Source organism: Kitasatospora sp. SUK 42, from assembly GCF_015776785.2.
Lineage (GTDB): Bacteria > Actinomycetota > Actinomycetes > Streptomycetales > Streptomycetaceae > Kitasatospora.
Window position 1 is genome coordinate 478,798 of sequence record NZ_LFMD02000007.1, and the last position, 111,956, is coordinate 590,753.

Annotated in this window: 102 protein-coding genes, 3 pseudogenes and 1 riboswitch (2 of these 106 only partly in view); of the genes and pseudogenes, 58 read left to right on the top strand and 47 right to left on the bottom strand. The window is 73.9% G+C overall.

Annotated elements, in window-relative coordinates; all coding sequences use genetic code 11:
• Together RZ50_RS23820 and RZ50_RS23825 are read right to left on the bottom strand one after the other, a co-directional pair.
• Positions 1-155 carry the 5' portion of a methyltransferase gene (locus RZ50_RS23820; protein WP_196952786.1) on the bottom strand. It extends 880 nt beyond the left edge of the window, so only the first 155 of its 1,035 coding nucleotides appear in the window; it begins with the start codon at positions 153-155; its stop codon lies off the left edge, out of view.
• Between the two features lie 47 nt (positions 156-202).
• Positions 203-1,276, bottom strand: a complete 1,074-nt coding sequence (locus RZ50_RS23825) for a nitrous oxide reductase family maturation protein NosD (RefSeq protein ID WP_196952785.1) — start codon at positions 1,274-1,276, stop codon at positions 203-205.
• A gap of 351 nt (positions 1,277-1,627) precedes the next feature.
• Here RZ50_RS23825 and RZ50_RS23830 point away from each other — a divergent pair, with 351 nt between their 5' ends.
• Positions 1,628-2,569 carry a deoxyribonuclease IV gene (locus tag RZ50_RS23830; protein ID WP_254803031.1) on the top strand — a complete coding sequence of 314 codons (942 nt, stop codon included), beginning with the start codon at positions 1,628-1,630 and terminating at the stop codon, positions 2,567-2,569.
• Positions 2,570-2,662: 93 nt separating this feature from the next.
• On the opposite strand, the gene RZ50_RS23835 is transcribed toward RZ50_RS23830, so the two are convergent.
• Positions 2,663-2,878, bottom strand: a complete 216-nt coding sequence (locus tag RZ50_RS23835; protein WP_196952783.1) for a hypothetical protein — start codon at positions 2,876-2,878, stop codon at positions 2,663-2,665.
• A gap of 355 nt (positions 2,879-3,233) precedes the next feature.
• Here RZ50_RS23835 and RZ50_RS23840 point away from each other — a divergent pair, with 355 nt between their 5' ends.
• Complete coding sequence (locus RZ50_RS23840; RefSeq protein WP_308272139.1) at positions 3,234-4,673, top strand: amino acid permease; 1,440 nt, start codon at positions 3,234-3,236, stop codon at positions 4,671-4,673.
• An 88-nt stretch (positions 4,674-4,761) separates the two neighbouring features.
• On the opposite strand, the gene RZ50_RS23845 is transcribed toward RZ50_RS23840, so the two are convergent.
• On the bottom strand, positions 4,762-5,655 hold the full coding sequence (locus RZ50_RS23845) for an SDR family NAD(P)-dependent oxidoreductase (protein ID WP_196952809.1): 894 nt from the start codon (positions 5,653-5,655) through the stop codon (positions 4,762-4,764).
• An 80-nt stretch (positions 5,656-5,735) separates the two neighbouring features.
• Between RZ50_RS23845 and RZ50_RS23850 the strand changes: the two genes are divergently transcribed.
• The 7 genes from RZ50_RS23850 to RZ50_RS23880 all read left to right on the top strand — a co-directional run bounded on the left by RZ50_RS23850 (position 5,736) and on the right by RZ50_RS23880 (position 11,808).
• Entirely contained in the window at positions 5,736-6,404 is a 669-nt protein-coding gene (locus RZ50_RS23850) for a TetR/AcrR family transcriptional regulator (RefSeq protein WP_196952782.1), read from the top strand.
• A gap of 107 nt (positions 6,405-6,511) precedes the next feature.
• Positions 6,512-6,700, top strand: coding sequence for a DUF1508 domain-containing protein (locus RZ50_RS23855; protein WP_196952781.1), 189 nt, complete (start codon positions 6,512-6,514; stop codon positions 6,698-6,700).
• Positions 6,701-6,846: 146 nt separating this feature from the next.
• Complete coding sequence (locus tag RZ50_RS23860; protein WP_217680810.1) at positions 6,847-8,067, top strand: glycosyltransferase family 1 protein; 1,221 nt, start codon at positions 6,847-6,849, stop codon at positions 8,065-8,067.
• Positions 8,064-9,245 carry a glycosyltransferase gene (locus RZ50_RS23865; protein WP_217680812.1) on the top strand — a complete coding sequence of 394 codons (1,182 nt, stop codon included), beginning with the start codon at positions 8,064-8,066 and terminating at the stop codon, positions 9,243-9,245. Before RZ50_RS23860 ends, RZ50_RS23865 begins: the two co-directional genes overlap by 4 nt.
• Positions 9,220-10,104 (top strand): SGNH/GDSL hydrolase family protein, encoded by an 885-nt coding sequence (locus RZ50_RS23870; RefSeq protein ID WP_196952846.1) that lies wholly within the window; start codon positions 9,220-9,222, stop codon positions 10,102-10,104. The genes RZ50_RS23865 and RZ50_RS23870 overlap by 26 nt, the downstream gene beginning before the upstream one ends.
• Positions 10,105-10,256: 152 nt before the next feature.
• Complete coding sequence (locus tag RZ50_RS23875; protein ID WP_196952845.1) at positions 10,257-11,396, top strand: NUDIX hydrolase; 1,140 nt, start codon at positions 10,257-10,259, stop codon at positions 11,394-11,396.
• Between the two features lie 10 nt (positions 11,397-11,406).
• Entirely contained in the window at positions 11,407-11,808 is a 402-nt protein-coding gene (locus tag RZ50_RS23880; protein WP_196952844.1) for a DUF6188 family protein, read from the top strand.
• A gap of 114 nt (positions 11,809-11,922) precedes the next feature.
• Here the strand turns inward: RZ50_RS23880 and RZ50_RS23885 are convergent, their stop codons facing one another.
• The 5 genes from RZ50_RS23885 to RZ50_RS23905 form a co-directional block, all read right to left on the bottom strand.
• Positions 11,923-12,297 (bottom strand): hypothetical protein, encoded by a 375-nt coding sequence (locus RZ50_RS23885; protein WP_196952843.1) that lies wholly within the window; start codon positions 12,295-12,297, stop codon positions 11,923-11,925.
• 69 nt (positions 12,298-12,366) lie between these two features.
• The gene (locus tag RZ50_RS23890; protein WP_308272142.1) at positions 12,367-12,762 is read right to left on the bottom strand and encodes a roadblock/LC7 domain-containing protein; all 396 of its coding nucleotides are present in this window, start codon (positions 12,760-12,762) and stop codon (positions 12,367-12,369) included.
• 82 nt (positions 12,763-12,844) lie between these two features.
• Positions 12,845-13,918, bottom strand: coding sequence for a hypothetical protein (locus RZ50_RS23895; RefSeq protein WP_196952841.1), 1,074 nt, complete (start codon positions 13,916-13,918; stop codon positions 12,845-12,847).
• Positions 13,915-14,298, bottom strand: a complete 384-nt coding sequence (locus tag RZ50_RS23900) for a hypothetical protein (protein WP_196952840.1) — start codon at positions 14,296-14,298, stop codon at positions 13,915-13,917. Before RZ50_RS23900 ends, RZ50_RS23895 begins: the two co-directional genes overlap by 4 nt.
• Before the next feature lie 679 nt (positions 14,299-14,977).
• Complete coding sequence (locus RZ50_RS23905; protein WP_196952839.1) at positions 14,978-15,592, bottom strand: TetR/AcrR family transcriptional regulator; 615 nt, start codon at positions 15,590-15,592, stop codon at positions 14,978-14,980.
• A 209-nt stretch (positions 15,593-15,801) separates the two neighbouring features.
• Between RZ50_RS23905 and RZ50_RS23910 the strand changes: the two genes are divergently transcribed.
• Entirely contained in the window at positions 15,802-17,469 is a 1,668-nt protein-coding gene (locus RZ50_RS23910) for an amidohydrolase (RefSeq protein ID WP_196952838.1), read from the top strand.
• A 231-nt stretch (positions 17,470-17,700) separates the two neighbouring features.
• Positions 17,701-19,188 (top strand): APC family permease, encoded by a 1,488-nt coding sequence (locus RZ50_RS23915; protein ID WP_196952837.1) that lies wholly within the window; start codon positions 17,701-17,703, stop codon positions 19,186-19,188.
• A gap of 33 nt (positions 19,189-19,221) precedes the next feature.
• Here RZ50_RS23915 and RZ50_RS23920 read toward each other — a convergent pair whose 3' ends face one another.
• The 3 genes from RZ50_RS23920 to RZ50_RS23930 all read right to left on the bottom strand — a co-directional run bounded on the left by RZ50_RS23920 (position 19,222) and on the right by RZ50_RS23930 (position 22,299).
• Complete coding sequence (locus RZ50_RS23920; protein ID WP_196952849.1) at positions 19,222-20,277, bottom strand: LLM class flavin-dependent oxidoreductase; 1,056 nt, start codon at positions 20,275-20,277, stop codon at positions 19,222-19,224.
• A gap of 81 nt (positions 20,278-20,358) precedes the next feature.
• Complete coding sequence (locus RZ50_RS23925) at positions 20,359-20,964, bottom strand: DUF2269 domain-containing protein (protein WP_308272145.1); 606 nt, start codon at positions 20,962-20,964, stop codon at positions 20,359-20,361.
• A gap of 168 nt (positions 20,965-21,132) precedes the next feature.
• A complete protein-coding gene (locus RZ50_RS23930) occupies positions 21,133-22,299 on the bottom strand; it encodes a peptidoglycan-binding protein (protein WP_196952836.1) in 1,167 nt (388 codons plus the stop codon).
• 403 nt (positions 22,300-22,702) lie between these two features.
• On the opposite strand from RZ50_RS23930, the gene RZ50_RS23935 reads away from it, so the two are divergent.
• From RZ50_RS23935 to RZ50_RS23990, 13 genes and pseudogenes are all read left to right on the top strand, one after another.
• Complete coding sequence (locus tag RZ50_RS23935; protein WP_196952835.1) at positions 22,703-24,025, top strand: DUF6271 family protein; 1,323 nt, start codon at positions 22,703-22,705, stop codon at positions 24,023-24,025.
• Positions 24,022-24,519, top strand: coding sequence for a GNAT family N-acetyltransferase (locus RZ50_RS23940; RefSeq protein WP_196952834.1), 498 nt, complete (start codon positions 24,022-24,024; stop codon positions 24,517-24,519). Before RZ50_RS23935 ends, RZ50_RS23940 begins: the two co-directional genes overlap by 4 nt.
• Positions 24,520-24,658: 139 nt before the next feature.
• Positions 24,659-25,672: an alcohol dehydrogenase AdhP gene (adhP, locus tag RZ50_RS23945; protein ID WP_196952833.1), complete on the top strand. Its 1,014-nt coding sequence runs from the start codon at positions 24,659-24,661 to the stop codon at positions 25,670-25,672.
• Positions 25,673-25,872: 200 nt separating this feature from the next.
• Positions 25,873-26,961, top strand: a complete 1,089-nt coding sequence (locus RZ50_RS23950) for a hypothetical protein (RefSeq protein ID WP_196952832.1) — start codon at positions 25,873-25,875, stop codon at positions 26,959-26,961.
• Positions 26,962-27,208: 247 nt separating this feature from the next.
• A pseudogene (locus RZ50_RS23955) lies at positions 27,209-28,825 on the top strand (AMP-binding protein); the annotation flags it as partial.
• Positions 28,826-28,897: 72 nt separating this feature from the next.
• A pseudogene (locus tag RZ50_RS29435) lies at positions 28,898-29,242 on the top strand (acyl-CoA thioesterase); the annotation flags it as partial.
• On the top strand, positions 29,239-31,668 hold the full coding sequence (locus tag RZ50_RS23960; RefSeq protein ID WP_217680814.1) for an FAD-dependent monooxygenase: 2,430 nt from the start codon (positions 29,239-29,241) through the stop codon (positions 31,666-31,668). The pseudogene RZ50_RS29435 and the gene RZ50_RS23960, both read left to right, overlap by 4 nt.
• Positions 31,669-31,677: 9 nt before the next feature.
• Positions 31,678-32,691: a carbon-nitrogen hydrolase family protein gene (locus tag RZ50_RS23965; protein ID WP_308272149.1), complete on the top strand. Its 1,014-nt coding sequence runs from the start codon at positions 31,678-31,680 to the stop codon at positions 32,689-32,691.
• Positions 32,688-33,806 (top strand): cupin domain-containing protein, encoded by a 1,119-nt coding sequence (locus tag RZ50_RS23970; protein WP_217680816.1) that lies wholly within the window; start codon positions 32,688-32,690, stop codon positions 33,804-33,806. The genes RZ50_RS23965 and RZ50_RS23970 overlap by 4 nt, the downstream gene beginning before the upstream one ends.
• Positions 33,807-33,849: 43 nt before the next feature.
• Positions 33,850-34,743, top strand: a complete 894-nt coding sequence (locus RZ50_RS23975; RefSeq protein ID WP_217680817.1) for a fumarylacetoacetate hydrolase family protein — start codon at positions 33,850-33,852, stop codon at positions 34,741-34,743.
• A 101-nt stretch (positions 34,744-34,844) separates the two neighbouring features.
• The gene (locus RZ50_RS23980) at positions 34,845-35,603 is read left to right on the top strand and encodes an Asp/Glu racemase (RefSeq protein ID WP_305853064.1); all 759 of its coding nucleotides are present in this window, start codon (positions 34,845-34,847) and stop codon (positions 35,601-35,603) included.
• 58 nt (positions 35,604-35,661) lie between these two features.
• A complete protein-coding gene (locus RZ50_RS23985) occupies positions 35,662-36,537 on the top strand; it encodes a PaaX family transcriptional regulator C-terminal domain-containing protein (protein ID WP_254803034.1) in 876 nt (291 codons plus the stop codon).
• On the top strand, positions 36,534-38,150 hold the full coding sequence (locus tag RZ50_RS23990) for an amidohydrolase (protein ID WP_217680818.1): 1,617 nt from the start codon (positions 36,534-36,536) through the stop codon (positions 38,148-38,150). Before RZ50_RS23985 ends, RZ50_RS23990 begins: the two co-directional genes overlap by 4 nt.
• A gap of 25 nt (positions 38,151-38,175) precedes the next feature.
• Here RZ50_RS23990 and RZ50_RS23995 read toward each other — a convergent pair whose 3' ends face one another.
• Both RZ50_RS23995 and RZ50_RS24000 read right to left on the bottom strand, forming a co-directional pair.
• Positions 38,176-38,694, bottom strand: coding sequence for a universal stress protein (locus RZ50_RS23995; RefSeq protein WP_217680819.1), 519 nt, complete (start codon positions 38,692-38,694; stop codon positions 38,176-38,178).
• Between the two features lie 120 nt (positions 38,695-38,814).
• Positions 38,815-39,408: a hypothetical protein gene (locus RZ50_RS24000; protein ID WP_217680820.1), complete on the bottom strand. Its 594-nt coding sequence runs from the start codon at positions 39,406-39,408 to the stop codon at positions 38,815-38,817.
• Positions 39,409-39,476: 68 nt separating this feature from the next.
• On the opposite strand from RZ50_RS24000, the gene RZ50_RS24005 reads away from it, so the two are divergent.
• Entirely contained in the window at positions 39,477-40,118 is a 642-nt protein-coding gene (locus RZ50_RS24005) for an alpha-ketoglutarate-dependent dioxygenase AlkB (protein WP_217680821.1), read from the top strand.
• A gap of 72 nt (positions 40,119-40,190) precedes the next feature.
• Positions 40,191-41,003 (top strand): VOC family protein, encoded by an 813-nt coding sequence (locus RZ50_RS24010; RefSeq protein ID WP_217680822.1) that lies wholly within the window; start codon positions 40,191-40,193, stop codon positions 41,001-41,003.
• Positions 41,004-41,040: 37 nt separating this feature from the next.
• Here the strand turns inward: RZ50_RS24010 and RZ50_RS24015 are convergent, their stop codons facing one another.
• The 3 genes from RZ50_RS24015 to RZ50_RS24025 form a co-directional block, all read right to left on the bottom strand.
• Complete coding sequence (locus RZ50_RS24015) at positions 41,041-41,925, bottom strand: carbohydrate ABC transporter permease (RefSeq protein ID WP_308272155.1); 885 nt, start codon at positions 41,923-41,925, stop codon at positions 41,041-41,043.
• Positions 41,922-42,902 carry a carbohydrate ABC transporter permease gene (locus tag RZ50_RS24020; RefSeq protein WP_217680823.1) on the bottom strand — a complete coding sequence of 327 codons (981 nt, stop codon included), beginning with the start codon at positions 42,900-42,902 and terminating at the stop codon, positions 41,922-41,924. Before RZ50_RS24020 ends, RZ50_RS24015 begins: the two co-directional genes overlap by 4 nt.
• Positions 42,903-43,083: 181 nt before the next feature.
• Positions 43,084-44,397, bottom strand: a complete 1,314-nt coding sequence (locus RZ50_RS24025) for an extracellular solute-binding protein (protein WP_196950695.1) — start codon at positions 44,395-44,397, stop codon at positions 43,084-43,086.
• A gap of 324 nt (positions 44,398-44,721) precedes the next feature.
• Between RZ50_RS24025 and RZ50_RS24030 the strand changes: the two genes are divergently transcribed.
• Both RZ50_RS24030 and RZ50_RS24035 read left to right on the top strand, forming a co-directional pair.
• The gene (locus RZ50_RS24030) at positions 44,722-45,528 is read left to right on the top strand and encodes an IclR family transcriptional regulator (protein ID WP_217680825.1); all 807 of its coding nucleotides are present in this window, start codon (positions 44,722-44,724) and stop codon (positions 45,526-45,528) included.
• Positions 45,529-45,949: 421 nt separating this feature from the next.
• Complete coding sequence (locus tag RZ50_RS24035; RefSeq protein ID WP_196952490.1) at positions 45,950-46,672, top strand: alpha/beta hydrolase; 723 nt, start codon at positions 45,950-45,952, stop codon at positions 46,670-46,672.
• A 76-nt stretch (positions 46,673-46,748) separates the two neighbouring features.
• Here the strand turns inward: RZ50_RS24035 and RZ50_RS24040 are convergent, their stop codons facing one another.
• The 3 genes from RZ50_RS24040 to RZ50_RS24050 all read right to left on the bottom strand — a co-directional run bounded on the left by RZ50_RS24040 (position 46,749) and on the right by RZ50_RS24050 (position 48,674).
• Positions 46,749-47,279, bottom strand: coding sequence for a universal stress protein (locus RZ50_RS24040; RefSeq protein ID WP_196952489.1), 531 nt, complete (start codon positions 47,277-47,279; stop codon positions 46,749-46,751).
• A 169-nt stretch (positions 47,280-47,448) separates the two neighbouring features.
• Entirely contained in the window at positions 47,449-48,120 is a 672-nt protein-coding gene (locus RZ50_RS24045; protein ID WP_196952488.1) for a TetR/AcrR family transcriptional regulator, read from the bottom strand.
• A 161-nt stretch (positions 48,121-48,281) separates the two neighbouring features.
• Positions 48,282-48,674: a ribonuclease gene (locus RZ50_RS24050; RefSeq protein WP_196952487.1), complete on the bottom strand. Its 393-nt coding sequence runs from the start codon at positions 48,672-48,674 to the stop codon at positions 48,282-48,284.
• Positions 48,675-48,980: 306 nt separating this feature from the next.
• Here RZ50_RS24050 and RZ50_RS24055 point away from each other — a divergent pair, with 306 nt between their 5' ends.
• Entirely contained in the window at positions 48,981-50,573 is a 1,593-nt protein-coding gene (locus RZ50_RS24055) for a carboxyl transferase domain-containing protein (RefSeq protein ID WP_196952486.1), read from the top strand.
• Positions 50,574-51,051: 478 nt separating this feature from the next.
• Positions 51,052-51,441, top strand: coding sequence for a transglycosylase SLT domain-containing protein (locus RZ50_RS24060; protein WP_196952485.1), 390 nt, complete (start codon positions 51,052-51,054; stop codon positions 51,439-51,441).
• 172 nt (positions 51,442-51,613) lie between these two features.
• On the opposite strand, the gene RZ50_RS24065 is transcribed toward RZ50_RS24060, so the two are convergent.
• A complete protein-coding gene (locus tag RZ50_RS24065; protein WP_196952484.1) occupies positions 51,614-52,072 on the bottom strand; it encodes an HD domain-containing protein in 459 nt (152 codons plus the stop codon).
• Positions 52,073-52,180: 108 nt separating this feature from the next.
• On the opposite strand from RZ50_RS24065, the gene RZ50_RS24070 reads away from it, so the two are divergent.
• Positions 52,181-53,107: an AEC family transporter gene (locus RZ50_RS24070; RefSeq protein WP_196952483.1), complete on the top strand. Its 927-nt coding sequence runs from the start codon at positions 52,181-52,183 to the stop codon at positions 53,105-53,107.
• Positions 53,108-53,244: 137 nt separating this feature from the next.
• Here the strand turns inward: RZ50_RS24070 and RZ50_RS24075 are convergent, their stop codons facing one another.
• Positions 53,245-53,679 carry a MarR family transcriptional regulator gene (locus RZ50_RS24075; protein ID WP_196952492.1) on the bottom strand — a complete coding sequence of 145 codons (435 nt, stop codon included), beginning with the start codon at positions 53,677-53,679 and terminating at the stop codon, positions 53,245-53,247.
• A gap of 166 nt (positions 53,680-53,845) precedes the next feature.
• On the opposite strand from RZ50_RS24075, the gene RZ50_RS24080 reads away from it, so the two are divergent.
• Positions 53,846-54,712, top strand: a complete 867-nt coding sequence (locus RZ50_RS24080) for an alpha/beta fold hydrolase (RefSeq protein WP_196952482.1) — start codon at positions 53,846-53,848, stop codon at positions 54,710-54,712.
• 199 nt (positions 54,713-54,911) lie between these two features.
• On the opposite strand, the gene RZ50_RS24085 is transcribed toward RZ50_RS24080, so the two are convergent.
• Positions 54,912-56,156, bottom strand: a complete 1,245-nt coding sequence (locus RZ50_RS24085; protein WP_196952481.1) for a hypothetical protein — start codon at positions 56,154-56,156, stop codon at positions 54,912-54,914.
• 400 nt (positions 56,157-56,556) lie between these two features.
• Between RZ50_RS24085 and RZ50_RS24090 the strand changes: the two genes are divergently transcribed.
• The gene (locus tag RZ50_RS24090) at positions 56,557-57,084 is read left to right on the top strand and encodes a hypothetical protein (protein ID WP_196952480.1); all 528 of its coding nucleotides are present in this window, start codon (positions 56,557-56,559) and stop codon (positions 57,082-57,084) included.
• Between the two features lie 124 nt (positions 57,085-57,208).
• Here the strand turns inward: RZ50_RS24090 and RZ50_RS24095 are convergent, their stop codons facing one another.
• Positions 57,209-57,472: a dsRBD fold-containing protein gene (locus RZ50_RS24095; protein ID WP_196952479.1), complete on the bottom strand. Its 264-nt coding sequence runs from the start codon at positions 57,470-57,472 to the stop codon at positions 57,209-57,211.
• A 344-nt stretch (positions 57,473-57,816) separates the two neighbouring features.
• On the opposite strand from RZ50_RS24095, the gene RZ50_RS24100 reads away from it, so the two are divergent.
• The 3 genes and pseudogenes from RZ50_RS24100 to RZ50_RS30210 all read left to right on the top strand — a co-directional run bounded on the left by RZ50_RS24100 (position 57,817) and on the right by RZ50_RS30210 (position 59,625).
• Positions 57,817-58,806, top strand: coding sequence for a DMT family transporter (locus RZ50_RS24100; protein WP_196952478.1), 990 nt, complete (start codon positions 57,817-57,819; stop codon positions 58,804-58,806).
• Between the two features lie 59 nt (positions 58,807-58,865).
• Positions 58,866-58,919, top strand: a pseudogene (locus RZ50_RS30205) (hypothetical protein); the annotation flags it as partial.
• Between the two features lie 172 nt (positions 58,920-59,091).
• A complete protein-coding gene (locus RZ50_RS30210; RefSeq protein ID WP_374199977.1) occupies positions 59,092-59,625 on the top strand; it encodes a DUF6629 family protein in 534 nt (177 codons plus the stop codon).
• On the opposite strand, the gene RZ50_RS24105 is transcribed toward RZ50_RS30210, so the two are convergent.
• Together RZ50_RS24105 and RZ50_RS24110 are read right to left on the bottom strand one after the other, a co-directional pair.
• Positions 59,516-60,847 carry an MFS transporter gene (locus tag RZ50_RS24105; protein ID WP_196952477.1) on the bottom strand — a complete coding sequence of 444 codons (1,332 nt, stop codon included), beginning with the start codon at positions 60,845-60,847 and terminating at the stop codon, positions 59,516-59,518. The genes RZ50_RS30210 and RZ50_RS24105 overlap by 110 nt on opposite strands.
• Entirely contained in the window at positions 60,844-61,449 is a 606-nt protein-coding gene (locus tag RZ50_RS24110) for a transcriptional regulator (protein ID WP_196952476.1), read from the bottom strand. The genes RZ50_RS24105 and RZ50_RS24110 overlap by 4 nt, the downstream gene beginning before the upstream one ends.
• 343 nt (positions 61,450-61,792) lie before the next feature.
• Here RZ50_RS24110 and RZ50_RS24115 point away from each other — a divergent pair, with 343 nt between their 5' ends.
• Together RZ50_RS24115 and polX are read left to right on the top strand one after the other, a co-directional pair.
• On the top strand, positions 61,793-62,614 hold the full coding sequence (locus RZ50_RS24115) for a hypothetical protein (RefSeq protein WP_196952475.1): 822 nt from the start codon (positions 61,793-61,795) through the stop codon (positions 62,612-62,614).
• 117 nt (positions 62,615-62,731) lie between these two features.
• On the top strand, positions 62,732-64,462 hold the full coding sequence (gene polX, locus RZ50_RS24120) for a DNA polymerase/3'-5' exonuclease PolX (protein ID WP_196952474.1): 1,731 nt from the start codon (positions 62,732-62,734) through the stop codon (positions 64,460-64,462).
• Positions 64,463-64,565: 103 nt separating this feature from the next.
• On the opposite strand, the gene RZ50_RS24125 is transcribed toward polX, so the two are convergent.
• Positions 64,566-65,444, bottom strand: a complete 879-nt coding sequence (locus RZ50_RS24125; RefSeq protein WP_196952473.1) for a PfkB family carbohydrate kinase — start codon at positions 65,442-65,444, stop codon at positions 64,566-64,568.
• Between the two features lie 3 nt (positions 65,445-65,447).
• Positions 65,448-66,389, bottom strand: coding sequence for a pseudouridine-5'-phosphate glycosidase (locus RZ50_RS24130; RefSeq protein WP_196952472.1), 942 nt, complete (start codon positions 66,387-66,389; stop codon positions 65,448-65,450).
• Between the two features lie 168 nt (positions 66,390-66,557).
• On the opposite strand from RZ50_RS24130, the gene RZ50_RS24135 reads away from it, so the two are divergent.
• On the top strand, positions 66,558-67,460 hold the full coding sequence (locus RZ50_RS24135) for a LysR family transcriptional regulator (protein WP_196952471.1): 903 nt from the start codon (positions 66,558-66,560) through the stop codon (positions 67,458-67,460).
• A 127-nt stretch (positions 67,461-67,587) separates the two neighbouring features.
• The gene (locus tag RZ50_RS24140; RefSeq protein WP_196952470.1) at positions 67,588-69,252 is read left to right on the top strand and encodes a peptide-N4-asparagine amidase; all 1,665 of its coding nucleotides are present in this window, start codon (positions 67,588-67,590) and stop codon (positions 69,250-69,252) included.
• Positions 69,253-69,631: 379 nt separating this feature from the next.
• Here RZ50_RS24140 and RZ50_RS24145 read toward each other — a convergent pair whose 3' ends face one another.
• A complete protein-coding gene (locus RZ50_RS24145) occupies positions 69,632-70,300 on the bottom strand; it encodes a response regulator transcription factor (RefSeq protein WP_308272164.1) in 669 nt (222 codons plus the stop codon).
• An 89-nt stretch (positions 70,301-70,389) separates the two neighbouring features.
• Here RZ50_RS24145 and RZ50_RS24150 point away from each other — a divergent pair, with 89 nt between their 5' ends.
• Positions 70,390-71,991 carry a metallophosphoesterase family protein gene (locus tag RZ50_RS24150; protein WP_196952469.1) on the top strand — a complete coding sequence of 534 codons (1,602 nt, stop codon included), beginning with the start codon at positions 70,390-70,392 and terminating at the stop codon, positions 71,989-71,991.
• A 35-nt stretch (positions 71,992-72,026) separates the two neighbouring features.
• Here the strand turns inward: RZ50_RS24150 and RZ50_RS24155 are convergent, their stop codons facing one another.
• Positions 72,027-73,268 (bottom strand): ATP-binding protein, encoded by a 1,242-nt coding sequence (locus tag RZ50_RS24155; protein WP_308272166.1) that lies wholly within the window; start codon positions 73,266-73,268, stop codon positions 72,027-72,029.
• Positions 73,269-73,606: 338 nt separating this feature from the next.
• Between RZ50_RS24155 and RZ50_RS24160 the strand changes: the two genes are divergently transcribed.
• Complete coding sequence (locus tag RZ50_RS24160; protein ID WP_308272405.1) at positions 73,607-74,344, top strand: (2Fe-2S)-binding protein; 738 nt, start codon at positions 73,607-73,609, stop codon at positions 74,342-74,344.
• Between the two features lie 18 nt (positions 74,345-74,362).
• Here the strand turns inward: RZ50_RS24160 and RZ50_RS24165 are convergent, their stop codons facing one another.
• On the bottom strand, positions 74,363-75,118 hold the full coding sequence (locus RZ50_RS24165) for a hypothetical protein (RefSeq protein ID WP_217680827.1): 756 nt from the start codon (positions 75,116-75,118) through the stop codon (positions 74,363-74,365).
• A 144-nt stretch (positions 75,119-75,262) separates the two neighbouring features.
• Positions 75,263-76,015 (bottom strand): FCD domain-containing protein, encoded by a 753-nt coding sequence (locus RZ50_RS24170; RefSeq protein ID WP_308272169.1) that lies wholly within the window; start codon positions 76,013-76,015, stop codon positions 75,263-75,265.
• 234 nt (positions 76,016-76,249) lie between these two features.
• On the opposite strand from RZ50_RS24170, the gene RZ50_RS24175 reads away from it, so the two are divergent.
• The 3 genes from RZ50_RS24175 to RZ50_RS24185 are packed head-to-tail and all read left to right on the top strand — an operon-like array spanning position 76,250 to position 80,156.
• Positions 76,250-77,803 (top strand): APC family permease, encoded by a 1,554-nt coding sequence (locus tag RZ50_RS24175; RefSeq protein ID WP_254803037.1) that lies wholly within the window; start codon positions 76,250-76,252, stop codon positions 77,801-77,803.
• A complete protein-coding gene (locus tag RZ50_RS24180; protein ID WP_217680828.1) occupies positions 77,800-78,987 on the top strand; it encodes a CaiB/BaiF CoA-transferase family protein in 1,188 nt (395 codons plus the stop codon). The genes RZ50_RS24175 and RZ50_RS24180 overlap by 4 nt, the downstream gene beginning before the upstream one ends.
• On the top strand, positions 78,984-80,156 hold the full coding sequence (locus RZ50_RS24185; RefSeq protein ID WP_196947046.1) for an acyl-CoA dehydrogenase family protein: 1,173 nt from the start codon (positions 78,984-78,986) through the stop codon (positions 80,154-80,156). Before RZ50_RS24180 ends, RZ50_RS24185 begins: the two co-directional genes overlap by 4 nt.
• Positions 80,157-80,289: 133 nt before the next feature.
• Here the strand turns inward: RZ50_RS24185 and RZ50_RS24190 are convergent, their stop codons facing one another.
• The 5 genes from RZ50_RS24190 to RZ50_RS24210 all read right to left on the bottom strand — a co-directional run bounded on the left by RZ50_RS24190 (position 80,290) and on the right by RZ50_RS24210 (position 87,035).
• Positions 80,290-81,351: a hypothetical protein gene (locus tag RZ50_RS24190; RefSeq protein ID WP_196947047.1), complete on the bottom strand. Its 1,062-nt coding sequence runs from the start codon at positions 81,349-81,351 to the stop codon at positions 80,290-80,292.
• Positions 81,352-81,519: 168 nt separating this feature from the next.
• On the bottom strand, positions 81,520-83,106 hold the full coding sequence (locus RZ50_RS24195; protein ID WP_196947048.1) for an alpha-amylase family glycosyl hydrolase: 1,587 nt from the start codon (positions 83,104-83,106) through the stop codon (positions 81,520-81,522).
• Positions 83,107-83,296: 190 nt separating this feature from the next.
• Entirely contained in the window at positions 83,297-84,034 is a 738-nt protein-coding gene (locus RZ50_RS24200) for a bifunctional 4-hydroxy-2-oxoglutarate aldolase/2-dehydro-3-deoxy-phosphogluconate aldolase (protein ID WP_196947049.1), read from the bottom strand.
• Complete coding sequence (locus RZ50_RS24205) at positions 84,031-85,680, bottom strand: amidohydrolase family protein (RefSeq protein WP_196947050.1); 1,650 nt, start codon at positions 85,678-85,680, stop codon at positions 84,031-84,033. Before RZ50_RS24205 ends, RZ50_RS24200 begins: the two co-directional genes overlap by 4 nt.
• On the bottom strand, positions 85,680-87,035 hold the full coding sequence (locus RZ50_RS24210) for an alanine racemase (protein ID WP_308272171.1): 1,356 nt from the start codon (positions 87,033-87,035) through the stop codon (positions 85,680-85,682). Before RZ50_RS24210 ends, RZ50_RS24205 begins: the two co-directional genes overlap by 1 nt.
• A 162-nt stretch (positions 87,036-87,197) precedes the next feature.
• Here RZ50_RS24210 and RZ50_RS24215 point away from each other — a divergent pair, with 162 nt between their 5' ends.
• The 4 genes from RZ50_RS24215 (at position 87,198) to RZ50_RS24230 (ending at position 90,387) form a co-directional block, all read left to right on the top strand.
• Complete coding sequence (locus RZ50_RS24215) at positions 87,198-88,322, top strand: sugar kinase (protein WP_196947052.1); 1,125 nt, start codon at positions 87,198-87,200, stop codon at positions 88,320-88,322.
• A gap of 31 nt (positions 88,323-88,353) precedes the next feature.
• Entirely contained in the window at positions 88,354-89,103 is a 750-nt protein-coding gene (locus tag RZ50_RS24220; protein ID WP_196947053.1) for an IclR family transcriptional regulator, read from the top strand.
• Between the two features lie 27 nt (positions 89,104-89,130).
• Positions 89,131-89,538, top strand: coding sequence for a RidA family protein (locus RZ50_RS24225; RefSeq protein WP_196947054.1), 408 nt, complete (start codon positions 89,131-89,133; stop codon positions 89,536-89,538).
• 129 nt (positions 89,539-89,667) lie between these two features.
• The gene (locus tag RZ50_RS24230) at positions 89,668-90,387 is read left to right on the top strand and encodes a DUF2470 domain-containing protein (RefSeq protein ID WP_196947055.1); all 720 of its coding nucleotides are present in this window, start codon (positions 89,668-89,670) and stop codon (positions 90,385-90,387) included.
• Here the strand turns inward: RZ50_RS24230 and RZ50_RS24235 are convergent, their stop codons facing one another.
• Both RZ50_RS24235 and RZ50_RS24240 read right to left on the bottom strand, forming a co-directional pair.
• Positions 90,388-91,932 carry an APC family permease gene (locus RZ50_RS24235; RefSeq protein ID WP_196947056.1) on the bottom strand — a complete coding sequence of 515 codons (1,545 nt, stop codon included), beginning with the start codon at positions 91,930-91,932 and terminating at the stop codon, positions 90,388-90,390.
• A gap of 343 nt (positions 91,933-92,275) precedes the next feature.
• Positions 92,276-93,238: a LysM peptidoglycan-binding domain-containing M23 family metallopeptidase gene (locus RZ50_RS24240; RefSeq protein ID WP_196947057.1), complete on the bottom strand. Its 963-nt coding sequence runs from the start codon at positions 93,236-93,238 to the stop codon at positions 92,276-92,278.
• A gap of 2 nt (positions 93,239-93,240) precedes the next feature.
• Positions 93,241-93,416, bottom strand: a riboswitch (cyclic di-AMP (ydaO/yuaA leader).
• 316 nt (positions 93,417-93,732) lie between these two features.
• On the opposite strand from RZ50_RS24240, the gene RZ50_RS24245 reads away from it, so the two are divergent.
• Entirely contained in the window at positions 93,733-95,268 is a 1,536-nt protein-coding gene (locus RZ50_RS24245; protein ID WP_308272175.1) for an MFS transporter, read from the top strand.
• A 7-nt stretch (positions 95,269-95,275) separates the two neighbouring features.
• On the opposite strand, the gene purB is transcribed toward RZ50_RS24245, so the two are convergent.
• Positions 95,276-96,706, bottom strand: coding sequence for an adenylosuccinate lyase (purB, locus tag RZ50_RS24250; RefSeq protein WP_196947059.1), 1,431 nt, complete (start codon positions 96,704-96,706; stop codon positions 95,276-95,278).
• Positions 96,707-96,824: 118 nt separating this feature from the next.
• On the opposite strand from purB, the gene RZ50_RS24255 reads away from it, so the two are divergent.
• Positions 96,825-98,960, top strand: a complete 2,136-nt coding sequence (locus tag RZ50_RS24255) for an AAA family ATPase (RefSeq protein WP_196947060.1) — start codon at positions 96,825-96,827, stop codon at positions 98,958-98,960.
• A 38-nt stretch (positions 98,961-98,998) separates the two neighbouring features.
• Here RZ50_RS24255 and RZ50_RS24260 read toward each other — a convergent pair whose 3' ends face one another.
• The 3 genes from RZ50_RS24260 to RZ50_RS24270 all read right to left on the bottom strand — a co-directional run bounded on the left by RZ50_RS24260 (position 98,999) and on the right by RZ50_RS24270 (position 100,736).
• Positions 98,999-99,457 carry a MarR family winged helix-turn-helix transcriptional regulator gene (locus RZ50_RS24260; RefSeq protein ID WP_196947061.1) on the bottom strand — a complete coding sequence of 153 codons (459 nt, stop codon included), beginning with the start codon at positions 99,455-99,457 and terminating at the stop codon, positions 98,999-99,001.
• Positions 99,458-99,567: 110 nt separating this feature from the next.
• Complete coding sequence (locus tag RZ50_RS24265; RefSeq protein WP_196947062.1) at positions 99,568-99,984, bottom strand: DUF3037 domain-containing protein; 417 nt, start codon at positions 99,982-99,984, stop codon at positions 99,568-99,570.
• Positions 99,981-100,736: a HipA family kinase gene (locus tag RZ50_RS24270; protein WP_196947063.1), complete on the bottom strand. Its 756-nt coding sequence runs from the start codon at positions 100,734-100,736 to the stop codon at positions 99,981-99,983. The genes RZ50_RS24265 and RZ50_RS24270 overlap by 4 nt, the downstream gene beginning before the upstream one ends.
• 221 nt (positions 100,737-100,957) lie before the next feature.
• On the opposite strand from RZ50_RS24270, the gene RZ50_RS24275 reads away from it, so the two are divergent.
• Positions 100,958-102,316: an NAD(P)/FAD-dependent oxidoreductase gene (locus RZ50_RS24275; RefSeq protein WP_196947568.1), complete on the top strand. Its 1,359-nt coding sequence runs from the start codon at positions 100,958-100,960 to the stop codon at positions 102,314-102,316.
• Positions 102,317-102,408: 92 nt separating this feature from the next.
• On the opposite strand, the gene RZ50_RS24280 is transcribed toward RZ50_RS24275, so the two are convergent.
• Both RZ50_RS24280 and RZ50_RS24285 read right to left on the bottom strand, forming a co-directional pair.
• Entirely contained in the window at positions 102,409-103,611 is a 1,203-nt protein-coding gene (locus RZ50_RS24280) for a GDSL-type esterase/lipase family protein (RefSeq protein ID WP_308272177.1), read from the bottom strand.
• A gap of 212 nt (positions 103,612-103,823) precedes the next feature.
• A complete protein-coding gene (locus RZ50_RS24285) occupies positions 103,824-105,161 on the bottom strand; it encodes an aminotransferase class I/II-fold pyridoxal phosphate-dependent enzyme (protein ID WP_196947569.1) in 1,338 nt (445 codons plus the stop codon).
• A gap of 34 nt (positions 105,162-105,195) precedes the next feature.
• Between RZ50_RS24285 and RZ50_RS24290 the strand changes: the two genes are divergently transcribed.
• The 6 genes from RZ50_RS24290 (at position 105,196) to RZ50_RS24315 (ending at position 110,887) form a co-directional block, all read left to right on the top strand.
• Positions 105,196-105,939: a pyridoxamine 5'-phosphate oxidase family protein gene (locus RZ50_RS24290; RefSeq protein WP_196947570.1), complete on the top strand. Its 744-nt coding sequence runs from the start codon at positions 105,196-105,198 to the stop codon at positions 105,937-105,939.
• 14 nt (positions 105,940-105,953) lie between these two features.
• Positions 105,954-106,613 (top strand): FMN-binding negative transcriptional regulator, encoded by a 660-nt coding sequence (locus RZ50_RS24295; RefSeq protein WP_196947571.1) that lies wholly within the window; start codon positions 105,954-105,956, stop codon positions 106,611-106,613.
• 113 nt (positions 106,614-106,726) lie between these two features.
• Positions 106,727-108,139 carry a sugar porter family MFS transporter gene (locus RZ50_RS24300; RefSeq protein ID WP_308272180.1) on the top strand — a complete coding sequence of 471 codons (1,413 nt, stop codon included), beginning with the start codon at positions 106,727-106,729 and terminating at the stop codon, positions 108,137-108,139.
• A gap of 62 nt (positions 108,140-108,201) precedes the next feature.
• Positions 108,202-108,903, top strand: a complete 702-nt coding sequence (locus tag RZ50_RS24305) for a dienelactone hydrolase family protein (protein WP_196947572.1) — start codon at positions 108,202-108,204, stop codon at positions 108,901-108,903.
• 72 nt (positions 108,904-108,975) lie between these two features.
• Positions 108,976-110,238 (top strand): MFS transporter, encoded by a 1,263-nt coding sequence (locus RZ50_RS24310; protein WP_308272183.1) that lies wholly within the window; start codon positions 108,976-108,978, stop codon positions 110,236-110,238.
• Between the two features lie 100 nt (positions 110,239-110,338).
• Positions 110,339-110,887 (top strand): HAD domain-containing protein, encoded by a 549-nt coding sequence (locus RZ50_RS24315; protein WP_196947574.1) that lies wholly within the window; start codon positions 110,339-110,341, stop codon positions 110,885-110,887.
• Here RZ50_RS24315 and RZ50_RS24320 read toward each other — a convergent pair.
• Complete coding sequence (locus tag RZ50_RS24320; RefSeq protein ID WP_196947575.1) at positions 110,865-111,653, bottom strand: CPBP family intramembrane glutamic endopeptidase; 789 nt, start codon at positions 111,651-111,653, stop codon at positions 110,865-110,867. The two genes, RZ50_RS24315 and RZ50_RS24320, sit on opposite strands and share 23 nt — an antisense overlap.
• Positions 111,654-111,757: 104 nt before the next feature.
• Positions 111,758-111,956, bottom strand: the 3' end of a protein-coding gene (locus RZ50_RS24325) for a glutamate--cysteine ligase (protein ID WP_196947576.1). Its footprint extends 1,307 nt past the window's final position; 199 of the gene's 1,506 nt are visible here — the last part of the coding sequence; its start codon lies off the right edge, out of view; the stop codon is at positions 111,758-111,760.

Below are 111,956 nucleotides of genomic sequence, written 5' to 3' on the forward strand. Positions count from 1 at the left end.
GCCAGTTCGGTGACGCTGGTCGGGGTGTCGCCGAGCACGTCGGCGACACCGAGCCGGGCGGCGGCGCGGACGGCGGCGGCGCAGGCGGCGCCGAAGACGAGCTCGCGCAGCCGCATCGCGGCCTGGTGGGTGTTCTTCGCGGGTGCGGTGGTCATGGGCGGTCCCTCGGGGGTGGCTGGGGCAGGGGCTCTGAGGCTGGGGATCAGCAGTGGCCGGACGGCTCGGAGAGCGCGCAGGTGTTGCGGGCGAAGGTGTTGCCGACGCCGGTGTCGCGGTCGGCGAGGTCGGCCGGGCTGTTGCCGCTCAGGTTGTTGCCGGAGATGGTGGCGCGGGCGTTGGGGGCTCCGACGACGCTCTTGGACAGGACGATGCCGCCGGAGAACTCGGTGGTGCCCACGTTGTCGTGGACCTCGTTGTCGGTCACCCGGGTGTCCTCGGTGCCGGTGAGCACGATGCCGGCGCCCTGGATGGCGCCCAGGCGCGGGTTGGCGGGGCAGAACTTGTTGTTGGCGACGACCCGGTTGTGCCGGACGTCGAGGTCCCCGGCGCGGGGCACGCCCTCGTCGCCGACCACGAAGACGCCGGAGCAGTTGCCGCTGATGTCGTTGCGTTCGACGGCCAGTCCGCGCAGCCGGCGGACGGTGACGCCGACCCGGTTCCCGGTGAGCTCGTTGCCCGTCACGACGGTGCCCCCGGTGTCGGGCGCGCCGCCCTCGCGGTAGGCGTAGTTGGCGAGGAAGACGCCGGACTGGCCGTTGTCGACGGAGCGGTTGCCGATGATCGACGCCCGGCTGGACATCTCCTGGCTGATGCCCTGCTGGGCGTTGTCGTGGACGTAGGAGGAGCGGACGGTCAGGCCGGTGGTGCCGCTCGCGTCGATGCCGTTCTTGCGGAAGCCGGTGACGGTGAGGGAGTCGATCGTGACGTCGGGCAGCGGGGCGGCCTCGGTGCCGACCACGCAGATGCCGTGTCCGGCGGCGGCGCAGGCGTTGTCGGTGTCGGCCCCGGGGGTGACCACGGTCTCCGTGCCGAAGCCCCGCAGGGTCAGGCCGGCGACGGTGATGCGGACGCTCCCGGTGTAGGTGCCGGGGAGGACCAGGACGGTGTCGCCCGGTCCGGCGGCGTCGACGGCCTGCTGAATCGATTCGCCGGGGTGGACGACGTGCACGTCGAGGGCGTGCGCCGGCGTCACGGCGGTCAGGGTGGCGAGGGCGGTGGTCAGGGCGGTGGCGGCGGCAGTGGCCGCGGCAAGGTGGTGGACCCGTCGCGTGGGCATGAGTGATGACCTGTCTTTCTGAACGCGCGGGGTCGGCGGGCTGGGGCTCGGCGTGCTGGGCCGGCGTGTTTCCCGCGCGGTGGGTGCGGCGCGTCCTACGCGGTGTGTGCGAGTGGTGGCGGCCGGTGGTTACGGCCGAATCGACGCTATGGGCGCGCGGATGGGGCCGCCACCAGGGCTGGGCTGCGGGGCTGACGGGGCGTCGGCCGGGCGTGGGGCGCACCGGCGCGGCGCGCCCGGCGTGTCGCGGGCACCCTGTCGCCGGCGCCGTGTCGCGGGCCTCGTGTCGCGGGCGGCTCCGGGATCGGGCCGCGTGCCGCCCCCGCCCCGGCCCGTGACATGCTCGGGGGCATGAGCACCGCGCCCGTCCCGTCCGCCACCGCCGTCCGCAATCCGATCGGCGCCCACGTCCCGGTGGCCGCCCGCGGCCTGGCCGGGACGGGTCTGGCGTACGCGCGGAAGGTGGGCGCGGAGACGGTGCAGGTGTTCGTGGCCAACCCGCGCGGCTGGGCCACTCCCCCGGGCAACCCGGCGCAGGACGAGGAGTTCCGCACCGTCTGCGCCGAGCGGGGCGTCCCGGCCTGGGTGCACGCTCCGTACCTGATCAACTTCGGCTCGGACAACCCGGCCACCCGGGAGCGCTCGGCGGACTCGCTGCGGCACTCGCTGCACCGCGGCCACGCGATCGGCGCGCTCGGCGTCGTCCTCCACACCGGCTCGGCGGTCGGTACGGCGCCGGGCGGGGGCTCGCGCCGGGCCGAGGCGATGGCGCAGGTGCGCTCCGACGTCCGGCCGCTGCTGGATGAGCTGGACGCGCTCGGCGAGGACGCGCCCTGGCTGCTGCTGGAGCCCACCGCCGGACAGGGCAGCTCGCTCTGCTCCCGGATGGAGGAGCTGGCCGAGTACGTCGAGGCGCTGGACGGGCACCCAAAAGTCGGCGTCTGCCTGGACACCTGCCACGCCTTCGCCGCCGGACACGACCTGGCGGCGCCCGGCGGGGTGACGGCCGCGCTGGACGCCCTGGCCTCGGCGGCCGGTCCCGGCCGGCTGCGGCTGATCCACGCCAACGACTCCGAGGACGTGGTCGGCGCCCGCAAGGACCGGCACGCCAACATCGGCGCCGGGATGATCGGCGCGGAGCCGTTCCGCGAACTGTTCGAGCACCCGGAGACGGCCGGGGTGCCGCTGCTGGTGGAGACCCCGGACCGCAAGCACGGCGGGGACGGCACCGGGCACGCGATGGACATCGCGGTGCTGAAGGAACTGCGCGAACGGGCGGCGGTCGCGGTCTGAGGCCGTAGGGGTCTCCGCGCCCGGACCGCCGGGGCCCGGACAGCCGAGAGCCCGGGGGCCGGCGGGCGGCCTCCGGGCTCGGGTGCGACGGGATCAGCAGCCGCAGTCGCTCTGGCTGTGCTCGGCGAAGTTGAACCAGGTGGCGTGCGGACCGAACAGGCCGACGCCCGCGGAGCCGGACTCCAGGCTCTCCCCGGACGACTGCGCCGGCGCGAAACCCCCCGCCATGGCCGAGGTCGGGAGCGCCACGACGGCACCGGCCACGGCGACGACGACGGCGAGCTTGCGGATCTTCCCACGAAGCGACATCTGATGTCCTCTGGTTCGTCTCTGGTCCTCAACCCGCGCCCCCGAACGGCCTGTTCGACCGATCGACGGGCCGGGCGGCGCCCCACCGGGGAGACGCCGCGCCAAGGTTGGCACACGAACCCGCACGTTCGAGCGCGCGCCGCAACCCGCCTGGGGCATTCGGGTGAACCATCTCCCCCGGCCGGACGAACACAGTCACACATGTGCATTTACGGTCGAACAGTCACTCGAAGCGCGCCGGACGAGTGCCCGTCCAACCGCCCCGCGACCGCAAGTCTTGCGGTGATCCACCAGCCTGGATGAACAAATCCCATCGATTTGGCGCAAAGTATCGCCTGGTCCGACATTGGTAGTCGTGCCTCGTAGCTCCACCGGGCGCGAGCAGGACCACGAAAGGCGCACGACCTCCATGCAGACCAGCCCCGCCGCAACCCGGCAGGCGCCCCGGCCGAGCGGCCCGGAGAACCCGGACCAGGCCACCCCCACCCCGTCGAAGCACCGCCGCTTCGGGCTGCCGACCGCCACCGCCCTGGTGATGGGCAACATCATCGGCGGCGGCATCTTCATGATCCCCGCGGCCGTGGCGCCGTTCGGGACGGTCAGCCTGCTCGCCTTCGTCGTCCTCACCGTGGGAGCGATCGCGCTGGCGCTGGTCTTCGGGCAGCTGGCCCGCCGCAACCCGCGCACCGGCGGACCGTACGTCTACGCCCGCGAGGCCTTCGGGGACTTCGCCGGCTTCCTTTCCGCCTGGTCGTACTGGATCACCACCTGGGTCAGCAACGCGGCGCTGGCGGTGGCCGCCGTCGGCTACCTGGACGTACTGCTGCCGCTGGGCCACTCCATCCCGCTGGAGATCACCGCCGCGCTGGCCTTCCAGTGGCTGCCCGCGCTGGCCAACCTGGCCGGCACCCGGTACGTCGGGGTCGTCCAGCTCGTCTCCACCGTCCTGAAGTTCATCCCGCTGCTGCTGGTCTCGGTGGGCGGGCTGCTCTCCTTCGACTCGAAGAACCTCGGGCCGTTCGACGCCAGCGGCCAGGGCTGGATGGGCGGCATGTCGGCGGCCGCGGCGATCCTGCTGTTCAGCTACCTGGGCGTGGAGTCGGCCGCGATGAGCGCCGGCCAGGTCCGCGACCCGGAGCGCAACGTCGGCCGGGCCAGCGTGCTCGGCACCGCCGGTGCGGCCGTGGTCTACCTGCTGGGCACGCTCGCGGTGTTCGGCACCGTCGCGCACGACCGGCTGATCCACTCCAGCGCGCCCTTCTCGGACGCGGTGAACGTCATGTTCGGCGGCTCCTGGGGCGGCACGGTGATCGCCGTCGCCGCGCTGGTCTCGATGGTCGGCGCCCTCAACGGCTGGACCCTGCTGTCCGCCCAGGCCCCGTACGCGGCGGCCAAGGACGGCCTGTTCCCGGCCGTGTTCGCGAAGGAGAAGCGGGGGGTGCCGGTCTTCGGCGTGATCATCAGCGTCGCGCTGGCCTCGGGCCTGACCGTGCTCAACTTCGCCAGCGGCGCCAAGGGCGCGTTCGAGATCCTGGTCCTGGTCACCACCTTCACCGCCACCGTCCCCTACCTGCTCTCGACCGCCGCCCAGCTGTACTGGCTGGTCCGCGGCGCCACCGAGAAGGTCAACGGCACCCACCTGGTGCGGGACGCGGTGCTCGGCCTCGGCGCCTTCGCCTTCTCCCTGTGGCTCCTGGCCGGCGCCGGCTACGCCGCCGTCTACCAGGGCGTCCTCTTCCTCTTCGCCGGCATCCTGGTCTACGTCTGGATGGCCGGGCGCCGCCGCGCCGGCTGACCCCCGGCGGTCCGCCGCCCGCGAAGCGCACACCCGTGGCGGGTGCCGGAATCGTCCGGCACCCGCCACGGGCGCGTTCGGAGGCCGCTCAGCTTGCCTGGTCGGACGGGAAGGCCACGGGGTACGGCTCGGCGAAGTCGGCCGAGCGGGAGACCTCGCGCCACCTGGTGTCCTCCTCCAGGAGCCGCCGGTCCATGGCGATGGAACTCTCCGCCGCGTTGACCCCGAGCGGCAGGTGGTCCGGGATGTCGCGCCGCTTGGCCACCCGTACGAGGATCCCGGCGGCGCGGACCGGATCGCCCGCGGCGCCGGCGTCGCCCTGCCGCAGCCGCTTGTTGAGGGCGCCTACCGTCTCGGCGTAGGCCGCCGGGATGTCGTGGACGACCATCGAGGAGCCGGCCCAGTCGGTGCGGAAGCCGCTGGGCTCGACGACCAGCACCTTCACCCCGAACGGCGCCGTCTCGACGCGCAGCACCCGGCTGAACCCGTCGATGGCGAACTTGGCCGCCTGGTAGGAGGCGATCCCCGGGGAGCCGCCGACCCTTCCGCCCACCGAGGAGAACTGCATGACCAGCCCGCCCCGCTGCTCGCGCAACAGCGGCAGCGCGGCCTTGGTGACGTTGTACACGCCCCAGAAGTTGGTCTCGAACTGCGCGCGGAAGTCGGCGTCCTCGGTGGTCTCGATCGGCGACACGTTGGCGTAGCCGGCGTTGTTCACCAGCACGTCGATCCGCCCGAAGTGCGCGTGAGCCTCGGCGACGGCCGCGCGTGCGGCTTCCGGGTCGGTGACGTCCAGCGCGATCGGGCGAATCCGGTCGCCGAACTCCTCGGCGAGGTCGGCCAGCTGCTCCGGGCGGCGGGCGGTCGCGGCCACCCGGTCGCCGGCTTCGAGTGCCGCCCGCACGAGGGTTCGCCCGAAGCCCCGCGAGCTGCCGGTGATGAACCAGGTCTGTTCCATGCCCTGCTCCGTGTTCTGTTCCATGCCGTTAGTAAAACACCGTTGCGCTATTAGTGCAACGCCGTTGCGCTAATAAGGCAACGGCGTCGCCTTACCATGGGCACGTGGATGAAGCATCGGAGTTCCAGCGCGCACGTTCGCCCGAGGCCAAGCGGCGACGCGAGGCCTCGATCCTGGAGGCCGCCCGGTCGCTCGGCGGGGAGCGCGGCATCAGGGACATCACCCTCACGGACATCGCCACCGCGGTCGGGATGCACAAGTCGGCGCTGCTGCGGTACTTCGAGACGCGCGAGGAGATCTTCCTGCGGCTGACCGCGGAGGGCTGGCAGGAGTGGTCGGACGCGCTGTCCGCACGGCTGCGGGAGAACGCCGAACCGGGCCCGGCGTCCGTCGCCCGGGCGTTCGCCGCCACGCTCGCGGCCCGCGGGCTGTTCTGCGATCTGCTCGCGCACGCGCCGCTCAACCTTGAGCGAAACGTTTCACTCACCGCGGTGCGCGACTTCAAGCTCGCCACCCTCGCCGCCCGCGGGCCGATCACCGCGGCCGTCCGCGAACAGCTGCCCGCGCTCGACGACCAGGACGTCACCGACCTGGTCGCCACCGCCGTCTCACTCGCCGGGGCACTGTGGCAGATCGCCAACCCGGGCACGGAGGTCGCCGCCCTCTACCGCAGCGACCCGCGGCTCGCCCACGCCGTCATCGAGGTCGAGCCCCGCCTCGCCCGCGTCCTCACCGCGACGATCACCGGACTGGCCGCGGCGCCACCCGCCTGACCGGCCTCGCCGCGAGCACTCGGATGGATCATCTGACGTGCCGGGCAAGGGATTTGACCGTACGGTGCGATGCCAGGGGGTTACCTGAGCGAGAGGTGTCTACTGGCATGGCCGGGAAGTTCGAGCTGTACAAGGACGAGAGCGGGATGCACCGGTTCCGGCTCAAGGCGAGCAACGGGGCGATCGTGGTGACCGGCGACCCGCACGAGAGCAAGGACGACTGCCTGAAGAGCATCGAGTCGATCCGCAAGCTCGCGCCGTACGCGGAACTCAAGGAAGCCGCCGGGTCGGCCTGATACGGCCGGGGCCCGTCCGGCGGAACCCTGCCGGACGGGCCCCACTACGGAACGCGCGGGTCGGCGGTGCAAATCGCCGACCCGCGTTCGCCTGCACGACAGATCCCTTTGGCCGGAAGCACGCCGGGCGCGGAGACAACACTGGCATGCGCGTCGCCATCGTCACCGAATCCTTCCCCCCCGAGGTCAACGGAGTCGCCCACAGCGTGCTGCGGACGGCCGAGCACCTGGCCCGCCGGGGCCACCAGCCCCTCGTCGTCACCCCCGCACCCGCACGCGGCGCCCAGTGCCCGCCGGAGACCTTCGGCGGCGCCGACGGGGTGGAGATCCCCGTGGTGCGGATCCCCTCGATGCCACTGCCCGGGTACCCCCAGGTGCGGATCGCCCTGCCGAGCCGGCAGCTGGCGGCCGCGATCGCCGGGCACCGGCCGGACCTCGTGCACCTGGCCAGCCCGTTCGTGCTCGGCGCGCGCGGGATGCAGGTCGCGGCGCGGCTCGGGGTGCCCGCCGTGGCCGTCTACCAGACCGACCTGGCCGGGTACGCGCACGCCTACCGGGCCGGGCGGGGGCTCGGGGAGGCCGCGGCCTGGCGGCGGATCCGGGCCGTGCACCGGGCGGCCGCCCGGACGCTGGCGCCGTCCACCCCGGCCGCGCAGGACCTCACCGCGCACGGGGTGCCCCGGGTGCAGCTGTGGCCGCGCGGGGTGGACTCGGTGCGCTTCCACCCCCGGCACCGCGACGAGGCGCTGCACCGGGCGCTCGCCCCGGGCGGCGAGGTGCTGGTCGGGTACGTCGGGCGGCTGGCGCCGGAGAAGCGGGTGGACCTGCTCGCGGCGGCCTCCGCCCTGCCCGGGGTACGGGTCGTGGTGGTCGGGGACGGGCCCTCGGCGCCCGGACTCAAGGCCGCCATGCCCGGCGCGGTGTTCCTGGGACGGCGCACCGGCGAGGAGCTGGCGCGATGTTTCGCGACCCTGGACGTCTTCGTGCACACCGGCCCGCTGGAGACCTTCTGCCAGACCATCCAGGAGGCGATGGCCAGCGGCGTGCCGGTGATCGGCCCCGCGGCCGGCGGCCCGCTCGACCTGGTCGCCCACCACCGCACCGGACTGCTGGTGCCGCCGAGGGACGCGGCCGCCGTCGCCCGGGCGGTGGCCGAGCTGGCCGCCGATCCGGCGCGGCGCGCCGCGTACGGGCAGGCCGGGCGGGCCGAGGTGACCGCCCGCACCTGGGAGGCGGTCGGCGACCTGCTGCTACGGCACTACGCCGAGGTGCTGGCCGAACACCGGGGGCTGCCGCTGCCGCCCGCTCCCCCGACGGCGGCCGCCCCGGCGCTGCCGCCCGCCCTGCCGGAGGAGCTGCCTGCATGACCGCCCCCCTGACCATCGTGCGGCTCGCCAACTTCGTCACCCCGGTCTCCGGCGGGCTGCGCACCGCGCTGCGCCACCTCGGCGCCGGGTACCGGGCCGCCGGGCACCGGCCGGTGCTGATCGTGCCCGGCGAGCGCCGCGCCGAGGAGGAGACCGAGCAGGGCCTGGTGGTCACCCTGCCCGGCCCGGTGCTGCCCGCCAGCGGCGGCTACCGGCTGCTCGCCGACCGGCGGGCGGTGGCCGCCGAACTGACCCGGCTCGGCCCCGACCGGCTGGAGGTCTCCGACCGGACGACCCTGCGCTGGACCGGCACCTGGGCCCGGCGGCACGGCGTCCGCTCGGTGATGGTCTCGCACGAGAGCGCCACCGGGCTGCTGCGCACCTGGGGCCTGCCCGGTCCGCTCGCCGCCGCGGCCGCCGACCGGCTCAACGCCGCCACCGCCCGCGCCTACGACTCGGTGCTCTGCACCACCGACTGGGCGGCGGCGGAGTTCCGCCGGATCGGCGTGCCCAACCTGGTCCGGGCCCCGCTCGGGGTGGACCTGGCGGCGATGCGACCGCTGCCACCGGCCCGGCGGGCGGCGGAGCGGGCCCGGTACGCGACCCCTGAGCAGGTGCTGCTGGTGCTCTGCTCCCGGCTCTCGGCGGAGAAGCGGCCCGAGCGGGCGGTCGAGGCGCTGGCCCGGCTGCGGGCGCGCGGGCTGCCCGCCGTCCTCGTGGTGGCCGGGACGGGACCGCTGCGGGAGCGGCTGGCGGCCCGGGCCGCACGGCTGCGCCTGCCGGTGCGCCTCCTCGGGCACCTCGACGGGCGCGAGGCCGTCGCCCGGCTGCTGGGCTGCGCGGACGTGGTGCTGGCGCCCGGGCCGGTGGAGACCTTCGGGCTGGCCGCGCTGGAGGCGCTGGCCTGCGGCACGCCGGTCGCGGTCAGCCGCTCCTCCGCGCTGCCCGCGCTGATCGGGTCCGCCGGGGTGGCGGCCGCCGACAGTGGGCCCGGATTCGCTGCGGCCGTACGGGAGTTGCTGGCGAGGCCGGAGGAGGTGCGGCGCTCGACCGCCCGGGCGCAGGCCGAGCGGTACGGCTGGCCGGCGGCGGTGGCGGCCTTCCTGGCGGCCCATGGAGCGGGGAACTTCGAGGCGGTGGACGGGGGTTGGGATGAGCCTGCTGGACGTCGGGCCTGACCGGTCGGCGGAGGAGCGCCCGGCGGCGGGCGAGTTGCTGCGGTTCGTCGCACTCGGCGACTCGCTGACGGAAGGAATCGGGGACCAGGTCGGCGAGGGCTGGCGCGGCTGGGCCGCCGTCCTGGCACACTCACTGGCACCCGGGGGCCGGGAGGTCGAGTTCACCAACCTGGCCTACAGCGGAGCACTGACCACGGAACTGACGACACGTCAACTGCCGCGCGCGCTGGCCAGGAGGCCGCAGCTGGCGGCGGTGGTGGTCGGCGGCAACGACACCCTGCGGGCGGGTTTCGACATCCGGCGCACCACCCTGGAGCTGGACGCCACCCTGGGCGAACTCTCCGGCCACGGCGCGACCCTGCTGACCGCCTGCCTGCCCGACCCCGGTTCGCTGCTCCGGCTCCCGGCGCCACTCGGCCGCCCGCTGGCCCGGCGGATGCGGGCGGTCAACACCGTGGTGCACGCACTCACCGCGCGCCACCGGGCGGTGCACCTGCACATCGCCGAGCTGCCCTGGTACGAGGAGCGCCGGCTGCTCAGCGTCGACCGCCTCCACCCCAGCGCCGAGGGGCACCACCTGATCGCCCGCCGCTTCCACGGCCTGCTCGCCGACGCCGGCCACCCGCTCGGCCCGCCGCCCGCCGCCACCGCCGCCGAGCCGCCGCCGGGCCTGGCCGCCGACCTGTGGTGGATGGCCACCCAGGGCACCCGCTGGGTGGCCGCCCGCAGCACCGACCTGCTGCCGGGCCTGCTCGCCCTGGCGGCGGCGGAGGGCTACGCCCGCCTGCGCGGGGCGAGCGGCCGCTACGACGAGCAGATGGCCCGGGCGGCGGCGCGGGCGCTGGCGGAGCTGGGCTGACCCGCCTTCAAACTCCCGTCTGCGGGGCGACGCCGGGGCCCGCCTCCGGGTCCGTGTCACCCGTGAACGGCGGTCGATGCGGGGGCCGGACGGGAACCATGGAGGTGGCCGGGGGTGTCGTCCCCGGGTGGAGAGCCGTGGAGGGAGCTGGGGTGGAGGCGTCGGATACGGACGGGCGGGGGATTCTGGCAGCGGCCGGGGTGCTGTTCCCGGACAGGCAGGGGCGGGTGCTGGTGGTGCGGCTGCCGTACGACCGCAAGCACCCGGTGGCGGTGCCGGGCGGCGGATGGGAGCCCACGGACCACTCGCCGCGGGCGACGGCCGTACGGGAGATCGCCGAGGAGCTGGGGTTCACGCCCCGGTTGGGGCCGCTGGCCTGCGTGGACTGGGCGCTCGGCCCGAGCCGTCCGCCGATCGTGGCGTACCTGTACTGGGGCGAGCCGCTGACGGCGGAGCAGGCGGCGGCGATCCGGCCGGACACGGCGGAGGTCGGCGGCTGGGTGTGGCTGACGGTGGAGCAGGCGGCGCACGCGCTGCCGCCCCGGCTGTCACGGCGGGTGACGGCCTGTCTGCGGGCGCCGCGTACGGCCGGGCCGCTGGAACTGGAGGACAGCCGGCCCGTCGGGCACACGCTGCTGGAGCTGCCCGCCCACGGGCCGGTGCCGGAGTACACCGGGCTGGCCGACGCGCCCGGGCTGGGGGCGGCGGCGCCCGGTCCGGCGGCGCCGGAGCCGCCGATGGACCGGGACACCTACTACGCCAGCCGGCCGCGGATCCGGGCGAAGGCCCGGGCACTGTTCACCGACGGTGACGGCCGGGTGCTGCTGGTGCGGCTCCGGCCGTGGGACGGGCCGCGCGGGCGGGTGCCCTACTGGACGCTGCCCGGCGGCGGGGTCGAGGCGGACCGGGAGGGGCCCCGGGCTGCGGCACGGCGGGAGATCCACGAGGAGCTGGGCTGGCGGGTCGAGCCCGGACGGCTGCTGGCGCTGGACTGGCAGCCGGGAACGGCGGCCGACCCGGGGGCCGACCCGGCGACCGGCCGGGACACCGCCGTCCTGGTGTACGTGTTCGACGGCGGGACGGTGACGGAGGAACTGCTCGGCTCGATCGAGCTTCCGGAGCAGGAACTGGTGGACTGGCGGCTCTGCGACCCGGACGAGGCGCGGGCGCTGCTGTCCGAACCGTCCTGGGCCCGTACGGCCGCCGCGCTGGCCGCCCGGGCGCGGCCCGGCGGACCGGTCGAGCTGGTGCGCGGGCAGGTGGTCACCGGACAGGAGCCGCCACCCGGGTGACACTGGGGGCATGCGGAACACGATCGCGGAAGCGCTGGCCGGTCACCGGGTGGAGTCGGTCAGCGGCGGAGGCCGGCTCGACCTGCGGCTCGACGGGTCGGTGACGGTACGGGTGGCCCACGACTTCCGCTTCGCGGCGCCGTCCTTCGCCGCGCCGACCGGGGTCGAGCACTTCTTCCCGGCGCTGACCTTCCGGCCGAGCCCGGGCCTGCTGGGGCTGGTCGGCCGGACCGTCGACAGTGCCCGGATCACCCCGGCCGGCGGCCTGGAGCTGGGCTTCGGCGAGGGCGGGGCGCTGTCCGTGCCGCCGCACGCGCTGCTCGCGCCGTGGAGCGTGCTGACCGCCGAGGGCGCGCTGTGCGCCGGACTGCCGGGCGGCGAGGTCCGGTGGACGGAGCCCGACGGGGGCTGAGCCGGTGGCACGCGCCGGCGGGAGCCCGGCGGGGCCGGCGGGAGCCCGGCGGGGCCGGCGGGAGCCCGGCGGGGCCTGGGCCGCCGCCGGGGCCTCGTCCGGCCGCTCTGCGGGTCAGACCTCCAGGTCCGCCTCGATCCTGGTGAGCTGGTGGCGGGCCATCGCCAGGTTGGCGCGGGCCTTGTCCAGCGCCAGGTAGAGGAAGAGGCCCTTGCCGGTGCGGCCGGTGAGCGGGCGGATCAGGTGGTACTGGCTGGTCAGGGTGATCAGGATGTCCTCGATGCCGTCCTGCAGGCCGAGCATGTCCATGGTGCGCATCTTGGCCCGGACCACGTCGGTGTTCCCGGCCGCGGCCACGTTGAGGTCCAGGCCGCCGGGGCCGTCGAGGGTGGCGAGCGCCATGCCGCTGTTGTAGTCCACGAGGGCCGCGCCGATGGCGCCCTCGATGCTGGTCATGGCCTGCTTGAGCGCGCCGGCTGCGTCGGTCATGGTAGTCAACTCCCGGTGATCGATGTCTTGTTGATGGGGTGTGGCGGTGGGTTCGGGTGGTGGTCGGGGTCAGCCCGCGTCCAGCGACTCCTTGGGCGCCAGGGCGCCGCTCAGCAGCGCGGCGATGCGCTGGGCGCAGCGGCGGGCCTCCAGGTGGAGCCGGCCGACGTTGACGTCCGGGTGCGCCAGCAGGGTCAGCACACAGCTGCCGCCGGCGGCGTACGTGGCGACGTAGCCGTGCTCTCCGCGCACCAGCGACTCCCGGAACTCGCCCTGGCCGGTGGTGTCGGCGAGCCGCTGGGCCAGCGACAGCGAGGCCGCCGTCATCGCGGCCAGGCCTGAGGGTTCGGTGCCGTGGGTGTCGTGCGCGATCAACAGGCCGTCCACGCTGGCCACCAGGCCGCCCGCGAGGTGCGGGACGCGGCGCTTGACGGCGCGGAGTTCGGCGAGCAGCTCGGTCTCCAAGGCGATCAGTTGTCTCCTTCCGACACGCTGCTTGAGCGCCCGCCTCATGGCCGGTACGGCGGGGTCGCGGGCGGAGAGTTGCTCAAAGTCGGGCCTCCAGTAGGTCTCGGACCCGGGTCAGCAGCGCGATGTCCGGGTCGGGGACGGCCGGCGGGTGGGCCGCGGCCGGGGTGGGCGGTCGGTCGGAGCGCGTGGGGGCGGGGGGACGGGCCGGGGCTCCCGTCGGGTCGGTTGCCGGGGCGCCGCGGAGGGTGGCACCGGGGATCCTGCGGTGCAGGCCTCCGGGCCGTCCTTTCGCTCCTCCGGCTCCCGGCGGCCGCGGGGGGACTTCGGCTGCCCCGGCGGGGACTTGAGGCGCCCGGGCGGGAGCTTGAGGCGCCTGCGCGGGGGTCTGGGCCGCCTGGCCGGGCGCGGGTGCGGCGTGGTGCGGGGCGTCGAGCAGTCCGGCGGCGGCCAGGCGGCGGACGTCCGCCGTCACGCCGAAGCCGGAGCGGCCAAGCAGCCGGGCCAGGTCCGCCGGGGTTCTTCGACCGTCGGCGTGGTCGAGCAGTTCGCACCGGCGGCGGCCGGGCGGGCGGTGCGAGGGGCGCCGATGGTGCTCGACCGGGCGGACGGGCGCCGTGTCGAGCTGTGGCCAGGGCCAGATCCGGTCGAGGAGCCGGCGTCGGCGCTCGGCCTCGCGGTGCAGTCGCGCCGGGTCGACCGCGGCCACCGCTCCGAGCCAGTGCCGGGCGTCGGGTTCGAAGCGCCAGGTGCCGCCGGCCCGGTCGGCGAGGACGAAGTAGGCGGCGTCGAACAGCGTTCCCAGGTGGCCGAGTTCGAGTTCGCCACGGGTGAGCAGGCGGCGGTCGACCAGTTCCGCGCCGACCCGCCCGTGCGGGCCGTGGAGACGGAGGAGCTCGAACCAGTCTCCGGGGGTGGTCCGGCCGCAGCCGGTGAGCAGGTCGGCCAGGCCGGGGGCGCGCGGGGACTCGGCGGCGGTCACCAGGCCGTCGACCAGGTACAGGCTGCCGAGCGGGCCGTGCAGGGCTCCGGTGGCGCGGCGGTCGGAGAGCAGGGCGACGGCCTCGGCCGGGGTCCGGGGCACGACGGGGTCGGGCCGGCCGACCGGCTCGGCCGGTGTGGACGTCGCCGTTGGTTCGGCGGTCGCGCTCACCCCAGCACCAGTTCCTCGGCGAGCGCCTGGAGGCGGAAGCGGGCGGCGGCGAGGTTGCCGGCTTCGCGGTCCAGCCAGAGGTGCAGGACGAGTCGGCTGTCGAAGACGGTGTCGATGAAGCGGATCAGGTGGTAGCTGCGGCCGGCGGTGACGATGATGTCCTCCAACGGGGAGCTCCGGTCCTCCGCCGCGGTGAAGGTCTGGCTCTCAACTGCCGCTCGTACCAGGTCGGTTGCCTCGGCGGCGGAGGCCTCGTGGTCACCGGTCGGGCTCTCGCCGAGGCTGCCGAGGGCGAGTCCGCTGCTCCAGTCGACCAGGCTCGCGGCGCGCGCCCCGGCAATCGCCATCGCCCCGGAGAGGCATTCGTCGATACCCGGCACACCGGCTCCTTCGCGGGGTCTGGGCGGCCGGGCGCAGCACGGCTCCGGCCGGGTCGCCACCAGCAGTGGCAGGTTCGACACGGAAGGCTACTGGCGGATCTCATGCGACGAACATTCCAATGGCATATTCACACCAGTAACGGCCAGTTCTGGCCAAGATGTGACGATGCGTCAGTCCTGCCCGACAGGCAAACCCGCTGGCCGGTCGGCCGTCACGGACGGCCGCCCACCGGCCACCTGGCACGGGACCTTGGCCGGTATCCGGCCACGGTGGCGAGTTTCGAGCCCGAAAGTGCGATAAGAGGCCGAGCCTGGAAGGCGCATGACGACGTGCATGACGACGTGCATGACGACCTGCATGACGAAGTGCACGACGAAGCGCGAGGCGAAGTGCGTACGACGAAGGGGCCCGTTCCGCTGGACGGAACGAGCCCCTTCGGGTGGAGCGCCAGGCCCGGATCGCACGGACTCTTCCTACTGAAAGTAGGACGTGCTCTGGTAGCACCGCTGACGCCTGCTCGGGAGATTTCGTTTTCCGAAGATCACTTCCTCCCGACGAGAAGAACAGTAGCAGGTCATCACGCCTGGTCAGAAATCGAAAACAATCGAACGGGACCGGGCGGGAGTCACCGGGGCCGGGCGAGGGCCGGGCGAGGAGCGAGCGCGGGGCAGCCCGGCCTCATGACCGGTCCAGCAGCGCTCCGTAACCGGCGATCAGGGCGGCGAGGCCGAGGTCGAAGGCCTGGTCGGCACGTTCGCGACCGGCGGGCACGGCGTCCAGGGCCCCGGCCAGCCGCGGGGTGGCCGCACGGTCGACGGCGTCGACCATGACGTCCGGCGCGACCAGGTCCAGGGCCGAGCCGAGGATGAAGCTCTCCAACGCCGTGATCACGCCCATCACGTCACCGGCGGCGAAGCCGGCGTCCTCCAGGGTGGCGACGGCCCGTTCGTACAGCTCGTGCATGAACGATTCGGCGAGCGGGGCGGTGGCGAGCAGCCGGACGATGCCGGGGTGCCCGGCGAAGGCGTCCCGGTAGGCGTGCGCCCAGGTGCGCAGCGCGGCGTCCCAGGACTGGTCCCACATCGACTGCTCGCCGATCGTGCGCACCAGTTCGGCGCGCATCAGGGCGACGATCTCGGCCCGGCCGGCCACGTGGTGGTAGAGCGCGGACGGGCTGACCTTGAGGGCGCCGGCCAGGGCGGGGATGGTGAGGTCGCCCGCCTCGTCGACCAGCCGCAGCGCGGTGTCCACGATGCGCTGCCGGTCCAGCAGGGGTGTTCGCGGCCTGGCCATGCCCGTCCCTCGTTCTCGTGTTCACCATGGGGGCGGGGGACGGCGGCCCCCAAGTTCAAGATCATCGTTATCCAAGCGTTATTGAATGGCTTTCAATAAAACTCTTCCGCACCCGCCGGTGCCGCGCCTACGGTAACCGAAACCCATTCGGTTTAGGCGGGCCCCGGCAACCCGGCCCGCCCTGCCCCGGAGAGGACGCACACCCCCGTATGCGTGCCGACACGATCTTCACCGGAGGCCGGATCCACACCGGAGACCCCGCCCTCCCCCGCACCCACGCGCTCGCCGTCACCGCCGGACGGATCACCGCCCTCGGCGACGCCGCGCTCGCCCTGCGCGACGAGCACACCGAGACCGTCGACCTGGACGGCGGCGCCCTGCTGCCCTCCTTCGGCGACGGCCACATCCACCCCCTGCTCGGCGGCCTCGGCCTGCGCGGAGTGCCGGTGCGCGACTGCACCAGCCTGGAGGAGGTCGTGGCCGCCGTCCGCGACTGGGCGCAGCGCCACCCCGAGGCGGAGTGGATCACCGGCGACGCGGTCAACCCCTGGCTGGCCGAAGGCGGGCTGTTCGACGCCCGGCTGCTGGACGCCGCGGTGCCCGACCGGCCGGTGCTGCTGCGCACCATGGACCACCACACCGGCTGGGCCAACAGCGAGGCGCTGCGCCGGGCCGGCTACGGGCCCGACACGCCCGAGCCCGTGGGCGGCGAGATCGTCCGCCGCCCGGACGGCAGCCCGCTCGGCACGCTGCGCGAGTTCGGCGCGCTCAACCCCGTGCTCGCACTCGTCCCGGTGCCCCCGCCGGCCGAGCAGGTCGCCGCGCTGCGCGAGACCACGGAGACCCTCGCCGCCGCCGGGATCACCTGGGTGCAGGACGCCTGGGTCGAACCCGCGCAGGTCGACACCTGGATCGCGGCGGTGGCCGAGGAGGAGCTGCCGGTGCGGGCCGGGCTCGCCCTGCTGCTCGAACCGGACGGCTGGCGCGAGCGGCTCCCCCGTCTGGCCGCCGACCGGGACCGGGTCGAGGCCGCCGGGCGCGGCCGGCTCACCGCCCGGGCGGTCAAGTTCTTCGCCGACGGTGTGATCGAGTCCGGCACGGCCGCGCTGCTGAAGCCGTACAGCGACTGCCCGCACTCGCACGGCGTCGCCAACTGGACCGCCGCCGAGCTGGCCGACGCCGTCACCGCCGTGGACGCGCTCGGCTTCCAGCCGCACATCCACGCCATCGGCGACCACGGCGTGCGGATCGCGCTGGACGCCGTCGAGGCCGCCGCGCGCCGCAACGGACACCGCGCCCGCCGACCGGTGATCGCCCACGTCCAGCTGGTGCACCCGGACGACCTCGCGCGCTTCGCCGAGCTCGGGGTGATCGCCAACTTCGAGCCGCTGTGGGCCCAGATCGACCCGCTGATGACCGAGCTCACCCTGCCCAGGATCGGCCCCGAGCGCGGCGCCCGGCAGTACCAGATCGCCGCCCTGCTGCGCGGCGGTGCCCGGATCTCCTTCGGCAGCGACTGGCCGGTCACCCGGTACGAACCGCTCGCCGGACTGGCCACCGCCGTCACCCGGCAGACCCCGGACGGCCTGCCGGAGGGCGGCTGGCTGCCGGAGGAGCGGATCGGACTCACCGAGGCGCTGGCCGCCTACTCGGCGGGCGTGGCGCACCAGGCCTTCGAGGAGGCCGAGTGGGGTGTGCTGCGGCCGGGCCTGCGGGCCGACCTGGTCCACCTGGCGACCGACCCGTACGCCGTACCGGCCGCCGAGCTCGCCTCGGTCGAGGTGGCCGGCACCTGGCTCGGCGGGCGGCGCACCCACGGCGCCGGCTCCGTGGCCGGCGGCTCCGCGCGCGGCGGAGCGCAGGCCCGAACGCGCTGAGGCACCCCCCTCACCGGTGCCCCCCTTCACCGGTACTCCGGCCACACCGGTACTCCGGCCACACCGGTACTCCGGCCTCACCGGTGCTCCGGCCCGGCCGTTCCCCACGGCGGCCGTGCCTCGTTCCCCTTGACGGCCGCCCCGGCCGTTTCCGTTCCCTCCGACGGCGGCCGACGCGTGATCGCCCTCGGCCGTCCTACCCTCGTTCGTACGACCCCAGGAGAGCCCCCCATGACCCTGCCCTCCGACACCGTCCCCGTCACCTCCGTCCCTCCCCCCGACACCGCCCGAGCCGACGGGCTGGAACGCGGTGTGCTCGGCACCGGCGACATCGTCTTCTTCGTCGTGGCCGCCGCCGCGCCGCTGACCGTGATGGCCGGCGTGGCGCCCTTCGCCATCTCCTTCGGCGGCATCGGCACACCGGTCGCCTACCTGGCCACCGGCGTCGTGCTGGCGCTGTTCGCGGTCGGGTTCACCGCCATGACCACGCACATCCGCAACGCCGGGGCCTTCTACGCCTACGTCACCCGGGGGCTCGGACGGGCCGCCGGGCTGGGCGCGGCGCTGCTCGCGGTGCTCTCGTACAACGCCATCCAGATCGGCATGTTCGGCGCCTTCGGGTTCTTCGCCCACACCACGGCCGCCGACCTGCTCGGGCTGGACCTGCCCTGGCCGGTCTGGGCGCTGTTCGGGGTGGCGGTGGTCTGGTTCCTCGGCTACCGCTCGATAAACCTCGGCGCCCGGGTGCTCGGGGCGCTGCTGATCGCCGAGACCGGGATCCTGCTGGTGCTCGCGGTGGCGGTGCTGGTCAAGGGCGGGGCGCACGGGCTCAGCCTGTCCTCGTTCGCGCCGCACAACGTGTTCTCCGGAGGCATGGGCGGGGTGCTCGGGCTCTCCTTCGCCGCCTTCATCGGCTTCGAGGCCACCGCGATCTACCGTGAGGAGGCCCGCCGGCCGCACCGGACCGTGCCGCGTGCCACCTACGCCGCGATCGCCTTCCTCGGTCTCTTCTACACCTTCATCACCTGGATGATCGTGCAGGCCTTCGGCGACTCGGGCGCCGTGGAGGCCGCCACGGCCGACCCGGCCGGGATGTTCTTCACCGCGATGACCGACTACGTCGGCGGCTGGGCCACCGACGTCCAGCGGGTGCTGATCGTCACCAGCCTGCTCGCCGCGCTGCTCGCCTTCCACAACACCATCACCCGGTACGGGTACGCGCTCGCGACCGAGCAGGCGGCCCCGGCCGCGCTCGGCCGGATCCACCCGCGCCACGGCTCGCCGTGGATCGGCGGCATCGCGCAGTCGGCGCTGGCGGCGGTGGCCGTCGTGGTGGCGGCGCTGATCGGGGCCGACCCGTACAACCAGTTCTTCCTCTGGGTGAACTCCCCCGGGGTGGTCGGCATCCTGGTGCTCCAGGCGCTGGCCGGGCTCGCCGTGTTCGCCTTCTTCCGCCGCAACCCGGCGGCGGCCCGGGCCTCCGGACGCTTCCGTACGGTCGTCGCGCCGCTCGCCGCCACCGCGCTGCTGTGCGGGGCGACGGCCCTGGTGGTGTGGCGGCTCGACCTGTTCACCAACGCCGGGCCGGAGGTCAACTGGCCGCTGGTCGCGATCGTGCCGGTGGTGTTCCTGACGGGCGTCGGGATCGCACTGCGGCTGCGGGCGCGACGGCCGGAGGTGTACGCGCGGCTGGGAACCTCCGAGGTGGACGCGGGCTGAACCGCGCCCGAGGGGTGGTCCGCCGGACAGACCCTAGGGCTTCGCGGACCCGGCGAAGGTCCGCACGCCCGCTCCCTGGCCTCGCGGCTGGCCGACCGCCTCGGCGAGCAGCCGGTAGGAGTCGAACAGCGCGGTGCGGTCGTAGGTGCTGGTCGCGACCAGGAACTCGTCCGCGCCGGTGCGCGTCACCAGGGCGGCCAGCTCGGCGGCGGCCTGTTCCGGGGTGCCGGCGATGTGGCCCTTGAGCGACTGCTCGAACGCCGCCCGCTCACGGGCGCTCATCGTCCGGGCCAGGATCTCGGGGGCCGGGGCCAGTGGCGGGAACTCCCCGTGGGTGCGGGAGTACGCGCCGGCCCAGGCCTCCGGAACGAGCAGCTCGCGCGCCCGCTCCTCGGTCTCGGCCACCGCGACCGTGCCGGAGACCACCACGTACGGCTCGGCGGCCTGCCCGGAGGGGCGGAAGCGGCTGCGGTAGCGGTCGATCGCGGCGAGCATCCGGTCCTCCCCCCGCGCGGCGGCGATCACCAGCGGCAGCCCGGCGTCGGCGGCCAGGTCGGCGCCCGTGCCGGTGGCCAGGACGAAGGCCGGGACGTGCAGGCCCTCGGCCGGGCGGGCGTGCACACCGCGGTGTGCCTGCTGCGAGCCGTCGAAGTACCCGAGCAGCTCGGCCAGCTGGGCGCCGAAGTCCTCCGCAGCGTCCTTCTCCCGCCCGAGCGCCCGCCGGACGCCGTCGGTGAAGCCCACCGAGCGGCCGAGCCCCATGTCGATCCGGCCGGGGAACAGCGATGCCAGCACGCCGAACTGCTCGGCGACCACCATGGGTTGGTGGTTGGGCAGCATCACCCCGCCGGTGCCGACCCGGATCCGGGTGGTGGCCGACGCCACCGCCGCGGCGAGCACCGTCGGCGCCGAGCCGGCCACCCCGGGCACCCCGTGGTGCTCGGAGACCCAGAACCGGTGGTAGCCGAGCCGCTCGGCCTCCCGGGCGAAGGCCACCGTGTCCCGCAGTGCCTGCGCCGGCTGCTCGCCCCGCCTGGTGCGGGAGCGGTCGAGGACGGAGAGCCTGGTCGCGGGCGTAGCACTGGTCACGTCGCTGGACAACGCCCTCCCGCCGGGCGGGCATTCCCCGGGGCCCGGGCCCCGGCGCGCGGGGCCGCGCCCTCCCTCGGCTCAGGAGCCCGCCCCGGGTATTCGGCCCGGTCGCCCGCCCTCGGCCTTGCGGCGGCCCCAGGGCTTGTAGACGGACAGGACGACGTTGAAGAGGTAGAGCGACAGCGCGACCGCCGGGACGATCACCGTGTTGTACCGGACGAATCCGAGGTCCGACGCCGGGATCGGGCCGGTCGGATGCGCGTCCGCCACCCGCACCGCGTCGTGCAGCCGGGCGGTGAGGGCGAAGACCGAGGCCGTCATCGCCCCGAGGGTCAGCCAGAACTTGGTGCTCACCCAGTAGTACCGGAACAGCCCCCAGGACGTGCCGAGCCCCAGTGCCACCCCGCTCAGGAGGCTGAGCAGGCTCAACGGCACGACCAGCGTGTCACCGAGCATGCCCATCGCCCGGTAGGCGGTTCTGAGCCGGTCGGCGTCGTCGGTGGTCAACGCCGTCACCGCCAGGGTGAGCAGGCAGAGCATCAGCGCCAGCCAGCTCACCGAGACGACGACGTGCAGGACGACCAGGCGCTTGCGCGCTCCCGGCGACAGGCGGTGGTCGGCGGACCGCCGCCCGGCGCCGGGGGCCGGCGCGGGCCGGGCGGCGGCTCCGGTGGACGAGCGCACGGGTACCTCCTTCGAGTCAGGGCCACGAGGACGCGACCAGACTCTCCCCACCGCCCGTCATCGGACATCTGACGACGGAAGTAACCTCGCCTACTCCCGCGCGAGTACGTGCCCACCCCTCACCGTGGGTGCCGAACTCCCCCGGGAGTACCGACGCCTCCTCGCCACTCAGCCCGTCACCGCGAAGCCCTGCGCCGCGCCCAGCCGCTGCAGCGAGTCCTGGCCGGGGATCCCGTCCGCCGCCGATCCGGAGTATCCGCACCGCCGCTGCCAGCCCGCGTACGCCGCGACCGTGAGGCTGCCGAAGGAGCCGTCCACCCACCGCTGTTCGAGCAGCCCCTCGTCCGCCAGCGCCTGCTCGACGATCGCCACCTCCGCCCCGTAGGTCAGGTGCCCCTGCTCGGCCGGCGGGTCGCTGTGCGCCGCCGCGACCACGTGGGCGAGCGAGACGGTGCGCGGCCCGGGCAGGTAGCCGAGCAGCCGCCGCAGCGAGGTCTCGCCCGGAACGCCGTCCGCCGCCGGTCCGGAGTAGCCCAGACTCCGCTGGTAGTCCGCGTAGTTCTCGGTGTCCGCGTCCGTCCAGTCCGGCCCGGGCCCGGAGTTGTAGTGGGCGCCGAAACCGCGCGCGACCAGCCCCCGCCCGACCGTGGTCACCTGGTAGCCGTGGGCGCCGTAGCCGTAGGCCAGGCCGTTGACGGTGACCTCGTACCGGGCCGGGCCGGCGCTCGGCGGCGGGGAGCCCGAGCCGCCCGTGAAGACGGGCCAGGAGCCGGGGTCGGTGTGGTCGTTGTAGGGCACGTGGGCGTGCGCGTACCAGCCGCCCTGGGTCTCCCACACCTGCTCGTCGCGGTGGGAGGAGAAGTCGGTCGGCAGGCCCATCGGCCACGCGTCGGGCACGCCCCAGGAGGAGATCCAGGCGTGGATCCGGTCCCAGCCGGCGCACGGGGTGTCGACGAGCCTGGGGTAGACCGCGCCCCCGTAGCGGCAGTACGGGAAGAACACCGCCTCGATCTGGATCACCACCCGCCCGGCCCGGTTGGTGCGGGTCGGGCTCTGGGCCGGGCTGAGCAGGCTCTTCGAACGGGAGTCGGCGGGGAACAGCTGGGCCATCCGGCCGATGAACGGGTCCCAGATCAGGTGCGGGGCGTCACCGGCCCCGCTGCCGGTGAAGTACGACACCAGGTCCTCGTAAGGCTCCCAGTCCAACGGCGCGGCCGCGGTCGCGTTGCGGTCCCAGGTGATGTGGGCGATGGCCTTCGGCGGGTACTGCTGGTCGGTCGACGCGTGATCGCCGAGGTCGTGCACCTCGGCACCGGGCAGCCACAGCTCGGGCATGCTGGCTCCTCCGAACGGCGTATGGACGTCCGAACGACGTACGAGGACGTCATTGCCGGTATCGGCAGGTTCACCCCTCGGATTAACCCCAATGGCCCAATGCGCGGCGTTGAACCTCCCAGGCCCGCACGGCCGTTCGGATCAACGATGGGAATTCGTCCTCGCGTACGGACCGGGGGCCGCGCCGCGTGCCGCCGGACCCGCGCCCAGCCCTGCCCGGAAAGGGGTCCGGGGGAAGCCCGGGAGGCCCTCGAAGCCGCCGGGCGGGGGCGTATTCCACCCCGCCACAGCCACCCTGTCAATCGTTGACTTCGGAAATGGTCTAGTCCACCGTAGTGCGCCTCGGCGCCCTCATCTCGCCGCCGCCACAAGGTTTCTGACGATCCGACGGAGAACCACCGCCATGCAAAGAGTCTGCCTCGCCCTGCCCACCATGCGGCCCTGTCCCGAGACCATCGCGGACCTCGCCGAGGAGGCGGCGTACGCCGTCGCGACCTTCGGGGCCGAGGTGCACCTCCTCATCCTCGACACCACCGACGGCGACGCGTTCGCGCGGAACGCGGGCGCCGTGGCCGCACTGGCCCCCACCCCCGGCGTGGTCGTCCACCACCTCGGCGAGGCGCGGCAGCGGGAGTTCCTGCGCCGGGCGGTCGAGCGCTCCGGCGCCGCCGACCCCGAACTGCTGCTCGACCTGATGCTCCCGCGGGCCGTCGCGTACGGTTCCTGCGTCAACCGGCTCTTCCTGGGCGCGGCCGCCCTGGGCTGCACCTCGACGCACCTGCGCAACGACGACGCCGACTTCCAGGTCCTCGACGGCCAGAAGGTCTTCCCGATCCACCACGAGCTGCTCTCGATCGGTCGGCCGGCCGGCGAGGCGGCGGCCGGCGTGTCCCGCTCCGAGCTCGACCCGGCCGACGCGGACAAGCCGGTGATGCTGGTCTGCGGCTCCTTCATGGGCGAACTCAACGTGGACATCGGCGAGATCCACGAGCTGGACCCGGCCGTCTACCGCGACGTGGTGCGCCTGTGGACCCCGCCGGTGTGGTCGGAGGAGGAGAGGGACGCGATGGTGGACGTCTCCTTCAAGGGCACCGACTCCGAGCCGTTCAGCGCCGACGAGTCCGTCCTCGGCGTGCCCGACATCTGGGACGTCAACATGTGCAACATCGCCCTGGACCACCGGGGCTACGAGGTGCTGCCGCTGCTGCCCTCGATCGAGACCATCGGCTGCGACTACGCCCTCCTGCACTCCCTGGTCCACGCCCGGATGCCGGGCGTCGTCCACAACCGCCACATCGTCAACTACTACACACCCGAGCGCCGCACCGGCGCCGGCTTCATCTCCTACCAGATGCGGTTCGTCAAGTTCCTGCTCTCGATGCTGTACCTGTACCCGGTCTACGGCGGGATGATCGATCTCGGCCGCGGGATGCTGGACGAGCGGCACGGGCTGAGGATCGAACCGATCCTCGACCTGGTGCGGGGCAGCGTCGACTGGGACCGGGCCGGGAACGAGCACTGCCTGGACGTCCTGGACCGCTCCTACCGCAAGCTGGGCGGCAAGTACGCCGAGCTCGCGGACGCGGTGGCCGGGAAGCGGCAGCAGCTCCTGGACGAGGCGCAGGAGGACGCCGAGCGCTGGGCGGTGCTCATCGAGGCCTGGGCGCCGATGGTGGCCGCCGCCCGCGCGGAGGGGCTCGGCGCCGCGGAGGTGCCGGCCGGGTGAGCGAGGACCTCCGGATCCGGCGACTGGCCGACGGCGACTGGGACGCCGTGGTCGCGCTGGAGCACGACGCCTACGCTGCCGACGGCCTGTCGGAGGGCCGGGAGGCGCTGGAGTCCCGCGCCCTCGGCTCGCCGGAGACCTGCTTCGTGCTGGAGCAGCGCGGCACCGTCCGCGGCTACCTGCTGAGCCTGCCGTACCCTCCGCTGCGCTGCCCGGACCTCGCCCGGCCGGAGGAGGGGGCGTACGAGTCGGGCAACCTGCACGTGCACGACCTGGTGATCGCCGAGGACCTGCGCGGCCGGGACGTCGCGCTGGGGTTCATGCGGCACTTCCGGGAGCGGGCGGAGGAGCTGGGCTTCGAGCGGATCTCGATGGTCGCGGTGCGCGGGGCGGACATCCTGCTGCGGCTGCTCGGCTACCGCGCGCACCGCGAGGTCGAGGTCCCCGCGTCCTACGGGCGGCGCGCGGTCTACATGTCGATGTCGATCCGCTGACCTGCGGGAACGCGTCGGACGAAGGCGCACTCTTTCGGCCTAGTTCGGACGGCGAAGATCACCCCATCGGGTGAAGCTGGTGGCGGCTGCGCCCCGCGCGCAGCCGCCGGCAGCACCCGCCCGCCCGAGGGAGAAGCGCATGAAGGCCGCCGTCGTCCACGACTTCACCGCACCGCTGGTCATCGAGGACCGCCCGGTACCGGAGCCGGCCGCGCATCAGGTACGGGTCAGGATCGAGGCCTCCGGCCTCTGCCACACCGACATCCACGCCGCCCGCGGCGACTGGCCGGTCAAGCCGAGCCCGCCCTTCGTCCCCGGCCACGAGGGCGTGGGCATCGTGGAGGCGGTCGGCGGGCAGGTCCGGCACGTCCGGGCGGGCGAGCGGGTCGCCATCCCGTGGCTGGCCGACGCGTGCGGGCGCTGCGACCACTGCGTCTCCGGCTGGGAGACGCTCTGCCTCCAGCAGCACAACAGCGGCTACTCGGTGGACGGTGCCTACGCCGAGTACGCGCTCGCGCACGGCGACTACGTCGTCCCCGTGCCGGACGGCCTCGATCCGATGGACGCCGCGCCGCTGTCCTGTGCGGGCGTCACCACGTACAAGGCGCTCAAGGTCTCGGGCGCCCGCCCGGGCACCCGGGTGCTGGTCTCCGGCATCGGCGGGCTCGGTCACCTCGCGCTGCAGTACGCCCGGGTCTTCGGTGCCGAGACCATCGCCGTCGACGTCACCGACGACAAGCTCGCCCTCGCCCGCCAGCTCGGCGCCGACCACGTGCTGGACGCCCGCACCCAGGACGTCGCCGCCGAGGTGCAGGCGCTCGGCGGCGCCCACGCGGCCATCGCGCTCGCCGTCAGCAACGCCTCCTTCCAGGCCGCGTACGGCGCGCTGCGGCGCGGCGGCACCCTGGTGCTGGTCGCGCTCCCGGCCGGCGGAAAGCTCGAACTCCCGGTCTTCGAGACCGTGTTGAACGGCACCAGGGTGATCGGCTCGATCGTCGGCACCCGGGAGGACCTGGCCGAGGTCTTCCGGCTGCACACCCTCGGCCGCACCCGCGTCATCCGCGAGACCCGGCGGCTGGACGAGGTGAACGCCTGCTTCGACGAGGTGCTGGGCGGCGAGATCTCGGCCCGGCTGGTCTTCGACCTGCGCTGAGCCCCGCCGCCCGCCCGCCCTGGTCGGACAACGGCTGCCGCCCCGTGACGGACGGCACCCGTGCGGCTGCCGGTGATGCCGGTCCGCCGCGACGTCCGGAGGCTGTTGCGGTTGCGTCTCCGTTCCGTCCGGCGGGTGTGCGAAGCGGCCGACGGTCCGGGACCCTGGGGGCAACGACTCGTGCGGTGGGGGGAGTTGTCATGGGGGACGGCAGAGAGTTGACACCCGCCGTGGTGGCGGCACTGGTGCGGCTGGCCCGGGGCGCGGCCGACGGTCCGGAGCAGGCGGTGGCCGAGGTGGTGCGGGCGCGGCTGCGGGCGACACCGGAGGGCGCCCGGGTCGTGGCCTCGGTCGAGGCGAGCCCGGGCGATCCGCGCGGCCGGGAGATCCTCACCGTCGCCGTCGGCCAACTGCTGGACTCCGACCGGGCGTTCGCGCACTACCTGGCCACCACCCAGCTCGGGCGGCCCGCCGATCCGCCGACCGTCCACCTGCGGACGGACGTCGAGCCGAGCATCCTGCACCTGCGGGTCGACCCGAGGAGCACCGACCCGGGCAGCGAACCGGCCACCGGCCCGAGCACCGTCCAGCTCCGCCTGGACCCGCAGGCCGCCGGGGCCCAGGCGGTGGCCACCCGGCGCGGCAACAGCGGCATCGTCCTCGCACTGGCCCTGCTCCTGGTCGCCGTACTGGTCGCCGTCGGGGTCCGCCTGGGCTCACGCCCGCTGCTCCACCCCATAGGCCCCGAACTGGCGCACTCCGCCCGGACCCTGCGCGACCCCGCCCAGGTGCAGGCCGTACTGCCCGACGTACGGGCGATGCCCGGCGGCTGGCAGGTGGAGAGCGGGCCGGTCTCCGGCACCGGCGCGGGGGACGACGTGCCGTGCCTGCTCCCGGGCGCCTGCGATCAGCAACTCGCCTACGCCACCGTGGCGTTCCGTGCCGCCCAGGTGCACAGCGTGCAGTTCACCGTGGTCTCGTTCATCTCGGCCGACGCGGCCGGACGGGCCTTCGGCACGATGCTCGACCACGTCGGCGGCGAGGACTCCGCGGCCGCCGCGACCATCCCGCCGATCGGCGACCAGAGCGCCGCCCGTACGCACGGCGCGGCGGGGGCGGAGGCGCTGGTCCGGGTCGGTTCCACACTGCTGTACGTGCGCGACTCCGGGCCGGGCGCCCCCGCGACGACGCCCGTGCTGACCCTGTTCGCCCGGCTGCTCGCCGCGCGCGCCCAGCAGGCCCAGGACGGCCGCACGCCGGACGCCGACGCCCCCGCCGACCCTGCCTGAGCACTCCCACACCGCCCCGACCCGAGCGCTCCCCCGCCGACCCGACCCGAGCGCTCCCACACCGCCCCAGTCCGAGCCCCCGCGCGGAACACCGCCCCTCCCTCGCCCCGCAGGCCCCACCGGCCCGCGGGGCGTTCTTCCTGCCCGCATGCCCCCCGTCGCCCGAATGCATGTATCGCTCTCTTGACTGGCGTCACGAGCACGCCATACTGGCTTCACTCCCGCTCGCACGATGAGGTGCCCGCCCATGGAGCTCTCCCCCTCAGCGCACGTGGACACGTTCTGTCGCGACCATCTCCCACCCTTCGACCAGTGGCCCGAACTCCTCTTCGATCTCCCGGAGTTGAAGTATCCGGACCGGCTGAACTGCGCCTCCGCCCTGCTCGACGACACCATCACCCGGTTCGGCCCTGACCGCCGCTGCCTGCTCACCCCCACCGAACGGTGGTCCTACGGCGAACTCCGCGACCACGCCGACCGGATCGCCCGCCTGCTGACCGAGGAGCTGGGCCTGACCACCGGCAACCGGGTCCTGCTGCGCGGCCCCAACACGCCCTGGATGGCGGCCTGTTGGCTCGGCGTCCTGAAGGCCGGCCTGGTCGTGGTCACCACCGTGCCACTGCTGCGCGCGGCCGAGCTGACCGAGATCGTCCGGATCGCCCGGCCCGCCCTCGCCCTGTGCGACCACCGCTTCCTCGCCGAGCTCGACCGGGCGGCCGCCGACGCCCCCGACCTGCGCGTCCTCCCCTTCGGCGGCACCGCCCCCGAGGACCTGACCGCCCGCTGCGCCAGCCGGCGCGCCGACTTCACCGCCGTCCCGACCGCCGCCGACGACGTCGCACTGATCGCCTTCACCTCCGGGACCACCGGCCACCCGAAGGCCACCCTGCACTTCCACCGCGACGTGCTCGCCAACGCCGACACCTTCTCCCGCCACCTGCTGCGCCCCACCCCCGACGACCTCTTCGCCGGCACCCCGCCACTCGGCTTCACCTTCGGCCTCGGCGGCCTGCTGGTCTTCCCGCTGCGGGCCGGCGCCGCCAGCCTGCTGCTGGAGCAGGCCACCCCCGAACAGCTGGCCGAACAGGTCGGCCGGCACGGCGTGAGCGTGCTGTTCACCGCCCCGACCGCCTACCGGGCGATCCTGGCCTCCGGTCTCGCCGACCGGCTGGCCGGCGTACGGCGCTGCGTCTCGGCGGGTGAACCGCTGCCCGCCGCCGTCTGGGAGTCCTTCCACGCGGCCACCGGGCAGCGGCTGATCGACGGCCTCGGTGCCACCGAGCTGCTGCACGTGTTCATCTCCGCCGCCGACCAGGACATCCGCCCCGGCTCCACCGGCCGGACCGTCCCCGGCTACCGGGCCGCGATCCTGGACGAGCACGGCGCCCCCGTGCCGGACGGCGAGCCCGGACTGCTCGCGGTCAAGGGCCCGACCGGCTGCCGCTACCTGGACGACGCCCGTCAGCGCGACTACGTCCACGACGGCTGGAACCTCACCGGCGACACCTACGTCCGCGACCGGGACGGCTACTTCTGGTACCAGGCGCGCAACGACGACATGATCGTCTCGGCCGGCTACAACATCGCCGGACCCGAGGTCGAGCAGGCACTCGCCGCCCACCCTGCCGTGGCCGACTGCGCCGTGGTCGGTGCGCCGGACGCCCGGCGCGGCACGGTGGTCAAGGCGTACGTGGTGCTGCGCCCGGGCACCCCGGCCGGACCGGAGACGGTCCAGGCGCTCCAGGAGCACGTCAAACGCACCATCGCGCCGTACAAGTACCCGCGCGCCGTCGAGTTCGTGCCCGTGCTGCCGCGCACCGCGACCGGCAAGCTGCTGCGCGCCGAACTCCGCAGGAGGTCCGCCCTGACCCCCGCCAGCGTGGCCATAGAGCGCCGGGTCGAGTGGTCCGACACCGACGCGGCCGGGCACTACCACTTCTCCGCCGTGCAGCGCTGGGCCGAGGCGGCCGAGGCGACGCTGCTGCGCCGGCTCGGGCTGGCCGACCTGTTCGGGCGGATCCCCCGGGTGCACTTCGAGGCCGACTACCGGGAGCGGCTCTGGTTCGGGGACGTCGTCCGCACCGAGCTGCGGGTGGTCCGGGTCGGCGGTTCCTCGCTGCACTACGCCTTCGAGGTGCACGGCCCGCAGGGCCTGGCCGCCAGCGGCCGGATGTCGGTGGTGCACGCCGCGCCGCGCGCCGGGGGCGCCGAGCCCTGGCCCACGCCGGTGCGCCAGGCGCTGACGGAGGCCGGACCGCAGCCGCCGGAGGTGCTCGCATGACCCCGCAACCACGAGGAACGCAAGGAACACGAGGAACGCGAGGAACACCGGGGACGCCAGGAACTCCGGGAGCCCCGGGACCGCAGCGGATCGCCGTGATCGGCGCAGGCCCGGGCGGCCTCTACTTCGCCGCCCTGGCCAAGCAGCTGGCGCCGCAACGCGAGATCACCGTCTTCGAACGCGACGGCCGGGAGGACGAGTTCGGCTTCGGCGTGGTCTTCTCCGACGAGACGCTGGACGGCATCGCCCAGGCCGACCCCGAGGTCTTCGCCGCGATCAGTGCCGAGTTCGCCCGCTGGAGCGACATCGACATCCGCTACGCCGGCCAGGTCCGCACCAGCGGTGGCCACGGCTTCGCCGCCCTCGACCGCAACCGGCTGCGCGCCATCCTGCAACGGCGCTGCGCCGAGCTGGCCGTGGACGTCCGCTACCGCACGCCCGCCCCGCCCGTCGAGCGGCTCACCGCCGAGTACGACCTGGTGGTGGCCGCCGACGGCATCCACTCCGCCACCCGGGCGACGTACCCGGAGGCCTTCCGCACCGAGCTGGACGTGCGGCACTGCCGCTACATCTGGCTCGCCACCGACCGCGTCTTCGAGGCCTTCACCTTCATCGTCGAGGAGTTCGACTTCGGCGTCCTGCAGGTGCACGCCTACCCGTACAGCGCCACCCGCTCGACCTTCATCGTCGAGATCGCCGAGGACGCCTGGCACCGCTCCGGCTTCGAGGCCCGCGCGGGACACGAGTTGGCGCGCGGCGAGAGCGACACGGAGAGCGTTCGGCGCTGCGAGGAGCTGCTCGCCGGGCACCTGGGCGGCCACCGGCTGATCCCCAACGCCTCCCGCTGGATCCGCTTCACCACGGTGCGGAACGCGAGTTGGCGCCACCGCAACCTCGTGCTGCTCGGCGACGCCGCGCACTCCGCGCACTTCTCGATCGGCTCGGGCACCAAGCTGGCCCTGGAGGACGCGCTGGCGCTGGCCGCCGCCCTGAGTGAACAGCCCACCCTGGACGCGGCGTTGACCGCCTACGAGACCGAAAGGCGGCCCGTCGTGGAGTCCGCCCAGCGGGCCGCGCAGGCCAGCCTGGAGTGGTTCGAGACGATCGGTCGCCGCACCGGGCAGGGTGTCGACCGGTTCGCGTTCAACCTGCTCACCCGCAGTCGCCGGGTCACCTACGGCAACCTGCGCGCCCGCGACGCCGCCTTCGTGGACGCGGTGGACACCGCCGTCGGCGGCTCCCCCGGGGTGCCGCCGATGTTCCGGCCGCTGAAGCTGGGCGCGCTGGAGCTGCGCAACCGCGTGGTGGTGCCCCCGCTAGCCACCTTCACCTCCCCCGACGCGCTGCCAAGCGCCTTCGACCGGGCCCAGCTGACCGGCCACGCGCTCGGCGGCCCCGGCCTGGTGATCGCCGGGATGACGGCCGTCAGCCCCGAGGGCCGGGCCACCGACCGCTGCCCCGGTCTGTGGAGCGACCACCAGGAGGCCGCCTGGTCCGAACTCCTGGACTCCATCCGGGCGGTGAGCGACACCCCGGTGGGCATCCAGCTGACCCACGCCGGACGCCGGGCCGCGACCACCGCCCCCGGGCCGGACGGCATCGGCCGCCCGCTCGCCGGGGGCTGGCCGCTGCTCGCCCCCTCGCCGCTCCCCTGGGACGCCGACAGCCCGACCCCGCACGAGGCCAACGAGGTCCAACTGGAGGCCGTCACCGCCGATTTCGCCGCCTCGGCGGAACGTGCCGCCCGGGCCGGCTTCGACGCCCTGGAGCTCCAGTTCGGCCACGGACACCTGGTCTCCTCCTTCCTCTCCCCGCTCACCAACCACCGCACCGACCACTACGGCGGCCCGCTCTCCCACCGGCTGCTGTTCCCGCTGGAGGTGCTGGCCGCCGTGCGTGCCGTCTGGCCGGCCGGGCGGCCGCTGCTGGTCCGGATCTCGGCCGCCGACTGGGCGCCCGGCGGCACCACCGAGACCGCGGCGGTGGCGATCTGCCAAGCCCTCGCCGAAGCCGGGGCCGACGCGGTGGACGTCTCCACCGGCGAGGTGGTCGCGCACCAGCGGCCTCCGTACGGGCGCGGCTACCAGACGCCCTTCGCCGAACTGGTCCGCGCCGCCACCGGCCTGCCGACCATCGCGGTCGGCGCGATCTCCGGCCACGACGACGCCAACTCCGTGCTGCTGGCCGGCCGGGCCGATCTGGTCGCGATCGGCCGGGCCCAGCTGTACGACCCGCTCTGGACCCTGCACGCCGCCGCCGAGCAGGACTACACCGGCCCGGGCGCCCGCTGGCCCGAACCGTGGCGCGCGGGCAGCCGCCGGCCGCCGGGCCCGGGCGCCGACCGGGTCGCCCCGCGCCTGCACCTGCTGCGCGAACCCGCCCCGCCCGTCCACCGCCGCTGGCGACCGGCCCCCGTCGAGGAGTGAGGAGCCCCCGTGGACCAGCCCCGCGTGAACCAGGCCCCCGTGGACCAGCCCCGCATGAACCTGCCCCGCTTCACCGCCGCCGCCGTCCAGGCCGCACCCGTCTACCTGGACCCGGCCGCCACCGTGGACAAGGCCGTCGCGCTCATCCACGAGGCCGCCGCCCACGGCGCCGGACTGGTGGTCTTCCCCGAGGTCTTCGTGCCCGGCTACCCGTACTGGAACTGGACGATGACCCCGGTGCAGGGCTCGCCCTGGTACGAGCGGCTGTACCGCGCCTCCGTGGACGTCCCCGGGCCGTACGTGGACACCCTGCGCGCCGCCGCCCGGCAGGCCGGGGTGGTGCTGGTGATCGGCGTCAACGAGCGCGGCCGGCACAGCCTCGGGGTGCTGTACAACACGCTGCTGATCATCGGATCGGACGGCGAACTGCTCGGCGTGCACCGCAAGCTGGTTCCGACCTGGGCCGAGAAGCTGACCTGGACCCAGGGCGACGGCAGCTCGCTGAAGGTCCACCGGACGGCCGTCGGCCCGCTCGGCGCGCTCGCCTGCGGCGAGAACACCAACACCCTGGCCCGCTTCGCCCTGCTGGCCCAGGGCGAACTCGTCCACGCCGCGAGCTACATCGCGCTTCCGGTGGCCCCCGAGGACTACGACATGGCGGAGGCGATCGCGCTGCGCGCCGCCGCGCACTGCTTCGAGGGCAAGCTGTTCACCGTGGTCTCCTGCTCCACCATCTCGCCCGAGATGGTGGAGCTGATCGCGGGCGAGGACCAGCAGGTCCGCAAGCTGCTCGCCCGCCCCCGCAACGCGCTCTCCGGCGTCTTCGGCCCGGACGGCCGGGCGGTCACCGAACCGCTGGTGGACGAGGAGGGCATCGTCTACGCCGAGATCGACCTCGGCCGCTGCATCCAGCCCAAGCAGATGCACGACATCATCGGCCACTACAACCGCTTCGACGTGTTCCGACTGCACGTGGACGACCGCCCGCTGCGGCCCCTGGAGTTCCCCGAGGAGCAGGCATGACCAACAACAACGACGACGACCGCATCGGCCGCGCGAGGGTCACCGACAGCCCCGAACTGCTCGCCTACTACAAGGAGTTGGCCGAGCACGAGGCCGGTGCACTGTGGACGGTGGCGAACGAGATCGAGCCCTGGTTCCCGCAGCCGAAGTCCGTCCCGGTGCTCTGGCGCTACGCCGACCTGCGCCCGCTGGTCCGCAAGGCGCTCCCCCTGGTGAAGGCCGACGACGCGGGCCGCCGCGTGGTGATGCTGGTCAACCCCGGCCGCCGCGAACTCAGCGCCGCCGTCGGCCTGTTGTACACCGGCCTCCAGATCATGGGCCCGGGCGAGGCGATGACCGCGCACCGCCACCAGGCCGCCGCGCTGCGCTTCGTCCACGAGGGCACCGGCGCCTGGACCATCGTCGACGGGCAGAAGCTCAAGGTCGGCCCGCGCGACTTCGCGATCACCCCCAACAACACCTGGCACGAGCACGGCAACGAGGCCGACGACAACCCCGTCATCTGGCAGGACGGCCTGGACATCCCGCTGGTCAACACCCTCGACGCCAACTTCTACGAGGTCCACCCGGAGCTGTACCAGCGACCCGGCCCGGTGGTGAACCCCTCGCTGCTCAGCTACGGCGGCAACCTGCTCCCGTACGGCGTCGAGAAGTGGACCCGGCCGTACTCGCCGCTGCTCGGCTGGCCCTGGGAGCCCAGCTACCAGGCGCTGTGCTCACTCGCCCGGGCGAGTGAGGGGTCGCCCTACGACGGCGTGATCATGGAGTACACCAACCCGGTCACCGGCGGCCCGGTCATGCCCACCATGGGCGCCCACCTGCAACTGCTGCGCCCGGGCCAGGCCACCCGCGCCCACCGGCACACCGGCTCGGTCGTCTACACGGCCGCCAAGGGGCACGGGGTCTCGGTGATCGCCGGGCAGCGCTTCGAGTGGCGGCAGGGCGACATCTTCGTCGTGCCGTCCTGGGCCTGGCACGAGCACGCGAACCTCGACCAGGGTGAGGACGCCTGCCTGTTCTCCTTCAACGACTTCCCGGTGATGCACTCGCTCGGCCTCTACCGCGAGGAGGCCCACCCGGACCACGACGGGCACCAGCCCACCACCGCCTCGTAGCACTCCCACCGCCCACGACACCCGCCACCAGGAGACCGGACCCATGCGCCTGCTGACCTACCGCACCGACGGCGACGACACCCCTCGCCTCGGCGCCCTGCTCGACGGAGACCGGGTCGCCGACCTCACCGCACTCGCCACCGCCGCCGGGGCCCGACTGCCCACCGGCCTCCTGGAGTTGATCCGCGCCGGGGAGCCGGCCCTGGCCACCGCCCGCGACCTGCTCGCCGGGGCACGAGACACCAGGCCCCTCGGCGAGGTCACGCTGTGCGCCCCGCTGCGCCCCGGCAAGATCGTCGGCGTCGGCCTCAACTACGTGGAGCACGTGGCCGAATCGCACCGCAGCCTCGACACCGAGCGCGAACTCCCCGACCGACCGGTCCTGTTCAGCAAACCGTCCACCGCCGTCACCGGCCCCGGCCAGCCGATCCTGCACAACGCGGACCTCACCAAACAGCTCGACTGGGAGTGCGAACTCGCGGTGGTGATCGGCGAGCCCGCCTCCCGGGTGGCCGAGGCGGACGCCTGGCGGCACGTGTTCGGCTACAGCATCGTCAACGACGTCAGCGCCCGCGACCAGCGCCGCTCCGGGCAGTGGTTCTTCTCCAAGGGCCAGGACAGCTTCGCCCCCTTCGGCCCGGTCGTGGTGACCGCCGACGAGATCCCCGACCCGCAGCGGCTCGACCTCTCGCTGCGCGTCAACGGCGAGCTGCGGCAGGACTCCAACACCCGGCACATGCTGTTCGGCATCGCCCGGCTGATCGCCGACATCTCCTCCGGGGTCACCCTGGAACCCGGGGACGTGATCGCCACCGGCTCCCCCTCGGGGGTGGGCGCCGGGATGGTCCCGCCGCAGTTCCTGCAGCCCGGAGACCTGGTCGAGGCCACCATCGAACGGATCGGCACGCTCGCCAACCCCGTGATCGACGCCCGCTGAACTCCACCCGGGACGTGCCCGCTGAGCGGCCCCTGGGAAACGTCCCGGAGACGTCCGCCGAACGGCCCCCGGGAAGCGCCCGCCGAGAGGAGCCCGTACCGATGACCACGTACCGGATCGGCCAGATCGTCCCGAGCTCCAACGTCACCATGGAGACCGAGGTCCCCGCCCTGCTGCGGGCCCGCGAGGCGGTCGCCCCCGAACGGTTCACCTTCCACTCCAGCCGGATGCGGATGACCAGGGTCACCCCCGAGCAACTGCGCGCCATGGACGCCGAGTCGGACCGCTGCGCCGCCGAGCTCTCGGACGCCCGGGTCGACGTGATCGGCTACGCCTGCCTGGTCGCCGTGATGGCCACCGGCCCCGGCTACCACCGCGAGGCCGAGCAGCGACTGCACCGCCGGACGGTGGAGAACGGCGCCCCGGCCCCGGTGGTGACCAGTGCCGGAGCCCTGGTCGCCGGCCTGCGCACACTCGGCGCCAGGAAGGTCGCGATGGTCACCCCGTACCTGCGGCCGCTGGCCCGGACGGTGGTCGACTACCTCGGCCACGAGGGCATCGAGGTGCTCGACCACGCGGCCCTGGAGATCGCCGACAACCTCGACGTGGCCGCCCACGACCCGGCCGCGCTGCCCGCGATCGCCCGCGGCCTCGCGTACGCCGAGGCGGACGCCGTGGTGCTCTCGGCCTGCGTGCAGCTGCCCTCGCTGTCCGCCGTCGAGGAGGCCGAGCAGCAGCTCGGCAAGCCGGTGGTCTCGGCCGCCGTCTGCACCGCCCATCAACTGCTGCGGGCGCTCGGCCTGCCCGCCTTCGCCCCCGGCGCCGGGCACCTGCTCTCCGGTGCCTTCGCGGAGGCCTGACGGCATCCCGTTCCGTCGCTATGATCACCACCAGCCGTCGGGGGAGGAGGGCCCGCGCATGTCCCCACGCATGTCCTCACACGTGGCACGCGTGCCGGAGAGCACGCCCCGGCCCAGCTCCCTCATCCACACCGTCTACGGCGAGTTCGTCCGCCGCCTCGGCGGCTGGATATCGATAGCCGACCTGATAGCGCTGATGGCCGAGCTGGACGTCGACGGCCCGGCCGTCCGCTCGGCGACCTCCCGGCTGAAGAAGGCCGGCACGCTGCTCCAGGAGCGCCGTACGGGCACCGGCTACCGGCTGGCCCCGGCGATGAAGCCGGTGTTCGAGGAGGGCGACCGCCGGATCTTCCACAGCCTGGAGCCCGCCGAACTCGCCGACGGCTGGGTGATCGCGGTCTTCTCGGTGCCCGAGTCCGAACGCGCCCACCGCCACCAGCTGCGCTCCCGGCTCAGCTGGCTCGGCTTCGGCAACGCCGCCCCCGGCGTCTGGCTGGCCCCCGCCCGGCTGCTGCCGGACGCCCGGCGCCTGCTGGAGCGCCTCGGGCTGAGCGCCTACGTGCACCTCTTCCTCTCCGCCGAGTACGTCGGCTTCGCCGAACTCCGTACGGCGGTGGCCGACTGGTGGGACCTCCCGGCGATCGAGGCCCAGTACGCGGCCTTCGCCGACACCTGGCGCCCGGTCGCCGAGGAGCTGCGCGGGCAGGACCGGATCGACCCGGTCGAGGCCTTCCGCGACTACGTGCCGATGCTCACCGGATGGCGCCGGCTGCCGTACCTCGACCCCGGGCTGCCCGAGCCGCTGCTGCCCGCCGACTGGAACGCCGTTCCGGCCCGCGCGGTCTTCACCGAGTTGCACGGGCTGCTCGCCGAGCCCAGCCTGCGGTATGTCGAGAAGGTCACCGGACTGTCCCACCACCAGGAGCTCCCATGACCGACGAACCGGCCGACCTGCTGATCCGCGCCGCCGCCGTGCACACCCTGGTCGACGGCGAGCCGCCGCAGCGGGCGGTCGCCGTCACCGGCGGCCGGATCACCGCGCTCTCCCCCGAGCCCGACGGTCTGGACACCCTAGTCGGACCGGGCACCGAGGTGGTGGACGCCCCGTCCGCGACCGTGCTGCCCGCCTTCGACGACACCCACACCCATCTGGTCCTGGCCGGGCACAGCGTCCACGGCGTCCCGGTCCACCGGGCCCGCGACCTCGCCGGGTTCCTCGACCTGATCCGCGAGCGCGCCGCCCGCACCCCCGCCGGGCAGTGGATCCTCACCACGGTCAACTGGCAGGAGGTCCTGCTGGCCGAGCAGCGGATGCCCACCACCGAGGAGCTGGACGGCGCGACCGCCGACCACCCGGTGCTGGTGCGCCGCGGCGCGTACAACCTGGTGCTCAACTCGGCCGCGCTGCGGCTGGCCGGGATCACCGGGGCCACCGAGGCCCCGCCCGGCGGGGTGATCGAGCGCGACGCGCAGGGGCGGCTGACCGGCCGGCTGATCAACCGGGCGACCGAGCTGGTCGAACGGGTGCTGCCGCGTCCGAGCCTCGCCGAGCGGATCGAGGGCCTGCGGGCCGCCTCCGCCGACTACGCCGCCACCGGGATCGGCACCGTCCGCGACTGCCTCGTCCCGGTCGAGGACCTCGACGTGCTCGACGCGGCCCGGGCCCAGGGCGCGCTCGCCGTACGGGTCCGGGCGCTGGTCTCCGGCTTCGCGGCCCGCACGGCCGAGCAGGTGGACGCGCTGCTGGACCGGATGGACGACTGGCGCGCGAGCGGCCGGGACGACGACCGACTGCGGCTGTGGGGCGTCAAGTTCGGCATCGACGGCGGCTTCGAGGCGGGCGCGCTGGAGGAGCCGTACCAGGGGCAGCCCTGCTACCACGGACGACTGCTCTGGGAGCCGACAGAGCTGCTCGCCGCGGTGGACCGGGTGGTCCAACGCGGTTGGCGGGTCGGTGTGCACGCCTGGGGCGACCGCGGCCTGCGGGTGCTGCTGGACGTCTTCGAGCAGGTGCTGAAGCACCGCCCCGGCCTGCCCTCCGGCACGCTGGTGGTCGAGCACGGCGGGCTGGCCCGGGCCGAGCAGCGGGCCCGGGCGGTCGCGCTCGGCATCCCGGTGACGGTGCAGCACCCGCTGCTGCACGACGGCGCGCTCACCCAGCAGCGGGCCTGGGGCGAGGAGCGCACGGCCGCGCTGTTCCCGCTCCGCGAGTGGCTGGACGAGGGCGCGCAGCTCAGCGCGGGATCGGACTTCCCGGTCGGCCCGTACGGTGCGATGGTCTCGGTGTGGGGCATGACCACCCGCGGCACCACCGCCGGGGTGGTCGGCCCGGAGCACGCGATCGAGCGGGCCGAGGCCGTCGCCCTGCACACCGTGAACGCCGCCCGGCTGACCGCCGAGGGCGCCGAGCGCGGCAGTCTGCGCCCCGGTTACCTGGCCGACCTCACGCTGTGGCCGGTGGACCCGCTGAGCTGCCCGGTGGACGCGCTGCGCGAGCTGCGGCCGCTGCGCACCGTGGTCGGCGGCCTTACCGTGCACCGGAGTTGACAGACGATCAGGCCGGTCAGGCGCGTCAGGCCGCGATGAGCTCCCGCAGGTCGATGCCGCGGTGCAGCGCGCGCAGGTCCTCCTGCAGGGTGGACGGCGGGACGGCGAGCACGCCGCAGACCGCGCGGTCCAGGCAGTAGCGGCTGACCGAGCCGCGCAGCAGTCGGCGCAGCCGGCCGCGCACACCGCCGTACCGCCCGGTGCTGATCACCAGCAGGTCGCCCGGCCGGTCGGCCAGTTCGGTCAGCACCCGCCCCGGCTCGCCGCGCATCACCAGCGGCTGCACCGGCACGCCGATCGGCAGGCCGCCGAAGGCCTGCTCCAGCGCGCTCTCCAGTCGGCCCTCGGCGGCGTCCTGCCAGGCTCGCAGCAGCGGCGGGCAGGGCCGGGCGCGGTAGTTGCGCTCGCCGCCGACCGGGGTCCAGGTGAGCACCGGGACCAGGACGGCCTGCCGGGTCCGGGCCTCCTCCGCCGCCCGATGCAGGGCGGTCAGGCTGTGCAGTGAACCGCTCACTCCGACGATGACGCGCGCGACGTCCGACATGATCCTTCGCTTTCCGATGCCAAGCACTTCCAGTGTCTGTGATTATGCTGCCACCATCTCGCCACAGCCTGCAAATCGAAGGCATTCACTGAATATCGCCTTGCATCAATCAACGATGGATCAGCCTCCGCCTTCCACCGTCCGGACCTCCTGGAGCAACCCCCAGGTGAAGTCGGCCTCGCAGGAGCACATCCGCCCGTCCGCGTCCGGCGCCCGGAAGTCCAGCCGGAACCGGGTCGGCGCACTCCCCTCGCGCGGCACGGCCCCCGGGAAGGCGGCACCCACCTCGCCCACCACACAGCTCCACGGCGCCAGATCGGCCAGGGTGCGCAGCTCGGGCGCCGGAGCGCCGGGCGCCCGGACCAGCCACTCGTTCAGCAGCGGGGCGCCGATCTCCGCCGGGCCGAGCAGGATCTCGAACCGCAGCTCGGGCCAGAGCGGCAGCGCCCACTGCCGCACGGTGCACGCGAGGTCCCCGATCCGCCGCGCCGCGCCCGTGTCCGCCGGGCCGAGCACGGCGGTGTAGCGGGCGGCGCCGCGCGGGAACCGGGGCGCCCGGACCATCGCCTGCCAGCGCTTGTTCGCCTCCCGCATCGAGGCACGGGTGGCACCGAGCCGCCGCACCGCGTCCTCGACCAGGTCGGGGTGGTAGTCGGCCATCCGGCGCAGCAGTACGAGCTGGAACTCGGCGGCCCCGAAGCCATTGATCGCCATGCCCGCAGGCTAGCGCGCCCGGCTTCCGGATTCGAGCAGGTGTTCGAACAAAGGCGTACGCTGAACCCATGCACGGCACCGTCCACCTCCAGCCCTCGCTGTTCGACGACGCCGACACCGCGGACATCCGCCTCGGCCCGCTCGACGGCCTGCGGCGGCTGGTGCTCGGCGACGGCGCCTGGCTGGACCTGCTGCCCGCCTGGCTGCACGGGGCGGACCGACTGTTCGAACAGTTGGCCGCGACCGTGCCCTGGCGGGCCGAACGACGCGAGATGTACGAACGGATGGTCGACGTACCGCGCCTGCTCGCCTCGTACCCGGCGGACGCCGACCCGCCGCACCCGGTCCTCGGCGAGGCCCGCACGGCACTGAGCCGGCACTACGCACACGAGCTGGGCGAGCCGTTCCGCACCCTCGGCCTCTGCTACTACCGGGACGGCCGGGACAGCGTGGCCTGGCACGGCGACCGGATCGGCCGCGGCGCCCGCGAGGACACCATGGTGGCGATCCTGTCCGTCGGCGAGCCGCGCACCCTGGCACTGCGGCCGCGGTTCGGCGGCGGCACGGTCGTCCGCAGGCCGCTCGGCCACGGGGACCTGGTGGTGATGGGCGGCTCCTGCCAGCGCACCTGGGAACACGCGATCCCGAAGACGGCCCGTCCGGTGGGCCCGCGGATCAGCATCCAGTTCCGCCCGCGCGGGGTCGCCTGAGCTCACCTCTTGCCCCGCACCGGCCGGGCGCGGAGGCTGACGAGTGGGACCGCCGAACACCAGGAGGGCGGCATGCCGAAGGCCGGCAGGTACCGCGAGGGCGTCCCGTGCTGGGTCGTCCTGACGACCCCGGACGCCCCGCGGGCGCGGCGCTTCTACGGCGAACTGTTCGGGTGGGGGTTCGTCCCGACCGGGCCGGGCGAGGCGGTCGCCACCCGGTTCGGCGCCCAGGTCGCGGCGATCACCGTCGAGCCGGCCACCCCGTCAGCGGTCTGGACCGTCCACTTCGCCTGCGCCGACCTGCGCCGCACCGCCGCACTCGTCCGGGCCAGCGGCGGCCGGATCGCCCGCGAGCCGTACGAGCTGCCCGACCAGGGCCGCGCCGCGCTCGCCGTCGACCCGCTCGGCGCGGTCTTCGGCCTCTGGCGGGGCGGCACGATCGACGGCGCCGGGCTGGTCAACGAGCCGGGCGCCCTCACGTGGAACGAGCACGTCTCCCCCGACCCGGACGCCGCCCGCGCCTTCTACCGCCGCGTCTTCGGCTACACCTACGACCGGCCGCGCGCGGGGCACACCCTCGCGCGGGTCGCGGGCCTGCCCGCCTGCGGCATCGGTCCGGCCGGCGCACCCGGTGCGAGCGGCCGCGGCGACGCGGCCGGCCCCGGCGGTACGGGCGGCCCCGGCTGTGCGGGCGCGAGCTGGCGCACCCACTTCGCGACCGCCGACACCGACCGCGCCGCCGCCCGGCTGCCCGCCCTCGGCGGCGCCGTCCTCGCCGGCCCCGAGCCGACGTCCTTCGGCCGCTCGGCCCTGGTCCGGGACGACGCCGGCGCGGAGTTCGTGCTGGTCGCCGTCCCGCCCACCGTGTCCGTCCAAGCGGCCTGAGCGGAGCGGGTCCACTCCGTCGGCGGGCGGGCGCGGGTCAGTCCTTCACCGCACCGGCCAGCCCGGACACCAGCTTGCGCTGCACCGCGATGAAGAAGATCAGCACCGGCACGGTCATCAGGGTGGAGGCCGCCGTGATCCCGCCCCAGTCGTTCTCGTCCGGCTTGAAGAACACCAGCAGGGCGGAGGGCAGCGTCTGGTTCTCGGTGGCGCTGATGATGAAGGTCTTGGCGAAGACGAAGTCGTTCCACGCCGCGATGAAGGAGAACACGCTGGTCGCGGCCAGGCCCGGGGCCACCAGCGGCAGCAGGATCCGCCACAGGATGCGGGTCCGGCTGGCGCCGTCGATCTGCGCGGCCTCCTCGATCGAGACCGGCACGGCGGCGACGAAGCCCCGCATCATCCAGATCCCGAACGGCAGCGAGAACGCCAGCTGCACCAGGACCAGCGAGGCCAGCGTGTTCAGCCCGATGCCGGGGAAGGCCTGCCCCGCGTCGCGGAACATGAAGAACAGCGGGATGGTCAGCGCCTCGACCGGGATCATCTGGGCGATCAGGAACATCACCATGATCGTGGTGCGGAACCGGAACCTGAACCGGGTCACGGCCACCGCCGCCAGGAACACCACGATCGCCGAGAGCGCCACCACCGACAGCGCGATCACCAGGCTGTTCACGAAGTACCGGCCGAAGCCGTCCACGCTGAGCACCTGACGAAAGCTCTCCAGCGTGGGGTGGGCCGTCCACGGCTTCGGGTCCAGCGACTGCACCTCACCCTTGGGCTTGAAGGCCGAGAGCACCATCCAGAAGATCGGGAAGGCGGTGGCCACGGCCACCACGATCGCGCCGGTGTTGGCGGCCAGGCGCCACCGGCCGCGGGTGTTCCGGGCCGGCTTGGCGGCAACGGGGTTCGCGGTGCTCACAGTTCGTTCCCCGTCCGTCGCAGGGTGCGGATGTACAGGACCGTCGGGATCACCAGGATCAGCAGCATGATCACGCCGATCGCCGCGCCCAGCCCGTACTGCGAGGAGGCGAACGCCTTCTGGTACGCGTACACGTTGAGCACGAGGTTCTGGCCGGCGATGCCGCCGCCCGAGGTCATCACGTAGATCTGGGTGAAGACCTTGAAGTCCCAGATCACCGACTGGATCACCACGATGGTCAGGATCGGCCGCAGCATCGGCGCGGTGATCCGGCGGAAGGTGGTCCAGGTGTTGGCACCGTCCAGCGCGGCGGCCTCCAGGATCTCCTCCGGGATGGCGCGGATGCCCGCGTAGAGGGTGACCATCACGAACGGGAAGGAGTGCCACACCACCACGGCGCCGACGATCAGGAAGGCCGTCCACTTGTCGTAGAACCAGTTGAACTCGTGGAAGCCGCTGAGGCCGATCTTCTCCAGGGTGTGGTTGACCAGGCCGAGGTTGGTGTCGAACAGGAAGCTCCACACCGTCGACCCGGTCATCGCGGGCGCCGCCCAGGCGGCCATCGCCGCCGTGGTCAGCAGCAGCCGGGGCCAGCGGCCGACCTTGGTCAGCAGCACCGCGAGGGTCGCGCCGACGGCCAGGGTGGCGACCACGCAGAACGCGGCGAAGCCGACGGTCTGCAGCAGCACCGTCCAGAACTGGCCGTCCTCCAGGATCTTCGAGTAGTTGCCGAAGCCGACGAAGGAGGTCGGGGCGCCGCCGGAGGCCTGGGCCTGGCCGAAGTCCAGCACGGACAGCAGCCCGAGCTGGTAGATCGGATAGGCGACGAGCGGGATCAGGATGACCGCGGCCGGCAGGAGCAGCAGCACCGGAGGCCGGCGGCGCCGGCCGCCCGGGGGTGCGGCCGGCGCCCTGCCCCCGCGGCGCCGCTTCGGGGAAGGTGGCGCCGCCGGGGCGGTCGTGGTGGATACGGACACGTGCGGGACCTGCTCTCTGTGACGAACCGGTGGTGGGAGCGTCAGCGGGGGGACAACACCGCGCAGTCGTCGGTGCGCTGCCGTGGGTGCGCGGCTGGGGGTGCTCAGCCGTCGGTGCGCGACCGGCGGTGCGCGGCCATTAGTACGCGGCCGTCAGTACGCGGCCGTCAGTACGCGGCCATCAGTGCGCGGCGAAGGCCGAGTTGATCTGCGCGGCGGCGTCGGCCGAGGCCTTGGCCACGTCCGCCTTGCCGGTGACGACCTGCTGGAGCATGGTCGGGATCACCGACTGGGCGTCGATCTGCGCCCACGCCTGGTCCAGCGGCACGAACTTGGTGCCCGCCGCGATGGTGTCTGTGAACGGCTTCAGGAAGGCGTCCTTGGCCGCGACCTGACCGCTCACCGACTTCAGCGTCGGCAGGTTGCCCATCGCGTCGTACATCTTCTCCTGGTACGCCGGGCTCGCCAGCAGCTCGGCGAACTCGACCGCGAGCGTGCGGTGCTTGGCCGCCTTCATCACGCCCAGGTTGTTGCCGCCGGCGAAGGCGGGGGCGATCGAGCCAGCCTTCTCCCCCGGCAGCGGCACCACGCCGTACTTGCCCTTGACCGCGCCCGCGTCCACCTTGCTGCGGCTGGAGTTGGGCAGGAGCGCCATCGCCGACTTGCCCGCCGCGAACAGGTCGACGGTCTTGCCGCCGGTCAGGTCCGCGCACTGCTGGGCGGGGCAGCCGTCCGGGCCGAACAGGTCGGTGTAGCGCTTGATCCCGGCCTGCGAGGCGGGCGAGTCGATGGCCGCCTTGAACTTGGCGCCGTCCTTGGTGGCGATGTCACCGCCCGCGTCCCAGACGAAGGGCAGCGCGCCGAAGGTGTACTTGCCGCCGACCGCGATGCCGAAGGTGTCCGGGTTCGCGGCGTGGAGCTTCTGGGTGGCGGCGACCAGTTCGTCGTACGAGGTCGGCGGGTTGAGCCCGGCCGCGGTGAACAGGTCGGTGCGGTAGTACAGCGCGCGCACCGCGACCCACCAGGGCAGGCCGTACGTCTTGCCGTCCACCATGGTGGTCTGGGCGATCACCGGGTCGAGGTCGCCCTTGTCCTTCCACTTCTCCAGGTCGGGGCCGATCTCGGCGAGACCGCCGGCCGCGACGTAGCCGGGAAGGTCGGTGTTGCCGAACTCGACCAGGTCGGGAGCGCTGTTGGGATCGTTGAAGGCGCCCTTCATCTTGGCGGCGCGGGCCGAGGCGTCGGTGTCGATGTAGCTGACCTTGACGGTGACGCCCTGGTGGGAGGCCTGGAACTCGTCGACGGCCTTGGTGACCACGGCCTCCTTGGCCGCGTTGCCCGCCTCGTTGTACAGCCACACCTGCAAGGTGCCGGTCCGGTCGTCGGAGGCCTTGTCGGCCGCCGGCGCGGCGGTGCCCGGGGCGCAGGCGGTGGCGGCGGTGAGGCAGCCGGCGGCGAGCACGGCGGCCGCGGCGGTCCGTCTGATGAGTCGCATGGGTGGAAACCTCCCCTCCCGACAGCTGCCGCCGAGACGCGCGCCGCTGGGGACGGGCGCGTCGAAGCAGGCCCTGACCGGGGCCGATGGTGAGTGAGTGGTGGGGGTACGGCAGAGCGCGGCTCTTCGGGTGGCGACGCCGCCTGCTCGTTGGCAGGGACGTTAGGCGTGGGCGATCGGCCCCAACAAGAGGCGGTTCACGAAGTTTTGCACTGCACAACGTTGTATCGAAGATGCGGCGATCCGGGCTCGAACGGGTACGTTCTGACAACCGCCGCCGTCGCGCGGGGGAACATCGGCAGAACAACCCCAGGGAACGGACCCATGACGGAGACGTCGCCCAAGAAGCCCGCGACCGAACGCAACCAGTCCTCCTCGCTGCGCCGCGCACTCGCCGTCCTCGGCTACGTCCGCGACCACAGCGACCGCCGTGGCGTCCCGCTCGCCCAACTCGCCGAAGGGCTCGGGCTCAACAAGAGCACCGTGCTGCGGCTGGCCGGCCCGCTCCTCGACGAGCACCTGCTCGACAGGGACCGCGAGACCGGCTGGTTCCGGCTCGGCCACGGCTCGCTCCGCCTGGGCCAGGCCTACCTCACCACCCTCGACCTCCGCAGCGTCGCCGCCGAACACCTGCGCCGGCTCCAGCGCGAGGCCGGCGAGACCGTGCACCTGACCGTCTGGCAGGCGCCCGGGATCGTCTACCTGGACAAGGTCGAGGACGAGACCAACGTCCGGATGGCCTCCCGGGTCGGCAGCCGGGCACCCGCCTACTGCACCGCCACCGGAAAGGCGATCCTCGCCTGGCTGCCCGAGGAGGCCGTCACCGAGGTGGTCGCGGCCGGCCTGCGCCCGGTCACCACCTGGACCATCTCCGACGAGCCCCGGCTGCGCGCCGACCTCGCCCGGATCCGCGCCCGCGGCTACTCGATCGACGACCGGGAGAACGAACCCGAGGTCCGCTGCGTGGCCGCGCCGATCTTCGACCACACCGGCGAGGTGACGGCCGCCCTGTCCGTCTCCGGCCTCACCTCCCGGATGACCGCCGCCCGGGTCCGCGCCCTCGGCCCGGTGGTCGCCCAGGTCGGCCTGCGGATCTCCCGCGAACTGGGCTCCGACCGGCAGCCGTCCTGAAACGCGGACGGGGCCCGGCACCTGTGAAGGCACCGGACCCCGTCCGACGGTGGAGCGCCAGGCCCGGATCGCACGGACTCTCCCTACTGAAAGTAGGGCGTGCTCTGGTAGCACCGCTGACGCCTGACGAGGAATCATCTCCCTCGCGACAAGAAGAATATTACCAGCTCAACGCCTATGCGCCGAACCACGAACAACCCCTGCGCCCGCCCCCGGAAACGCGGACGGGGCCCGGCACCCGTGAAGGCACCGGACCCCGTCCGACGGTGGAGCGCCAGGCCCGGATCGCACGGACTCTCCCTACTGAAAGTAGGGCGTGCTCTGGTAGCACCGCTGACGCCTGGCGAGAGATCATCTCCCTCGCAACAAGAAGTACGGTACCAGTTCCGTGATCAGACACCGAATCGGAGGCGAACCCCGCATGACCGGCGCTCAACCCGAGGTCGTCCAGTACGCGGACGGCCGACTGATGGACGTCCACCGCCCGACCGGCGGCGCCGCCGGTCCCGCCCCCGTCGTCCTGCTCTGGCACGGCCGGGGCGGCGACGAGCGGGACGTCCTGCGAACCCTGGCCCAGGAGGCCGCCGGGCTCGGCCTGCTGGTCCTCGTCCCGGACTGGCGCTCCGACCGGCCCGACGGCGGCCGCGCCGAACTGCTCGCCTCGCTCGCCTTCGCCCACCGCAACGCCCCCGGGTACGGCGGGGATCCGGAACGCTTCGTGCTGGCCGGCTGGTCGCTCGGCGGCCGGGAGGCGATCGCCGTGGCCACCCACCCCGACACCCCCGCCGAGTCGCGCCCGACCGCCGCCGTGGGCATCGCCTCGGCCTACGCCCGCCCGGCCGCCACCACCGGCGACAGCCCGCTCGACCACCTCGCCACGGACCCCTCCCCCGTCCCCGTCCTCCTGGTGTGCGGCACGAAGGACGAGGTGGTGGAGCCCGAGCACACCCTGCAGTTGAGCGCTGCTCTCACAAAGCAGATGTCGGCGGTCGAACTGCTCGAACTCCCCACCGACCACGCCGGCGTGGTGATGACCACCTACGACCCCGAGGCCGCCCGCTGCCTCCCGGCCACCGACCCCGACACCCTGCGCGCGGGCCGCCGGACCGCCGCTGTCCTCGCCCGCGCGGCCGGGCTGCCGTAACGGGCTCGGGGCTCAAGGAGCATGGGGATCACGGGACTTGAGGCTCACGGGGCTTGGGGCTCACGGGGCTTGGGGATCAGAGCCCCGCGGCGAGCGTGTGCAGACCGTGTCCGCGCTCCAGCGCCTCCAGGTCCCGCTGCAAGGGCGGTCGCGGCACGGTGAGCACCGGGCAGGTCGCGTGCCGTACGCAGTAGGCGGTCACCGAGGGCCGGATCAGCCGGGAGAGCCGGCCGCGCTCGCGACCGGCGCCGAGCACCAGCAGGTCCCCGGGCCGGTCGGCGCAGCGCACCAGGGTGTGCCCGGTCTCGCCGCGTACGGCCTGGCAGCGCAGCCGGACTCCGGCGTAGCGCCCGGCGAAGGCCTCGTCCAGCGCCTGCCGCAGCCGCGCGACGGCGGCGTCCCGACCGGCGGTGAGCGCCGGCGGGCAGGGGGTTCGGCGGTAGCCGAGATCCTCGCCCGGAGGGGTCCAGCACAGCACTGCGAGCACCTCGGCGTCCGTGCACCTGGCCTCGGCCACCGCGTGGTGCAGGGCGGCGAGGCTGCCGAGCGAACCGCTGACGCCGACCACGATCCGGCCCTCGTCCGCGCCCGTACCCGTCTCCGCCATGGCCCGTCCCGCCTCTCCGTCCCGACCGCGACCGCCCGACTCCGGCCGTCTGGCCGACCGTCAGCGTCACCCCAGCAAAGCGGCCCGCGCCCGTCAGGCCCCGACTTCTTGACGCGGCTCTGACGCGGCGCCCCGCGTTCCGTACGCATCCCTGATGCGCCCGGACGACTCAGACCCCGGGCTGCTCCGCCGTCCACAGCTCGGCGAACATCCGGTCCAGGTGCTCCTCACCGATGGGCGGGACCGGCAGCGGGTGGGTGGCCTGGGTGCGGAGGCCGTCCAGCAGCAGGGCGAGGTAGCGGCGCCAGAGGTCGGGGCGCAGCTCGGCGGCGGCGGGCAGGGCGCGGCAGAACGGGCCGAGCAGGAAGAGCAGGTCCATGGCGACCACGTCGCGCCGCATGGTGCCCTGCTCCTGGGCGCGGGCGATGAGCGCGCCGACGGTGGCGGCGTGGCCGCGGCCGATCTCGGCCATGCCGGGGACGCCGGGGACGGCCCGGGTCACCAGGTCGTTGATGCCCCGGTCGGCGGAGACGAGTTCGAAGATCCGCCCGAAGTACCGCTCCAGGCCGGTCCAGGCGTCCTCGGCGGCGAGCGCCTCCTCCCCCGCGCCGACCAGGCCCGCCCCGGCGTCCGCGAAGACCTCGGCGATCAGGGCCTCACGGGTCGGGAAGTGCCGGTAGAGGGTTGCGTTGCCGACCCCGGCCTCCTTGGCGATCTGGTCCAGCGGGACGTCGAGGCCGTGCCGGGAGAACATGTCGCGGGCGGCGGCGAGCAGCAGGTCGCGGTTGCGCTGCGCGTCGCGCCGGAGCCGTCCCGGGGTGTGCAGGCTGCTCGGTGCCATGCCCCGACCTTAAGGCCTGCCCGGCCCCGCCGGGCGCGCGGCCGGCCGGAGTTCGACGGCTCAGCGGCCGGACCGACAACTACCGTACGGAGCAGTCGAGTCCGGGCGCGGGTGGCCCCGGCGAGGAGGTTCGCCGGGGCCTCAGTCCTGCTGGGAGGGGGTCAGCAGGTCTGGTCGATCAGGTAGAACGTGGCGTAGTGGTCGCCGGTGTAGTAGTCCTCCTGGTACGCCTGGCCGGTGATGATCCGGCGGGTGCCGCGAGTCGGGGCGCCCGGGGTGATGACGGTGTACTCGTGGTAGTAGCCGTAGGACTCGCTGGGCAGGACGCCCTCCCGGTTCTGGAACACCACGCCGTCCTGGGAGTACGGGAACGGCCCACCGGTGGCGATCAGGTTGAGGGTGTCGGTGGCCTGCGACGGGAGGCTGGACAGACACACGGTGCCGCTCACGTCGGCGTGCGCGTCGGTGGCGACGGCGACGGGAGCGAGGGTCAGCACGGCAACAGCGGCGACGGCGGCAGCGCGGGACTTCCACGCGCGTAGAGTGCGAGTCATGTCCACCAGTGTGGCGAGCCACCGACAACTCCGGAAGCCCTCCGACAACTGTTAATCGGCGAGTAACTCCCTTGCCCCACCAGCGACTTGACCCGTACGACGGTCTTCACAGACCCCCTCCCGGCGCCGCCCACGAACCGCCCGCACCACCCAAGGGTCGACCGCCGTCGAACAACCACAGGCGCCGATGTCGGCCTCCTCACACCTTCACAGCACTCCCACAACACCGCGCCGAGGCCGCCTAGAGTGCACGCCGCATAGAGTTGCGGATCATGTCGGGCCGGAACGATCTCTGACGGGGTGGGCATGGGTACGGGCATTGGCACGGGCGCGGGCGCGGGTACGTACGCGGGCGCGGGTACGGGTACGGGCACGTCGCCGACGGCGCACCAGCTGATCGGACTGCTGGTCGACCCGGGGAGTTTCCGGAGCTGGGACGAACCGCCGGCCGGACCGCCCGCCGACCCCGGCTACCGCGCCTCGCTCGACCGGGCCCGTGAGCGAACCGGCCTGGACGAGGCCGTCCTCACCGGTCTCGGCCTGATCGGCGGCCGCCCGGTCGCCCTGGTCGCCTCCGAGTTCGGCTTCCTCGGCGGCTCGATCGGCGTCGCGACCGCCGAGCGGATCACCCGCGCCGTCGAGCGGGCCACCGCCGAACGGCTGCCGCTGCTCGCCCTGCCGGTCTCCGGCGGGACCAGGATGCAGGAGGGCTCGGCGGCCTTCCTCTGCATGCTGCGCATCACCTCCGCCGTCGAGGCGCACCGCGCGGCCGGCCTCCCCTACCTCACCTATCTGCGCAACCCGACCATGGGCGGGGTCTTCGCCTCCTGGGGCACGCTCGGCCACCTGGTCTTCGCCGAGCCCGGCGCCCGGCTCGGCTTCCTCGGGCCGCGCGTGTACGAGGAGCTGCGCGGCGTCGAGCTGCCGCCGGACGTCCAGCGGGCGGAGACGCTGGCCGGGCGGGGCCTGGTGGACGCCGTGGTTCCGCCGCAGGAGCTGCGCGAGCTGGTCCGCCGGACGCTCGGCGTCCTCGCGACGGCCCCCGCCCCGGACGGCGCCCCCACCGGAACGCCCACGGCCGGTCCGCGCGGCGACCGGCCCGCCGACCAGCCGACCGACCGCTCGGCCGACCAGCCCGACGCCTGGGACGCCGTCCGCCGCACCCGCCGCCCCGACCGCCCCGGCACCCGCGAGCTGCTGCGCCGCACCGCCGAGGAGCTGGTGCTGCTGGACGCTCCCGGCGGCCGCGACGGCGCGCTGGTCCGCGCCCTCGCCGTGCTCGGCGGCCGACCCGTCCTGGTCGTCGGCCAGCAGCGACAGGGCCCGGAGCACGAGCGCCCCTTCACCACCGCCGACCTGAGGGCGGTGCGGCGCACCGCGCGCCTGGCCGAGCAGCTGGGGCTGCCGCTGGTCACCGTGGTGGACACGGCCGGGGCCGAGCTGTCCGTGCAGGCCGAGCTGGACGGCATCGCGATCGAGATCGCGCACTGCCTGACCGCCCTGCTCGCGCTGCGCACGCCCGTCCTCGCCGTCCTGCTCGGCCAGGGTTCCGGCGGTGGCGCCCTCGCGCTGCTCCCGGCCGACCGGGTGCTCGCCGCCGGGAACGCCTGGCTGGCACCGCTGCCACCCGAGGGCGCCTCGGCGATCGTGCACCGGGACGGCGCGCACGCCGCCGAGCTGGCCCGGTCCCAGGGCATCGGGGCGTACCACCTGGCGGAGGTCGGGCTGGTCGACGAGGTGGTCCCCGAGCTGCCGGACGCCGCCGAGGAGCCGGAGGCCTTCTGCGCACGGCTGGGAGCGGCGGTCGGGACGGCGCTCGGCGCCCTGGCGGCGGCCGACGAGGCGGACCGGCTCGCGGCCCGCGCCGTCCGCCATCGTCGGCTGGGCGACCTGCGCTGACTCAGGGCCTCCGGGCCCGGATCGCGGATGTGGTGCCGGGCACAGATCGTTTGTACTCAAAGTGGTGCCCGCGGGCCTGCGGGTGACGGCCCTCGGGGCCCAAACGGTGAGTGCGCTCACACACGATCGGCAGCCACGACGGGCGGTAGTAGGACGGTGGTGGAGGTCGACCCTCCGCCCCGTCCGGTCCGCGCCAGGGGGCGTTTGCCCAGCTCAGCGCAGACGGGGCGCGCTCCGCACGAGTGGCCCTTCGAATCCACGGCGGCGCTGCCCGTACGACTGGGCATCGTAAGGTGACGGCCTTGGCGACGGACGATCCCGTCTGCCAACAATGGCTCTCGTCGTCAGCCACACCGATTCTGTCCCACGGTGAACGGCTTGCCGCCGGAAGTCATTCCCCTCGACCGCAACGGCCCTGTCCTGCCGTGGTCCTGAACGGGGTGTGACCCGGCCCAACCCAATTGAGGTCCTGTTCTACATGCCCGCTTTCAAGCTCCGTATGCGCACTTCCTCTGCGATCCTCGCCGGTGCCGCCGGTCTGACCGCCCTGGGTGCCGGTGTGCTGCCCGCCACCGCGAACGCCGCGACCCCGCAGTCCATCGCCGCGAAGATCGTCCCGGCGAACCAGCTGGCCTCGTTCAACCAGATCATCTCCCACGAGTCCGGCTGGAACGTGACCGCGACCAACCCGAGCTCGGGCGCGTACGGCCTGGCGCAGGCGCTGCCGGGTTCCAAGATGGCCTCGCACGGCTCCGACTGGAAGACCAACCCCACCACCCAGATCAAGTGGGCGCTGGACTACATGAACTCCCGCTACGGCAGCCCGAACGCCGCCTGGACGTTCTGGCAGAACCACCACTGGTACTAAGCCGACCAACCGTCGGCACACCAGGCTTGCACCCGCACCCTGACCACTCCTCCCTCACCCCGGGGGCCGGACAGGGACCACCGGGGTGACCCGAGAGGGCCCGGGCCGCGCGATCCGCGTGGCTCGGGCCCTCTCCTGGTTCTCCCGACCAGGGGTGGGTTCGGCCCGGGCCTCACAGCTCCCCGGTGAGCCCCAGCAGCTCGCGCATCCGCGCGTACTTGGCGGCCAGCCGCTCGGCGGTCGCCGGATCCAGCGAAGCCAGCCGGGCCGGGTCCGAGTTGTGCGCCAGATCGGCGCGCTTGACCAGCAGCGCGCCGGGCGTGGCCAGGATGCGCGCGGTGTACTCCTCGACCGGTTCGTCCGGGCGCCGGGTGAGCGCGTCCACGATCGCCTTGGTCTCCTCCGGCAGCGCGGCCCGGGCCAGCCAGTCCCGGCTCAGGCGGTCGTCCTCGACGGTGTCGTGGAGCCAGCCCGCCGCGATCTGCGCCTCGCTGCCGCCGCGCGCCGCCGTCCCGCCCGCGACGGCCGCGATGTGCTCGCCGTACGGGTGCCCGTTCTTGTCCACCTGCCCCCGGTGGGCGCGGCGCGCGATGGCCTCCACCTCGGTCAGGCTCAGGTAGTGCTCCTCCATCGGCTCATCGTAGGCCCATGATCGGCACGCCGCCGGCGCCTGCTTTACTGCCCCGGGCGGGCGACCCCCGCCGCACCCGGCAGAACCGTCCGAGCGACCCGAGGAACCATGCCCGCCTTACATCCGCTGCTGTCCGGCTTCGCCCCGATCTGGGCGCTCACCGGGATCGGCTACCTGGTCGGCCGGACCAGGCTGCTCGGGCCGCAGGCGGAGACGGTGCTGAACCGCTTCGTCTTCCACGTCGCGATGCCGGCCGCGCTCTTCCTGCTGATCTCCCGCACCCCGCTGCAACGGTTCGCCAACCCCTCCATGCTCGCCTTCATGGCCGGCACCGCCGTCGCGACCGGACTCGGACTGCTCGCCGGGCACCTGCTCTTCCGCCGCGAGTCCGGCGAACTGGCCATCGGCGCCATGGCCTCCGGGTACGTCAACTCCGCCAACCTCGGCATCCCCGTGACCATGCAGGTCCTCGGCGATGCCTCGTTCGTCGGCCCGGTGATGCTGTTCCAGATCCTGCTGGTCACCCCCGCCGTGCTGGCCGTCCTGGACGGCGGCGCGGCCGGCCGCCGGGCACTGCTCACCCTGCCGCTGCGCAACCCGATCCTGCTGGCCACCGCGCTGGGCGCCGTCGTCTCCGCGACCGGGCTGCACCTGCCCGCCGAGCTGACCCGCTCCGGCGAACTGCTCGGCGGCGCCGGGGTGCCGACCGCCCTGATCGCCCTCGGCATGTCCCTGCACAACCGGCCGTCCGCCGAAGGGCGTTCACGCCGCGCCGAGGTCGGGCTGACCGTCGCGGTCAAGACCCTGGTCCAGCCGCTGGCCGCCCTCGCCGTGGCCGGCCCGCTGCTCCACCTGCCGCCGCACCAGCTGCTCACCGTGGTGCTCTTCTCCGCCCTGCCGACGGCGCAGAACGTCTACACCTACGCGCGCGAGTACGGGCAGGGCGCCGTGCTCGCCCGGGACACGGTGCTCTGGTCGACGCTGGTGTCGATGGCGACGCTGTCCGTGATCAGCTGGGCCCTCGGGCCCGCGTAGCGCCTCCGGCCACCGCGCTGCGCGGGCGGGGCCCGGCTCCGACGGGTCGCTCCGCTCAGCGCTGCCTCGCGGTCGGCCCCTGGCGTTCAGTCCTGCCTGGCGCTCGGTCCCCCCTGGCGCTCAGTCCTGCCTTGCTCTCAGTCCTGCCGTGCGGAGGTCACCACCGCGGTCACGGCCTCCAGGAAGCGCCGGGCCGTCGCCAGCTCCGCGGGGTCGAACCGGCCCATCTCCGCGACCAGGTCCCCGATCAGCCCGCCAAAGAAGCCCTGCCCCAGCTCCATCGCCCGTTCCTGCACCACCAGTCGAACCTTTCGCCGGTCCTGCTGATCGCGCTCGCGGCGGAGCAGCCCGAGCCGCTCCAGCCGGTCCACCAGGCCGGTGGTGCCCGCGGAGTTCAGCCGCAGCGCCTCCCCGAGCCGGCCCGGGGTGACCACCTGCCCGGCCCGGGCGGCGTCCAGCAGGTGGATCAGCGCCCGCAGATCGGTCGGATGCAGCCCGTTCCGGGCCGCGAACTCCGCCCCGAACAGGTCGAGTTCGACCGTCAGACCGCGCAGCAGGTGAACCAGCCGCATCGGCTCCTCAACCTCAGCCACCCTCTCGTCCTTCCTCGGGCCTTCATGTGCCACTATTCTCTCGCTCATCGAGATACTTGCTCAACGAGCTGTTCGTCGGGCAATTCGTCGCGTGACGCGGCGGGTGATCCCGCGCGCGATCACACCACACCCGCGGAGGCCCATCATGTCCGCCCGCACCGCCCCCTTCCTCACCGCCTACGACGCGCTGCTCGCCCGCTGGCCCGTCCCGGTCGAACCGCTCACCGTCCGCACCGCCCACGGCACCACCCGGATCAACGCCTGCGGCCCCGCCGACGGCCGTCCCCTCGTCCTGCTCCACGGCGGCGGCGCCACCTCCACCATGTGGTTCGCCAACGTCGGCGCCTGGGCCGGAGCCGGCCGCCGCGTCCTCGCCGTCGACCTCATCGGCGACCCGGGCCGCAGCGTCCACGACGGCACCCCGCCCGGCGGCGTCCCCGGCCTGCTCGGCTGGCTGGACGCCGTCCTCGACCGCCTCGACCTCCCCGAGGCCGACCTCTGCGGCCACTCCTACGGCGCCTGGATCGCCCTGGAGTACGCGCTGCACGCCCCCACCCGGATCGGCCGGCTCGCCCTGCTCGACCCCACCCAGTGCTTCACCGGCTTCCGCCCCGGCTACCTCCTGCGCGTCCTACCGCTCTTCCTCCCCCGCCGCACCCCGGACCGCGCCCGCTCCTACCTCGACTGGGAAACCGGCGGCGGCCCCCGTCTCGACCCCGACTGGCGCGAGCTCTACGCCCTCGGCTACGCCGGCTTCCCCGCCTCCTCCCCCGTCACCGGCCCCCGCCCCACCCCCGCCCGACTCCACGACCTCACCACCCCGCTCCTCACCCTCTACGCCGCCGACTCCCGCGCCCACGATCCCCACCGCACCGCCGAAGCCACCCGCCGCGCCCTCCCCCAGGCCACCGTCCTCACCGTCCCGGGCGCCTCCCACCACAACCTCCCCATGGCCGCCGCCCCCACCGTCAACCGGCACGTACTCGACTTCCTCACCCCCACCCACCCCTGACCGCCCTCCACACCCCGCGCCCGACACGCCCGCCCTCCCGAGAAGTCGGCCCCGCCGACTTCTCGTGCGACGCCACGACCCGCCGAGCCGCAAGCCCCCAAGCACCGAGCCCGGCCAGGACCCACGCGGGCGCAGCACTCGTCGCGCACCCGCCGAAGACAGTCGCGCCACTCCCGGCCCAGGGGGTGACAATCCATCCCTACGGTTGACCGGGCTCGCGCGGAACGCGCCGCGCCCTCGCGGGTTCTGGCCGCCGGGCGCCGGCGGCGAGCTCGCTGAGGCGCTCGCCGATCACGGAAACGCCCGGACGCGGCTCCTGCTCGTAGTACCGGGGCTTGCGCCGGCGCAGCAGTTCCTCACCGTGCTCGCCCCAAGTGAATCCAGGCTTCCGCAGCAGCTTTCGAAAGACCGTGTCGGCCGTCTCCGGGTGGGCGGCGACCAGCCGGCGGAGCGGCAGCGGCGTGATCGAATCCTCTCGCAGGTACACGCGCAGCAGATCCTGCTGCTGTTTGCGGCCTGCGGGGGCCGGGTTCGCGAAGAGGTCCCGCAGCATCCCGTAGTCCGGGTAGAAGTTGAGCCCGTCGACCTCGTCGTAGATGACGCCGACCGTCTCCGAGTCCGCGAGTTCTCGGGGTAGTTCGAAGGCCGGAAGATCGGGACCCGGGATCCGCCCGCCCCGGGCCCGGTCGGGATGCCCGGTGGCGGCGGCCTCCTGCCGGTGCCGGTAGTAGGCGTTGAGCCGGTCCTCGACCTCGGCAGGCGGAAGGACCAGTTCGTCGCTGCCGCAGAACTCGATGAACGCGGCCCGGTCCTCCCGCATCGCGCGCCATCCCTGCTCGATCTTCGCGGGGTTGCGGAAGACCAGTTCGGGTCGGCCGGCGGCGAAGTGGAGTGCGGTCCGGGCGATCTCGGCGGCGCTGGACCTCGGGTAGTACGACATCGCACCCGAGACCAGCCACACCCCGTCGACCGAGTGGACGGGCACGAGGCAGGTGAGGAGGAATCCTCCCCTGGACACTCCGCGGAAGGCCGCCCGCCCGACGTTCGAGTACGTGCGGTATTCGAGGTCGTCGACCAGATTCAGCAGGACGACGGCGTCCCCGTCCCTGCGCTGGATCTCGAAGACGCCCTCCACCGGGTCACGCCAGCCGAGCAGCATCGCCCGATCGGCTTCGGTCAAGTCCCGTCGTCCCGCGACGAATCGGTCCACCACGGTCGAACCGCCCGGCAGGCGGTACCGGAGGATGAAGTCGTCGATGATCCGGATCGCCTCGCCCTCGTCCAGTCGCCTCTCCGGGCCCGCCGCCTCCAGCAGGAGCGGGGTCAACCACCGGTCGAAGCGCGCGCCCTGGGCGAAGGCGACGAGCTCGCCCTTCAGTTCGGAACTTCGTTCGATCAGGACTCGCAGCGGCGTCTCGTTTCCGCTCCGTCCAACGACAGCCATGCGAGCCCTCTCGATCGTGAAGGTTTCCGACACTCACCGCGCCCTGGAGGAGCGATACGCCTCGACCCGCTCCGCTCCGCCCGGAGCCCGCCCCGCCATTGGACGGCCAGCGCCACGCTAGCGCGGTTCGGATCGCCCCCGGCACCGCCGACCGCCGATACCTGAGGCTCCTGCTACCGGGTGGCACCGAGGCCCCTCGGTTCGCTCGGCTGTGGAGCGGATTGGCAACGGAGCGGCTCAGCCGTGACCGGGCACCGGTCCGGTAGCGCGCGAACCGTGGACGCGGGCGGCGGCCGGAAACCGACGTAGCCATCAAGTCTCTTTGCCCACACGGAACTTGGCCCTGGCAGACTACCGCCCCGCAACCGCCCCACTCGCACCTCACTTCCCTGGAGCAGTCATGTCCGTGTTCGTCAGACGCCTCGTGCCCGCAGCAGTGCTCGCGCTCGCCGCCCTGGCCGTCACTCCCGGCGGCGCGTCCGCCGCCAACGGGGCGGCCCCGGCCGTCGCCACCTCGCCGGGCGAGCACCTGGGGCTCACCTGGACGGTCCTGGAGCAGCGCGACGGCTCGGTGCACGTCGGGACCGACACCCTCAGCAACCCGTACCTCGGCGACACCGACCCCGGGACCGAACTGCCGGTGCTCTGCATCCGGGTGGACGGTCGGCCGGCCCCGGCCGGGATCCCCACCACCGGCTTCCACAGCTGGGCGGGCGGCGAGGTGGCGGCGACCGCGCCGACGGCGGGCTCCGAGCTGACCAGCCGGGACGAGGCCGACGGGCTGTGCGCGGACACCTTCGGCAGCGACTGGCGGATGGCCGAGTTCCACGACGGCGAGGGCTGGTCGTTCTGGGCCACCGGCACCCTCCCGTCCGACACCCGGTTCTGGACGGCCATCAACGACCAGCCGGCCAACCCCTGGAGCTGAGCAGCGCGGTACTCGGGCCGGGGTCGGCCGCGCAGGAGCGGTCGCCCCGGGCCGGGGCCCCGGGGCCGTCGGGGTGCCAGGACACCGAGGTCCGCGGGTTCACGAGGTCCGCGGGTTCGCGGGTTCAGTAGATCAGGTAGCCCGGCCGGTGCCCCTCGTCCTCGATCTCCCCGGTGGCCTGGGCCCGCAGCTTGCGGGACAGCTCCTCCAGGGCCCGGGAGGCCGCGACCTCCTCACCGATCCTGGCGAGCGGACGGTCCTCCGCGCTCTTCTCCGACTCGCCGTGCGCGCTCAGGCCCGGTGCCCTGGCGCCCGTCAGCCTGGCGTCGCACGCCGTGTGCACGCCGTCCTCCTCGAAGCTCAGCTCCACGTCCCACTGGTTGTGCATGGCACACCTCCTGGCCCCGACCCCCGTCGTGCCGGTCCGGGCCGGCACGGACGGTGGACCCGTGGCGGCCACTCACACCAGCGTGCGCCTGCCCCACCCGCCGCGGCAAGCTCGGCCGTTGCCGCGGACGACCGTGGGACGCCCGGCCCGGATCGGGCACGCCCCGTCCCACCGATCAGCCGATCAACTGATCGACCGGCCGACAGCCGATCCACCGTGTCCTCGCGTCCGACCGGCTCCGGCCGCCGCCTCGGCAGTACGCTGACGGCAGCGCGCCGCGACCGCTGACCCCACCCCGGACCCGCCGACGCGGCGCGGGGCAGCGACAACCTGGTGGTCCCTCCGTGGCGGTCTTCCTCCTCGCCCTCGGTGCGGCCTGCTGTCTGGGACTCGGCTTCGTCCTCCAGCAGCACGCGGCGCAGCGGGCTCCTCGTGCCGACCTGTTGCGCTGGCGGCTGCTGCTGGACCTGATCCGGATGCCCCAGTGGCTGCTCGGCACCGCCTTCATGGTCAGCGGACTGATCCTCTCGGCGCTCGCTCTGCACCAGGGTGAGGTGTCCCTGGTGGAACCGCTGCTGGCGACCAATCTGATCTTCGCCATGACGCTCGCCCGGGTGCTGACCCGTCAGACCCTGGGCCGCTCCGGCTGGGCCGGGGTGCTGCTGCTGGCCCTCGGGGTGACGGCGTTCATCGTGGCCGGTCGGCCCACCGGCGGCGGACCGCCCGCCGGTGAGCTGCGGCACTGGCTGGTGGTCGGCACCGTGGTCGGGCTGACCGTGCTGCTGGTCTCGCTCGCCCGGCGGCTGCCGCTGTTCGAGGAGGCCACGCTGCTGGCGCTCGCCGCCGGACTGCTCTACGGCCTACAGGACGCGCTCACCCGCACCACCACCCAGCGCCTCGACCACGACGGGCTGGCCGCGGTGCTGCGCAGCTGGCAGCCGTACGCGGTGGTGGTGGCGGGCGTGGTCGGACTGCTGCTGGTGCAGAGCGCCTTCGAGGCCGCACCGCTGCGGATGTCCCTGCCCGCGCTGACCGCCGCCCAGCCGCTGTCCGGGATCGCCTGCGCGGTCGGCTTCCTCGGCGACCGGCTGCGGGTGACCCCGGGCGCCCTGGCCTGGCAGGCGGTCGGCCTGCTGGCCATCGTGGTCGGGGTGATCGTGATCGGACGGCACCCCGCGATGCCCGGCACCACCGCCCGCGACACCCTGGAGAGCATCGGGGCACCACCGGAGAACGGACCCGACGTCGACAACGGCGTCGGCGACGGCAACGACATCGACGACGCCGTCGATGACAGCCACGACGGCGGCGACATGAGCGGGAAGGGCGAGTAGGCGGCCCGGCGTGCCAGAACGCCCAGGCGGACACCGTGGCCGGCGGGGTGGTCGCGACCGTGGGCGCGGCGTGCCTGGTCCGCGCCCGGCGGTCCGGCCGGCCGCAGCGGCTGCCGCTCGCCGCGCTCCCGCTGGTGCTGGGCGTGCACCAGCTGATCGAGGCGCTGGTCCGGCTCGGTGCGGACGACGGCCTGCCGCTCTCCCTCGCCGGGACCGGAGCTCCAGGATCGCCCGGGCGGTTATCGCCCTGCCGCTGCCGCCCGTCCTGGTCCCCGCCGGAGTGCGGTGCGCGGCCACCGAACCCGGCCGCTCCACCGGCCCGGCCCGCCGACGGGCGCTCACCGCGCTCACCTGCTGGGCGCAGCGGTCGCGGTTCCGCTCGCGGCGGCCGTCGCCACCCGTCCGGCGACGGCCACCGTGCACGGGCACACCCTCGGCTACGCCATCGGCGTCCCGCACCCGGCCGTCCTGCTCGCCGGCTATCTCCTCACCACGGTCGGCTCCCTCCACATCAGCGGCGACCGGCTGCTCCGCCGCCTCGGCCTGCTCGCCGGAGCGGGCGCCGCGCTCTGCGCCCTGCTCTGGCACCTCGCTTTCATCTCCACCCTGGTGCGCCCTCGCGGCCCTGGTCAGCCTCCTGCTCCTCCCCTGGTCCGTACGCCTGCCCGCGCCCGGTCCGGCGATCGGTGTCGACGCCGACACCGAGGGCCTAGGAGCGGGTCGCGGCCACCACCTCATCCGATCCCTGCTCGACGGCCTCGGTGCCCCCGTGGCCCCGGAGGCGGTCCATCTCCCGCCACTCCGGCCGCAGGCCGGTGAGTGTCGTGGTGGCGAAGTACAGGACCCCGGCCGTGAGCAGGCTGGGTATCAGGCCGACGAGGGCGACGGCCCCGCCGGCCAGGAGACCGCCGAGCGGGATTCCTGCCCAGGCCAGGGAGTCCCCGAGGGCGTGCACCCGGCCGAGGAGGTGGCGGGGCACCCGTTCGAAGAGGACCGCGCCGAGGATCGGGTTGAGGAAGCCGGAGCCGAAGCCGCCGACCGCGAAGACCGTGATCACCACCCACATCGGCGCGTCGAGCGCGAGCACCAGGTAGCGCGGCGCTCCGGCGAGCAGGAAGCCGACGAAGAAGACCGTACGGCGGGGCAGCCGGTGGGCGAGCGCCGCCGCGATCAGGCTGCCGACCACCGCCGTGACGCCCATGGCGCTGCCGATCAGGCCGATGGCGGCCGGGCCGTTGCCGGACTCCCGGGCCCAGACCGGGACGAGCACCGTCACGAACCCGGCGTCGAGCAGGTTGGTGATGCCGACCATCACGGTCACGGTGAGCAGCAGCGGCTCGGTCCGCAGGAAGCCGAAGCCCTCCCGGAACATCCGCCAGTAGCCGCCGCTGCCGTCGCCGGCCTCCGCCGTTCCGGTCGCGTCCGCGGCCGCCGGGCGCCCCATGCCCTTCGGCAGCGCCACGGCGATGATCAGCGACCCGAGCGCGAAGGTGCCCGCGTTGACCGCCAGCCCGGCCAGCGGCCCGATCACGGCGACCAGCCCACCGCCGGCCGCCGGGCCGATCGTGGAGGCGAGCCGCTCGGTGACGCCCGCGAGCCCGGTGGCGCGCTCCATCGGCACCCGGGCGTGGTCGGCCGCCTCCGGCACCATGACCGACTTGGCCAAGTCCCCCGGGCCGCGCATCGCGCCGATCACCGCGACCATCACCAGCAGCAGCCAGAACGGCAGCAGCCCGCGCGCGTGCAGCAGCGGGACCAGCCCGGCCGCGACGGCGCTCACCGCGTCCGTCGTCCAGGACACCACGCGTGGCCCGAGCCGGTCGACCAGCGGCCCGGTTAAGGCCTTGACCAGCACGTACGGCGCCATCTCGGCGAAGGCGACCAGGCCGGTCATGGTGGCGCTGCCGGTGGTGGCCAGGACGAACCAGGGCAGGGCGATGGCCGAGATCCGTGTCCCGGTCAGGGACACGGCCATGGCGGCCAGCACCCCGACCAGCGGTCGGAGGCTGCGCGCGGGCGGGTCCGTCACGACGGTGCTCATTCCGTCTCCCCCTCCTTCGGGTCGGGCAGCACGTGGACCACCACGGAGACCGGCTCGGAGCCCTCCGGCACCGGCCCCTCGGCGCCGACCCGGCGGTAGCGGCGGATCACCTCGGACAGCTCGCCGGACAGCCGCTCGGCCTCCTCCGGTGTGAGCTGCAGCAGCATGTCGCTGAGCTGCACCTCCTTGCGCCACTCCCGCGGCATCGTCTCGAAGGCGTCGAGCGCGCGCTGGGCGACCAGGGTGTGGGCGGCCAGGACGGAACGCAGGAAACCGCCGACCGTCTCGGGCTCCTCGTCCGCCATGTCGTCCCCCGTCCAGACCGTCAGCCGGTGCGGCGAACGCCACCACCGCTCCCGGCCGGTGCCGCGCTCCGCGTCCTCCTCGACGAAGCCCGCGGCCGCGAGCTGGCGCAGGTGGTAGCTGGTGGCTCCGGAGTTGAGCCCCAACTGCTCGGCCAGCCTCGTCGCGGTGGACGGGCCGTGCTTGCGCAGCAACCCCACCAACTGCATGCGCACGGGGTGGGCCATCGCCCGCATGCCCTTGGCAGTGAGGACGATGTGCGGATCGTCGCTGTGTTTCCAGCCGCTCTCTTCGGTCATGGCTCAGGAGCCTAGAACCGCAAAGGACTCTTTGCAAAGGGTTTTTTGCACGGACTTCTTCGCGGTTCTTTTCGCCGCGATTTCGCGGTTCGTCGCGGCGCGACCCCGAGGTTCGGCACGGGTACGACGTCGCAGGTCACCGCGGTGCGGCAGCGGCAGCCCCGCCGGTCGGAGGGTGGGCCGGTCCGCCGCTCGACGGGGCCCGACGCCCGGTTCGCGACCGGGCGCCGGATTGTCACCCGGACGGCTGAGGCGCAGGCTGGCACTAGGGCCCGGGAGACGGCCCACCCCGGTGGGCCGCAGAACCGGTGACGGCTGCCGGAGGGGCATGAGGGGCAGGACGATGTCACGCGGGAAGCTCTGGGGCTACGTCGCTTCGAGGGCCCGGGTGCTCGGGGCGCTCGGGGCAGGAAGCGGCGTGGGCGGCACGGGCGGCGTCGAGGACAAGGGCGGGGCGCGCCGCCCGGGCAGCACCCCGGCCGGGCAGGAGGACCTCGACCCGTTCCGGCCGTTGGCGATGGCGGGGCCCCGGCCGCTCTCCCGGACCGAACTGGCCCAGCTGCGGTGGACCGGCCGGCACGCCGGCTGCGATCCGCAGGCCCGGCACGTCCAGGTGGCCGAAGTGGTGCGCCGGGTGGTGCGGGGCGGCGGCCGGGCGACGGCCGTCACCGTCCGGATCGCACCCGGGCTGCCGGTGGTGGTCGCGGACGCCCGGCGGCTGGAGGCCGCGATAGCGGGCCTGGTCGACCACGCGATGCGACGCAACCCCCTCGGCGGCCGGGTACTGGTCCGGGCCGACGTCACGGATGCCGGGATCACCGATGCCGGGGCCACCAATGCCGGGATCACCGATGCCGGGGCCACCGATGTCGAGGTCGCCGATGCCGGGGTCACCGATACCGGCCCGGATCTGGGGTCGAACCGCGCGCCCGGCCGGGGCGGACCGGCGCCCGGACGGGCCCGGGTGGAGGTCCGGGTCTCCGACCGCGGCGCCCACGAGCCGCCCGGGGCCCGCGAGGCGCTGTCGGCCGACCCGCGGGCCGGCGGACCGGTCGGCCCGGCGCTGCACAACCTGGTGCTGGCGGCGGGCGGACGACTCGCCGTCGAACCCACCCCCGGCGGCGGCCTGACCGTGGTGCTGGTGCTGGGCGTCGCGTACGAGTAGTCGCACACCGGAGTCGCACACCGAACACGAGTGGTCGCACACCGGACCGACAACCGCACACGGCAGCCACACGGCAACCACACGGCGGCCGACGGCCGCCGAACCTAGACTTGCCCCATGCCCCGGCTCAACGACCAGGTCAGGGAGTTGCTCCAGGAGTACGCCGACCTGATCAACATCACCGGAGGGGACGCCTTCCGGGCCCGCGCCTACGAGAAGGCCGCCCGGGCGGTCGGCGGCCACCCCGAGGACCTCGCAGGCCTGGACGTCAAGGGCCTTCAGCAGATCCCCGGTGTCGGCAAGTCCACCGCCGAGAAGGTCGCCGAGTACCTCTCCACCGGCCGGATCACCGCCCTGGAGACCCTCCGCGCCCGGATCCCGTCCGGCGTGCGGGAGATGATGGCCGTCCCCAGCGTCGGCCCGAAGCGCGCCCTCGCCCTCTACCGGGACCTCGGCATCGCCTCCGTCGACGAACTCGCCGAGGCCGTCCGCGCCGACCGGCTGTCCGGCGTGGCCGGGTTCGGCGAGCGCAGCGGCGAGAAGATCCTGCACGGCATCGAGCTGATGCGGCGGTCCGGCGGCCGCACCCTCCTCGACACCGCCACCGTGCTGGCCGACCAGCTGGTCGCCGCGCTCTCGGCCGTCCCCGGCTGCACCGGCTGCGCGTACGCCGGTTCGCTGCGCCGGATGCGCGAGACGGTGGGCGACATCGACGTGCTGGCGACCGCCGCCGACTCCGCCCCGCTGATGGCCGCGCTCACCGAACTCCCGTACGTGGCCGAGGTGATCGCGAGCGGCCCGACCAAGACCTCGGTCCGCACCAGCCAGGGCGTCCAGGTGGACCTGCGGGTCGTCCCGCAGGAGGACTGGGGCGCGGCGCTCGTCTACTTCACCGGATCGAAGGCGCACAACATCAGGCTGCGCACGATGGCCGTCCGGGCCGGGCTGAAGCTCTCGGAGTACGGGCTGTTCGAGGTCGACGGCGGCGCGAAGGTGGTGTCGGAGACCGAGGACGAGGTGTACGCGGCGCTCGGCCTGCCCTGGATCCCACCCCCGCTGCGCGAGGACCGGGGTGAGATCGAGGCCGCCCTGAACGGTGAACTCCCCGAGCTCGTCCGGGAGTCGGACCTGCGCGGCGACCTGCACACGCACACCGACCTCACCGACGGCCTGGCCACCCTGGAGGAGATGGTCGACACGGCCGCGGCGCGCGGCTACTCCTACTACGCCGTCACCGACCACGCGCCGGACCTGGTGATGCAGCGGATGACCGACGAGAAGATGCTCGCCCAGCGCGAGCAGCTGCGCCGACTGGCCGACCGCCACCGGAAGTTGCGGCTGCTGCACGGCACCGAGCTGAACATCGGCCCGGACGGCGACGTGGACTGGCCGCCCGAGTTCCTGGCCGGCTTCGACGTCTGCGTGGCCTCGGTGCACTCGCACTTCGCCCTCGACCGCACCGCCCAGACCCGCCGCCTGATCCGCGCCTGCGAGAACCCGTACGTGCACGTCATCGGCCACCTCACCACCCGCCGGATCGGCCGGCGCGAACCGATCGACCTCGACCTGGACGCGGTGTTCGCCGCCGCCGCGCGCACCGGCACCGCGATCGAGATCAACGGCTCGCCGCAGCGCCTGGACCTGCGCGACGAGGACGTCCTGCGGGCCAGGCGCCACGGCGTGCGCTTCGCGATCGACAGCGACGCACACTCCACCGGCCAGCTCGCCAACCCGCGCTTCGGCGTGGGGACGGCGCAGCGCGGCTGGCTCACCGCCGAGGACGTGGTCAACACCTGGACGTGGCAGCGGTTGAAGCACTTCCTCCGCAAGGACGCACTGCGCCGGTAACGCCCGGCGGGCGGCCCCGAGCGGCCGGAAACCGTCCGCAGGGAAACCGCCCACAAGGAAACCGCCCGCCGGCTCAACACCAGCCGGATCAACGCCAACCGGCTCAGCACCCGCCGACCGAGGCCCCCGGCGACGCCAGCACCCGGGCCGCGCACCGGTGCCCGAGCCCGGCCGCCAGGTGCAGGTCCCCGGCGTCCAGGAACCCGGCCAGGAAGCCCGCCGCGAACGCGTCCCCGGCCCCGGTGAGGTCGCGCACCTCGGCGACCGGCGGCACCGGCACCGTGAGCAGCGGCTCGCCGGGCACGTCGACGGTGGTCGCCTCGGCGCCCGACTTGGTGACCACCGTGGTCGCGGCCAACCGGGCCCGCTCCGGCCCCGGCAGGCCGTCCACCAGCAGCCCGAGGTAGCCGGACTCGGAGCGGTTGGCGAACACGAAGGTCGGCGCCAACTCGGCCAGCAGGGCGAGGAACCGCTCCCGTCCGAACTGCTCCAGCATGCCGGTCGAGGACGCGTCCACCGAGGTGGTGCCGCCCGCCTCCCGGACCCGGGCGAGCGCGTCCACCGCCGTCCGGCCGATCGGATCGCCGTCGAAGGAGTAGGCGGGCACGTGCAGGTGGGTCAGGCCGGCCAGCCACTCGTCCGGGACGCGTTCCAGCAGCTTGGCGGCGCCGCGGTCGGGCAGCATGGTCCGCTCGCCGTCCTGGTCGATGAGCACCACGATGCTGCCGGTCCGGCCGCGCCGCTGCACCCGTACGTCCACGCCGTGGCCGCCGAGTTCGGCGACGACCCCGTCCCCGACGGCGTCCTCGCCGACGCAGCCGAGGAAGCGGGCCGGGTGGTGCCCGGCGGCGAAGCAGGCGACGTTGGCCGCGCTGCCGCCGCGCCGCCGGAACACCCGGGCGTCGGAGTCGGTGCCGTGGCGCAGCGGGCCGCCGGCCCAGACCACGATGTCCTCGACGAGGTCGCCGAGCACCCCGAGCACGGGTCAGGCCCCGGTCGGGGCGGCTGCCAGCGCGGTGGCGATCTCGCCCCCGAGGCGGACGTTGCCCCGGTAGACCTCGACGTTGACCTCCAGGCTGCGGCCGCCGGTGTCGCGCTGGATGTGGTCGAGCAGGAACGGCGTGGAGGCGTTGCCGGTGATGCCCTGGCGCTCGGCCTCGGCCCAGGCGCGGGCGAGGATGCCGTCCAGCTCCTCCGGCGGCAGTTGCTTGGCCGGGTCGACCGGGTTGGCGATCAGGACGGCCTGCGGCAGGCCGAGCCGGTCGCGGGCGTCGATGACCTCGGCGGCCTCCTCGGGCGACTGGACGCTGAAGTTGATCTCGTGGCCGGAGTCGGTGATGTAGAAGCCGGGGTACTTGCGGGTGCGGTAGCCGATGACCGGGATGTTGAGGGTCTCGAAGCGCTCCAGGGTGGCCCGGATGTCGAGGATGGACTTCACCCCGGCGCTGATCACGGTGACGGGGGTGGCGGCCAGGGTGGTCATGTCGGCGGACTCGTCGAAGCTCTCCGAGGCGCCGAAGTGGACGCCGCCGAGGCCGCCGGTGGAGAAGACCCGGACGCCCGCGCGGTGGGCGAGGAAGGCGGTGGCGGCGACGGTGGTGCCGCCGTGGCGGCCGAGCGCGGCGACCACGGGCAGGTCGCGCAGGCTGACCTTGTCCAGGCCGTCGGTCGCGGCCAGTTCGGTGATCTGTTCGGTGCTCAGTCCGACCGTGGGGACTCCCGCGTGCACACCGATGGTCGCCGGGACGACGCCGGCCTCCCGCAGTTGCTGCTCGGCCTCCAGCGCGACGGCCAGGTTGCGGGGCCGGGGCAGGCCGTGGGTGAAGATCGTCGACTCCAGGGCGACCACGGGACGGCCGTCGGCGACGGCCTGCGCGACCTCCTCGGAAACCCGGATGGCGGGGGTTGTGCTGGGCAGTCCGGTCATGGTGGGAGCTTCCTGTGAGATGCCACTGCGGTGGGGCAACGTGCTGGAAAGCGTATGAACGGCTCGCATCGGAATCCAGAATGAGTACTGGGATTTCCGATAGCCATACGACTATTAGTTCGTATTGGCCCACCTTGCTTCGTCCCTGTACGCACTAGGCTGACCGCCATGGGTTTCACCTTGCGTCAGCTGGAGGTCTTCCTGACCGTCGCCGAGACGCTGCACTTCGGCCGGGCCGCCGAGCGGCTGCACATCTCGCAGCCGACGGTCAGTCAGGAGGTCGCCCGGCTGGAGCGGACCGTCGGCGTCGAACTGTTCGACCGCAGCCGCCGCTCGGTGGCCCTGACCGAGGCGGGCGAGGTGATGGCCGCCGAGAGCGCCCGGCTGCTCGGCCAGGCCGAGGAGCTGCTGGCCAGGGTCCGGCTGCACGAGGAGTCCCGGCTGCGAACGGCTCGGATCGTCGCCTCGCCGAGCGTGGTGAACCGGCTGCTGCCGGCCGTGGTCAGCCGGGCCGAGCAGGAGCTGCCCGCGCTCAACACCGCCGAACTCGCCGTGGACACCGGGCAGGTCTCCACCACCCTGGCCGCCGAGCTCGCCGACATCGGCCTCGGCCGCTTCCTGGAGGAGGTGCCCGGCTACCGGCTGGAGCGCATCGCCGACGAGCCGGTGCGGGTGGCCCTCGGCCGGGACCACCCGCTGGCCGGACGGGCCGGCCTGGGCCTGGCCGAACTGCGCGACCTGCCACTGCTGCTGTGGCCGCGCGAGCAGCACCCGCGCTACTACGACCACGTGCTCGGCCTGTGCGCGGAGCACGGCGTCGACCCGCCGGTGCTGGTCAGCCCGCCGCGGATCGTCGGCTCCCGGCTCTACCTGCTCGCCCGCAACCGCGCCTTCTCCCTGGTGCCCGGCTCGATGACCGGTCACCTCACCGAGGACGTGGCCACCGTGCGACTGGACGGCCGGGCCACCCTGCCACTGGAGATGCAGTGGCGCACGGACGACCGGCGGCCCCCGCTGGCGACGCTGCGCGACCTGATCCGGCAGGAGGCGGCCGAGTTGGAGGAGGCCTGACGGGCGGCGGCAGCGGACTGGACCTCGACAACCCTTGACGCTGGCATGCCACCGCCGGAAGGATGCCCGGATCACCCACCCGGCCCGTCGCAGCGCCGACCGGCCGGCCGACCCCCGGGGATCCGCCTTGGCCCTGCGCCCGCTGCTCCGCCGCGCCGCCGGATTGATCGGCGCCGCCACCCTCGCCCTCGCCGGCACCCTCACCGCCGCCGGCCCCGCCCACGCCGACTTCGGCACCGGCTACCACGACCCGGTCACCGCCACCCGCCCGCTCACCCGCCCCGACACCCGCTCCTGCACCGTCGAGGTGATGCACGAGTGGGAGTTCCGCGACGGCTACGGCAACCCGCCGGACACCCCGTACACCGCCACCCTCACCCCGCCCGCCGACTGCGCCGGGCCCTGGTCGGCCGTGGTGCTGGACCTCCACGGGCAGGTCGCCGGGCGGCAGTTCGACCGGATCTTCAGTGTCCGCGTCGGCGGGGTCCAGGTGCTGCTCTCCTCCACCCCGGAGCCCTCCAAGGACGGCATCCGGTGGAACGTCGAGCACGACGTCACCCGTTACGCCCCGCTGTTCACGGCCGGTCCGCAGCCGTTCTCCTTCGACCTCGCCAACGTCACCGACGCCACCTACACCGGCGTCTACCGGATATCGGCGAGCCTGACCTTCTACACCGCGAACGACCGCTGGCCCGCCGCCCGCGCCGCCGACCGGCTGCTCACCACCGGCCCCTTCTCGCTCACCCAGGCCGCCCCGGCCGCCGGGCGCGAACTCACCTTCCCGCGGAACCTCGAACGCCTCACCGCCGAGGTGTACGCCCGGGGCGGCGGCGCCTGCGAGGAGTTCGCGTACGCCTCCGCGCCGGACGCCTTCGTCGCCGCCAACCCGTCCCTCGGCGTCTGCGGCAAGGGCCCGTTCCGCGAGCTGCGGCTCACCGTGGACGGCCGGGTGGCCGGAGCGGTCTGGCCGTACCCGGTGATCTACACCGGCGGCTGGGACCCGCTGCTGTGGCGGCCGGTCCCCGGCATCTTCGCCTTCGACCTGCCCGCCTACCGGCTCGACCTCACCCCGTACGCCGGCCTGCTGCTGGACGGCCGCCCGCACACCGTGGGGATCGCGGTCAACGCGAGCGAGGCGCAGAGCAACGACGTCTGGACCGGCCAGGTCAACCTGTTCGCCGAGGTCGACCACGGCACCGACCGCACCTCCGGGCAGCTCACCGACTACCGGGTCGCCCCCGAGGCCGCCGTGGACACCCGGCTCACCGACCACGGCGGCGGCAGCGGCGACTGGACCGTCACCGCCGCCCGGCACGACCTCGCCCGGGGCTGGGTGCAGACCTCGCACGGCCGGATCACCACCGAGGTCCGCGACGACCTGGCCTTCAGCTCCGCCCAGCAACTGCGCGACGGCGGCAACGACGTGACGCTGCACAACGGCACCGACCTCACCCGCACCACCTCCACCTGGGGCGGCGGGCCGCACCGCACCACCACCGTGCACGAGGGCGAGCCGCTGGACGTCGACTACGCCGTCACCCACGACGCCGCCGGGAACACCGACCAGCGCACCGCGATGACCCTCGGCTACCACCGCGAGGCCACCACGGCCACCGGAGGCCACGTCACCGAGCGCGCGACCGTCGACCACACCCTGCGGCCCACCGCCCAGCGCCACGACGGGGACCGCACGGTACGGACCGGCAGCAGCACCGAGGACTACCGCAGCACCGGACCGGAGGGGCCGTACCACCGGACACTCGACTTCGTGGACGGGTGGCCCCGACCGTGAGCACCGTCAGGGCCGTAGGCACCACAAGGGCCGCGAGCCCTGCGCCCCGCACGCCCTGCCGCGCCCTGAGCGATTTGCCGGAATTGGGAGCACTTTCCTCTGGTGCACGCCGCCCAGGAGGCGCATGATGAGAGGTGGACCTGCGAGGTAGCTGAAGGAGTTCGACCGCAGGAGGCGGTGGCGACAGATCGAGACGGATCAGGGTCTGCCGCCGGTACTACCTCGGTCGACGATCGAACTACCGGCCGGAGGACACCATGTCCGGAGGCCACCCCCACCTCGCAGGTTCCGCGCGTCCACGGAACATCCCCTCGGTTCCGTGGACGCGCTGCTGCGTGGACGCACTGCTCCGCGGGCGCCGCGCCGCGGTCCGGCGTGACTACTGCGGTATCGCGTAGCCCATCTCCCAGGCGTGCACGGCGATCCCGACCCGGTTCGCCACCCCGAGCTTGCGCTGGATGCTGGCCACGTGCGTCTTCACCGTGCCCGGGGAGATGAACAGTTCGGCCGCGATGTCGGCGTTGGTCCGGCCCGCCGCGACCTGCCCGGCGATCTCCGTCTCCCGCTCGGTCAGCGGCACCGCCGGCGCGGGCTGGGCGGGCCGGCGCGGCGCCGTCACGTGCCGCAGCAGCCGCACCGTGACCGAGGGGCTGATCAGGCTCTCCCCGTCCGCCGCCGCCCGGACCGCCTCGGCCAGCAGGGACGGGCCGGACCGCTTCAGCAGGAAGCCGGACGCGCCGTACCGCAGCGCCGGGTACACGTACTCGTCCAGGTCGAAGGTGGTCAGCACCACCACCCGCACCGAGCCGGACAGCCGCCTGGTCACCTCCAGCCCGTCCAACCGGGGCATCCGGATGTCCACCAGGGCCACGTCCGGCCGCAGTTCGGCCGCCAGCTCCAGCGCCTCCTGCCCGTCGGCGGCCTCACCCACCACCTCGATGTCCGGCTGCGCGTCCAGGAACCGTCGCACGCTCCGCCGCACGGCCTCCTGGTCGTCCGCGATCAGCGTCCGGATGACCCGCGGACACACACCGTTCGCACTCGTCACACCCGGCAGTCTCCCCCACGACCCGCCGAACGGGAAAGTTCACGCCCCAGGCCCGGCGCGGTTCACCTCGGGCCGTGAGGCTGACCGCCATGAACGATTCCACTGGACGTCCCCCCGTCAGCAGGCGCGGGCTCCTGGCCGGGGCGACCGGCCTGAGCCTCGGCGGCGCCGTGTCGCTCTCCGGCGCCGCCGCCGTCACCGGCGTCGGGGCCACCCCGGCCGCCGCCTCCCCGGTGCTGTGGGAGCGGCCGGGCCGCTCCGGCGCCCCGCGGGTGGCCGGGCTGCACCTGCAGTTCGGCTCGGACGCCTCGCGCGAGGTCGTGGTCTCCTGGCACACCACCAGGTCCGTGTCCAACCCCCGCGTGATGTACGGGACTTCCCACGGGGGCTTCGGCCGCTCCGAGCAGGCCGCGACCCGCACCTACCGGGACGCCGCCTCCGGCACCGAGGTCCAGGTGCACCACGCGCGGATCACCAACCTGCGCCCCGACACGGACTACGTCTACGCCGCCGTCCACGACGGCGCCACCCCCGAACTGGGCACCGTGCGCACCGCCCCGCGCGGCCGGGCCGCCTTCACCTTCACCAGCTTCGGCGACCAGGGCACCCCCACCCTCGGCAAGAAGACGGCCAACGGCTACGTCAACGACAACCTCGGCAGCTTCGCCGCCGGCGACACCACCGCCGGGGTCGAACGGATCGCCCCGCTGTTCCACCTGCTCAACGGCGACCTCTGCTACGCGAACATCGCCACCGACCGGGTCCGCACCTGGTCCGACTGGTTCGAGAACAACACCCGCTCCGCCCGCCACCGCCCCTGGATGCCCGCGGCCGGCAACCACGAGAACGAGAAGGGCAACGGCCCGATCGGCTACGGCGCCTACCAGGCCTACTTCGAGCTGCCGGAGTCCCGCTCGGACGAGGAGCTGCGCGGCCTCTGGTACTCGTTCACCGCCGGCGCGGTGCGCGTGATCAGCCTCAACAACGACGACGTCGCCCTCCAGGACGGCGGCAACTCCTACGTCCACGGCTACTCGGGCGGTGCCCAGCAGCGCTGGCTGGAGCGGGAGTTGATCGCCGCCAACGCGGACCCGGACATCGACTGGATCGTGGTCTGCATGCACCAGGTGGTGATCTCCACCGCCGACAAGTTCAACGGCGCCGACCTCGGCGTCCGCGAGGCCTGGGTGCCGCTGTTCGACAAGTACGGCGTCGACCTGGTGGTCTGCGGCCACGAGCACCACTACGAGCGCTCGCACCCGATCCGCGGCCAGCAGCCGACCGACACCCGCACGCCGATCCCGGTCGCCACCGGCACCCAGACCATCGACACCACCAAGGGCACCGTCCACATGGTCATCGGCGGTGGCGGCACCTCGGCCCCGTCCAACCAGCTGTTCTTCAACCCCGCCAAGGCCCGGGTGATCACCGGCGTCGGGCCCGTCGACCCGGCCACCGGCAAGCGTCCGCCGGTCTACGTGATCGAGGACGCCCCCTGGTCCGCCTTCCGCGACGCGGACAACCCGTACGGCTTCGCGTCCTTCGACGTCAAGCCGGGCGAGCGCGGCGGCAACACGACCATCGACGTGACGTACTACTCGGTGAGCGGCCCGTACGGCGACCTCGTCCCGGTCGACCGCTTCACCCTCACCCGCCCGCGCGGCGCCCGCGGCGGCGGCCGGGGACGCTGACCCGGTGCGGTGGCGGCGTCCTGACGCGGGCGCCGCTACCGCCCCGGCAGTTCGCAGGTGACCCGCCAGCCCACCGGGGTGCGCGGGCCCGCGCTGAGGGTGCCGCCGTGGGCGGTGGCGCGGGCGGCGAGACCGGCCAGGCCGGTGCCGCCGGAGCCGGGGCGGCGGCGCAGCCGGGGCCGGCGGGTGGCGGGGCCGCCGTCGTCGGCGACGGTCACCCGAACGGCCCGCCCGCCCGGGCCGGGGGCCACCTCGACGGTGACCTCGGTGGCCTGCGGGGCGTGCCGGCGAATGTTGGTGAGGGCCTCCAGGACGACGGCGTAGGCGGTGGCCTGCGCCTCGGCGGCGAGCAGTCCGGCGGCCTCCGGGGCCAGGTCGACGGTGGCGCGCGGGCCGCCGGTGGTGCCGAAGCGGGCGACCAGCTCCGGCAGGTCGGCCAGTCCGAGTCGCCGGGTGGTCGCCCCGGTGCCCTGGTCGCCCTGCGCGGCGCCCTGATCACCCTGATCGCCCTGATCACCCTGATCACTCTGCGGGTCACGGAGGGCTCCGACCATCTCGTCCATCGAGTCGAGCGCCCGCAGCCCGGCCTCCTCCAGGCGTCGCAGCAGGGCGGTGGTCTCCTCCGGCTCCTGGCCCGGGAGTTGGCCGGCCTGGGCCTCCAGCACGATGCCGGTGATCTCGTGGGCGACGAAGTCGTGCAGACCACGGGCCACTTCGAGCCGCTGCTCGCGCCGCGCCCGGGCGACCGCGCGTTCCCGGCGGGAGTCCAGGACCCTCAGGTAGAGGCCCACCCCGGCGACCCCGAGCGCCGGCAGCAGGGAGCACAGCACGCCGAACACCGGTCCGGCCGGGCCGCCCTGGGGCGTCCGCAGGGCGAACCGCAGCGGCAGCACGACGGTGGCCAGCCCGACCAGCGCGCTGATCGGCCCGGCCCAGCGGTCGGGCAGCCGGCGGATGGCGCGGAAGAGCACCCCGAGCAGGGCGAGCCACTCGAAGGGCAACCAGAAGGCGGGCAACCGGTACGGCCCGGGGTAGAGCAGGTCGACCAGCAGCGAGACGCCGGCCGCCGCCGCGGCCGCCCTGCCGAGGGTGATCCGTTGGGTGGGCCAGGGCAGCAGCGCCACCACCGCCGTGAGCGTGGCGGTGGCGGCGAGCAGCGCGGCGGCGCCGAGCGTGCCCGGTCGCGCGAGCGCGACGGGCCCCAGCAGGGCGAGCGCGGCGGTGGCGGCGAGCGGCCGCCGGAACCGGGCGGGGCGGGACGGAGGATCGGTGCGCACGCCGCCGAGCCTACGGGCCACTCGCCGAGCCCCCGGGCCACCCGCCCGGGGGAGGCGGCCTCCTCCCGGCGGCGGAGGCAACTCCCCTCTCCGGGGGGATGATTGCCCGGGAGCGTGGGAGCAGACTCTTGGGCGGGGCGGGTGCGCCGGTACCGGCGCCGGGGGGCGGTACCGTTCAGGTGCGTGATCGGCATACGGCCGTTCACGCACCCGAACGGTGCCCGACCCCGACTCCGGAGGCCCGCCTTGCCGCCCCAGCACCACCGCCCGTCCGCCGCCGGGCCGACCGAACGTGGCGCGGGGTCCAACGGCCGCACCGGGGAGGGCCGTTGAACCCCGTGCCCGAACAGCTCCCGGTGGACTACGGCCGACTCGCCGCCGTCGGACCGTACTTCGCGCTGGACAGCTCCGCGGACGGCACCCCGCCGCCGGGCTTCCGGCCGCTGCCGGAGCTGTACGGCACCGGGCCGGACGCGCCGCTCGCCGGGCGGATCCGGGTGGTGGCGCAGCGGCTGGGCACCGCCGAACCCCGGGTCGCGGCCTCGATCCTGCACCTCGGACTGGCCGCCCGCTTCTGGTCGGTGGGCCTCGGCTCCGCCGTCCTGCTGGGGGCGGTCCCGACGCTGGAGCGCGCCTGGGTGCGGATCCCCGACCAGGGCCCGATCGATCTGTGGACGCCGCCGGAGCCGGTGGCGGCGCGGCCCGCCGGGCTGGCCGACCAGCTCCAGGAGACCGTCCTGATGGGCCAGTTGGAGCCACTGGCGGCGGCGGTCCGGGCCGCCGTCCCGCTCTCGGCGCGCCTGCTGCTCGGCAACGCCGCCTCCGCGCTGGCCGGGACGCTGCGGGTGCTGGAAGCGCATGCACCGGGCCCGGCCCGGGAGTTGGTCGCCGAGCTGCTGGACCGGCCACCACTCGCGGGCTCCGGCACGCTGCGCACCGGGCCGCACGGCACGGCCTTCCGGCGGACGAGCTGCTGCCTCTACTACCGGATCGGTCCGGGTGCGGGGCTGTGCGGGGACTGCTGCTTCAGCCGGCCGCCGAGGCCCGGGAAGGCCACCGGCAGGCGGGAGAACTAATACCTTCACTGATGAAGGTCATATCCGGAGCGCCGCTTCCGGAGCCCCCACCACCACCTCCCAGTCCACCGCCCCCGACGGCACCCGGGCCCGATCCGCCGCCGGTTCGGCCCGCAGCGCCCGCGCCAGCGAGCCCACCGGGAAGGCCGGGGTGGAGGCCGCCAGCACCCGCCCCTCTCCGGTGAGCACCGCCGCCTCGCCGGGCAGCGCCCGCAACGGCGGCACCAGCAGCCGCTCCAGCGCGGCCAGCGGCACGTCCCCCGCCACCACCCCGACGAAGCCCGCGCCGGGGACGGTCACCGGCCGGGCGCAGCACAGCACGTACCGGTCGGCGCAGAGCAGGTCGACCTGCGGCCCGGCCACCACCGCCCGCCCCTCGTCCCGGGGCCCGGCGAACCAGGACAGGGCGCGGTAGTCGTAGAAGTCGGCGTCCGCCGGGTCGAGCGCGAGCCGCAGCCGCCGCTCCCCCTCCCCGCGTGCGGCGCGGTACCACCACTCCACGTGCAGCTCGGCATCGGCCAGCGCGCCGGGCGCGGCGACCGCTCCGCCGCCGAAGAAGCGCGAGCCGGGCCGGCCCAGCAGCTCGCTCACCGGCCCGTGCAGGGCGCCGAGTTCGGCGGCGGCCGGACGCCGGCCCTCGGCGGCCGCCCGGCTCCAGCGGTCGACGGCGGCCGCCCGCAGGCCGTCCAGTTCGGCGAGCACCGATTCGACGGCGGCGGCGACCCGCCGGGCACAGTCCACGGCGGTGGCGGGCAGGGTGAACGCACTGGTCATGACGGCTCCGGCAGCGGGTGAGGGTTCCGGCGGCGGGCGAGGCCGCGGGTGCGGTCCGGGACGGGATGAGACGGGACAGGAACGGGACGGGGCAGGAACGGACGAGGCGGACGGGACGGGAACGGACGGCTCGCGGCCGCCGCCTCAGCCGTCGTCCGCCAACTGCAGGTGCCCGCGCACCAGATGGTGCACGCAGCTGACGGTGTGCGCCTCCGCCGCCGCTCTCGCCCCGGCGGCGTCGCCGGCCAGGACCGCGACCAGGATCTCCCGGTGCTGCTCGGCGAAGCGCTCCTGGTCGGGCCCGTACGGCGCGGGCAGCCAGAGCAGCGGGCCGAGTTCGGCCTGCAGCCGGACGGCGAGCTGGGTGAGGCGCACCGACTGGGCGGCGACGGCGAGTTCGATGTGGAAGCGGGCGTCGGCGCGGCGCCGTTCGGCGGGGCCGGCGGCGTCGCGCAGCTCGTGCACCAGCCGGGTGAGCCGGGGGGCGAGGTCGACGGGGGCGCGCTCGGCGGCGAGCCGGGCGGCGGTGCCGGAGACGGCCAGCTCCTCGTCGCCGAGGTCGCGCAGGTCCACGGTGGCGAGGTCGCGCAGCCGGGCGAGCTGGAGGTGCTCGGAGCCCCCGGCGGGGGTGCGGACGAAGCTGCCGCCGTTGCGGCCGCGCCGGGTCTCGATCAAACCGGCCTCGCGGAGCAGGGCGAGCGCCTCGCGGACGGTGCCGTTGGCGACGCCGAGTTGGTCGGAGAGATCGTTCTCGCTGGGCAGTTGGTCCCCGTCGGCGACCAGGCCCAGGGCGATCGCCTCGGTGATCCGGCGGGCCACCGCGTCGGCGCGCCCGAGGTCGGTGAGCGGTGCGAGGACGGCGCTGAGCAGCGGGGTGGCACTGCCTATGGTCGCCACTCCGGGCCCCTCCTCGTTCTCCGGGCGTTTCCCGAAGGGTACCTCCCGATCGGGCGCGCACCCTTGCCGCTAGAAACCCAATCTCGTATGTTTTCCCGCAACCTCGGCCCGAGCATCGACGCCCCGGTACACCCGGCGACCCCCAGTACCCCCGCAACCACCGACACCACCAGCACCGCCAGCACTGCCCCGCACCGCCCCCGCCGCATCACGACACGTTCCCAGGAGCAGGTCATGACCGATGCCAGTGCACGCGCCACCTCCCCCGACGCCTCTCCCCCCTCCTCCGGCTCGAACACCCACGCCCATACCGACAGCGACGCCGCCCGCCTCGCCGCCCTCGGCTACACTTCCGAGTTCAAGCGCGACATGAGCCTGTGGGCGAACTTCTCGCTGGGCTTCACCTATCTCTCCCCGGTTGTGGGCGTGTACACACTCTTCGCGTCCTCACTGGCCACCGCCGGCCCGCCGCTGGTCTGGAGCTTCCTGATCGCGGGCACCGGCCAGCTGCTGGTGGCCCTGGTGTTCAGCGAGGTGGTCGCCCAGTTCCCGGTGGCCGGCGGGGTGTATCCGTGGGCCCGCCGGCTCTGGGGCCGCACCTGGGGCTGGCTCACCGGCTGGGTCTACCTGTTGGCACTGATGTCCACCATCGCGGCGGTCTCGTACGGCGCCGGCCCCTACGTGGCCGCACTGCTGGGCGTCGAACCGAGCACGGCGACCACCGTGTGGTGCGCGCTCGGCCTGCTGCTGCTCGCCACCGTGATCAACCTGGGCGGCACCAAGGTGCTGTCGGCGGCGGCCGTGTTCGGCTTCGCCGCCGAGCTGCTGGGCGCCCTCGCGGTCGGCGGCTGGCTGCTGTTGACCCACCGCTACCACGGCCTCGGCGTGGTCTTCGACCGCTTCGGCGCGGGTGACGGCGGCTCGTACACCGACGCCTTCCTGGCCGCCGGGCTGATCGCCGTCTTCCTCTTCTTCGGCTTCGAGGCCTGCGGCGACGTCGCCGAGGAGGTGCCGAACCCCGGCCGACAGATCCCCAAGTCGATGCGGCGCACCATCTACGTCGGTGGCGCGGCGGCGATCGGGGTCAGCCTGGCCCTGGTGATGTCGATCAAGGACATCGGCGCGGTGGTCTCCGGCGACGACAAGGACCCGGTGGCCGCGGTGCTGCACGACGCCTTCGGCCCGGCCGGCGCCCGGGTGGTGATCGGCGTGGTGCTGATCTCCTTCCTGTCCTGCGTGCTGAGCCTCCAGGCCGCGGCGAGCCGGCTGACGTACTCCTTCGCCCGGGACCGGATGATCGTCGGCAGCCGGCTGCTGGCCACCGTCTCGGACCGGCTGCGCGTCCCGCCGTACGCCCTGCTGCTCGCGGCGGCGCTGCCCGGTGTGATCATCGTGGGCGCCTCGGCGCTGTCCGAGGGGGCGCTCACGAAGATCATCTCCTTCTCCAGCATCGGCATCTACCTGGCCTTCCAGATGGTGGTGCTGGCCGCCCTGCGGGCCCGGCTGCGCGGCTGGCGCCCGAGCGGGGACTTCCGGCTCGGCCGCTGGGGCCTGGCGGTGAACATCGGCGCGCTGGTCTACGGCGTCGCGGCGATCGTCAACATCTGCTGGGGCCGCACCCCGGACGCCGCCTGGTACGACAACTACCTCGTGCTGCTCTCCGCCGTGGTGGTGCTCGCCGCCGGCGGCCTCTACCTGCTGCTGGCCCGTCCGCACCTGCACGGCGACGCCCCCTCGGGGGACGCGACCGCGGACCGGGCGACGGCAGGCGACGGGGGGCTCGCATGACGGGGCTCCCCCTGGAGGGCGTCCTGGTCGCCGACTTCGGCCGGGTCCTGGCCGCGCCCTACCTGACCATGCTGCTGGCCGACCTCGGCGCCGACGTGGTCAAGGTCGAACAGCCCGGCACCGGCGACGACACCCGCGCCTGGGGCCCGCCGCACGCCCAGGGCGAGGCCACCTACTTCCTCTCCGTCAACCGCAACAAGCGCTCCCTCGCCCTCGACCTGCGCGACCCGGCCGACCACGCCCGGGCGGTCGAACTGGTGCGCCGGGCCGACGTGCTGGTGGAGAACTTCCGCCCCGGCACGATGGACCGCCACCGCCTCGGCCCCGCCGCCGCACAGGCCCTCAACCCCCGCCTGGTCTACTGCTCGATCACCGGCTTCGGCTCCGGCAAGGGCGCCGGACTGCCCGGCTACGACCTGCTGGTGCAGGCGGTCGGCGGCCTGATGTCGGTCACCGGACCGGCCCCGGGTCAGCCCGTGAAGACGGGCGTCGCACTGGTGGACGTGCTCACCGGGCTGCACGCGGCGGTCGGCGTCCTGGCGGCACTGCGCGAGCGCGACACCACCGGCCGCGGCCAGCTGGTGGAGGTCAACCTGCTCTCCACGCTGCTCTCCGGGCTGGTCAACCAGTCCGCCGGCTACACCCTGGCCGGAGCCGTGCCCGGCATCCTCGGCAACCGCCACCCGTCCATCGCCCCGTACGAGGTGTTCCCCGCCGCAGACCGCCCGCTGGTGGTCGCGGTCGGCAACGACCGGCAGTTCGCCGCCCTCTGCCGGGGCCTGGACGCGCCGGAGCTCGCCGCCGACCCGCGCTTCGCCACCAACGGCGACCGCGTCGCGCACGTCGAGGCGCTCGCCGCCGCCCTCACCGAGCGGCTCCGACTGCGCACCGCCGCCGAGTGGTTCACCGTGCTCACCCCGCTCGGCGTGCCCTGCGGCCCGGTCAACGACCTGGCCGGCGCCTTCGACCTCGCCGACTCCCTCGGCCTGAACCCCCGGGCCACCCTGCCCGGGCCGGACGGCACCCCGCTGGACCTGGTCGCCAACCCGATCGGCCTCTCCCGCACCCCGCCCCGCTACCACCTGCCCCCGCCCCGGCTCGGCGAGCACACCACCGAACTCACCGCCTGGCTGGACTCCCCCGGCACCCCCTCGACCCCCGACTCCCCCGAGGACCCGATATGAGCTCCCCCCTCGCCGACCCGCTCGACCTGATCGACTTCGCCACGCTCCTCACCGACGAGGAGCGCGAGATCCAGGCCACCGTCGCCCGGTTCCTCGCCGACCGGGTCCGCCCGCACCTGCCCGAGTGGTTCGACCAGGCCCACTTCGCCCGCGAACTCGCCCCCGAACTGGGCGCGTTGGGCCTGCTCGGCATGCACCTGGACGGCTACGGCTGCGCCGGCACCAACGCCGTCTCCTACGGCCTGGCCTGCCTCGAACTCGAAGCCGCCGACTCCGGCTTCCGCAGCTTCGTCTCCGTCCAGGGCTCGCTCTCGATGTACTCGATCCACCAGTGGGGCTCGGAGGAGCAGAAGCGGGAGTGGCTGCCGCGGCTCGCCGCCGGGACGGCGATCGGCTGCTTCGGGCTCACCGAACCGGACTTCGGCAGCAACCCCGCCGGGATGCGGACCCGGGCGGTGCGCGACGGCTCGGACTGGATCCTCAACGGCGGCAAGATGTGGATCACCAACGGCGGCATCGCGGACGTCGCGACCGTCTGGGCGAGCACCGAGGACGGCGTGCGCGGCTTCCTCGTCCCGCGCGGCACGCCCGGCTTCACCACCCGGGACATCGAGCGGAAGCTCTCGCTGCGCGCCTCCGTCACCTCCGAACTGCACCTGGACGACGTCCGGCTGCCCGCCGAGGCGCAGCTGCCGGGGGCCAAGGGCCTCCGCGGCCCGCTGTCCTGCCTGAACGAGGCGCGGTTCGGCATCCTGTTCGGCGCGGTCGGCGCCGCCCGGGACTCGCTGCAGGCGGCGCTGCGGTACGCGGACTCGCGGGTCCAGTTCGACCGGCCGATCAGCGGCTTCCAGCTGACCCAGCGCAAGCTCGCCGACATGGCGCTCGCCCTCGGCAACGCGGCGCTGCTCGCCGTGCACCTCGGGCGGCTCAAGGACCGGGGGCGGCTGCGGCCGGAGCAGGTGAGCGTCGGGAAGCTCAACAACGTCCGCGAGGCGCTGGCGATCGCCCGGGAGTGCCGGACGATCCTCGGCGCCAACGGCATCTCGCTGGAGTACTCCCCGATCCGGCACGCCAACAACCTGGAGTCGGTGCTGACCTACGAGGGGACGAGCGAGATCCACACGCTGGTGGTGGGGCAGGCGCTCACCGGGCAGGCGGCCTATCGCTGACCGGACGTCGGGGGCGCGGCCCGAACGGGCACGGGCCCGCGTCCGGCTTGTCCAGGGCCGGGCGCGGGCCGCCGATGTCCACCCGGCGCCGATGCCCTGGCGCCGGGTGGAGTCTCTTCGGGCGGCGCGGTCCTCAGACCGCGACCGCCTCCTCCATCTCCTCCTCGGCCTCCTGGTCCTCCTCGGCGGTCTCCACCGGGCGGCGTCCGCCGCCCTCGTACATCGCCGCGGCCACCAGGGCGGCGCCGCCCAGCAGCAGCCAGACCAGCAGGGTCACCACGTGCCCGCCGAGGCCCGCGCCGCCGTCGAAGTACATGATGCTGCGGGCGCCTTCGAGGAAGCCGGCACCGGTCCAGAAGCCGTGCAGGGATCCGAAGAATCCGTTCTGCAGCTCGGGCCGGTAGATCCCGCCGGAGGAGGTGAAGTTCAGCATCACGAACAGCACCATCAGCGCCAGCGTGGTCCACTTCTTCAGGAAGCTGTGCAGGCCGATGCCGATCAGCACGATGCCCGCCGAGTAGAGCCAGCCGAGCGCCCAGATCGCGGCGTGGTCGTGGTCGACGACGTGGAACACCGGACCGGCGGTGACGATCCCGATCACGCTCACCACCAGCGAGACCGCCACGCCCACCAGCGCCCGGATCCGCATGCTCAGCGCGGCACCGGCGGCGCCGATCACCGCGACGCTGGCGTAGGAGCCGATGCTCAGCGCGACCAGCAGGAAGAACAGGCCCTGCCCGGTCGGGTCCCCCTCGGCCGGGGTGGTCAGGTCGGTGACGTGCAGCGGGACGCCCTGCTTGTCGGTGACGTTGGTGAACACCGCCGTCGCGGCCACCACCGAGGTCTCCGAGTTGCCCTTGGCCACGATCAGCTCGGGGCGCTTCGCGTCCGGGACGAACGCGCCGACCAGGTCGCGGTCGCGCAGCTGCTGTTCGGCGGCGGAGCGGTCGGGGAGCGTACGGACGTCGAGCGCGTCACCGGCCTTGCCCTGGATCGCCTGCGCCAGCCCCTCCGCCTGCGGCCCGGCCCCGACGACGGCGACCTTGAGGTGGTGCGGCTCGGGCTGGTGGAAGGCGCCCAGGTAGGCGAGCGCCATGCCCAGGCACATCAGCAGCGGGGTGATCAGGTGGATGGCGAGGTGCTTGAGCGAGTGCCCCACGGTGGGCGCTGCGGCAGGTGTCCGGGCTGTGCTCATGGTGTTCGTACCGTTCTCCGGTCGTGGCTCGACTCATGGCGACGGATGGCATATACAACCAATTCAGGTGGTAAATGCAACCATCTATCGATGTAGCTTACAACTATCCGACACCGATCGAAAGCCGACCCCGGGGCGGGCACGGCCCCGGGGTCGGCTCGGCCCGACTCAGATCAGCTCGAACACCCCGTACGAGAAACCGTCCGCCCGCAGCTCGCCGTCCAGCACCCGCACGCCCTGCGCCTCCAGCGGACGCACACCGCCCGCGCCCTCCGCCAGCCGCACCGCCCCCGGCTCCCGACCCGGGTTGACCGCCACCAGGTACCGCCCGGCCCGGGTGTACACCAGCGGGTACCCGGCGTGCCGGACCTCCACCCCGTCGGCCGCGCCCAGCCCCGGGTGCGCCCGGCGCAGCGCGATCAGCCGCCGGACGGTGTGCAGCAGCGAGGTCGGGTCGGCGCGCTGGGAGAGCACGTCCGGGCGGCGCGGGTCCGGGTCCAGCGGCAGGTAGAACCGCTCGGGCGAGGCGCTGGAGAACCCGGCGGACGGGCCGGGCGCCCACTGCATCGGGGTCCGCGAGCCCGCCCGGTTGTAGCGCGGGCCGAGCACGCTGCCCTCGACGTCCGGCAGTCCCGGCACGTACCGCATGCCGATCTCGTCGCCGTAGTAGACGGCGGGCAGGGTCGGCCAGGTGAGCAGGAAGGCGAAGGCGGGGGCGAGTTGACCCCCGGTGCGCGGACCGGTGGAGAGCCGGGAGAAGTCGTGGTTGGCGGTGGGCAGCACGATGTGCCCGCGGCCCCCGGTGAGTTCGGCGGCGGAGCGCCAGGCGTCCAGGAACGGCTGCGGGGTGCCGCGCCCCTCGGCCTCGAAGTAACACGCCTCCTGCTGCCAGAAGTCCTCCACCGTGCCGGAGTTGTTGTTCCACAGGGAGCGCAGCGGCAGGCCGCGGTCGGCGCCGCCGAAGTGCAGGAAGAAGTCCGCGTGGAAGCCCGCTCCGACGGCGGCGGCCGGCTCGCCCCATTCGGCAAGCAGGGCGGCCTCGGGGTGGGTGCGGTCCAGCCAGTCGCGCAGTTCGGTCCAGAGCCTGGCGGTTTCGGCCCGGCCCGGGTCGTCCTTGACCAGCGAGTACGCCATGTCCACCCGGAACCCGGCCACCCCGAGGCCGAGCCAGTGCGCCATGATCCCGCGCAGCGCCGCCCGGTTGGCGCGGGGGCCCTCGGCGTCCACCGGCTGGCGCCAGGGCTCCTCGGAACTTCCGCGCGCGTAGCCGAAGTTGAGCGCGGGCTGACAGTCGAAGAAGTTCGGCCGGTACCAGCCGGGGCGGTTTCCGGGCGAGGCGACGAAGCCGTCCACCTTCCGGTCGGACCAGATGTAGCGGTGATCGGACGGGTCCTCGGTCGCGGCCAGGAACCAGGGGTGGCGGTCGGAGGTGTGCCCGGCGACGAGGTCCAGCAGGATCCGGATGCCCTTGCCCCGGGCCGCCTCGACCAGCGCGACCAGGTCCTCGGTGCGCCCGTAGCGCGGGGCCGGGGTGAGGTAGTCGGTGACGTCGTAGCCGGCGTCGCGGAACGGCGAGGCGAAACAGGGGTTGAGCCAGACGGTGTCCACCCCGAGCCAGGCGAGGTGGTCGAGGTGGTCGACGATGCCGCCGAAGTCGCCGATCCCGTCGCCGTCGGAGTCGGCGAAGGACTGCGGGTAGATCTGGTACAGGACGGCATCGGCCAGCCAGTCGGGGCCGGGGCGGGTCGAGGTCATGGGGTGGGTCCTCCTACCGGGTCCGGGGGCCGAGGGGGCCGGGGGCGGAGCAGGCCGGGGCGGAGCAGGCCGGAGCGGGCCGGGGGCTGCGCCGGGGCGCCAACGATTCTCGTCCAATCAGGGCCGTCCCGACAGCCCTCCCACCCCGCGCCCCCGCACCGCACCACCCCGGATGACCGAGGGCCCGCGCTCAGCGGGCCGGGGCCGCCGCACAGGCCTCCGTGAACACCCGGGCCCGCCGGGTGATCTCCGCCCAGTCCCCCGCCGCGACCACCTCCGGCGGCACCACGTCCGTCCCCGCGCAGACCGCGAGCGCGCCCTGCGCCAGGAACTCCGCCGCGTTGCCCGCGTTCACCCCGCCCGAGGCCACCAGCCGCACCTCCGGGTACGGGCCGCGCAGGTCCTTGAAGTACCCGGGGCCGAACGCCCGGGCCGGGAAGATCTTGACGGCGGCGGCCCCGAGGTCCACCGCCCGGGCCACCTCGGTCGGGGTGAGCGCCCCGAGCACCACCGGCACCCCGGCCGAGCGGCCCGCCTCCGCGACCTCGGGCCGGCAGCCGGGGGTGACCAGGAAGGAGGCCCCGGCGGCCATCCCGCGCTCGGCCTGCTCGGCGGTCAGCACCGTGCCGACCCCGACCCGCCACCCCGCCTTCGACGCCCGCTCCAGATGGCTCGTCACATCTGGTGTGGTGTAGGTGAATTCGGTGAGGTTGATGCCGCCCTCGGCGAGCGCGGCGCACAGCGCGGCGGCGTCCGGGATCCGGGGCGCACGGACGACCGCGATCACCGGCTCGTCGCTCAGGAAGGACTCCCCGCCCAGGAAGGAGCCGCCGCTCAGGAAGGACCCGCCACTCGGGGAGGACCCGCCACTCGGGAGGGCCCCCTCGCTCGGGAAGGGCTCGTCGTTCAGGAAGGAAGGATCAGTCATCGGGCCAGAGTTCCTCGATCGGTGCGGCGCAGGGCGCGCCCGGGCCGGGCGCCGGTGGTGCGACCCTGCCGGACGACGGCGGTGCCGTTGACGTACACGTGCTCGATCCCCTCGGCGGGCAGCCGGGGTTGCTCGAAGGTGGCGGCGTCCCGGACCCTCTGCGGGTCGAGGAGCACCAGGTCCGCGTGGTACCCGGCGGCGATCCTCCCGCGCCGGTGCAGCCCCAGCCGGGCGGCGGGCCGGCCGGTCATCCGGGCGACCGTCTCCTCCAGCGTCAGCACCCCCAACTCCCGGCTGTAGTGGCCGAGGTAGCGCGGGAAGGTACCCCAGGCACGCGGGTGCGGACGGGCGCCGACCAGCAGACCGTCGCTGCCGACGGTGTGCGCGCGGTGGCGCATGATCGCCCGGACGTTCTCCTCGTGCCCGACGTGCTGGAGGATCGTGGTGGCCAGCTCGTCACGGCGCAGCAGGTCGAGGAAGACCTCCGTCCCGCCGCGCCCCTGCTCGCCGGCGAGTTCGGCGACCGTCCGGCCGACCACCCCCACCAGGCCGTCGGACCGCACCCCGGAGATCTGGATCGTCGCCCAGTCGGTCACCACCCCGTGGCAGCCGTCACTGCCCTTCTCCTCCACCTCGTAGCGGATCCGCTCGCACTCCGCCGGGTCGGCGAGCCGGGCCAGGGTCGCGCCCGGGCCGCCCTCGGTGGCCCAACTCGGCAGCAGGGCCGCCAGGGTGGTGGATCCGGGCAGGTAGGGGTAGCTGTCCAGGGTGAGGTCGACGCCCTCGGCGAGCGCGCGGTCGACCAGTTCCAGCAGTGCGCCGGCCCGGCCCCGGTTGACGCCGAAGTTCATCGTGGCGTGGGTCAGGTGCAGGGCGCAGCCGGACCGCCGGGAGATCTCCACCATCTCCGCGTACCCCTCCAGCGCTCCCGCTCCGTACGAGCGCTGGTGCGGCGCGTGGAAGCCCCCGTAGGCCGCGACCACGGTGCACAGCTCGACCAGCTCGGCGGTGTCCGCGTACATCCCGGGGGTGTAGCTGAGGCCGCTGGACATGCCGACCGCGCCGTCGAGCAGGCTCTGCGCCAACACCTGCCGCATCCGGTCGAGTTCGGCCGGGGTGGGCGGCCGGTTGGCCCAGCCCATCGCGAGCATCCGCAGCGAGCCGTGCGGGACGAGGTAGCAGGCGTTGACGGCGACACCGGTGCGGTCGATCCGGTCCAGGTAGCCGGCGACGTCGCGCCAGTCCCAGTCGAAGTCCTCCGGATCGCCGTTCCAGCCCGCCAGTTGGCGGCGCAGGGCGGGCAGCGTGGTGTCGTCGACCGGGGCGTAGGACAGACCGTCCTGGCCGAGGACCTCGCAGGTGACGCCCTGGGTGACCTTGGCCGGGTGCTCGGGTTCGAGCAGCAGGGCGAGGTCGGAGTGGGCGTGCATGTCGATGAAGCCGGGGGCGAGGACCAGCCCGTCGGCGTCCACCGTGGTGGGGGCGTCCAGTCCGTGGCCGATTTCGGCGATCAGGCCGTCCGCGATCAGGACGTCCGCCCGGTAGCGTTCGGCGCCGGTGCCGTCGACGACCGTCGCGCCCTTGAAGACGGTTCTCCCGGCGGTTCGCTCCGCGGCTCTCTCCGCGGCTCTCTCCGAGTCCGTCATCAGAAGAACGTCCTGATCAGCCCGGTGACCTTCGGCTCGGCCGCGTCCGCGGAGTCGAGCACCGGGATCGCCGTCCACTTGTCGAAGGCCGTGCAGGGGTGGGAGACGCCGAGCCGCAGCACCGCGCCGATCGGCGCGAGGTCGCCCGCGTCGCGCAGGAAGGCGTGCTGGTCGTTGAGCGCGCTGATCCGGGCCGTCGTGCCGGTCAACTCGGCTCCGCCGCGTACCAGTTGCGGTTCGGGCAGGCCTTCGTCGAAGGGCAGGTCGCGCTTGCCCGCGTCCAGCAGCGCCAGTTGCGGCTCGGGCCGGGAGGCCACCCGGGCCCAGCCGTGCAGCGCGGCCCGCAGCGGCGTCGGCCCGCCGCCCCGGGCGAGCGGCGAGATGCCCCGGTAGAAGCCGTCGTCGTGGGCGATGTAGGCGCCCGAGCGCAGCACCACCAGCGCCTCCGGCAGTGCGGCCAACTCCTCGGCCACCAGGTCGAAGTAGGCGCTGCCTCCGGCCGAGACCACCGGCCGGGCGTCACCCGGGTAGGCGCCGGCCAGCCGCCCGTGGAGCTCGCCGAGCTCGCGGAGGTAGCCGCGCACGGCGGCCAGCCCCTCGGCGCTGGCGTCGTGCGCGAGCGCGCCCTCGTACCCTCCGACGCCGGCCAGCCGCAGGGTGGGCGCACGCAGCACGGCGGCGGCGACCTCGACGGCCGCGTCCACGCCGCGCACGCCGGTGCGTCCGCCCGGTCCGCCGAGTTCGACGAGCACTTCGATCGGCCGCTCGGCCCCGGCGGCGCGCAGCGCCTCGTCCATCAGCCGGACGCCCTCGGTGGAGTCGGTCCAGCAGAGGAAGGCGAAGCCCGGGTCGGCGGCGAGCTCGGCGGCGAGCCAGGCCAGCCCGGCCGGGTCGAGCAGGGTGTTGGCGAGCAGGATCCGCTGCACCCCGAAGGCGCGGGCGACCCGCACCTGCGGCAGGTTGGCCAGGGTGATGCCATGGCTGCCGGCGGCGAGCTGGGCCTGCCAGAGGGCGGGCGCCATGGTGGTCTTGCCGTGCGGGGCGAGCGCGACGCCCGCCTCGGCGCACCAGCTCGCCATGGTGCGGACGTTGTGGTCGAGCGCGGCGGCGTCGAGGGTGAGCAGCGGGGTGCCGAGCGAGGAGAGGGTGGGTCCGGTGGCGAGCCAGTCGCGGACGGTGCGCCCCCAACTCTCCGGCGGCGCGGCCTTGAACCGCCAGTCGAGCGTCTCCTCGGCCAGGGCGGCCACCGCGCCCTCGGCGATGCCCGGCCCGGAGGCGCTGTTCGCGAAGGCTCCGCCACTGTCGAAGGCGCTGCCGCCCGGGAGGGCACCACCGCTCGGGAAGGTCTGCTCCACCGTCTTCCTCCATCCGCCATGTTGCAACATGTGCAACGAGGGTTGCACATGCTGGCAACACGGTTCTAGCATCGGCGCCGGATCAAGGTCAACGGAACCGACTGACGGTCAGGACCGGCCGACCGCCCACCGCGGAACGGCCGCAGACGAGGAGCCCAGCAGATGCCGCGACAGGACACCCCGGTCTCGACCCCACCCGGCCCTCCCCCGACGGCCGTGTGCGTGGGCGAGTCGATGGCCGTCCTGCTCCCGGACCGCCCGGGTCCGCTGGAGGCGGTGGAGAGCTTCCGGCTGTCCGTCGGCGGAGCGGAGTCCAACGTGGCCGGGGCGCTGGCCGCACTCGGCGTGCCGACCGCCTGGATCAGCCGGGTCGGCGACGACGGCTTCGGCCGCCGCCTGCTCGCCGAGGTCGCCGCCCGCGGCGTGGACGTCTCCGCCGTCGCCGTCGACCCGCACCGCCCGACCGGCCTCTACCTCAAGGAGGTCGGCGGCGCCTCCGGCCACCGGTACGACCTCGGCCCCGGCCGCAGCCGGCTGCACTACCACCGCCGGGGCTCCGCGGCCGCCGCCCTCTCCCCGGCCCTGCTCACCGACCCGGCCGCCGCCCGGCTGCTGGCCGGCGCCCGCCTGCTGCACCTGTCCGGCATCACCGCCGCGCTCTCCGACGACTGCCTGGCCCTGCTGCGCGCCCTGCTCGCCGACCGCCGCCCGGGCCGGCAGGTCAGCTTCGACCTCAACTGGCGCCCCGCGCTCTGGCGGGACCGCGACCCGGCCGTGCTGCCGCCGCTGCTGGACGCCGCCGACGTGCTGCTGCTCGGCTCCGACGAGGCGCAGGACGCCTTCGGCACCGGGGAGCCCGCCGCGCTGCGCCGCCGCTTCCCCGGCCCCGCCACCGTGGTGGTCAAGGACGCCGCCCGGGTGGTCACCGCCCTGGAGCGGGACGGCACGGAGGTCGCCGAACCGGCGCTCGCCGTCGAGGTGGTGGAGGCGACCGGCGCGGGCGACGCCTTCGCGGCCGGCTACCTGGCCGGCACCCTCCACGGCCTGGACCAGCGCCGCCGGCTGAGACTCGGCCACCTGAGCGCCGCCTGCGCACTGACGGCCCACGGCGACCAGGCCGAGCTGCCGCCCAGGCCCGTGCTGGCCGCCCTGCTCGACGCCTCCGCCGCCGACTGGGCCGCCACCCGGGTCAGCGCCGAGGGCATCGTCTCCCCGGCCCTGCCGACCGACCACGCACTGCCGACCGACCAGGCCCGGGCAGGGGCCGATCGGTCCCGGGCACAATGAGCAGGAACCCCAGCCCTCGAAGCGGAGCACGATGAGCCAGACCGTCACCCGCGCCCTGCGCATCCTCACCGAGCTCGGTGAGGGCGAGCGTTCCCTCGACCAACTGGCCGAGGTGCTCGGCGTCCACAAGACCACCGTGCTCCGACTGCTCCAGAGCCTTGAGGAGGAACGGTTCGTCTACCGCGACGCGGCCTACCGCTACCACCTCGGCGCGGGCCTGTTCGCCCTCTCCGGCCTCGCCCTGGAGCAGCGCGGCGTCCGCCGGATCGCCGCCCCGCACCTCGCCGAGCTGAACTCCGCCACCGGCCAGACCGTGCACCTGGCCGCGTACGAGGGCGGCGAGGTGGTGTACATCGACAAGTTCGACTCCCGCCACCCGGTCCGGATGTACTCGCGGATCGGCCTGCGCGCCGCCCTGCACAGCGCCGCCGTCTCCAAGGTGCTGCTGGCCGACCTGCCGCTGCCCGAGCGCCGCCGGGTGGTGGCCGGGATCGACTTCACCCCGCACACCGAGCGCACCCTCACCTCCCCCGAGGCGTTGCTGGCCGAGCTGGAGAAGGTCGCCGTCCAGGGCTGGGCGCAGGACCACGCCGAGCACGAGGCCTTCATCAACTGCGTCGCCGCGCCGATCCGGGACGCCAGCGGCCGGGTCGTCGCCGCCGCCTCCATCTCGGTGCCCGACGTCGTCCTCCCCTACGAACAGGTGCTGGACCTCCTCCCGCAGCTGCTCGCCACCACCCGCGCCGTCTCGGCCGACTGCGGCCGCCCCGACCACATCTGACGAACCGTCAACCCGTAAGGAACACCGATGTCCGACAAGACCGAGATCCGCACCGACGGCGCCCCCGCCCCCGCGTGGATGTTCTCCCAGGGCGTCCGCAAGGGCCCGATCCTGCAGGTCTCCGGCCAGGGCCCGCAGGACCCGGCGACCGGCGAGTACCTCCACCACGGCGACGTGAAGGCCCAGACCCGCCGCACCCTGGAGAACGTCAAGGCGATCATCGAGGCGGGCGGCGCCACCGTCGAGGACGTGGTGATGTTCCGCGTCTACCTCACCAAGCGCGCCGACTTCCCGCTGATGAACGAGGTCTACGCCGAGTTCATCGAGGAGAACATCAAGCCCGGCGGCGTGAAGCCCTGCCGCACCACCATCTTCGTCGAACTCCCCCAGGAGCCCATGCTGGTGGAGATCGACGCCCAGGCCGTCGTCGCCTGACACCCCCGCGAGGCACCGAAGGGCCCGGACGTCCCGCGCGTCCGGGCCCTCGGCATGCCGCCGCGTCCGCTTGCCACACCCGTGAACGGATATTAGGTTAGGCTCACCTAACTAACAGGAGGTCCGTTCATGACCGAGCCCACCGGCGACGCCGAGGCGCCCGAGCCCACCACCGCGGAACGGGTGTGCAGCCTGCTCGACGCGACCTCCTCGCTCACCGTCCGCGCCCTCGGCGAGCACCACGACCTGGACACCCCGGTCTCCGTGCACGGCTCCCGGCTGCGGCTGCGCGCCCCGCTGGACGCCCCGCTCACCACGGTCGCCGCCGGTGCCGGCGAGGGACTCGCCGTCGTCCTCGACGTCACCGACGTCTCCCCCGTCGCCGTCCGCGACCGCGTCCGCGCCCGCCTCACCGTGGCCGGCCGGCTGCACCTGGTCCACCTCGCCGACGACGGCCTCAGCGTCCACCTGCGCGTGGACGTCGCCCACGCCGTCCTCGCCACCCCGTACGGCACCGGCGCCCTCACCGCCGCCGACCTCGCCCTGGCCGCCCCCGACCCGCTGGCCCGCCAGGAGGCCGCGCTGCTCACCCACCTCGCCGACGACCACGCCGACGCGCTCCACGCCCTCACCCGCCTGCTCGACCCGGCCCTGCTCGCCGGGCACCCCCACGTCCGCCCGCTCGCCCTGGACCGCCACGGCCTGGTGCTGCGGCTGGACCACCCGCACGGCCACCGCGACGTCCGCCTGGTCTTCCCCGAACCCGCCGCCGACGCCGACGACTTCGGCCACCGGATGCACGACCTGCTCACCGCCGCCCGGTACGGGCTGCCGACTCACCGGAGCTGATCAGCGCTCGGCGGCGTCCTCCAGCACGATCCGCCCCATCCGCTCGTACGCCTCCGGCCGGCACCACCGCATGACCAGGGCCATCGCCACCCCGCCCAGGAACACCCCGATCACCAGGTACGGGATCAGCCGGAACAGCACCGTCCCCGCCGCGGCCCCGGCCGCCGTGTCCCGGTTGACCACCAGCAGCGCCACCACCCCGCCCATCGCCACCCCGCCCACCAGCGGCGCGAGCAGCGTGCGGCACCAGTGCGCGGTCTCCGGGTGCCGGCCCTGCACGTGGAAGTACCCGACCACGGCGAAGGAGCAGAGCGTCTGCACGATCAGGATCGCCATCGTCCCCAACAGCGCCAGCAGCGTGTACAGATGGACGTACGGATCCATCCCCGCCGCCAGGAAGGACAGCACCAGCACCGCCGCGATCACCGACTGCGCCACCGAGGCGACGTGCGGCGAACCGTACCGCGGGTGGGTGCGCCCGAGCGCCGGGTGCAGGAACCCCTCCCGCCCGATCGCGTACAGGTACCGTGCGGCGCACTGGTGGAAGGCCATCGCGCAGGCGAAGGACCCGGTGACGACCAGCCAGCGGAACACCGTCACCGCCCACGCCCCCAGGTGCGCGCCCAGCGGGTCGAAGAACAGGCTGTTCCCGTCCTTGCCCGGCACCGCCCCGCCCGCCACCGCGATCGCGCGCTCGGCCCCGTTGCCGGACACGATCATCCAGGACACGAAGACGTAGAACAGCCCGATCCCGACCACCGACACCAGGGTCGCCCGCGGCACCACCCGCTTCGGGTCCCGCGACTCCTCCCCGTACATCGCGGTCGACTCGAAGCCCACCCAGGACCAGAACGCGAAGAACAGCCCGAGACCGGCCGCCTCGACGCCGGAACCCCCCACGCCCTTCAGCGCGTTCAGCGGATTCACCGCCTCGCCCGCGATCCCGTCCGGCCCGCCGCCGGAGGCCAGCACGGCCAGCGAGACCGCGCCCAGCACCCCGATCTCCAGCACCAGCGCCACCCCGAGCACCTTCGCCGTCAGGTGCAGGTCGAACCAGGCCATCACCCCGATCACCGCCACCCCGAACAGCGCGTACCAGCCCCACCCGAGGTCCACCCCCAGCTGCGCGCGGACCAGCCCGCGCAGCGAGTAGGCGAAGAAGCCGATGACCGAGGCCTCGAAGACGATGTACGCCATCACCGCGAGCAGCCCCGAGGCCATCCCGGCGACCCGGCCCAGCCCGTGCGAGATGTACCCGTAGAACGCCCCGGCCGCCGTGATGTGCCGGGCCATCGCCACGTACCCGACCGAGAACACCGTGAGCACCACGGTCGCCAGCGCGTACGCGGCGGGCGCGCCGACCCCGTTGCCCTGCCCGACGATGATCGGCAGGTTGCCGGTCATCGCGGTGATCGGGGCCGCGGTGGCGATCGCCATGAACACCACGCCCACCAGGCCGACCGAACCGGCCTTCAGCCGCTCCACCCCGCCCGGCGCGGTCCGCGCCCCGGACGCCTCCCCGGCGTCCCCGCTCCGGACGGCCATCCGGCCTCCTCGTCTGCCCGGTCCTCCCGCCCGACCGGATCCGGCCGGGCGCCGACTGCCCGACAGCATCGCGCACCGATCGCCTGCCCGGAGAACCGTCGATCTCCCATCCGGGCAGCGGAGTTGACGCCGCGTTCGACCAGTCGAACGCGGCGGAGCCGGGAACGGAAAGCGGCCGGCCCGGCTTCCCGAGAGAGTTCTCGCGAAGCCGGGCCGGCCGTGGGCGTGTCCCTCGCCCATGTCCACCGGTGCGGCGATCACCCGGTCGAGCGGTCACCCGACATGACCATCCCGGGCGGTCGATTCGCCCCGCACCAGCGGTGGTTCCGAAAGACCACGTGGGTCAGAGCGCGACGCCGTGCGCGCGCAGGTAGGCGACCGGGTTGATGTCCGAGCCGTACTCCGAGCCGTTGCGGATCTCGAAGTGCAGGTGCGGGCCGGTCACGTTGCCGGTGGCGCCGGAGAGGCCGATCTGCTGGCCGGCGGTGACGGCCTGACCGATCCTCACACCGATCGAGGAGAGGTGCGCGTACTCGGCGTAGTGGCCGTCGGCGAGCTTGATCTCGACCTGGTTGCCGTAGGCGCCGCCGTTGCCGGCCTTCACCACGACGCCGCTGGCGACCGCGCGCAGCGGGGTGCCGGTGGGGACGACGAAGTCCTGGCCGGTGTGGTGGCCGGAGGCCCACATCGAGCCGGCCACGCCGTAGGCGGTGCCCAGCTTCGGGTTGGCCACCGGGGCGACGAAGGCGGCGGAGGCGGCGACCGGAACGGCGGTGACGGCCTGGGCCGGGGCGACGTTCTGGACCTGGACCTCCAGCTGGGCGCCCGGCTTGGCGTTCTCGGTCCGGACGTTCAGCTGGGCGTCCGCGGCGGCGGAGGCGTCCTGGGTGGCCGGAGCCGCAGGCTTGGCCGGGGCGGGCTTCGCCGGAGCCGCGGGCTTGGCGGGCGCGGCCGGAGCGGCGGCGTGACCGGCGATGGCCAGCTGCTGGCCCGGGAAGATCAGGTTCGGGTCGGCGCCGACCACCGAGCGGTTCTGCTCGTACAGCGCGTGCCAGCCGCCCTCGACCTGCTTGGTCTCGGCGATCTGGGACAGCGTGTCGCCGCTGACGACGCGGTAGCCCTCGGGGGCCTTGGCGTCCGAGGAGGCCGGAGCGGAGGCGGCAGCGGCCGGGGCCGCCGGAGCGGTGTAGGCCTGGGCGCTCAGGGTGGTCACCAGCGGCAGTGCGAAGGAGACGCCGGTGACGGCGGTGGCGATGCCGATGCGGGCGGCACGGGGCAGGACGATACGACGAGCCTGTGCAGGCATGGAATTTTCCTCTCCCACGCCTACGAGGTGAGCTGTCGGGTTCGGGCTGGAGTTGCCCGGCCGCATGCGCGGCTTCACCCCTAGCCGGTCCTGGACGTTCACGCTCGAAAGCGCGAACTCCGGTCCGGCGACTTACCTGTGGGTCCCCCGCTCCTGCCGCGCAGAGCTCAGTTCGAACCACCGGGCAGCGGCAGGACTCGGCGTTCCACCCGGTGGACCCGTCCGGGCTGGCCGGTCGGTCGCTGAACTAAAACCCATCCATTCGGGTGAAGCAATGTCGATCTATCGATCCGGGGAACAGCACCGTCGGCACGGTCACCCTCCGGATGAGCGGCAACACCATACGTACACAACCCATTCACCCCGAGCCACTGATCCACGACCCTGCGCCGAAGTCCGCACCCCTGTGCGACGGGCTGTTCACTCACCGCCCACCACCGACACACCGCGCGGTGACCCTTGTCACGTGGGCCCCCGGGGCGCAGGATCGGGCCGTGGCCACCTCCGCGGCCGGCACCCTGCGCCTGGGCACCGCGCAGGGGCGCTGGGTACTCCTGGCAACGGTGCTCGGTTCCAGCATGGCGATGCTCGACAGCACCGTGGTGAACGTCGCCCTGCCCCGAATCGGCGAGGACCTCGGCGCCTCCCTCGCGTCCCTCCAGTGGACGCTGAACGCCTATCTGCTCACCCTTGCGGGCCTGATCCTGCTCGGCGGCGCGCTCGGCGACCGCTACGGGCGGCGCCGGATCTTCCTGATCGGCGTGGTCTGGTTCGCCATCGCCTCCGCGGCCTGCGCGGCCGCCCCGACCATCCACGTGCTGGTCGCCGCCCGCGCCGTCCAGGGGATCGGCGGAGCGCTGCTCACCCCGGGCTCGCTCGCCATCCTCCAGGCCGTCTTCCACCCTGACGACCGCTCGGCGGCGGTCGGCCTCTGGTCCGGCCTCGGCGGGGTGTCCACGGCCATCGGCCCCTTCCTCGGCGGCTGGCTGGTGGACGGCCCCGGCTGGCGCTGGATCTTCCTGCTGAACCTGCCGCTGGCCGCCGCCGTGATCGCGGTGGCCTCCCGGTTCGTCCCGGAGAGCCGGGACGAGTCCGCCTCCGGTCGCTTCGACGTGCCCGGCGCCCTGCTCGCCGCGCTCGCCCTCGGCACGATCACCTACGCGCTCACCGCCGCCGGGGAGGGCCTGTCCCCCGCCGTCTGGGTCACCGGCGTGCTCAGCCTGGTGCTCGGCGCCGCCTTCGTCGCCGTGGAACGCCGGGCGCCCGAGCCGATGCTGCCGCTCGGCCTGTTCTCCTCCCGGCTGTTCAGCGCGGTGAACGCCGTCACCCTCTGCGTCTACGCCGCCTTCAGCGGGGTGTTCTTCCTGCTGGTGGTGCAGCTGCAGATCGTCTCCGGCTTCTCGCCCCTGGTCTCGGGCCTCGCCCTGGTGCCGATCACCGTGCTGATGCTGGCCCTGTCCGCGCGCGCCGGGCGCCTCGGCAAGCGGATCGGCCCACGCATCCCGCTCACCGTGGGCCCGATGCTGTGCGCCGTCGGGGTGCTGCTGTTGCTGCGCACCGGCCCCGGCTCCTCCTACTGGATGGACGTGCTGCCCGCCGTCACGGTGATGGGCTGCGGAATGACGCTGCTGGTCGCACCGCTGACCGCGACGGTGCTGGCCGCCGTCGAGGTGCGGCACGCGGGCATCGCCAGCGGGGTCAACAACGCCGCCGCCCGCGCGGCCAGCCTGCTCGCGGTGGCTGCGCTCCCGGCGCTGGCCGGGCTGAGCGGCGACGCCTACCGGGTGCCCTCCGCGGTGGACTCCGCCTTCCACACCGCGATGCTGATCTGCGCGGGCCTGCTGGTGGCCGGTGGGCTGGTCGCCTTCGCCACCGTACGGGGCAACGTGCTCGCGCCCGACGACCACCCGGTCGCCGAGCCGGACTGCGAGTGGAGCTGCGGCACCACCCCGCCTCTCGACCCGGGGCACGTGCACACGCACGAGGGCCCCGCCACCGGAACGGCGGCAGGACCCTCGCCCAAGAGCTGACGGATCGTCAGAGGATGTCGCCCGGGGCGTACTTGGCCGCCTCCGGGTAGGCCGCCGCGACGGCCTCCACCTGACGGACGACCTCGGCGACCTGCGCCCCGGCCGCACCGGTGAAGGACAGCCTGTCGGCCAGCAGGGCGTCCAGCGCGGCCCGGTCCAGCGGGATCCGCCCGTCGGCGGCCAGCCGGTCCAGCAGCTCGTTCTCCCGGGCACCGGCGCGCATCGCCAGCGCGGAGGCGACGGCGTGCTCCTTGATGACCTCGTGCCCGGTCTCCCGGCCGACACCCGCGCGCACCGCGCCCATCAGCACCTTGGTGGTGGCCAGGAACGGCAGGTAGCGGTCCAGCTCGGCCTCGATCACGGCGGGGAAGGCGCCGAACTCGTCGAGGACGGTCAGGAAGGTCTCCAGCAGGCCGTCGAAGGCGAAGAAGGCGTCCGGCAGCGCGACCCTGCGCACCACGGAGCAGGAGACGTCGCCCTCGTTCCACTGGTCGCCGGCCAGCTCGCCGGTCATCGAGGCGTAGCCGCGCAGGATCACGGCGAGGCCGTTGACGCGCTCGCAGGAGCGGGTGTTCATCTTGTGCGGCATCGCGGAGGAGCCGACCTGGCCCTCCTTGAAGCCCTCCGTCACCAGCTCGTGGCCGGCCATCAGGCGGATGGTCTTGGCCAGGCTGGACGGCGCGGCGGCCAGCTGGACGAGGGCGGTGAGCACCTCGAAGTCCAGCGAGCGCGGGTAGACCTGGCCGACGCTGGTCAGCACGTGGTCGAAGCCGAGGTGCCCGGCGACCCGGCGCTCCAGCTCGGCCAGCTTCTCGGTGTCGCCACCCAGCAGGTCCAGCATGTCCTGGGCGGTGCCGACCGGGCCCTTGATCCCGCGCAGCGGGTAGCGGGCGATCAGCTCCTCCAGGCGGCGGAAGGCGACCAGCAGCTCGTCGGCGATCGACGCGAAGCGCTTGCCGAGGGTGGTGGCCTGCGCGGCCACGTTGTGCGAGCGGCCGGCCATGACCAGCTCGGAGTGCTGGGCGGCGAGCCTGGCCAGGCGCACCAGCACGGCCACCGTGCGGTCCCGCACGTGCTCCAGGGACTGGCGGATCTGCAGCTGCTCGACGTTCTCGGTCAGATCCCGGGAGGTCATGCCCTTGTGGATCTGCTCGTGGCCGGCGAGCTCGCTGAACTCCTCGATCCGGGCCTTCACGTCGTGGCGGGTGATCCGCTCACGGGCGGCGATCGAGCCGAGGTCGACCTGGTCGATCACCCGCTCGTAGTCGGCGACGGCGTTCGCCGGCACCTCGACGCCGAGGTCCTGCTGGGCCTTCAGGACGGCCAGCCACAGGTGGCGCTCAAGGACCACCTTGTGCTCGGGGGACCACAGCTGGGCCAGGGTCGCCGAGGCGTACCGGGAGGCCAGGACATTGGGGATCTGGGGCTTCGCGCTCACGCTTCGCAAGGGTAACAGCCGAGGTCACGCCGGACGTCGGCGGATGGGGTAGGCTGGGTCAATTGAGCGCCCTTCAGATGACGCGTCGTAGCCTTCTCACCGCAAGGATACCACATCAATGAACGGACTTCCAGTCACCGCACCGGACCCCGGCGATGCCCTCGCCGACGCCCTGCGCACCGAGCAGGCCCGCCTCACCCTGCTCTACGCCCGGCTGGACACCCTCCGCGAACAGGCCCGCCGCACCGCCGACGGCGCCCACGACGGGGCCGCGGCCGGCGGCACCCACCAGGCCCGGCTGGAGCGCGAGGTACGCGCCCGCGAGGCCGCCCGGCACGCCGCCCGACTCGACGCCGTGGAACGCGGCCTGTGCTTCGGCCGCCTGGACGAACGCGACGGCACCGCCCACTACATCGGCCGCACCGGCCTCACCGACGACACGTACGAACCGCTGCTGCTCGACTGGCGGGCTCCCGCCGCCCGCCCGTTCTACACCGCCACCCCCGCCCACCCCGGCACCGCGGTGCGCCGCCGCCACCTGCACACCGAGGGCCGCACCCTCACCGGGCTGGACGACGAGGCCCTCGACCTCGCCGGACTGGACGAGTCCGACCGCCGCGCCCTGGTCGGCGAGGCCGCCCTGCTCGCCGCGCTCGACCGCGACCGCACTGGCCGGATGGCCACCGCGGTCGCCACCATCCAGACCGAACAGGACCGGGTGATCCGCGCCCCACTGCCCGGCGCCCTGGTCGTCCAGGGCGGCCCCGGCACCGGCAAGACACTGGCCGCGCTGCACCGGGCCGCCTACCTGCTGTTCACCCACCGCGCCGCGCTGGAACGCCGCGGCATCCTGGTCATCGGCCCCAACGCCGGCTTCCTGCGGTACATCGAGGAGGTGCTGCCCGCCCTCGGCGAGACCGAGGTGGTGCTGCGGACCGTCGGCGAACTCCTCCCCGGCATCACCACGACCCGCACCGACGCGCCCGCCACCGCCGTCGCCAAGGGCGGCCCCTGGATGGCGGACGTCCTCCGGCGCGCCGTCGCCGCCCACCAGTCGGCCCCGGCCGGCGGCCTGGACCTGGGCGAGGGGCTGCGCGTCTCCGCCCGCGCCTGCGCCGAGGCCCGCGACGCCGCCCGCGGCCTGCGGGTGCCGCACAACCGGGCCCGCGCCTTCTACCTGCGCACCCTGCTGGACGCCCTCGCCATCGCCCAGGCTCTCACCCTCGGCCGTCCGTACGACGAGGAGGAGGCGCACTACGCCCCGCGCGAGCTGTGGGCCCGGGAGGAGGTCCGCGCCGCGCTCGACCCGCTCTGGCCGGCCCTCACCCCGCAGCGGCTGCTCGAACGGCTGCTCACCGACCGGGAGTTGCTCACCGAGGCCGCACCCGAGCACGCAACCGACCTGCTCCGCCCGCCCGGCTCCCCCTGGACGGTCGAGGACGTCCCGCTGCTCGACGAGGCCGCCGAACTCCTCGGAGCCGTCGACCCGGATGCCGATACCCAGAGCGATCACGATGCGGACGAACTCGCCTTCGCCCAGGGCGTGTTGACCATCACCGGCCAGACCGGTGACGCCCTGCTGGACGCCGCCGCGCTGGCCGAACGCTTCCGGGACGACGGCCCGTACCGCTCCACCGCCGAACGCGCCGGGGCCGACCGCACCTGGGCGTACGGCCACGTGGTGGTGGACGAGGCGCAGGAGCTCTCCGCGATGGCCTGGCGCGCCGTACTGCGCCGCGTCCCGACCAGCTCGCTCACCATCGTCGGCGACCTCGCCCAGACCGGATCGCCCGCCGGAGCCCGCAGCTGGGCCGAGATGCTCGACCCGCACCTGCCCGGCCGCTGGCGCGAGGAACGGCTCACCGTCAACTACCGCACGCCCGCACCGATCATGGCCCTCGCCGCCGCCGTGCTGCGCACCGCCGCACCCGGCCAGCAGCCGCCCGAGTCCATCCGCCCAGGAGCCGAGCCGCCGGGGGCCGTGCCCGTACCGGACCACGACTTCGCCGCCGCACTGGCCGAACTGCCCACCGCTGTCGGCACCCTGGGCGTGATCGCCCCGGACGCACTGGCGCCGGGGCTGGGCGCGCTGACCGTCACGGCGGCCAAGGGTCTGGAGTTCGACCACGTCGTGGTGGTCGAACCCGCCGCCCTCAGCCCACGGGAGCGCTACGTCGCGCTCACCCGCGCCACCCGCACGCTCACCCTGCTCCACCACCGGCCGCTGCCGCCGGAAATCGCCGAGGCGCTCTGACCCCGGGCGGAGGACGGACGGACCGGCCCGTGCGGCCGCTACTGCTGCGCGCCGCCCGGCCGGCCGGCCAGCACCGGCAGGACCTGTGCGCAGATCGAGTGCAGGGAGATCCGCTGCTCCTCGGTCATCGCCTCGAAGGCCTGATGGGTGCGGCCCATCTCGCCGCGGATGCGGTTGAGGATCTCCCGGCCCTCATCCGTGATCACCACGATCTTCACCCGGCGGTCACCGGCCGCGGCCTCCCGGTTGGCGAGGCCCAGCGACTCCAGCCGGTCCACGATTCCGGTCACGTTCGACGCGTCGCAGCCCAGCCGCCCGGCCAGCGCCCGCATCGGCACCGGCTCCTGCACCGCGCCCAGTGCCTTGGCCTGGGAGGAGGACAGCCCGTGCCGGGCCGCGGCGGCCGCGAAGTCCTGGAAGTACGCGGCGCCGACGGCGGCCAACGCCTCCATCAGCTCGGCGGTGGTCGGTACGGTCGTCGTCGAGGTCGAACCCATGGGGCTAGCGTACGACCGAGTCCTTCACTAACTCAAGATTTGACCAGGGCAACCGTCCGCGAGCCACCTCACACTTCCCCCGGACGGAGCACTCCCGGCGAAGCCGGTGGTCAGAGCACCAACTGGTCGAACAGCCGGCGCAGCTCCGCATCCGGGTCCGCGGTCAGCCCGGTGTGCACCGGGCCGGGCTGGACGATCGCGCTGCGCGGCGCGGTCAGCCAGCGGAACCGCTGCCCGGGGCTGTCCGAAGCCGCCGGACCGGCCTGCGGGCCGCCCAGGCAGACCGCCTCGATCCCGTGCAGCGCCCGCCGCACCCCCTGCACGTCCGCCACCGGGTCCAGCGCCAGCAGCCGGGCCTGGTCCAGGTGCGTACGCGCGGCCAGGTGCGAGCTCTGCCGGCAGTACAGCAGCACCCCGACGTTGATGCACTCGCCCCGCTCGACCCGCGGCACCGCCCTGATCACGGCGTACTCGTAGTCGTGCAGCTCGACGGTGGCCGGCAACGCGGCCACCAGCGGCTCGGTCATGCGGGCACCTCCGGCAGCCAGTCGCGCGGACCGGCCAGTCGTTCGGTCAGTTGGGCACGGTAGGCCGCGCGCACCTCGTCCGGCGAGTCGAAACCGAACTCGTCCATCAGCCAGACCTCGGGGATCTGCGCCACGGCCGCCACGATCGCGCCCTCGGCGACCGGCGCGAGCGCCTTGTCCGCCGCCGCCAGGTCAGGCTGGGAGCGCAGCAGCGCATGGTCGGAGGCGTCGTACGGGCGGCGCACCCAGCCCGCCGCGCCGGGCCAGTTGTGGTGGAAGATCAGGCTCGCACCGTGGTCGATCAGGCGCAGCCCGCCCGTCGCCACCAGCAGGTTGGGGTTGCGCCAGGAACGGTCCACGTTGCCGATCAGCGCGTCGAACCAGAGCACCTGACCGGCGAGTTCCGGGTCGACCTCGAAGCAGAGCGGGTCGAAGTTGAGCGCCCCGCTGACGAAGGCCATCCCGAGGTTGGTCCCGCCGCTGGCCCGCATCTGGTCCTGGATCTGGTGGTCCGGCTCGCTGCGCGCGAGCACCGGGTCCAGATCGACGGTCACCAGCTCCGGCACGGGCAGACCGAGCCGCCGGCCCAGCTCCCCGGCCAGCACCTCCGCCACCAAGGCCTTCCGGCCCTGTGCCGCGCCGACCCATTTCAGCGCGTACAACCGCCGGTCGTCAGCCTCGACCAGGCCCGGCATCGAGCCGCCTTCTCGCAGTGGCGTCACATACCGGACCGCCGTCACCTCGGGGAGCACGCCCGACAGCTTATCGGTGCCGACACCCTCTCCGTACGACCCGGACCACCTCCCCCCCTCCCCCACTGCGTCCCCACCCTCCCCCTCACTGTGTCCCCACCCCTCCGCTCCCCCTCCCTCATCCGCCCTCCCCCGGTGGCAGCCCCCGCTGCTCCGTGCGAGTGTGGCGGACAGCAATGGGGACCTTCACGGGTACGACCTGCACGACAAAGGGATGAGCGATGGAACGACCTCGGATCCTGATCGTGGGCGGTGGCTTCGCCGGCCTGGAGTGCGCCCGCCGCCTGGAACGCAAGCTCGCGCCGTCGGAGGCGGAGATCTCGCTGGTCGCGCCGTTCAGCTACCAGCTCTACCTCCCCCTCCTCCCGCACGTGGCCGCCGGCGTCCTCACCCCGCAGTCCGTGGCCGTCTCACTGCGCCGTTCCCTGCGCCGCACGCACATCGTCCCCGGCGGCGCCATCGGCGTGGATCCGACCTCCAAGGTGTGCGTCGTCCGCAAGATCACCGACGAGGTGGTCGCGCAGCAGTACGACATCCTGGTGCTCACCCCCGGCAGCATCACCCGTTCCTTCGACATCCCGGGCCTGACCGACTACGCCCGCGGCATGAAGACGCTCGCCGAGGCGGCCTACATCCGCGACCACGTGATCGCCCAACTCGACCTCGCCTCGGCCACCCTGGACCAGAAGGAGCGCGAGTCCCGGTTGCAGTTCGTGGTGGTCGGCGGCGGCTACGCCGGCACCGAGACGGCGGCCTGCCTTCAGCGCCTGACCACCGCCGCCGCCCGCCGCTACCCCCGGCTGGACGCCAGGCAGATCAAGTGGCACCTGATCGACATCGCCCCGAAGCTGATGCCCGAGCTCGGCGACGCGCTCGGCAACGCCGCCCTGGAGATCCTGCGCGGCCGCGGCATCGAGGTGTCGCTGGGCGTCTCGGTGGCCGAAGTCACCGCCGAGACGGTCAAGTTCACCGACGGGCGGGTACTCCCCTGCCGCACGCTGATCTGGACCGCCGGGGTGGCGGCCAGTCCGCTGATCGGCACTCTGGACGCGGAGACGGTCCGCGGCCGGCTCGCCGTGACGGCGGAGATGCGGGTGCCGCAGTTCGAGGGCGTGTTCGCGCTCGGCGACGCGGCCGCCGTCCCCGACCTCTCCAAGGGCGACGGCGCGGTCTGCCCGCCGACCGCCCAGCACGCCGCCCGGCAGGGCCGCTCGGTGGCCGACAACGTGATCGCCTCGCTCCGCAACCAGCCGCTCGAACCGTACTACCACAAGGATCTCGGCCTGGTGGTCGACCTCGGCGGCAAGGACGCGGTCTCCAAGCCCGTCGGCGTCGAACTCCACGGCGTTCCCGCCCAGTTGGTGGCGCGCGGCTACCACCTGATGGCGCTGCGCACCAATGCGGCGAAGTTCCGGGTGAGCGCGAACTGGCTACTCAACGCGACCGCCGGGGACGACTTCGTCCGCACCGGCTTCCTCGCCCGCCAGCCCGCACGGCTGCGCGACTTCGAGTACACCGACGCCTATCTGACGAAGGATCAGGTCCGCGCCCACGCCCAGTCCCTGCTCGCCAAGGGCTGATCCGAGGCCACGCCCCCGGAGCCGGAGCCCCCTGAGCCCGGGCCCCGGAGCCCGCGCCGCCACCTCGGCGACGGGGGCCCCGGGGCGCTCCGTCACTTCGCGGTCAGGTACATCCCGCCCGCGTCCTGCCCCGCCGTGTTGCGGCAGGCGTAGTCGCCGGTGCTCTGCCCCCACAGCAGGGTCAGGCAGCGGCCGAGCGCCAACTGCCCGTAGTAGTCGGGGTGCATCGACTCCTGCAGCACGCCCTGGGTGGTGTTGAGCCCGCCGTCCAGGAAGCGCGCCCACTCGCTGGTGGTCGCCGACGGGCCGGAGCCCGCGGTGGGCTGCTGGGTGGCCGTCGAGCAGACCTCGCGGCCCTGGAGCATGTCGGACAGGTCCAGGAACTGCACGCCCTTGGTGGCCGCGACCCCGGCCAGTGCCTTGGAGATCTGCGGCACCATCGAGTCGCGCGCCCAGTCGGCGTCCGCGTCCCAGAACGGGCAGCCGCCGGTGTCCGAGCGGCTCCAGCCGCTCTCCGGGTAGCGCATCTCGGCGCTGCGCGGGATCGGCGACGGGTAGGACTGGAGGACCAGCCGGTAGTCCGTCTGCGCGTAGCCGGCGCCGGCCATCACCGCGCGGATCTCGTCGATCGCCTTGCCGACCCCGGCCATCGCGGTCGGCATCTGCTGGTCGACCGAGGACTGCGCCGAGTCGTGGCAGTACGAGTTCCAGATCAGGTAGTCCTGCACGCAGTTGGAGATGATGCCGCTGAAGCCGAGGTCGTTGCCGCCGATCGACAGCGTGATCAGCTTGACGGTGTTCTGCCGTGCCACGGTGGCGAGTTGGTCCGCCTGCGGGGCCTCACCCTTGAGCGACTGGCCGCCGTCGGCGGCGCGGAAGACGTTCGCGGTGACGGCTCCGGAGCAGGCCAGGTTGATCCGGTTCTGCGCGATCGTCGAGGCGCCGAGCACCTCGGCGACGTCGGAGCGGTCGCAGCCGCTCGCCGCCGTGGCGCCGTAGACCAGCGAGGGGTCGGCCGAACTGCCGTTCCAGGCCCGGTCGGTGCCGTTCCGAGCGCCGCTGGTGCCGGCGGCGTTGCCCATCCAGCGCCCGGCCTCTCCGGAGATGTAGCTGTCGCCGAGCGCGACGCTCGCGGTGGGGCCGGTGGGAACGACGGAGACTGCGGCCGGAACGGCGGTGGCGGGCGCGGCGACGGCCAGCCCGGTCACGGCCAGCGGAAGGACGGCGGCCGCGGCCAGCAGCCGGCGGCCGGGGCGGGGCGCACTGCGGGTGATGCTCGAACGGTTTTCGGGCACGGCGGAACTCCTGCGGCTAGGTCTCCCCGTGGTGTGGGGACGGGAAGACGCCTGGGTGAGGGTGGGCCGCCGGCCGGTGGCGCGAAGAAGATGGCATGCCCTCACCCGCCGCCGCTAGGCGTCTGCGGCAGGGTTTCCGCATTTGTTACCGACGGGTTCGGACCAGCCCGCCGCACCGATCCCCCGCAGGTCACCCCGGCCCCACCCCCCACTCACACCAGCCGCGCCCCGCCCCCGTCCGACCCGAGCACCTCCGCCAGGTCCTCGGCCAGCCGCCGCGCGTCCGCCGGTTCCAGCCCCGCCGTAGTGAACCGCAGCGCGGGCGGCGACTGGATCCGGTACCGCGCCCCGGGCGCCGCGACCCAGCCGCGCTGCACCAGCGCCGCCAGTGCCGAGGTCTCGTCCGGCACCGGCACCCAGACGTTCAGCCCGCTCTCCCCGTGCGCCTCGATCCCGCGCGCCGCCAGTTCCCTCAGCAGCCCGTCCCGTCGCACCCGGTACACGGCGGCCACCCGCCCGACCGGCACCGCGTCGGTACGCCACAGCTCGGCGACGGCGTGCTGCAGCAGGTGGCTGACCCACCCGGCACCCAGCCGCAGCCGCCCGGACACCCGCTCGATCGTCTCCTCGTCGCCGACCGCCACCGACAGCCGCAGGTCCGGCCCGTACGCCTTGGCCGCCGAGCGCACCACCGCCCAGTGCCGCGAACCGGCGCCGGCCAGCGGGTGGTACGGCTGGTCCACCATCCCGTGCCCGTGGTCGTCCTCGATCAGCAGCACTCCGGGGTGCTCGGCCAGGACGGCCCGCAGCGCCTCCGCCCGCCGGGCGGTGACGGCCGCGCCGGTCGGGTTCTGCGCCCGGCTGGTCACCACCACCGCACGGGCACCCTCCGCCAGCGCGGCGGCCAGCGAGTCCGGCAGCGGCCCTTCGTCGTCCAGCCGGACCGGCAGCAGCCGCAGCCCCATCGCGGGCAGCAGGTCGAGCAGGCTGCCCCAGCCCGGATCCTCGACCGCGACCGCGTCGCCGGGGCGCAGCCAGGCGCCGAGGATGCGCTCGACGGTGTCCAGCGAGCCGGAGGCGATGGCGATCGGGCCGCCGGGCAGTCCGTCGGCCTCGAAGGAGGCGCGGGCGAGCGTGAGCAGCCCGGGGTCGGCCTTGGGGTGGCCGTACAGCACGGGCTCGGCCCGGGCGGCCTCGGCGGCGCTCGCGAGGACCGGGGTGAGGTCGGGCAGCAGGGCCGGGTCGGGGTTGCCGGTGGACAGGTCGCGGGCGTGCGGGGGCACCGGGACGCGGATCCGGTCCCGGGAGGTGAGCGCCGGTCTGGGGAGGATCCGGCTGCCCTTGCGGCCAGCCGTCTCGATCACACCGCGGTCGCGCAGCAGCCGGTAGGCGGCGGCCACGGTGTTGGGGTTGACGCCGAGTTCGGCGGCGAGGTCGCGCAGCGGGGGCAGCGCCGTCCCGGGGGCGAGCCGCCCGCTGCTCACGCCCTGCTCGATGTGGGCCGCGATTTCGCTGGCGCGTCGCCCTTTCAGCGGATAGTCTCCTAGCACAAAGCAAATTATGCACTAGTACATAGAGGTTGTCATGTCGAACGCCACGGACACCCCGGACACGGCCTCGGGTACGGGGACGAGCACAGGTACGGGGACGGACGCAGGTACGGGCGCCACAGCCGGATCCTCCACCTACGCCCGCACCCCCAGGACCACCCCCACCCGTTACAAGGACCGCGCCACCTGGGAGCAGGAGGCGATCCACGCCATCCTCGACAGCGCCTACATCTGCCACCTCGGCTTCGTCGCCGACGGCGCCCCGGTCGTCCTGCCGACGATCTTCGCCCGGGTCGGCAGCCGGCTCTACGTCCACGGCTCCACCGGCAGCCGCCCGCTGCGCGGCGCCTCCGGCGAGCAGGGCCTGCCGGTCTGCGTCACCGTCACGCAGGTCGACGCCCTGGTGCTGACCAAGTCCGCCTTCAACCACTCGGTGAACTTCCGCTCGGTGGTCGCCCACGGCACCGCGTACCAGGTCACCGACCCCGAGGAGCTGGACGTCGCGCTGGCCGCCCTGGTCGACCACGCGATTCCGGGCCGCTCCGCGGAGGTCCGCCCCGCCAACCCCAAGGAGCTCGCCGCCACCGCCGTGATCCGGCTGGAGCTGGACGAGGTCTCGGCCAAGACCCGCGCCGACGGAGCCGCCGACGACCCCGAGGACGCCGACCTGCCGTACTGGTCCGGGCTCATCCCGGTCAGCACCGTGCACGGCACCCCCGAGCCGCACCCCGGCAGCACCGTCCCGCTCCCCGCGCACCTGCGCGGTTACCCCCGCTGAGGAGGGGCGCACCCGTGCTGGTCAGGTCCTGGGACCGCGGCGACGAGGACGAGTGGCGCGCCTGGCTGGCCGAGGGCCGCGACTTCGGGCTGCTCGCCGCCAACGGCCGCGACGGCGAGGGCCCCGTGCTCGTCCCGACGCACTTCCTGCTGGACGCCGAACGCGGCGAGATCCTGCTCCACCTCGCCGCCCCCAACCCGCTGCTGGCCGCCGTCCGGGCCGACCCGAACGTCACCCTGGCGGTCACCGACGGCCACGCCTTCGTCCCCAGCCACTGGCGCGAGGCGAACAGCCCGCCGACCAGCTACTACGCCTCGGTCCACTTCCACTGCACCGCCGAGGTGGTCGAGTCCGCCGCGGGCAAGGCGGAGATCCTCAACCGCCAGCTGGCGCACTTCCAGCCGGAGTCGCCGGAGGTCCGGGTCGTCCCCGGCGAGGGCGAGTTCGCCCGCCAACTGCCCGGCCTGCGCGGGCTCCGCCTGACGGTCCGGGAGGTGCGCGCCAAGTTCAAGTACGACGACAGGAAACCCGCCGAGGCACAGTACGCGATCGCCGAGCACCTCGCCGAGCGCGCCGCCGGCCCCGGGCGCGGTCGCGACGACTACGCCGCCGCCCGTACCCAGTTGCTGCGCCGCCACCGACGGCGCACCGCCGCGCCGCGCGCCGCCGGCTGACCCGGGATCACCCGATCGGTCGCCAGCTCGGGCAAGGCGGCCTCCGCGCTGCTCGAATGTGAGACGAGTACCACTCCGCCGTCGGAGCGGGCCGTCCACCTCGGGGAGCGCGCGTGTCCACAGTCCACAGCCAACGGGCGTCCGGCGAGGCCCACCTCGGGCACGTGGTGTTCATCTCCGCGGCGGCCGCCATGGGCGGCTTCCTGTTCGGCTACGACAGCGCGGTGATCAACGGCGCGGTGACGGGCATCCAGAAGCACTTCGGGGTGGGCCACGGCACCACCGCCTTCGTGGTGGCCATCGCGCTGCTCGGCTCGGCGCTCGGCGCGGTGGCCGCCGGCCGCCTGGCCGACCACCTCGGCCGGGTCCGCACGATGCTGCTGGCCGCCGTGCTCTTCGCGGCCAGCGGCATCGGCTCGATGTTCCCGCCGAACATCGAGACCCTCGCCCTCTGGCGCGTGATCGGCGGCATCGCGATCGGCATCGCCTCGGTGATCGCGCCGACCTACATCGCCGAGGTCGCGCCCACCGCCTACCGCGGCCGGCTCGCCTCCTTCCAGCAGATGGCGATCGTGCTCGGCATCACCGTCTCCCAGCTCGCCAACTGGGCGCTCAACCAGGCCGCCGGCGGCGAGTCGACCAACCACCTCGGCGGCGTCCAGGCCTGGCAGTGGATGCTCGGCGTCGAGGCCATCCCGGCCCTGGTCTACGGCCTGATGGCGCTCGCCATCCCGGAGTCGCCGCGCTTCCTGATCGCCGACCACCGCGAGGCGCAGGCCCGCAAGGTGCTGGTCGAGGTCGAGGGCGAGGGCGTCGACCTGGACGCCCGGGTGGCGGAGATCCGCGCGGTGCTGGAGTCCAGCCGCAAGCCCCGGATGAAGGACCTGACGGGCGGGCGCTTCGGCCTGCTGCCGATCGTCTGGGTCGGCATCGGCGCCTCGGTGTTCCAGCAGTTCGTCGGCATCAACGTGATCTTCTACTACTCGTCCTTCCTCTGGCAGTCGGTCGGCATCAACGAGTCGAACTCGCTGCTGATCAGCCTCTCCACCTCCATCATCAACGTGATCGGCACGGTGATCGCGATGGTCCTGGTGGACCGGATCGGCCGCAAGCCGCTCGCCATGGCCGGCTCGATCGGCATGGCGGCCGCGCTGGCCACCGCCGCCTGGGCCTTCTCCTACCGGCACGGCACCGGCGACACCGCCACCCTCGACAACACCCACGCCGGCGTCGCCCTGGTCGCCGCGCACGTCTTCGTGCTCTGCTTCGCCTTCTCCTGGGGCGTGGTGGTCTGGGTCCTGCTCGGCGAGATGTTCCCCAACCGGATCCGCGCGCTGGCCCTGTCCGTCGCCGCCTCCGCCCAGTGGATCGCCAACTGGGCGATCACCGTCAGCTTCCCGGACCTCGCCGACTGGAACCTCTCGGCGACGTACGTCATCTACACGGCCTTCGCACTGCTCTCCATCCCGTTCGTGGCCTTCTGCATCAAGGAGACCAAGGGCCGCGCCCTGGAGGAGATGGGCTGACCGGCAGCCCGCCACCCCCGTCGATCCCCCGCCGCACGCGGCCCGAGCACCGAGAGGAAGCCATGCCTGACCAGGGCGGCTCCCGGCAGAACGTCACCTTCCCGAGCAACGGCGGCATCGCGCACGGGTACCTGGCCCGCCCGCCGCAGGGCGTCGGACCGGGCCTGCTGGTGGTCCAGGAGTGGTGGGGGCTCACCTCGCACATCGCCGACATGGCCGACCGCTTCGCCGCCGAGGGGTTCACCGTCCTCGCCCCCGACCTGTTCGGCGGTGCCACCACCCACGACCGCGCCGAGGCCGCCCGGTTGAGGCGCGAACTGCCGGTCGAACGGGCCGTCGAGGACCTCTCGGGCGCCGTCGACCACCTGCTCTCGCTGGACGGCGTGGTCGGCGACGCGGTCGGCGTGGTCGGCTTCTGCATGGGCGGCGGCTTCGCCCTGCTGCTCGCCGCCCGCTCCGGCGACCGGGTCGCCGCCGTGGTCCCCTTCTACGGCCTGCCGCCCGACCCGGACTTCGACTACCGCGGCCTGACCGCCCACGTCCTCGGGCACTTCGGCGAGCTCGACCGCTCGATCCCGATGACCGCCGTGGACGAGGCCGCGATCCGGATCGGCGAGGCCACCGACGTCCGCCCCGAGATCCACTTCTACCCGGCCGGACACGCCTTCATGAACGACGAGAACCTGCTCGGCACGTACGACGCCCTCCAGGCCCGGATCGCCTGGCGCCGCACCGTCACCTTCCTCCAGGGACACCTCGGCTGAAACCCCGCGCTCCGGGGGCCCCGGTGCGAAAACCGGATGGACACCCGTGCGGCCTCACGGCATAGTCGCCGGGTGCCGACCCCACCCTCACGCCGTTTCGCCTGGGCGAGCCGCAACTTCCGCATCCAGACCGCCGCCACCGTGGTCAGCGGCCTCGGCAACGCCGGCGCCCCCATCGCCACCGCCTTCGCCGTGCTCGGCAACGGCGGCACCACCACCGAGGTCGGCTACGTCACCGCCGCCCGCCTGGTTCCCACCGTGCTGCTCATGGTGGTCGGCGGCACCCTCGCCGACCGACTGCCACGCCACCTGATCATGGTCGCCGCCAACGTGTTCAGCGGGGTCTCCCAGGCCGTCCTGGCCGCCCTGGTGCTGGCCGGGGACGTCCGGCTCTGGCAGATGCTGCTGCTCTCCGCGGCCGGCGGGGCCGGCTACGCCCTCTACTCCCCCGCCTCCGGCGGCATGATCATGCAGGCCGTCCCCCAGGAGCACGCCGCCCGCGCCTTCGCGGTCTTCCGGATGGGCCTCAACGCCTCCCAGATCGGCGGCGCCGCCCTCGGCGGCGCGCTCACCGCCGCCGTCGGCCCCGGCTGGGTGCTCGCCCTGGACGCCCTGTGCTTCCTGATCGCCGCCGCCCTCCGTTTCCTCCTGGAGCCGGAGCAGGGCCCCGTGCCCTCCGGCAGCAGCATGCTGCGCGACCTGCGCGAGGGCTGGCGGGAGTTCGCCTCCCGCCGCTGGCTCTGGGTCATCGTGCTCCAGTTCTCCGTCCTCGTCGCCTGCATCAACGCGGTCGAGTCGGTGTACGGGCCGACCGCCGCCAAGGAACGCCTCGGCGGCGCGGGCGCCTGGGGGCTGGCGATGTCCGCCTACGGCGTCGGCCTGGTGGCCACCGGTCTGCTGATGACGCGCTGGCGGCCCCGCCGGATCCTGCTGGTCGGCAACTGGGGGGTCTTCCTGTTCGGCGTGCCCGCCCTGGCCCTCGCCGCCGAGGTGCCACTGCCGCTGCTGATCGTCGCGATGTTCCTGTCGGGCGTCGGCGTCACCGTCTTCGGCGTCAACTGGATGGTCGCGCTCCAGCAGGAGATACCCGAGGAGATGTTCTCCCGGGTCTCCGCCTACGACGAGCTCGGCTCCTATTCGCTGGCCCCGATCGGTACCGCACTGGCCGGCCCCGCCGCCGTGGCGCTCGGCCTGTCCGGCGCGCTCTGGGCGTGCGCCGTCATCTGTCTGGTGCTCAGTGCGGCCGTCCTGCTGGACCCCCAGGTCCGCCGACTGAGCCGCCGGAGCACCACCGACGCACCGGTGCCCGTCCCCGAGCCCGCGCCCGCCTCGTGAGCACCCGGTGCGCCCCCGGGTGCGCCCTTCCAGCAGCAACCAGTGGTGCCGGTGTGGCGTCCGAGCAGATGGAAACACCACCGTCTCCGAGGGGCCTCCGGTGCCGAAGCCACTGCTGTTCCTGGACGTCGACGGTGTGCTGAACCCGGTGTGCCCACATCCGGACGCCGGGTTCGACTCGCACACCCTGCTCGGCTACGCCGTCCTGCTCTCCGCCCGGCACGGCGAGTGGCTGCGCGAGCTCGCGGGGACGTACGAACTGGTCTGGGCCACCACCTGGGAGGAGCACGCCAACACCCACATCGCCCCGGCGATCGGCCTGGAGCCGCTCCCCGTGGTCCGCTTCACCGGCTACGTCCCGCAGCCCGGCGACCCCCGCGTCCCGCTGATGGAGCTGTTCTCCGCCGCCAAGTGGGCCCCGCTGCTGCGCTACGCCGAAGGCCGTCCGTTCGCCTGGGTGGACGACGTCATCCCGCCCCGGCTGGTCCGCAGGTCCCTCCTCCGCCGGGACCGCCTGCTGCTGCCGGTCGACCCGGGCCAGGGCCTGGAGCGCCGGCACGTCGACCGGCTGCTCACCCGCCCGCCGCACGGCCGGACGCTGCCGCTGCCGCTGCGAGGAGCGACGGTCAGGCGGTCGGCAGCCAGCTGACGTGCCCGGCGAGCAGCGCGTACCCGACGAAGGCCACCGTGTCGATCAGCGCGTGCGCCGCCACCAGCGGCATCACCCGCCCCCAGCGCCGGTACAGCAGGCAGAACACCGCCCCCATCACCATGTTGCCGACCAGCCCGCCGACCCCCTGGTAGAGGTGGTACGACCCCCGCAGCACCGAACTCACCGCCAGCGAGGCCGGCCAGGACCACCCCAGCTGCCCGAGCCGGCGCAGCAGGTAGCCGAGGACGACGACCTCCTCCAGGATCGCGTTCTGCCAGGCCGACAGGACCAGAACCGGCACCCGCCACCACACGTCCGGCAGCCCCGAGGGCGCCACCGTCAGGTTGTACCCGGCGGCCTGCGAGGCCAGGTACAGCGCCAGCCCGGAGCCGCCGATCGCCGCCGCGACGGCCGCGCCCCGGCCGAGGTCGCGCAGCTTCTGCCGGAGGTCGAAGCCCAGCACCCGCAGCGCGGCACCCTCGCGCACCAGCAGGTAGCCGACCAGCACGACCGGCATCAGCCCGCGCCCGATGTAGTAGAGCTGCCACACCAGGTCCAGCCAGGGGCGCCCGGGCGCGCGCGAGCCGTTCAGCGTGGCGACCTGCTGCCCGAGCCTGAGCGGCTCGGTGAGCGAGCCGACGAAGCTGATCAGCGCGCTGATCCCGCTGGCCCCAAGGGAGAGGCCGAGCACGATCAGCAGTTCCACGCCGAGCAGTCGGCGGGTAGGCGTCGCGGTCTCCGGCGCGGTCGGGGCGGTGGTCACGGGGGCTCCAGCGGACGGACGGTCGCTCCGGCCGTCGGCCGACCACCGGAGCGATCATCCTGACACAGCGTCCCGACCGCCCGGCCCGCCAGGTACGGGGCCGGTCAGCCGACCGGCCAGGTGTGCACCGGCTCGCCGCCGCGCATGTGCTCGGCGTACCGCCTGGTCATCGCGGCGAGCGCCGCCGGGCGGTCCATCCCGTACCGCTCGCGCAGCCGGTGGAAGGTCGCGCTCTGCCAGGCCGCGCCGTTGGTGCGGCGCAGGCAGCGCTGCTCGATGATCCCCAGGTAGCGGTCCCGGTCG

What these genes read in the sequence shown, in the direction of transcription:
- RZ50_RS24185 (WP_196947046.1), top strand. Translation starts at nt 78,984, where the DNA reads ATGAGCTCCCCCCTCGCCGACCCGCTCGACCTGATCGACTTCGCCACG.
- RZ50_RS24205 (WP_196947050.1), bottom strand. Translation starts at nt 85,680, where the DNA reads ATGACGGACTCGGAGAGAGCCGCGGAGAGAGCCGCGGAGCGAACCGCC.
- RZ50_RS24035 (WP_196952490.1), top strand. Translation starts at nt 45,950, where the DNA reads ATGACCGGCGCTCAACCCGAGGTCGTCCAGTACGCGGACGGCCGACTG.
- RZ50_RS24260 (WP_196947061.1), bottom strand. Translation starts at nt 99,457, where the DNA reads ATGGGTTCGACCTCGACGACGACCGTACCGACCACCGCCGAGCTGATG.
- RZ50_RS24150 (WP_196952469.1), top strand. Translation starts at nt 70,390, where the DNA reads ATGAACGATTCCACTGGACGTCCCCCCGTCAGCAGGCGCGGGCTCCTG.
- RZ50_RS24075 (WP_196952492.1), bottom strand. Translation starts at nt 53,679, where the DNA reads ATGCGGCTGGTTCACCTGCTGCGCGGTCTGACGGTCGAACTCGACCTG.
- RZ50_RS23870 (WP_196952846.1), top strand. Translation starts at nt 9,220, where the DNA reads ATGAGCCTGCTGGACGTCGGGCCTGACCGGTCGGCGGAGGAGCGCCCG.
- RZ50_RS24060 (WP_196952485.1), top strand. Translation starts at nt 51,052, where the DNA reads ATGCCCGCTTTCAAGCTCCGTATGCGCACTTCCTCTGCGATCCTCGCC.
- RZ50_RS23930 (WP_196952836.1), bottom strand. Translation starts at nt 22,299, where the DNA reads ATGCCCGAGCTGTGGCTGCCCGGTGCCGAGGTGCACGACCTCGGCGAT.
- RZ50_RS23835 (WP_196952783.1), bottom strand. Translation starts at nt 2,878, where the DNA reads ATGTCGCTTCGTGGGAAGATCCGCAAGCTCGCCGTCGTCGTCGCCGTG.
- RZ50_RS24235 (WP_196947056.1), bottom strand. Translation starts at nt 91,932, where the DNA reads ATGGCCGTCCGGAGCGGGGACGCCGGGGAGGCGTCCGGGGCGCGGACC.
- RZ50_RS24010 (WP_217680822.1), top strand. Translation starts at nt 40,191, where the DNA reads ATGCCGAAGGCCGGCAGGTACCGCGAGGGCGTCCCGTGCTGGGTCGTC.
- RZ50_RS24175 (WP_254803037.1), top strand. Translation starts at nt 76,250, where the DNA reads ATGACCGATGCCAGTGCACGCGCCACCTCCCCCGACGCCTCTCCCCCC.
- RZ50_RS24130 (WP_196952472.1), bottom strand. Translation starts at nt 66,389, where the DNA reads ATGACCGGACTGCCCAGCACAACCCCCGCCATCCGGGTTTCCGAGGAG.
- RZ50_RS24220 (WP_196947053.1), top strand. Translation starts at nt 88,354, where the DNA reads ATGAGCCAGACCGTCACCCGCGCCCTGCGCATCCTCACCGAGCTCGGT.
- RZ50_RS24230 (WP_196947055.1), top strand. Translation starts at nt 89,668, where the DNA reads ATGACCGAGCCCACCGGCGACGCCGAGGCGCCCGAGCCCACCACCGCG.
- RZ50_RS23885 (WP_196952843.1), bottom strand. Translation starts at nt 12,297, where the DNA reads ATGACCGACGCAGCCGGCGCGCTCAAGCAGGCCATGACCAGCATCGAG.
- RZ50_RS24045 (WP_196952488.1), bottom strand. Translation starts at nt 48,120, where the DNA reads ATGGCACCGAGCAGCCTGCACACCCCGGGACGGCTCCGGCGCGACGCG.
- RZ50_RS23910 (WP_196952838.1), top strand. Translation starts at nt 15,802, where the DNA reads ATGCGTGCCGACACGATCTTCACCGGAGGCCGGATCCACACCGGAGAC.
- RZ50_RS24025 (WP_196950695.1), bottom strand. Translation starts at nt 44,397, where the DNA reads ATGCGACTCATCAGACGGACCGCCGCGGCCGCCGTGCTCGCCGCCGGC.
- RZ50_RS23985 (WP_254803034.1), top strand. Translation starts at nt 35,662, where the DNA reads ATGTCCCCACGCATGTCCTCACACGTGGCACGCGTGCCGGAGAGCACG.
- RZ50_RS24275 (WP_196947568.1), top strand. Translation starts at nt 100,958, where the DNA reads ATGGAACGACCTCGGATCCTGATCGTGGGCGGTGGCTTCGCCGGCCTG.
- RZ50_RS24110 (WP_196952476.1), bottom strand. Translation starts at nt 61,449, where the DNA reads ATGACCGAAGAGAGCGGCTGGAAACACAGCGACGATCCGCACATCGTC.
- RZ50_RS24050 (WP_196952487.1), bottom strand. Translation starts at nt 48,674, where the DNA reads ATGACTCGCACTCTACGCGCGTGGAAGTCCCGCGCTGCCGCCGTCGCC.
- RZ50_RS23830 (WP_254803031.1), top strand. Translation starts at nt 1,628, where the DNA reads ATGAGCACCGCGCCCGTCCCGTCCGCCACCGCCGTCCGCAATCCGATC.
- adhP (WP_196952833.1), top strand. Translation starts at nt 24,659, where the DNA reads ATGAAGGCCGCCGTCGTCCACGACTTCACCGCACCGCTGGTCATCGAG.
- RZ50_RS24165 (WP_217680827.1), bottom strand. Translation starts at nt 75,118, where the DNA reads ATGACCAGTGCGTTCACCCTGCCCGCCACCGCCGTGGACTGTGCCCGG.
- RZ50_RS24200 (WP_196947049.1), bottom strand. Translation starts at nt 84,034, where the DNA reads ATGACTGATCCTTCCTTCCTGAACGACGAGCCCTTCCCGAGCGAGGGG.
- RZ50_RS23995 (WP_217680819.1), bottom strand. Translation starts at nt 38,694, where the DNA reads ATGTCGGACGTCGCGCGCGTCATCGTCGGAGTGAGCGGTTCACTGCAC.
- polX (WP_196952474.1), top strand. Translation starts at nt 62,732, where the DNA reads ATGCCCCGGCTCAACGACCAGGTCAGGGAGTTGCTCCAGGAGTACGCC.
- RZ50_RS24090 (WP_196952480.1), top strand. Translation starts at nt 56,557, where the DNA reads ATGTCCGTGTTCGTCAGACGCCTCGTGCCCGCAGCAGTGCTCGCGCTC.
- RZ50_RS23950 (WP_196952832.1), top strand. Translation starts at nt 25,873, where the DNA reads ATGGGGGACGGCAGAGAGTTGACACCCGCCGTGGTGGCGGCACTGGTG.
- RZ50_RS24240 (WP_196947057.1), bottom strand. Translation starts at nt 93,238, where the DNA reads ATGCCTGCACAGGCTCGTCGTATCGTCCTGCCCCGTGCCGCCCGCATC.
- RZ50_RS23860 (WP_217680810.1), top strand. Translation starts at nt 6,847, where the DNA reads ATGCGCGTCGCCATCGTCACCGAATCCTTCCCCCCCGAGGTCAACGGA.
- RZ50_RS23825 (WP_196952785.1), bottom strand. Translation starts at nt 1,276, where the DNA reads ATGCCCACGCGACGGGTCCACCACCTTGCCGCGGCCACTGCCGCCGCC.
- RZ50_RS24095 (WP_196952479.1), bottom strand. Translation starts at nt 57,472, where the DNA reads ATGCACAACCAGTGGGACGTGGAGCTGAGCTTCGAGGAGGACGGCGTG.
- RZ50_RS23935 (WP_196952835.1), top strand. Translation starts at nt 22,703, where the DNA reads ATGCAAAGAGTCTGCCTCGCCCTGCCCACCATGCGGCCCTGTCCCGAG.
- RZ50_RS23880 (WP_196952844.1), top strand. Translation starts at nt 11,407, where the DNA reads ATGCGGAACACGATCGCGGAAGCGCTGGCCGGTCACCGGGTGGAGTCG.
- RZ50_RS23975 (WP_217680817.1), top strand. Translation starts at nt 33,850, where the DNA reads ATGCGCCTGCTGACCTACCGCACCGACGGCGACGACACCCCTCGCCTC.
- RZ50_RS24255 (WP_196947060.1), top strand. Translation starts at nt 96,825, where the DNA reads ATGAACGGACTTCCAGTCACCGCACCGGACCCCGGCGATGCCCTCGCC.
- RZ50_RS24065 (WP_196952484.1), bottom strand. Translation starts at nt 52,072, where the DNA reads ATGGAGGAGCACTACCTGAGCCTGACCGAGGTGGAGGCCATCGCGCGC.
- RZ50_RS24055 (WP_196952486.1), top strand. Translation starts at nt 48,981, where the DNA reads ATGGGTACGGGCATTGGCACGGGCGCGGGCGCGGGTACGTACGCGGGC.
- RZ50_RS24030 (WP_217680825.1), top strand. Translation starts at nt 44,722, where the DNA reads ATGACGGAGACGTCGCCCAAGAAGCCCGCGACCGAACGCAACCAGTCC.
- RZ50_RS24000 (WP_217680820.1), bottom strand. Translation starts at nt 39,408, where the DNA reads ATGGCGATCAATGGCTTCGGGGCCGCCGAGTTCCAGCTCGTACTGCTG.
- RZ50_RS24180 (WP_217680828.1), top strand. Translation starts at nt 77,800, where the DNA reads ATGACGGGGCTCCCCCTGGAGGGCGTCCTGGTCGCCGACTTCGGCCGG.
- RZ50_RS24070 (WP_196952483.1), top strand. Translation starts at nt 52,181, where the DNA reads ATGCCCGCCTTACATCCGCTGCTGTCCGGCTTCGCCCCGATCTGGGCG.
- RZ50_RS24215 (WP_196947052.1), top strand. Translation starts at nt 87,198, where the DNA reads ATGCCGCGACAGGACACCCCGGTCTCGACCCCACCCGGCCCTCCCCCG.
- RZ50_RS24085 (WP_196952481.1), bottom strand. Translation starts at nt 56,156, where the DNA reads ATGGCTGTCGTTGGACGGAGCGGAAACGAGACGCCGCTGCGAGTCCTG.
- RZ50_RS24225 (WP_196947054.1), top strand. Translation starts at nt 89,131, where the DNA reads ATGTCCGACAAGACCGAGATCCGCACCGACGGCGCCCCCGCCCCCGCG.
- RZ50_RS24305 (WP_196947572.1), top strand. Translation starts at nt 108,202, where the DNA reads ATGCCTGACCAGGGCGGCTCCCGGCAGAACGTCACCTTCCCGAGCAAC.
- RZ50_RS23960 (WP_217680814.1), top strand. Translation starts at nt 29,239, where the DNA reads ATGACCCCGCAACCACGAGGAACGCAAGGAACACGAGGAACGCGAGGA.
- RZ50_RS24135 (WP_196952471.1), top strand. Translation starts at nt 66,558, where the DNA reads ATGGGTTTCACCTTGCGTCAGCTGGAGGTCTTCCTGACCGTCGCCGAG.
- RZ50_RS23845 (WP_196952809.1), bottom strand. Translation starts at nt 5,655, where the DNA reads ATGGAACAGAACACGGAGCAGGGCATGGAACAGACCTGGTTCATCACC.
- RZ50_RS24115 (WP_196952475.1), top strand. Translation starts at nt 61,793, where the DNA reads ATGTCACGCGGGAAGCTCTGGGGCTACGTCGCTTCGAGGGCCCGGGTG.
- RZ50_RS24040 (WP_196952489.1), bottom strand. Translation starts at nt 47,279, where the DNA reads ATGGCGGAGACGGGTACGGGCGCGGACGAGGGCCGGATCGTGGTCGGC.
- RZ50_RS23970 (WP_217680816.1), top strand. Translation starts at nt 32,688, where the DNA reads ATGACCAACAACAACGACGACGACCGCATCGGCCGCGCGAGGGTCACC.
- RZ50_RS24265 (WP_196947062.1), bottom strand. Translation starts at nt 99,984, where the DNA reads ATGACCGAGCCGCTGGTGGCCGCGTTGCCGGCCACCGTCGAGCTGCAC.
- RZ50_RS24290 (WP_196947570.1), top strand. Translation starts at nt 105,196, where the DNA reads ATGTCGAACGCCACGGACACCCCGGACACGGCCTCGGGTACGGGGACG.
- RZ50_RS23855 (WP_196952781.1), top strand. Translation starts at nt 6,512, where the DNA reads ATGGCCGGGAAGTTCGAGCTGTACAAGGACGAGAGCGGGATGCACCGG.
- RZ50_RS24005 (WP_217680821.1), top strand. Translation starts at nt 39,477, where the DNA reads ATGCACGGCACCGTCCACCTCCAGCCCTCGCTGTTCGACGACGCCGAC.
- RZ50_RS23915 (WP_196952837.1), top strand. Translation starts at nt 17,701, where the DNA reads ATGACCCTGCCCTCCGACACCGTCCCCGTCACCTCCGTCCCTCCCCCC.
- RZ50_RS24195 (WP_196947048.1), bottom strand. Translation starts at nt 83,106, where the DNA reads ATGACCTCGACCCGCCCCGGCCCCGACTGGCTGGCCGATGCCGTCCTG.
- RZ50_RS23990 (WP_217680818.1), top strand. Translation starts at nt 36,534, where the DNA reads ATGACCGACGAACCGGCCGACCTGCTGATCCGCGCCGCCGCCGTGCAC.
- RZ50_RS23905 (WP_196952839.1), bottom strand. Translation starts at nt 15,592, where the DNA reads ATGGCCAGGCCGCGAACACCCCTGCTGGACCGGCAGCGCATCGTGGAC.
- RZ50_RS24080 (WP_196952482.1), top strand. Translation starts at nt 53,846, where the DNA reads ATGTCCGCCCGCACCGCCCCCTTCCTCACCGCCTACGACGCGCTGCTC.
- RZ50_RS24105 (WP_196952477.1), bottom strand. Translation starts at nt 60,847, where the DNA reads ATGAGCACCGTCGTGACGGACCCGCCCGCGCGCAGCCTCCGACCGCTG.
- RZ50_RS23980 (WP_305853064.1), top strand. Translation starts at nt 34,845, where the DNA reads ATGACCACGTACCGGATCGGCCAGATCGTCCCGAGCTCCAACGTCACC.
- RZ50_RS24190 (WP_196947047.1), bottom strand. Translation starts at nt 81,351, where the DNA reads ATGAGCACAGCCCGGACACCTGCCGCAGCGCCCACCGTGGGGCACTCG.
- RZ50_RS23865 (WP_217680812.1), top strand. Translation starts at nt 8,064, where the DNA reads ATGACCGCCCCCCTGACCATCGTGCGGCTCGCCAACTTCGTCACCCCG.